The organism is Lactobacillus gasseri ATCC 33323 = JCM 1131, from assembly GCF_000014425.1.
Taxonomy (GTDB): Bacteria; Bacillota; Bacilli; order Lactobacillales; family Lactobacillaceae; genus Lactobacillus; species Lactobacillus gasseri.
Genome location: NC_008530.1, coordinates 1,147,425 through 1,262,767 on the forward strand (window position 1 = coordinate 1,147,425; position 115,343 = coordinate 1,262,767).

The window sequence follows — 115,343 nt, forward strand, 5'->3', positions numbered from 1 at the left end:
CTAAAAGCATCTGAAAATATGAACTATCTATAAAATCATAATTATTACTTACCACACCATTAGAAAATGTATTAAATGCTATCTTTTGCCCCAAAACATGAATTCCCCATCTTTCAATTCCCAATCGATTTAACCATAGTCTTCCAGACAATAAAGTATTATATTCTTCAAATTTATTTGCAGAAATATAAAATGTTATTATTACTAAACTAACAAAACAAATAGGGAAAATAAACATAAATATATATTTTAAGGGTTTTAATTCTAATGAAAAAAATTTATCTTTAACTAACTTATTAATAAAAATACAAATAATAAAAAACGTAGAAAGAGTAAACGGATTACGAGTATTAGTACTATAAAAAACAAATAAATTTGCTAATTCTAACAGTGCTAATTCCCAATATGTAATTGTTCTATTTTTATATACTCCATACGCTAAGGTAAAATAAAACAATAACTGAGAAGCATACGTATAATAAGAAAAGCCTAGCGATGTTCTCATTCTTAAATTTAGCCCCGCTATCATAGCTGGCGGAATCTTCCCTAAATAATATAAAGAAATTACAAGTAATAATAATAACCCAGTAAAATGCAAATAAGTTTTCAAAATATTATTAAAGTTGAAATTCCCAGCTACTATAATTAAAGAAAATGTAGCAAGAAATGTTAAAGGTGACTGATTTTTCGTCAAGATTAATATTAAAAATACAAATAATACTAAACAGATTACTTTATCTATAGGTACTCTAAAATTTGACTCTATTAATAAAAAAAGTAAGCAAAAAAACATACTCACTATCATAAATACATTTGCAATGCTACTTATGGCACTTTGAAAGGGAATTCTTACATTAACACTATTATTTATTTGCGCCCAAATTCCCCAAATAAAATAAACTGTATAAAAATATTTATCTATTTTTTCATTCTTTTCTTCTATCATTTTCTCTCACATATTCTCATTATTCTTAATTGTCTTTAGTATTTAGAGCTCATATTATGATTTACTTCTAATTTTTTTGATAGTTTTCCTTAGTTTATTTTTCTTACTGACATATAATACATAATTACGTGAATATCTGATATAAGATTTTTCATTTAAAAGCCCATTCATTATAATTTTATTTACTATTGAACCATTAAAATTACTTTTTAAGATAGGAGCAGCTTTTCTTACTTCCCTAACAGTATCTAAAATATACTTCCAATATTTATCATGAAAATAGTCGGTAGAATACAAAGAATAAACAATTAAATTTCCTAAAACAGCTTCATATAAGCGCTGTAAAATTACACTATTCTCTTTTTTAATAGGTATTTGATTAAATGCTCCATTCCATACCATTGCATGATCTTTTAATCTAGATGGATTGACATTTGTAACTGAATTATTTGGTCTATCTTTTAAATAATTTGCTAGTGGAATATCAATATACGATACTCTTTTAGCGTTAGTCAATGCATAAATATATAAAATAAAGTCTGTATAATTCACACGCATAGGGAGATCTATATTCTTTACTATGCTCGTTCGAAATAACTTAGCATGTGGAGATACAGCACCGAAAGAAAATCGTTGAATATCTTTTTCTTCTGTATATACCTTATGTGGCGTAATATTTTTAATAAAATGAACAACATGCTTATTTTTATCGCCTACAAAAACGTCGTAATAATCACCAACTGCTAAATCTAAATTTGACTTAAGAGAAAAATTATACAATTTTTCAATTGCTGTTGGTTCTAGCCAATCATCTGGATCACATACCAGAAAATAAGGAGATTTTATTTTTTTTATTCCCATCTGTAGTACCGAACCATAACCTCCATTTTCTTTATCAATTAATTTTACGCGGGAATCTTTCGCCGCATAGTCTAGAACAATATTCCTAGAATTATCAGGTGACCCATCGTTAACTGCCCAAATTTCAATGTCTTTATATGTCTGTGATATTAAACTATCTAGACACTTAGAAACATATTTTTCCACATTATACATAGGCACCAAAACTGTTACGTTTGCCAAAACAAAAAACTCCTATCTTTTTTAGATTAAACTCATATGTAGCGTATATTATAATATTTTCTTCTCAATTTTGCGTATGGCATTTTGAGTGTAAAAGCCTAATGCCATTTTTGAAGCTATTTTAGATATATTTTTTTGATATTCTAAATATTCCTGTTGTGAAATAGCATTTATCTTTTTTTCTATTTCTTCTAAGTTATTTATCACTATTCCACATTTATTATTAATCACAAAATCAGCCATTGCCGATTTTTTACCAACGATTATTGGCATGCCACAGATAGCATACATTGAAAGTTTATGCGGACAAACATATTCGTAATAACTATTTTGACCACTTTTATTTGATTTTGAGCCGTCATTATTCCAAACTAATCCCCAATCTCCTTTTAATTTATCTATTGATTCTTCTGCAGAAAAACCACCACAGTATATAGCATTGGAAGATAACTGTTTACTCATTTCTCCCATACCATATACACGATACTTAATTTTATTATTTGATTTAGAAATAGGTAAATGATTTAAAAATCCAGCTTGTTCAGAACTCAAATTGCCCCCATAAACAATTATTGTATCAGCACTTTTTTTATGTTTTTTCTCTTTATAATTGGAGACCAAAAAATCTAATGCGCTTAATTCAACTGTCGTAACTCGAACTCCCTGATTGACCAAAAACCGCGTCATCTTTTTATTTTGAGAAATTATTCCCTTATTTGAATTTAGGCTTTCTAAACCTAGCTTTCGATCATTTGTCGACATCTTCTTATCACGTAGGGGATCAATATCTTCTAAAATTGAAAAAGATTTTATATTTTTTCTTCTCAAAATTGAGTAAACTAAATTTCTAGATAAATTTGGATGAACTCTATCTATATAAAAAACAATTGAATTACGAGGCAACCGAATTAATTGATAGACATCATTTAAAAATTCCCATGGTCTTTTTTTTACATATCCTTCTCGTATATATACAGGAGTGTAATCATTCTTTTCAAAAATACTAATAATATCACGAGGGAATTTATTACCAGCAAAAATTCCATTCTTTTCCATTTTTGGCCCAATAATAAATTTATTAGTACTCATATTTTTCACATATTCTCTCATTCTATCGTCTTATTTAATTTTTTCATAGCTTCTGACCATTTAAATTTCTTTACATGCTGAATACCATTAGATGATATATTCTTTTGTAATTCTTTATTTTCAAAAATACGTATCACATTCTCAACTTGAGCATCTATATCTCCAACAGGTGAAAGTAAAGAATTATAATTATTGACGGCATACTCTCTTACTCCACGATAATCTGTGGAAACTAAACATGCTCCACATGCCATTGCCTCAATTCCCGTCAGCCCAAAGCCTTCTTCAATAGTTGAACACAAAAAAACCTTCACAGAATTATATATTTCTACAGTCTTTTTCTGTGACGCACCTTTATAATAAGTAATCCAATTCGGTAGTTCAGGTTTTGGAAATTTACCAAACATAATTACTTTTAAATCAGGATATTTTTGTTTCAATTTATCTAAAACTTTAAAAGCATTCTTCAATCCTTTATGCGGCGATTCATGGTAGAGAAGCGCAATAGTATGATTATCTCTATTCTGAATTGGTACAGTTTCCGTGTAAATAGACGTATCAATAGCATTAGGAATAAGTACAGACTCAGTAGGAGAATATTGATCCACTATTTGTTTTAACCACTTAGCCACCACAATGTTTTTAAAACCCAATTTATATGTAGCTATTAGTTCTTTATCACTAATATTCCAATTTTCATAATCTTGAATCAAATAAAGCTTAGTTTTTGCAATTAAGTTTTTATTTACTTCTTCAACTGTCTTTTCAGCAGATGTAGCTATACATACATCAAGTTTTCCTAATTTTTCCTTATAATCTAAATCTAAGTTAGAAATTTTTTTAATTTTTTTATTCAAATCAAACCATTTGGGCTCAATTTTTGTAAGTATTTTTGCGATTTTTCGTTTTACAACTAAAGGAACAGAATAATTCTTTAATAGGTCCTGATTTAAATACAGGATTAAAACCTCATGATTTTCTTTAACCAATCTATTAGCATATTCAAAAGCCATTTTATATCCACCAACAGGCTGTCTCGCAACCCCGGGCAAAACAAAACATATTCGCATTAATTTTATCCCTCTTTATCTTCTTCCATCTTTTATTCCCCTAAAAAAGTTAGATAGTCTTTTCAACTTTTTATTTTCAAATAATGTGATAATAAGAAAATTCAAAGCTAATCCATTCAGCATGGTTTTACGAGGATATAATCTTGGATGTTTTTTCTGTAAAATAATTGAGTTTCTTGCCATATAGTATTCTCTGAAAGCACTTGAATTATGAACAATCACATCTTTCCACAGAATTTTCTTATTTTCACCATGACCAATTTCATGATATATCCCTAAATAATTTATTCTGAAAATTTTAAAATTTTTCTCTCTTAAAGTTAGACATATATCTGTATCAACTAAATCAATAAATAGGTTAGAGTCATAACCTACAGTAGAAAAATAATTCTTCACGTTCGTAAAGGCTGCAGACGTAATACAAATTGGAACTTCTTTCAATTGTTCTTCTTGTTTTTCAGCAGAACTGTCCTTAAAATTTCTGTCTTTTATTAAGCAGGTTAACATTCCAATATTATCATTTGAATAATTACGGATACACTTTTTATATTCACTAACTAATTTTGAATCCAAAACAGAATCTTGATCTACAGATAATACCCAATTAAAACGATTTTTGTTTGCATAATCCATAATACTTTTAAGGGCATATGCAATACCAACGTTTTTTTTCTTTTTACAGAGAATGATATTATCGGAATAGTGGTTTAATACACTTTCTATATCTTCTATATTTTTTGATCCATTATCAAAAACATACAATTTATCTACTTGATTAACTAATGTTTTTAAATTCTCCTTAAATCTGGGTATTTCAGGATTATAAGTTACTACTCCACCTAGGATTTTGAAATTCATTTGTTTCATCAGGTTCCCTCTAAAAAGATTACGCATCAATTAAAATCCAATTTTTATCTATTAAATTAGTATCATACCCATCATTATTCCATCTAGCTGGTGATACAACAATTTTATCTTTATACTCAGATAAAAATTGACCCCACCATGAAAATGTTGAATTAGATAAAATAAAATGCTTACAACGTGACATTAATCTTAATGTTTCATAAACTGGCATTTCTTGAGACACAAAAATAACATTTTTATCAGTAAATTTAAGATTTTCTTTACACCATTCTATATCGTCAGAAAAGCAAAAATATACAGTATTTTCAAGTCTTTTTTTATCAAAATATTTTTTGGCTCTTATATAATATTCAGGACTACAAACTCCATATTTTTTTGCGTTTTTATTATTAAAAAAGTCGCCACGTCTAACCGAAATACAAACTGAATTACAATTATCAATCTTTTCAAGAAGCGATTTGTTAAGGGAGCTAACTGGAGTAACTGGAATCAGTTCCTTTTGTAATTGTTCTTGAATTTCATATATAAAATTTGATTCGCATATACCTGATACCAAAATTTTGTTATTTTTATAGGGATATATTTGATTAACCCCTTCTCTTACCCAATAAACCCCTAATTTATTTAACGTACGTTGACCAACTTCAGCCTTATCAGCTTGTTCCTGTCTACTTTTTTTCGTTAAGCTCTTAATCTGAATTGCTTTTAAACCAATCGCGATCTTTTGAATGAAATTTGACTCATTTTTTAGGATAGTTCCCGATTTAGAATAATAACTGTATGGAACTGTTTTAAAATCTTTTAAATAGTCTATCCAACCATTATTTTCATCTTTTTTTTCAAAAATTTTATTAAAATTTAAGCATAGTTTTTCTTTATTTCCAATTGCGAGCTGAATATATCTTGCTACGGCATAATGAAATAATTGATTACCACACCGGCCATCCATTTCAACATATAACATATTATTATCCTCTTCTAATTGAAATGATTTATTCGTACAATTTACGTTTTAGGATTTTATACTTAACAAATTCCTTAAATGGTATAAGACGATACTTTAATTTTTTTATGAATTTTGAGCCTTTATACCAACTAGAAGCATATAAATGAATACCATGAGTATTTTGTGTCATTATTATTTTTTCCGTTCCCATTTTCTTGGGAGAAAAGTAATCTGAAGGATAAATAATAAAATCTCCTACCCTTTGTAATTCATTACGTTTATAGTCCAATCCGTGTTTTTCTAATAGTTGCGTAGTTATTTTTACACAAATTTCTGGATTAAAATTATTATCACTATCTAGAAAAGAGTGAGTATTATAATAATCTATATTTTCTTTCAAAAAATGATTGCCTTTTTCACTAGCAAAACCTACACCAGTATTAACTCGACCTTTTTTCTCAAAAGACATAAAATTACCTTTTTCAACAAGATCATCGATTGGCTTAATCAATTCTACATCGGTATCCATATAGACACCACCTTCGTTATAAAGAACATCTAATCGAACATAATCAGTTAAGAAAGCATACTTTTTGCTGTTATAAGCTAATTGCGTATACTTAGTTTTATTTACATCATAATTTGATTCATTCCACTCTTTTATTTCATAATCTGGACAATATTTTTTCCAAGATTCTATACAATCCTGAATCACTTTCGGTTTTGGATTATTTCCAAACCAACAATAATGTATCACTTTTGGTATTGACATTTACTTCTCCACTAATTCATCAACAATATGTTCTAAATGCTCATTAAATTGCTTGTTATTACTGGTTTCACCAGAGTTTTTAGTTTTCACAACTTTATCGTAGTTTTTAATTGTATTAGCAAGCTGATCTATATCATAAACAGGAATTATATTATTCATTCTTTTATCAATTAATTCGGTGAAATCAACCTGATGATTATTTACGTGTTCATGATATTTTTCTTGTCTTGGAACAACAATTGGAACTTTTCCAAATTGAAGTGCTTCAATAAAACTTGAGGGGCCACCGTGAGTAATTACAATACGTGCTTCTTTTAAAGTATTTTGCATTTCTTCAAAAGACATCATTTTATGATTATCGCAATGAACTGGTTGATACGTACTAAACCCAGTTTGAATAACTACTTTTTCTTTGATCTTGCCGTCAGCTACTAAATCATCTATTTTTTTTACTAAACGATTAAAGGGCTGCTCATGTGTTCCTACAGTAACAAAAATCATTCTATCACCTTAAAAAATACTTCCTAAATTAATTGCTTTAGGATAAACTTTCTTCATTTCTTCCCATTCAACAATAAACTTATCTGTTATAGGATACACAAGTTTTCCTGTAATTGTTGGTTTATCATATCTATCAAAAACTTCAATGTAAACGGTTTTTGCTCCCATCAATTTTCCGATATAAAAAAATGGAACTGCTACTGCAGCCCCACTAGAAATAATTACATCAGGACGTTCTTTACGGAGCACTTTAATTGCTAAAAAAGTATTACGAATCAAGTTTTTCAAATTACGATTTGTTGGATAGTGACACCCATACATTTTCTCTCCTTTGAGTTTACTTCTTGCATCTTCTTTATCAAAAGTAACCCAAAATCTATCTTTATTCTGCCAAAATGGTTTTAACATATAAAGATGAGTTAAATGTCCACCACTAGAACCAACTAAACAAACTTTCATACTTTTAACTTTTCTCCTTAATACGCACTATTCGGATGAATTACAACACCTACAGTCTTCAATAAAATCTTAAAATCAAACCATAAGCTACTATTATTAATATACTCAAGGTCTAATTCTACCATTTCATCAAAGTCTGCGTCATTACGCTTAGTTACTTGCCATAAACCAGTACACCCTGGTGTAACAGTCAAACGTAATTTATCATAATCAGTATAATCAGCTACCTCGATCGGTAGAGGCGGACGTGGCCCAACTAAAGACATATCGCCCTTCAAGACATTCCATAGCTGAGGTAATTCATCTAAGCTATATTTTCTTATTACATGACCAACCTTGGTTACCCGGGGGTCATCTTTAATTTTAAACATAGCCCCATCAATCTCATTTTGTTCTTCTAATTGTTCCACCATCTTATCAGCATTAACAATCATAGAACGGAACTTCCACATTTTGAAAGGCTTCTCATCTTTTCCAATTCGCTCTTGCGAATAAAAAGCTGGTCCTCCATCTTCTTTTTTAATTAAAATAATTAATACTAAAAAAAGTGGCGATAACAATATCAAAGCTATTCTACTAGCTAAAACATCAAATCCACGTTTAATAGTACGATAGCCCATACGTCCATTGACTTTTGACGGATCTAGTTTTATTTTTTTAACCTCTTGTGCCATCATTTAAAACTCTATCCCCCAATAAATTAAAATAACCAAAATCTTTTCTTTTTCTTTAATGGTCTCCAATTTAAGTTAACATTATCATAATTAATAATGTTTCGCGCATTTTGCTTAAAGCTATTAGCAACATCCAACCCTTGCGTCTTTTCTAGTTTCTCATAAGCGTCATGCATCCGACTTTCTCGTTTTGGCAATGTATGGGCATCTGAAGCAAAAGTTGCTACTTGTCCTGCTTCTACAAATCTATCCGCTAATTTTTCGATTTCTTTACCGAATACTCCCACATACGAACTAGCTGTGATTTGTGTTAAACATCCTTGTTCAATAAATTCTTGTAATCTTTCAGGATGGGCTAAGATTCCTGAATTTCTTTCAGGATGAACAATAATTGGTGTAATCCCGCGTCCAAGCAACTTAAAAGTCATATCCTTAGCATAAGTTGGTACATCTTCACTTGGAAACTCCAATAACATATATCTGCCATCTTCATCACAAAAAAGAATATCATCATCGTCTAAGGCTTGAGGTAAATTACCATTTAAACGAACTTCTTGACTAGGAAAAATAGTTAAAGGAATATTATTTTCTTTTAACGCTTTCTGAAAATCAGCAGTTTCTTTTATAACATCTTTTTTATGATTTAGGTATTTTCCATTTAAAGTATGTGGCGTCATCAGCGCATGGGTAATTCCATCTGCTACTGCTGCCTCTGCTAACCCTAAAGATGAATCTAAATCAGGAGATCCATCATCAATACCTGGCAAAATATGTGAGTGAATATCAACTAATACCATTTTATTTATTTCGATTCTCCATCTTTTTGTTGACCGTATCCATAGCCATATCCGTAACCGTATCCATAACCATAACCATAACCATCTGGACCAGTTCGTACGTCATTCATCACATATCCTAAAACGTGCGTCTTAGTTAACTTAAGCATTTCTAATGCACGTTCAACACCCGCTTTTTGGGTAATCCCTTGACGAACTACAAGAACCACGCCATCCATTTCACCAGCTAAAATCTGTGTATCAGAAACTTCAAGTATAGGGGCTAAGTCCAATACAACTAAGTCATAGTGTTCTTTCACCATATTTAAAAATGCACGCATTCTGTTAGAACCCAATAATTGTGCTGGGTTAGGTGGAATCGGTCCAGCTGGCATAACTGAAAGATTTGGAATAATATCTTCTTTTACAATATCCGCCATGTCAACTTCATTAGAATGTGAAGTTAAAATTGTTGTCAACCCTACTCGATTAGGAATATCAAAGGTTTGATGTAGTGTAGGTCTGTGGAGGTCAGCGTCAATCAATAATACTTTCTTACCTGCCTGAGCCATAGTTACAGCAGTATTAACAGTAACAGTCGATTTACCTTCACTAATATTAGCAGACGTAAAGGCCAAAGCCTTAATTTGATGATCGACACTTGTAAAATCAATATTTGTCTTCACAGTTCTAAACTGCTCACTAACTGGATTTTGTGGTTTAGCTACAGTGATTAACTTAGCACCATACTGCATAGTCTCATCAGTACCACGTTTTTTACGTCTATTAAACAATCCCATTTATACGCTCCTATACTCGTTTCTTTTTATCAGAATCATTATTATTGTTAATACTAAACTTATTAGATAAGTGAAAGTGTGATACATGACCTAAATTAGTTAATCCCAATTCTTTAGTCAAGTAATCATCATCTCTTACCGTAGTATTAAATGAATCGCGTAAAACAATTAACGCAATACTAATAATTAAACCAAGTACAATTCCTGCTAAAGTAAATAAACTAGTTTTAGGGAATGTTTTTGCACCAATTGCAGCGGGGGAAACAATAGTAACATTATTAACGTTCATAATTGTTTTGATCTTACCTTTAAAAGTTTGAGCCACTGCATTAGCAATTGCTTGAGCTTTTTCAGGATCGTTACTTTTGGCACTAATAGTAAATACTTGAGAATTTTGTTGAGTAGTTACAGAAATTGATTTTTGCATTTCTTTAGCGCTAACGTTATAACCCCGACCTGCTCTTCTAATTACTGCTGGTTTTGCTGGGCTAACTAACTTCTTAGTACCATCAGCTAAAGTCTTATACTTAGCCTTTTTAGCAGGCTTTACTACTTCAGTAGGATTCTTGATCCATTTAGAAGCGTCTTTCAAAATAACAGGACTAGTAACAATATCTTTATAAGTATTAATTACTTGTACATCAGCCTGTTGTGCAGTCAATGCCTGACCAGCATCTACTGGATTACGTTTCTGGTTAACTAAGATCTGAGTAGTTGAAGTATATTTAGGTTCAACCACAAAAGCAGCTAGAATAAAACCAACTGCTCCTAAACCAATTGCCCATAAAATAATAGACCAGATATGTGCTCGAAGGAGCATCCATAATCTACGTAAATCGATTGTATTTTCAGTCTTTGTACTGTTTTCCACTTTTTCCTATTCTCCTGTCTTCAAGGTTTCCGGCTTAAGCCCTAAGGCAGCACGTAACTTATTACTAATTCTTTGACACTCTGATCGACTGACTGATTCATAGGCAACGCCATTCTCCCAGTCGCCTTGTCCATGAGCATAATCAGTAGTTACATTATCAGTTGCATGACGATAATTCTGAGCTAAAGCAATCATATTGTCAAAAGTTAAATTCGTCATGGTTTGCTTAGAGATTGAGTTCAAGAAAGGTTGGTTTACAACTGTCTTGTAAGAAATGGAACTCTTTAATAATGCCATAATTACAAGCCTTTGTCTCTCTTGACGCCCATAATCTCCTCGAGGATCGTCATAACGCATTCTACTAAATGCCAAAGCCTTCTTCCCATTCATGTGATAAGTTGCGCCCTTAGTAAAATGATAGCCTTCATAATCAAACGTTAATGGCGACTTGACTGTCACTCCTCCAACTTGATCAATAGCCTTCTCTAATCCGCCCATGTTTACCATTACATAAGCATCAGTTGGAATATTAAAGTACTTCTTGATCGTCTTAACAGTCTCATCTACACCGCCATAAGTATAAGCTGAATTAATCTTGGCTGGTGAATAGTCTGGATAATCCGGCAAGTTAACCTTCATGTCTCGAGGTAAGCTAACAACTGTTGACTTATTAGTCTTAGGGTTAATAACCATCATCATAATGGTATCAGTTCTACCCTTGTAAGAACGACCAAATTCACCTGTATCTGTTCCCAGCAAAAGCAAGCTCATTGGCTTTTTGTCCTTAAGAGTGTCGCTAACCTTCCGATCACTAATCTCGTTACTCATCGGATTATACATATTGTTAGTGGCAACATGGATATTGTGCCAAGCGATAATAACCGCAATGATATCTACCACAAGGAAGACACCTAATACAATCCAAAAGATACGCCAAAACTTTTTACGTCGATGATGACGGTGATGATGTGAGCGATGCTTTATTTGATTATCACTATTATTATGATCCATTTTATTCCTCTTTTATTTTTTGCTTTTTTTAGTAATACTAAAAATCATTATACAAAAAATATTTGAAAATTCATAGAAAATTCACAATTAGCATAAAAAAACACTTTTATTAAATCAAAAGTATGCCCCAAATAGCTATCTAACCATCTTCACGCCTATAAGTATACTTTCACCCCCCCCATAAAATCAATATGAATTCGTTTAAAAACTCATTATGTTATTTATTTAAGAGAGGATCTTACTTATCTTTACAGTGATTTTCGTAATTTTAAAAGCAGATCTTTTTTCACTCTCTGCAATGTTCTTCTGGAGCATCCCGCCCGCTCAACCAATCTAGAAATTTCTCTTTGCGCCAGCAAATGCTCAAAAAACAAAAGTCGCTCAATCTTGTTTAACTTCTTAACTTCATCTTTTAAAACAACTAAGCTATCCCAGTCAACTTCAAGCCTTGAAAAATCTTGTGCGTTATCTATTTCTTGATTTTTCTCTTCTCGGCGCTGAATCTTTCTTAGTTCATCTAGCGTATGCCAAAGAATCTTTTTAAAAGCTAGCTTATCAATATTTTGACCTTGACTTTCTTCAATCATCCCCGCATAAATCAAAACACCATCTTGAAACAAATCAGCATAGTCTTGATAATCTCGCCTTACGCCAGCTGCCTTAATTGCTCCACCAACTAAACGTCGATTTTCCCAGGCTTTAATAAAACTTTCTTCTCTAATCATGTGACCATTCCTTTAAGTAATGTCACAAGCGCTTGTGCATTGAGCATCATATCAAGAACAAAGTCTTATCAAAATCCAAGAGCTAGACGGTACAACACCATGCCAATTCTAACTTTCTATCTGTTCTTCACTAACTACTTTCCCTCAACTTCACTCTTTAGCTTATCGATTTCTGGTAAAGAAAAAACACGCCAAAATAGCGTGTTACAAAATTGATTTAATTCTTCTAGATAATCGGTAAATCAAATTATGGTCCTGCACCTGCCAATCCTTGATATCAAAAAAGTCAGCACAATGGCGACCATAATTTTTATGAAATTCTTCAATTGCATTTTCAGCAAGTTCAGTTAAGTTCAAGGCATTCTGAACCTTAGTTAAGTAAAAATATTCTTGATTAGCAACCAAATTATTCTTTCGACACTTACAAAGATTCAAATGAAAGCCATGTGAATTAGCATACTTCACTAGCATCTGTCCTAAAACATGATTATGAGTAATCCCCTCAGCTAACCGCTTATACAAGTGCGGCGCACAATCTTCAAACTCAAAGTTATAACTACAACCATTCTCTTGATAAGAAAAAGTCACTTTTCCGTCTTCTTGCTGTACTGTCTGCACATGATGCAAACCAATCCAGGAAGTATACTTTTCAGAATGAGCTCTCATTGAAAAATAAGCGATCTCTCCTAAAGAAATTGTATGTCGATAGTAAAAGCCAAGTTCTTTTTGCAGCTTCTTTTGTAAAACCGCTCCTAAAATCATTTGGTCTTTTAACAAATGATTAATCAATTGGCGACTGTTTTTCTGGCATAAAATAATACCATCTTTTTTATCAAAAATTACTGTCTGATATTTTCCTCTAATTGGTCTTTGATGGAAATCATATAGAGCTACCATATTCTCGTTTAATTCATAATTTGAATTTCCAGATACAAATGGTACAAGGTCTGAGGTTATTGCTGTGGTTTCGAATCTTTGCCTAATTAGGTCTTTGGACCAACTACTTAAGTCTTCATTATCTGGTAGTCCAACGCTAAAAAGATTTAGTTTATTTTTCATTTTCATCTCCTTCTAAAAATTATATAACAAGTATTATTCATAACTATAATAATACCAGAAAATCACCATATAAAAAAGATCCTACGCCTATAAAAACGTAGGATCTTAAAATAACTTCTAAAAGTTTAAAAATTCTCCCGGCTTCATCCCTAAGGCAGCTCCAATTGCTGTCTTAAAGGTTGAAACATCTTGAACACCATCAAATTGCTGACCAGCGATAATAAAGTACGGAATCGATTGAATACCGCGACTTTGCAAGTCTGCTTCTTCCTGCATAACTACATCTTGATAATCATTTGATTCTAATAACTTCTTTACTTCATTCAAATCTAAACTATTCTTCTTTGCAATCTCAAGTAGTACTTCGTGATCTGCTAATTCCTTATTTTCAGTAAAGTAAGCATAGAACAAATCATCAGCTAAACTTGCGGTTAACTTAGAATCATGATAAGTAGCCTTAGCCCATTGAACCATTCGATGAGCATCCATCGTATTAGTGTTATAAGCGGTTGCTTCATTAATTGTCAAACCTGCTTCTTTACCCAGCACCTTAGCGTGATCATAAGCTGCATTAGCTTTACTTAATGGCATCGCCTTTTCATAAGCTAAAAGAGCAGCATTGGTATTATTAGTTGATTTAGGTGCATCTAAGTCGATTTGGAATGCATTAAGGTCATACTCAATCTTGTCTTCAACACCTAATTCCTTAATTGCTTTTTGTAAGTAAGTTTCACCAATGTAGCAGTATGGACATGCGTAATCGCCCCAAATGGAAATTCTCATTTTCAACTCTTCTTTCTCTTAATTACACTCTCACTTCTACAATAGAAACTTTGAGCAAAGAAAGCAACTATTTCCGCTTGCGTTTTAATTCTTCTTTAGTCGCAACTAAGTCAATAATCTTCTTTGGTGCTAGATTTGGATACATATGAGTTAAATATGCTAATAATTCAACGAAATTCAATAAGTAACTAGTTAAGTTGCTCTCTTTCATCATCCCGCCAGTGAAGTTATTTTCTTTAACATTTGCAAATAAATAAAAGTCACGGACCGTGCCTAGCTTTTGATAAGTCAATAGATCACTAAAAACGTCATTAATTTGCTGACGAATTTCTTGCCCATCAGTTACTTCACGTTTTACTGGCAAATCAATTGCATAAGCGACATCCCCGCCGTGGACTAAACCTAAGTAAGACTTTTCTTCAAGCATCATATCACTGATCTCTTTAAATTTTTCATCAGTAAAATCCATGTTAACTTCTATGGTAGTCAAATATCCTGCTAAAGCCTCTAGCAAGTCATCCTCAGTCTTAAAAGCAGGCGTAACTACATAAACATAGCGGTCAGTTCTAACAAATAAGAGGAAATACGTTAAATCTAAACGCTGCAAGTTCTTACTATATTTAATTAATTCTTTTTCAAAGCGCAAACCTTCTGGAATTTCTAAATCAAACTGACCACCTTGATAAGGAACACGGTAAATTTGCCAAAAATCTTCTATCTTAAAGCCATTAATTTCTCGATCTTCAAAAGCAGACTTATTAAGTAATTTAGCTGGAGCTGGTCGCTTTTCCTCTAAGTCCTTTATGACAGCAACTGGATTAAGAAGCTCGCGCTTAGCATATTCCATCAACATGACCTGGATATCATGATAGGTCGACATATTCTGATCACTAGTATCATGGAAAAAAACGTCGCCTAACTGGTCAGTGTAGTTAACTACTAGCACGTAATCGCCAATTGCTCCTTCACTGACTAATTCTTCTGCAAAATCAACTACATCTTCAACGCGCTTTTCTGCTTTCTTAAGTTTATCATCAGAAAGTTGCTGACTAGGTCGCTTTAACTTTCTCATGGCGTCTACATCAAATAGGTCATCTACCAAGTCGCCCTTTAAGACATCAATGAATTCATGATAATCTAAATCAAGTTTCTGAACAAAAGTACCAATCAACCTAAAAATTAATCCTTCAGCTCTTGCTGGCTGATAAGAACGCCTCAAATTATCACTAATGAACGTTTCTTCGAAATTAGGCGTCTGTACAACTATGGCTAGATCAATTGTATTCGGCGTTTCATACACCATATCGAGCAATTCTCTCATTCTCTTACTTAACATTTTTATTCCCTACCTATTCCAATCATCTCACTTGTCATCTATTATACGGATATTTATTTTTAGAAACAAAAAGTCTGCCAGATGCAGACCTTCGACTAGATATTTTCACCATTCATAATGTTTGAAAAACTGCCATTTAATGACTTATCTTGGCTGACATGTAAGTTAACAACATTACCTTTACTTGATTCATCCACTAGGACAATCGGCTTTTGCTTGTGCCAGCAGAAAAGAAAAGTTTTATGTTGACCATTTTTAGTCAAATCATGGTTATAAATAGCCATTACATCATAGTCATAATGATGCTCGCCTTGAGGACTCCAGCCAATGCTAATCTTTTTACCATTTAGCTTAAAGGTATCTTTTTTAAAGGCATCCGGATAAATGCGGCTTGCAGTAGTCAGCTTATTCTTACCATCATACTTGGTGTAAGTTTGCTTCTTGTTATTACCATATTTATCCATTTCTTTAGCAAGTTTTTGATCTTTCTTTTTGTCCCAATGCTTCTTTGGGACAGTTTTTGAACTTTTTGTACTATTATTACTAGTCGAATTTGAACTATTTGAGCATGCACTAACCCCAATTAAGCTAAGCGCTACGACACTCATTAGTAATATTTTTTTCATAGATGTTTCTCCTTTTCTTTCATTATTATCCTACCATTTAATTTTGATCTTTGGAGCTATTTAAGCTTATAGAAAAAGTGTAATTCCACTTTGAAGAAATTACACTTTAATAGAAGAAACTTAGTCAGTACACCCCTCTGCCAATTTTCCATCCATAAGACTATCTTTTACAAATCATGTTGATATTTTTTCAAAAGAACAACCGCAATCCAAATTGAAATAAATGATGGTAAGACAATCACTACTAAAAGATCGGGATTTAAAATACGGACAGTTTTGATCATTTTAGTAATAGTATGAATTTTAGCAATATTATTAAAAATCGATTGGTAGACCGTAACATAAATCAGCGACCACTGAATGCAATATTCAATTAACGTTAATGTGATCTCTGAAATTTGATGGAACTTATTGAATTTTTTCAATCCTTCATAGAGAAAAAGACCTGAAAGAATGACTAGAGCTCCCAAAAGCAAGAACAGGTTACCCAGCTTCATATCGTGGATTCGATTAATAAATAGAGCTGCAACGCCGAAAAAGATTAAAAAGTTAATGGTACTAAAAATTAATAATGCCAAAAATAGAATAATTGCCTTTAAGAAGTAAAAGCGATTTTTAGAAGTAAAAATATAGCCCGCAATTACTACCGCTAATATAATTAAAAAGATTGGTAAAACTTGCATTATTTGTCTAACTTCTCAATCTTATTAATCAAAGCCTCACAGCCACGGTAAATATCTTGATATGCTACCTCAAAGTCACCTGTATACCAAGGATCATCTACATCCATCATTGAGCCAGTAAAAGATAAGAGTTTATATTCTTTTCTTTCTGGATCTCCTGCCGAAATGTGATTCATGTCAAAAAAGTTTTCTTCATCCATACCAACAATGTAATCATATTTACCATAGTCGCTCTTAACCATTTTTCTAGCATGTCGATGATTAAAAGGAATATCGTGTTCATTCATCACTCTTTGCGAACGCACATCAATATCGTGTCCAACTCCTCCAATGATTGCATCTTCTGTTGTAGCAGCAGACGCAATTTCATATTCATTTTCTTTTCCCAGATCTTTGACAATTTTCTTAGTAATAAATTCAGCCATTGGTGAACGACAAATATTACCATGACAAACAAACAAGATTTTCTTAGTCATTTTTCTCCCTTATTTCTTTAAAGTGTATATTTCAATTCTAAAGCTAACTCATTTATTTAAGCAAGAAAAAATACCGATTAGAGCCTGTCAGCTCCAACCGGTATTTTTCTTTTTTCAAAGGTTGTTGAAATATTATTAGTCCAATATTTTCAACGTCTTTTATTATAACAAAGTTAGACGGATTTAATCATTAAATTATGCAATTTTTTAAATTACATTTTATCCTCGATCCAGTCCCAGAATTTATCGACGTTTAATTTAGAAACACTAGAGAATGGTAAAAAAGATACATTCTCTTGTTTTAAGTCTAAGCTCTTACCAATCTTTTGCTTAATTTGACTTGCTTCCATCTTCTTAAGCTTATCCATCTTAGTTGCTACCACTAAAATTGGAATATCAAGATAGAGTGCATAATTAAACATATTAATATCATCCGCAGTTGGATCGTGACGCGCGTCAACTAAAAGAATGAGTCCCTTCAAATCAGCACGAGTTTCAAGATAATCCTGAATCATTTCACCAAAAGCAGCTCTTTGCTTTTTGGAAACTTTAGCATAACCATAACCTGGTACGTCAACCAAATATAATTCATTATTTACTTTATAAAAATTAAGTGTCTGGGTTTTACCTGGTTGTTGAGAAGTACGAGCAAGTTTACGCCGATTAACAATTGTATTAATCAAGCTCGACTTGCCAACATTTGAACGTCCAGCTAGAGCAAACTCTGGCAAATCATCCTTAGGATATTGTTTTTCAGAAACAGCACTAATTACAAATTCTGTATCTACGACTTTCATTATTTAGCTGCCTCACTTGCTTCTTGAGACTCATTTTCTTTATAAGTAATCTTAGGCTGCGCATGCTTAGTAATAACATCCTTGGTAATTTCTACCTTTTCAATATTATCTTCGCTTGGCGTGCGATACATCACGTCCATCAATGAATTTTCAACGATTGAGCGTAATCCACGTGCACCCATATGACGACTAATTGCCATATCAGCGATTGCCTTAAGTGCACCCTCAGTAAATTCAAGATCAACATTATCAAGAGACAGCAATTTCTTATATTGCTTTACTAGGGCATTCTTTGGTTCAGTCAAAATTCTGATCAAGTCTTTGGTACTCAACTTATCAAGTGTAGTGATAATTGGAATACGACCAATGAATTCAGGAATTAAACCAAATTTAACTAAGTCGCCAGTCGTAAGATTCTTTTGCCAATCATCAGCATCTACTTGATTAAGACCGTTTTCTGCACCAAAACCGATCGTCTTCTTACCAAGACGATTCTTAACAATATTTTCAATACCATCAAAGGCACCACCAACAATGAATAAGATATTAGTAGTATCAATCTTAATCATCTGCTGTTGTGGATGCTTACGTCCGCCTTGCGGTGGAACAGAAGCAATGGTTCCTTCTAAGATCTTAAGAAGAGATTGCTGAACACCTTCACCGGAAACATCACGCGTAATTGAAACATTTTCTGCTTTTTTAGAAATCTTATCAATTTCGTCAATGTAAATAATTCCGCGTTGTGCTCGCTCTAAATCATAGTCAGCATTCTGCAATAATTTAAGCAAGATGTTTTCTACATCTTCACCAACATAACCAGCTTCAGTTAATGTTGTGGCATCTGCAATAGCAAATGGAACATTTAAAATCTTAGCCAAAGTTTGAGCTAAATACGTCTTACCAGAACCAGTTGGTCCAATCAAAGCAATATTTGACTTTTGCAATTCAGTTCCAGAACTATCGATATCCATTTGACTAATACGTTTATAGTGATTATAAACGGCAACCGATAGGACCTTCTTGGCACGATCTTGGCCAATTACGTACTCATCTAGTTGCTTTTTAATTTCCATTGGCTTAGGTAGATCTTTAGTTTCTTTGATAGAATCTGCTTTTAATTCATCATCAATAATTTTTTTGGAAAGATCAATACATTCATTACAAATGTAGACTCCATTTCCAGCCACAATTTTTTTAACTTGTGACTGTGGTTTACCGCAAAAAGAACATTTTACTTCTTCTTGTTCAGTAATTTCATTAGCCATGAGCCTTCCTCCTTTTCACTTACTTTATGTCAAAATAAGCTTAGCAGTTCACTTTGACAGAGTAAAGAAAATTGTCTTATTAATTGATAGTAAAGAAAAAAGCGACTGTCATAGCCGCCTTTTCTTTAACTAGTTATCAACTATTACTTATCAGCCTTTTTTTCGTCTTCTTTGGTTGACTTCTTAGCAGTTGATTTCTTAGTAGCTTTCTTAGCAACTTGCTTTGCTTTATCAGCAACTAAATCAATTGCTTTTCTAATAGCAATATCATGCTTAAGCATGTCATCACTCAAGCTACGACGAACAACTTTTTCATCCATGTTGTAGTCGTGTGCTAAGTCTTTGATTTCTTGTTTAATTTCATCAGCACTTGCATCAAGTTTTTCTTTAGCAACAATTGCTTCTAAAACAAGGTTAGTCTTAACACGTTCTGCAGCACCCTTAGCCAATTGTTCACGCAATTGTGCTTCAGTAGTACCAGTCAACTTGAAGTAAGTTTGTGGGTCAATACCTTGACGTTGCATGTTGCCTAAGTATTGGTTCAATTGGTTTTGAACGTCTTCATCGATCATTGCTTGAGGAACTTCATCAATGGTTGCATTTTCAACTGCACCCTTGATTGCAGCATCTTGGATAGCGTCTTTTGCGTCTTCTTCCTTGTGCTTCTTTAAGTCCTTCTTGATCTTATCTTTTAATTCATCAAGTGATTCTACTGAATCATCAACGTCTTTAGCAAACTCGTCATCTAACTTAGGTAATTCCTTAGATTTCACTTCATGAATCTTAGTAGCAAAGTGTGCTTCTTTACCAGCTAAGTCTTTTGCACCGTAATCTTCTGGGAAGGTTACAACAACGTCTACATCATCGCCAGCTTTGTGACCAATAAGTTGATCTTCAAAACCAGGAATGAAAGTACCTGAACCTAATTCTAATGAATAGTTTTGAGCACTACCACCATCAAATGGCTTACCATCAATAGTACCAGTGTAGTCAATAGTAACAGTATCGCCCTTAGCAGCTTTACCGTCTTTCAATACTAATTCAGCATTTTGTTCACGACGCTTGTTTAACTCTGCATCTACGTCTTTAACTAAAACGCGAGTACTTTGTTTAGGAACTTCGATACCCTTGTAGTCACCTAATTTAACTTCTGGCTTAACAGAAACAGTAGCCTTCATTTCCCAAGGCTTGTTTTTATCCATTGAAACAGGAGTGATTTGTGGTTGGCCAACTGGATCAATACCAGCTTCTTTAACTGCAGCAGCGTAAGCTTCTGGTAAAACAATGTTTAAAGCATCTTCGTAAAGAGCTTCTTCACCATAAAATTGGTCAAAAACAACACGAGAAACGTGGCCCTTACGGAAACCAGGTACACGCAAGTTCTTCTTAACACGTTTGAAAGCTTGATCTAAGCCTTTTTTTACTTCTTCTTGTGAGATTTCAAAAGTTAATTCACCGGATGTTTTACCGGTCTTTTCCCATTTTACAGACATTAATTAAATACCTCCGATGTCAAATTTGGGTTTGCTATTGCACACTTAACTATCTTACCCTAAACGCTGCTAAAACACAAATATAGGGAGAAGATTTTAAAATTTTGGATAAAAAAAAGATGTATCCGAAGATACATCTTTTTTAGATAGATTGGAATTAGTCAAGAATTTCAGTAACTTGACCAGCACCAACAGTCTTACCACCTTCACGGATAGTAAACTTAGTACCCTTTTCAATGGCAACTGGCTTGATCAATTCAACAGTGAATTCAACGTTATCACCAGGCATAACCATTTCGGTACCTTCTGGCAATTCAATCTTACCAGTTACATCAGTAGTGTGGAAGTAGAATTGTGGACGGTAATCTGAGAAGAATGGAGTGTGACGACCACCTTCATCTTTGTTCAAGATATAAACTTGACCCTTGAACTTCTTGTGGGTTTGGATTGAACCAGGTGCAGCTAAAACTTGACCACGTTCAACTTGGTCACGGTCAATACCACGAAGCAATACACCAACGTTATCGCCGGCTTCACCAAGATCAAGAGTCTTGTGGAACATTTCCAAACCAGTAACAGTTGATTTTTCAACCTTGTCAGTTAAACCAACGATTTCAACTTCGTCACCGACTTTAACAGTACCACGGTCAATACGACCAGAAGCAACAGTACCACGACCAGTGATAGTAAATACGTCTTCAACTGGCATTAAGAATGGCTTGTCAGTATCACGTTCTGGAGTTGGGATGTATTCGTCAACAGTTTCCATTAATTTTCTGATAACGTCTTGTTGTTCTGGGTCACCTTGAAGTGCCTTCAAAGCTGAACCACGGATAACAGGAACATCGTCACCAGGGTAATCGTATTCAGTTAACAAGTCACGTACTTCCATTTCAACCAAGTCGATCAATTCTGGATCGTCAACTAAGTCAACCTTGTTTAAGAATACAACGATGTACTTAACACCAACTTGACGAGCAAGTAAGATGTGTTCACGAGTTTGTGGCATAGGACCATCAGTTGCAGCAACAACTAAGATAGCACCATCCATTTGTGCAGCACCAGTAATCATGTTCTTGATGTAGTCAGCGTGGCCTGGAGCATCCATGTGAGCGTAGTGACGATTCTTAGTTTCGTATTCTACGTGAGCGGTATTAATAGTAATACCACGTTCCTTTTCTTCTGGAGCAGCATCGATTTGTGAGTAATCTTCAGCTTGTGCCAAACCGTCTTCTGCCAAAACAGTAGTAATAGCTGCAGTTAAAGTGGTCTTACCATGGTCAACGTGGCCGATAGTACCAATGTTAACGTGCGGCTTAGTTCTTTCGTAATGTTCTTTTTCTGCCATTAATATGACCCTCCTGTAAATTTGCAAGAAGTCCGTTGAGTAAGTAACGGATAATTCTCTGTTGATTATTATACTACTTTCAAAGGTAAAAGCCTAGCTCGTACCCCTTTGAAAATATCCTTTATTGATTATACTAGATCCACAGAAAATGTAAACCTTTTTTGCTCAATATGGGGACTAAAAATCAGAATTTGTTGCTTTTTCATATGCCAAATATTCATATATTTTATTTAACAGTTTCTGATTTGCTCCGCCCTCCTTTTTTTCAAGGTATTTTCTAAAATCATGAGCAAATTGATCTGGATCTTTAATGTAATCTCTTAAACGCGGATAAAGCATCCCTAAACAAACATTCATCTCGCCAATCATTAAAGGCAATTTACTTGGATCTTGCCTAAAATAATCAGCCAGGCTTACGCAAACTTCTCGATAAATTGGACTTTTCTCAAGTAAGTCTGTTTCCTTAGGAATAAATTCTTTTGCTTCTCCTAAAATATAAACTTGAATTTTTTCGCTATCTCCAAGCTTTACCAAGTCTTCGCATAATGAAAGACGTAATGCAAAATTAGGAGATGGATCTATTAAAATACTTTTTGCGAGATTAGTAAAATTTTCTACACTTAAACAATATAAGAGTAAATAGTCTCTTTCCTGAATATACTTTAGCTTTTTAAAATTTCGCATTATTTCTAACTGCTTAATTTGGCTAACTGGCTCAACCTTGATTGGCAACTTTTTATCAAGTAAGTACTCTAATTGGTCTGCTTCAATTGCATAATGCTGAAACTTTAAAATCTTAAGATAGGTATTGTAAACCTTCTTATTAGAAAAAAGGTCAGGCTCCTCTTTAATTAGAGAATATGCCTGATCTCCCTTCTCTTGGCTTAAGTATATTTCACATAGTTCACAAACAATATCTGAATCATGGCCTAAACGCAAAGCTTCAAGTAAATATTGCTTAGCTTGCGGCAAGTCATTATGTTCTTTAGCTTCCTTTGCTAAAAGAAGAAAATTATCTTTGCTTGCATGTGTCATTATGCTTTTGCCTTCTTTTGTTCTGAATCTTTCTTATGATAATTTCTTCTATTTTGACGCTTTTCTGAATTGTTTTCTTGGTTATTTCGTCTAGCCATTGCACGGTGTCTGTTTTGGTTAACTTCCATTACGACTGGTAGAACAACTGGACGGCGTCCCGTTTGCTTGTAAAGATACTTTTCAACATCATTACGGACATCTTGTTTTAATTCAGTCCAGTCAAACTTCTTGTGTTCAAAGTTGTTGTTAACTGCTTCTTTGATTACGTCAGAAGCACCATTCATCAAAGCATGGTTAGCTTTAATGTAAACAAAACCTCTAGTTGAAACACGTGGTTCTGAAATGATCTTCTTTTTCTTTCTATCAATAGTAACAGCAGCAATAAAGACACCATCATCAGATAAAACTTCACGGTCTCTTAAAACAATATTACCAACATCTCCGACACCAGAGCCATCAATCATAATATCTTCACCTGGGACAGCATCTGTACGATAGAAACGGCCTTTTTCTAAAGCGTAGGCATCCCCATTATGTGGTAAGAAAATATCTTTTTTATTCATTCCAGCTTCAATTGCTAAATCTTTATGAATTTCAAGCAAACGATATTCACCGATAACTGGAATTAAAAACTTAGGTTTTAGTGTGTCAATTAATAATTGCAAATCACGACCAGTTGCATGTCCACTAGTATGCTTATCTCGGCCCAGCTCTTTAACAGTACCACCTGCACGATAAATCATGTCGCTTGTCTGAGCAACCATCGTTTCAACTGAGTGAGAAGGGGTAGTAGCAATAAATACCAAGTCGCCCTTCTTAATTTTAATCATGCGGTGGCGGTTAGTTGCCATCTTCTGAAGTGACTTAAGCGGTTCACCCATCCGACCTGTTTCTAAGATCACCAATTCTTTATCAGGAATCTTCTTTAAATCCTTACTGTGAACTAATAAGCCCTTAGGAACATTTAAGTAGCCTAATTTCATTGCAGTGTAGACAATCTTACCTGCATCTCTACCAGTTAAGAAAACGTGTCTTCCAGTAGCTGCTGCTGCTTGAAAAATTTCTTGAACACGGACAATATTTGATGCTTTGGCTGCTGCGATAATACGACCCTCGTAATTTTCAAATATATTAAAAATATACTTTTCAATACTAGTTTGACGATCATTTGGGAAGTTTGCTTCAGCGTTAGTTGAATCACTAAGTAGTGCTAAAACACCTTTTTGTGCAATTTCAGACAAGCGAACAAAATCAGTTCTGAAACCTTCTTTTGCAGATGGATCAAACTTAAAGTCCCCAGTGTAAACAATTTCTCCTTCTTTAGTAGAAATATCAATCCCTAAAGAATCTGGAATTGAGTGAGTAGTCTTAAAGAAAGATACATTTGCATTCTTAAATTCAATTTCTGTATCCGCATCAATAACATGGAATAAGTCATTTTTACGACGTCTATTTTCACGTTGAACAGCAATCTTAGCTAATTCGATCGTTAATTTTGAACCAAAGACTGGAATATCATAGTCTCGTAAGATATAAGGTAAAGCGCCGATTGAATCAGCATGACCATGTGTTAAAAAGATACCAGCAATTTTATCGCCATAATCACGGAAGAAATCCAAGTCAGGAATTACGACATCAATTCCGAGTAAAGATGAATCAGGATACTTCAAACCTGCATCCATAATAAAAATTTCGTCTTCTACTTGAACAGCGTACATGTTTTTACCATTTTCACGTGCGCCACCCAAGATCATTATCTTAATCTTTTGTGACATTTTCTTGCTTCTTTCTATATTTACTTAAATTATTTATGGATCTTAATGATCAAAACGAAGTTAATCTAATTAATTTTACCATATACTTATATGAATTTGAAAGAAACAAAAAAGCTACTCTTCATGACAAAGAGTAGCTGAGGCTTATGAATTATTAAAATTAACGACGTAAACCTAACTTGTTGATTAAGTCACGGTAACGTTGAATATCCTTGTTCTTCAAGTAACGAAGCAAGTTACGACGGTGACCAATCTTCTTAAGCAAACCAACGTATGAGTGGTGGTCTTGCTTGTTAGCCTTTAAGTGAGCGTTCAAGTTGTTAATGTCACTAGTTAAAAGTGCAATTTGAACTTCTGGAGAACCAGTATCGCCATCGTGACGTGCGTATTCTTTAATTAATTCATCTTTTTTTTCTTTTGAAATAGCCATTAGAAAATACCTCTCTTTTAAATAATTGCCATTAACAACGTTAACCGGCGGCGGCGGGAAAACAGCGTTAATGGTTCCAACAAATAATAATATTACATTGAAGTTTTTAAAAAAGCAAGCCCAAATTACCTTGCACCAAAAGCTTCTATTAAGTATAATTAACGAGTAAATCTATTTTATCGAGGTGATTTTGATGCCACAAATTAAATCAGCAATTAAACGTGTTAAGACTACTGCTACTGCTAACAAGCGCAATGCTGCTGAATTAAGTAAATTGAGAACTGCTGTAAGAAAATTCAACGAAGCTGTTGAAAATGACGCAAAAGATGTCCTCGATTTAGAAGTTAAAGCTGCACGTGCTTTAGATAAGGCTGCTTCTAAAGGTCTTATTTCTAAGAACAAGGCTAACCGTGATAAGTCACGCTTATCTAAGAAGGCTGCTAACAAGTAATCACTTGCTTGACACTTTATATTAGACAAAATAAAAGCTCGGAGATTTTTCTCCGGGCTTTTTTGTCATCTAAATTTTTAATAAGAAAAGTTTTAAAAACTCATCCCCATGATAAGTTCCATTTTTATATCTAAAATCAAGTTCAATTGCTTGCTTTAATAGGCTCGCTAACTTGTTCAAAGAAACTTTATTCTCCATCGCTAACTTTACCCGATATGGATTTACCTTTAACTCTTTAGTAATTTGATCTTTGCTCCAGCGTCGATTTTGGAGAACTTTAACGCAAGTCAAAAACTCAATTTGTGACTCAAAAATAGCCAATAATTGAATCGCACTTGCTCCCTCTCTTAGATGATCGTCTAAACGCTGCGTAGCTTCTTGATAATTTTTATTAAAAGCAGCCGTTAATATTTCAAAAATATTTTCTGAAAGAGATCGATCAATATTTTCATTAATTAGAGTTTCTGTAATTTTTTTATCTTCTCCAACAATATTTTTTAATTTCAAGTAATTACTTAACGCTGCATCAAGAACTTGATCACTTCTCTGCATTAAAATTTGCAGCGCCATGTTCGTAATTTGGTAGCCCTCTTCCTTGCTAATTGCCTTAATTACTCCACTTACTTCATACGGCTTAAGGGATGTTTCAACGACATTAACATGCTCAAGCAAAAACTTACTGACCTTTTTTCGGCGATCAATTTTTTCATAATTAGCTACAAAAATTACTATATCTTCTAAATCATCTAAATGTTCGATAATTTTAGTTAGTTTTTCAATTTGCTTTTTGTACTTTTGTGGAACCTTAGCCATTAAAAAGAAGGGATTTTTAACAACAACCATTTTCTGGGAACTAAACAAAGAAGACTCTGTTAAAGTAGCCATTAATTCATCCAATCCATCTTCAAGGCAATCCACAATTACTTGATCAAGGCCTGAAAATTTCTTTTGATTAAGATAATTACGCACTAAATAATCATTAAAAAAAGAATCTGGTCCCTGAATCAAAAGATTAGCATTTTTCGGATTAGTCTGTTTAAAAAGAGAGATTAATGTCATTTTGTATTTCCTTTATAAAAAGTCGTAATTGTCTCACCTCTAAACGGTGAGTAATTCCAAGTAATTGTACCACTATCTTGTGTATTTAAATATGGGATGCTCAAGTCTTTCAATGTTTTTAAAGTTTCTTGATGGGGATGACCAAAGCGATTATTTCTTCCTGATGATATAAAAACGAGTTGCGGATTTAATTGTTTTAAAAAGTCTGGATCACTAGAAGTCTTACTACCATGATGCCCGAGTTTAAAATAATCTACCTGCAAATGATAATGATTTAGAATTTCTTTCTCTCCTTCTCGGCCTAAATCTCCGGTAAAAAGCCAACGTTTATTTGCCAACTTAAAAGTCAAAGATAAAGAATCTTCATTTTTCCCTAAGCCGGGCTTAAAAGGATAAACTACATCAAAACTTAAATCTTTAGTCTTAACCCTATCCCCAGCAAGTAATGGAACCAATTGGACATCTTTTAAATGACCATTTATTTTCTTCATAAAAGATTGATTTTCTGTTAAACCTCGTGCAAAATATAGCTTCTTTACTGGGATTTGATCAAGGAGTGCTTTCAAATCACCAATATGATCTGCATCTTGATGACTTAAAAAAACGCCATCCAAATGATCAATTCCTTGAGCATATAAAAACGGAAGAGTAATTCGATTTAATTGTGGTTCACGTTTCTTTTTACCAAAATTCAATTTTCCACCAGTATCTATCAAATAAGTCTTTCTATTCAAGGGTGTCGTAATCAAAATGCTATCACCTTGGCCAACATCAATAAAAGAAACTTGCCCTTTTAAAGGAAAATGAATCAAGAAAAACATACTAACATATGCTCCAACTATGATCGATCTTAACTTTAATTTTAGAATTTTATGTTTAGGTAAAATAATTAAAAATACTGTCACAACTAATAAAAATATTGTTTGCAGCCAATCTATTTGACCAAAAGTTACTAGGCCCCATTGTTTATCAGCAATAAAGTTAGTTAAATCCGCGAGACCTTTAAAAATCGGTTCACTTAATTTTACAATCGCCGGCAAACACCAAAATGAAAAAACCACGATAAAAGTCAATGGTAAAAGAATAAAATTAAAAATGGGAACAATTAAGAAATTATAAACGACAGTTAAAAAATTAATCCGATAAAAATTATTTAATAAAATTGGTGTAACTAATGAGTTAAGAACGATATTCTGTTTAATTTTTCCAAAGTTCTTACTTATTTCTAGTCCAAAGACTAGTAAATAACTCAAAATAGCTCCACTATTTAAAAATAGAAGCGGATTAAAGATCAAATGAGATAATACTACTATTCCGAGCTTATCTCCGCTGCTAATCATAATCTTTTTTCTATTAAAGAAAACGCTCCAAAAGTAACTTAAACTTGCACGTACAAACCCAGCTTGAAAATTAGACAGTAAAATTTCTATGATTAAAAAAGCTACGCAACATAAGATTACTTCTTCTTCAGTCCTCTTCATCATAGTTCCAAGCCACATAATTCCTAAAATATATAAACTTACATGTAAGCCTGAGATGCTTAAAAGATGAATAATGCCTAAGTCTCGATAACTATTTAATAAAGCCTTATTATCTGCACTTGGGTTTTGTGCTAACACCATTTCACTAGCAAAAAATCTAGTATATTGTGGCATTTTTTCAAAATAATCCATTAAGAATTTACGTAGCATATGAACCCAATCAAAAATAGTAATCTGCCTGGGATAAATTTGATAGCTCTCAAGCTTAACTCTTTTCCTGATCTTTTTACTGCGATAATATTTTTGATAATCAAATTCACCAGGATTAGTTGCTGGCATAATTGTTTCTACTTTTGCCTTGTAGTTTACTAAATAAATTGCATGATATTTGTTTAATTCTTTTTCAAAAGACTTATTTGCAGTTCCACTAATTAAAACTTTATTCTTCTCTAGCTTTCCTTCCCCGTAAAAAAAATTATCACTCACCTTAACTTGATCACTATATATTCTAATTGGCTCTCCAATTTTTAATTCATTTATTCTTTGATTAATAAAACATAAAGTTATAACTACTCCTAAAAATATTGCAATTAAATGCCAATATTGCGGAAATTTATAAATTAACAGTGAGCAAAAAATAATTAAAAATAATACGGCAACAAAAACTTGGGCAAAACTAGTGGCCTGCAAAACAATAAAAGTCACTGAAATACAACTCAGACCAAGTAATAAATAAAATCCAGGGGCATAAAAACTAGAGTGCCAACTGATCTTTGAGCTTTTCAAAAGTCTTTTCACCAATTCCTGTTACTTTAGTCAAATCTTCAATTTGCTTAAAGCCCCCATTTTGATCACGATAAGCAATAATCTGCTCTGCCTTCTTTTGCCCAACGCCATTTAGCTTTTGTAAGTCCTGCACTGTTGCTGTATTTAAATGAACTTGCTCTGAATTTGAACTAGAAGAATCAGAAGCAGCAGAATTATTATTAGAAGTTCCATTTCCAGGAGGATTTTCTACTTTTTCACCAATGTGCGGGACATAAATTTGATCTTGATCTTTTAATAAGGCTGCTCGATTAATCGCACGCGTCTCTGCTTTATCAGTTAAGCCACCACAAATCTTTAACAGATCGTTTAATCTAGCACCATTTTTTAATATATAAACGCCACTATGTTTAACAGCTCCAGCAATATCTACAGTTACTGTGTTTTGTTTTGAGGAGCTATTTAAGTTTGACGTAGAATGAGTAGTTTTATTCTCACTTTTAGAAAATTCTGCTGGCTGCGTCTTATTATTTTCACTCAACACTTGAGTATTATTGACTGCCGGCTGATTATTTTTCTGAATCAAATATCCTCCGCCTAGGATCAAAACAATAACTCCAATTACAACAATTTTCTTTTCAATTATGAATTCTTTGATTTTTTCTAAATCCATTTTTATCACCTCATTATTTATTACGAAAAAAAGCAGCAATTTTTTTGCTGCTTTCAATTTATTTTTCTAAATAATTTAGTGCATCTTCAAAACGGTCCACTGGTACAATCTTCATCTTAGTATGTATTTTCTTTGCAGTCCTGACTGCTTCAGCATAGTTTGTTTCACTCTTTTTAACACCTTCTGGTTGATCAGTTGGTGCAAAAAAGACCTTCATTCCTTGACGGCTAGCGGCTATTACCTTTTTATCAACACCGCCAATCATTCCTACCTTACCATTACTATCAATTGTTCCTGTACCAGCTATTTTCTTAGAACTAAGATTCTTACCAGTAAACAATTGATAACACTCAAGTGTAAACATTAAACCTGCAGACGGACCACCAATATCTCCGGCATCAATTTTAACTGCAGGATCGGTTACGACCTTCGTATGATCTACCAATTGAATACCAATTCCATAGCGACTAGTTCCAGATAATTTAACTGTTTTTCCCGAAAAAGTTAAGTGCTTCTTTCCTCGAATAACTTCTACCTTCACCTTTTTATCTTTCAGAGAAGAAACATACTTAATTAATTCTCCACTAGAAGTAAATTTTCTATCATTCACGCTAACTAAAACATCCCCAACCTTCAACTTCTTCCTAAAAGTTGAAATTTTCATAACTTCCATCACATAAACGCCTAAAAATTCTTGACGATAAGGGACTTTTGCCTTTTTAGCTGCGTAATAGATTGCATTGTTCTGACTAGTTTCCATGTAGTATTGCTGCATTTGATTATATTCAGTACTGCTTGATGTCCCCATTAATTCAGTTTTTGAATACCGACTATCTCCTGGTCTAAGAAAGCTAGTTAAATAATCAATCATAACTGCAGGACGCTCACTCACGGTTACTAGATAAAAATTAGGATTAGGTTTTCTGGTACTTTTAACATACTTACTAATTTGGAAAGCTTCACCTGGTGCCTCAATATAGTATTGCGTAGGCCATAGACAAAAAACAACTGCTATTAAAAATGCTGCTATTCCTAGCAGCCAAAATTTTATTTTTTTATTTTTCTTCATTATTTTGATTCCTCAGCTTTTCTTCCAAGGCAGCTGCCACTGGCTTTGGAACTAGAGTTGAAACATTGCCACCAAAAAATACTGTTTCTTTAATCATACTTGAAGAAATGAAGCTATCTTCTGGACGAGTAAACAATAAAACTGTATTTAACTTTGGATCTAAAGTCTTATTAATTCCAGCAATATCACGCTCATAGTTAAAATCAGTGGTATTTCTCAATCCTCGAACAATTGCCCCTGCATTAAGTTCATGCGCTACTTCAACAGTCAATTCAGCCGGACGAGCAATTACTTCAATATTTTTGTCGTTTTCAAAAACTTTCTTAGCCAAATCTAAGCGTTCTTTTTCATCAAAAAGATATTTCTTACTTGTATTCGTCATAATTACTACATACAGCTTTTCAAACATTCTAGCTGCTGCTTCAACCACTTCAGCATGACCGTTGGTTATTGGATCGAAACTCCCAGGAAAAATTGCCTTTGTCATTTTACTCCCTCTTGTAAACTTTTACTTTTGTTCTACCTAACTGATGATCCTTAATAATTGAAAAGCCAGAAACTTCTGGTAATTCATCATGTTCATCAGTTTCAGCTACAACCAATGCATTTTCACTTAATAAATTATTTTTAAGCAGTTTAGTCATAATCTTAACAATTTTTTGCTTAGCATACGGAGGATCAAGAAAAATTAAATCAAACTTTTTCTCTTCCTCATTTAAAATTTTAATTGCACGATTATCACTGCATTTTAGAACTCTAAACCTATCCTCTTCCTTAGTAAGCTCAACGTTTTTTCTAATAATTTGACATGCCTGACCGCTAATATCAACCAAAACTGCACTGTCATAGCCACGCGAAACAGCCTCAATTCCTAAAGCTCCACTACCAGCATACAAATCTAATACTTGCCCGCCATCAAAAAATTGACCTAAAGAGTTAAATAAAGAGCCTTTTACTTTATCACTAGTCGGACGAGTAGCATTACTTTTTAAAGTATGTAAATTACGCTTAGCATATTTTCCTGCAATAATTCTCAAACTCGTAAATCCTCGTTTTCTTCCCGTAATTTTTCTGCTTCTTCTTTTAGTTCACGCATCATCTTTTCTTCGTGTTCAGCAGAAAAATCAAGCTCATCTGTTTTTGAAGTCTCTACTGACTGAACATAATTCTTACTCTTTAATTCAGCAATTACCTTTGGAGCATATTCTGAACTTACATATAGAACTACATACTTATTTTTACGTGAAAAATAGATAATATTGCCAAATCGGCGCAACTTGTATTGATCGCTAATTTGATAAAGCCAAACAATTACCTGCGTGCGCGCAGTCATTTTATTATTTGGCTCATCTTTAAAAACCAAACTCAAAGTACACTCCTACTTTCTATCATTGCCTTCTTTTCAGCAGCTGAAATATTTAAGACTAATCCTAAAGCGGCAGTTAGAACAATCATTGAAGATCCACCATAAGAAATAAACGGCAAGGTTACCCCAGTGATCGGTAAAAGACCCAAAACTGCTCCTACATTAAAGAGCGTTTCGGTAAAAATCATAGTTACTACACCAAAGCAAACTAAAGCATTAAACTGTGAATTAGCGTGAATTCCTACTTCCATAATGCGCCACATCAAGAAGAACAATAAGGTAATAATCACAATTGCACCAATTACACCTAACTCTTCAGCAGTAATGGATAAAATAAAGTCAGTATATGGTTCTGGCAAATAACCTCTTTTTTGCATGCTGTTACCTAAGCCAACCCCAAATAAACCACCATTATGAATTGCATAATAGGAATTGACTAACTGAGCACCGCCAGTTTTTTCTAATTTGAAGGGATGAACAAAGGCTAACAAGCGCTGGAACTGATAAGAATCCTTAATAAATCCTGGTGTCCAAACCAATAACACTAGCATCAGCAAAACAATCCCAATGAAAAGTCCAATAAGCCAATACACGGCTAACTTAGTGGGAATACCAGAAACACTGTACATCACAAAAACAATCATAAACAGAATGGCTGATCCACCAAAATCTGGTTCTAAAATAACCAGCCCAATCATCATAAATGAAATGACCGTTGGCCCAAATAAATTATGCCAAATCTGACCGGGAACAAACTTTCCATCACGTCTTGATAAAACAAAAGCTAAATATAATACTAAAGACAACTTGGCTACTTCTACTGGTTGAATATTAATAAAACCTAAATTGATCCAACCAACTGCACCGTTAATAGCAGCTTTTCCATGACTAATTACTTTCAAGACAATCAAAAAGAATAGCATTAAAAATGAAATGCCTAAATAAGACATAACAAATTTTCTATTTTTGAATATTTTTAATTTTAAAGCAAAACATGGAATTCCAAAGAATAAAAATGCAGCAACAAAATATATAATTTGCCTTTTCATATATACACTAGGTGAAAAGCCATTTACTAACAAAATATCCGAACTTGCTGAATAGACCATGATAACCCCAATGGTTGACAAAATCAGGTATGGGATCAAGATGCTATAGTCTAAGTATCTTAATTTTTGTCGCACGATATACTTGCCCCTTTAGTTAAATAATCTTTCTTATTATATCACTACCTTTACGGATAAAAAAAAGTAGCTCCACAAAATGAGCTACTTTTAAAAAATCAAATAAGAATTTAACTACTTATTACGTCTCTTATCTGCCTTTTTTCTTTCGTTAGTATTTAAGATCTTCTTACGTAAACGAATACTTTCTGGAGTTACTTCACAGTATTCATCGTCATTCAAGAATTCAATAGCTTCTTCCAAAGTCATAGTCTTAGGAGTCTTAATTGAAGCTGAGTGGTCCTTACCTGCTGCACGGGTGTTAGTTAAGTTCTTACCCTTAGTTACGTTAACAGCAATATCACGTTCACGTGAAGATTGACCTACAATCATACCTTCGTAAACTTCAACACCAGCACCGATGAATAATTCACCACGTTGCTCAACTGATTGAAGTGAGTAAGTAGTTGATTGACCTTGGTTAATTGAAACCAAAGCACCATTACGACGACCTGGTTCCCAGTTCTTAACTACTGGCTTATATGAATCAAAAGTATGGTTCATAATTCCGTAACCAGCAGTTTGAGACATGAATTCATTGTTGTAACCAATCAAACCACGTGATGGTACTAAGAATTCAAGTCTAGTTTGACCATTACCAGTAGATTCCATATTCTTCATTTCACCTTTTCTTTGTGAAAGAGAATCGATAACTGAACCTACATAAGCATCTGGGGTATCAACTTGAACTGCTTCAAATGGTTCACACATTTGACCATCAATTTCGCGGTAGATAACTTTAGGACGTGAAAGTTGCAATTCGAATCCTTCACGACGAAGTTCTTCAACTAAAATTGACAAGTGTAATTCACCACGACCAGAAACAGTCCAAGCATTTAATTGATCAGTTGGTTCTACCTTCAAAGAAACGTCAGTACGAGTTTGACGAATCAAACGGTCTTCAAGTTTCTTAGGAGTAACTTGGTCTCCTTCACGACCTGCAAATGGTGAGTCATTGGCAACAAAGTCCATTTGAAGAGTTGGTGGATCAATCTTAAGAAGTGGTAATGCTTCAGGCTTATCTGCAGAAGCAATAGTTTCACCAACATAAATATCATTAATACCTGAAATAGCAATAATGTCGCCAGCTTTTGCTTCTTGAATTTCGTTACGCTTCAAACCGAAGTAACCGAATAACTTAGTAACACGGAAGTTTTGAGTTGAGCCATCACGTTTCATAACAGTGATGTTGTCCCCAACCTTAACTTTTCCACGGTAAATACGACCTACACCGATACGTCCTACATAGTCATCCCAATCAAGCATAGTAATTTGGAATTGTAGTGGTTCATCAGAATTGTCAACTGGAGCAGGAATATTCTTAACAATAGTATCAAAAATAGGATCCATTGTTTCTTCTTGCTTAGCTGGGTCTGAATCATATGAAGACGTACCATTCAAAGCAGATGCATAAACAACTGGGAAATCAAGCTGTTCATCACTAGCACCTAATTCGATGAATAATTCAAGAACTTCATCTAGAACTTCCTTTGGACGAGCACCTGGACGGTCAATCTTGTTAATAACTACGATTGGCTTAACGCCAGCTTCTAAGGCCTTCTTAAGCACAAAACGAGTTTGTGGCATAGTACCTTCGTAGGCGTCAACAAGTAATAAACATCCATCAACCATGTGCATGATACGTTCTACTTCACCACCGAAGTCAGCGTGTCCTGGTGTATCTAAGATGTTAATTGTAGTGTCACCATACTTAACAGCAGTGTTCTTAGATAAGATAGTAATACCACGTTCACGTTCAATAGCATTGGAGTCCATAGCACGGTCTTCTAGGTTCATGTGCTCTGGCAATGTATCTGATTGTTTTAATAATTGGTTAACCAAAGTAGTCTTACCGTGGTCAACGTGTGCGATAATGGCAATATTTCTAATATCGTCTCTTCTTTGCAAAAGAAATTCCTCCCCGAACTTCATAAAAAAACTGTGACTCCAGTCACAGCTATCTTATGCAAAATAATAATGCAGTTATTGAAGCTTTATATCTCTATAGTTTCGTTTTACAATTCTACTCTAAAAATATCATGCCGTCAACGAAAGTACAAGCTGTGAACTGTTTATTTTTAACAAAAATATTATACCAAAAACTTCGATTATTGCCGTCTTTTCTTTCAATTGTTATCATATTCATAGCAAATTTAAAATTAAGGAGATAATTATTTTGATTTTAATGCATGATATTACGCGCGATGGCAACCCCGTTTTAAGACAAGTTGCTAAGCCATTAACTTTCCCATTAGCTGATGAATACAAAGAATTAGCTGATGAAATGATGCAATATTTAATTAATTCGCAAGATCCTAAAATTGCTGAAAAGCACCAATTAAGAGCTGGCGTTGGTTTAGCTGCTCCACAAGTTGGCAAGAGCATTCAAATGGCTGCCCTTTTAGTTCCAAATGATAAAGGTGAAATTATTTTTAAGGAAGTTTTTGTCAATCCAAAAATTATTTCTGAATCAGTAAGAAAAGCTTGTCTTGCTGAAGGCGAAGGCTGCCTAAGTGTAGATAAAGATATTGAAGGCTATGTTCCTCGTCCTGATAAGTTAAAGATTCATTATTATACAGTTGACGGTGAAGAAAAGACAATTCGCCTAAAAGATTATCCAGCAATTGTTGCTTCTCACGAAATTGACCACTTAAATGGTCACTTATTCTATGACCGTATCAATAAGCAAAATCCTTTTGATTTAGCCGAAGATACCATTGTTATTTCTTAAAAATTTAGTTTTGATTTTTGAAATCAGACGATAGGGCAAAAAACTCTATCGTCTTTTTACGTACTATATATGAAGTAAATTGGTATACTTAAAAGTAAGTTTATGATAAAATTTTAATAGCTATGAATTTCTGCGACTTTTTCGCAGAAGTTTTTTTGAACGTTTTAATATAAGGAGATTATAAGAAATGATCTACAAAGTTTTATACCAAAAAGACCAGATCGTTAATCCAAGAAGAGAAACTACTAAAACTCTTTTTTTAGAAGCAGATAATGTAGTTGCAGCAAGAACTATGGTTGAGGATAATACCCCCTACAACATTGAACTCATCCAAGAATTAACTGGAAACTCACTTGCTTACGAAAAGCAAAATCCAGATTTTAAGCTGACAACTTTCAAATCTGAAGATAAATAACGACCTTGAAATTAAAGAATAACGAAGTCGGCGTTTTCGCTATAGGGGGTCTAGGCGAAATCGGCCGTAATATGTACTGCGTTGAGTACCAAGATGAGATTATCATCATGGACTGCGGTATTAAATTCCCAGAAGATGACATGATGGGAATTAATTATGTTATCTCAGACTATTCTTACCTTGTTAAGAATAGAAAAAAAATCAAAGCATTGGTTGTCACTCACGGACACGAAGACCACATTGGTGGGATTCCTTACCTTTTAAAGAAAATTCCTGAAATTCCAGTTTATGCAACTCCATTTGCTCTCGCTCTAATTCGCGGAAAACTTGATGAACATGGAATTTTAAATTCTAGTGAGCTTCACGAAGAGCATGAAGATACTGTTTTGAAGTTTGATAAGCTTTCAGTTAGTTTTTTCAGAACAACTCACTCAATCCCTGACACTTTGGGAATTGCAGTTCATACTCCAGAAGGTGCAGTTGTCTTTACGGGAGATTTTAAGTTTGACTTAACTCCTGTAATGAGTCAACCTGCCCCTGACTTTCAGAAGATGGCCAAGTTAGGTCAAGAAGGTGTACTCGCCCTCCTGTCTGACTCAACTAATGCGGAAGTTCCAACCTTTACAAAATCAGAAAGATTCGTTGCTCATTCCTTACACGATATCATCACTGGAATTAAAGGTAGAATTATTTTTGCAACCTTTGCTTCTAACCTTTATCGTGTGTCAACCGCTATTAAAGCAGCTGTTGACACCGGAAGAAAAGTTGCAATCTTTGGTCGCTCAATGGAAAATGGTGTTCAAAATGGTATTGATCTTGGCTATCTAAATATCCCAGAAGGAACTTTAGTCGATGCCAACGAAATCAACCATACTCCACCTGAAAAAGCAATGATTTTATGTACTGGTTCTCAAGGAGAACCACTTGCAGCTCTTTCAAGAATTGCAGATGGAACTCACCGTCAAATTTCATTACAACCAGGCGATACAGTAATCTTTTCATCTAACCCTATTCCGGGCAATACAACCAGTGTTAACCACTTAATTAATAAGTTAACTGAAGCTGGTGCTAATGTTGTTCATGGCAAGATTCATAATGTCCACACTTCTGGACACGCTGGTCAAGAAGAACAAAAGATGATGATTGAGTTAACCAAGCCTGAATACTTCATTCCTGTTCACGGTGAATACAGAATGCAAGTTGTTCATACTGAAACTGCTCAGTCTACTGGCATGGCTAAAGATCATACCTTTGTTTTAAAAAATGGCGATGTACTTGCTTTAACTAAAGATTCTTCAAGAATCGCTGGTCACATTAATATCCCAGATGTCTTTGTTGATACTTCTGGTAGTGATGATGTTGGAAATATCGTCGTTCGTGACCGCCAAATTTTAGCTGAAGAAGGTCTTGTGGTAGTTGTAGCAACTGTTGACTACAAGCACCAACGTGTCTTAGCAGGACCAGATATTTTAAGTCGTGGTTTTGTTTACATGCGTGAATCAACTGAGTTGATTAGTCAAGCACAGAAACATGTCTACCACATTCTTAAGACTGAAATGGCTAAAGATCCACAACCAAAAGAAAATGAAATTAGAAAGGCAATTATTGAAAATCTTCAAGATTTCTTATATTCAAAGACTGAAAGAAGACCGATGATTTTGCCAATGCTAATTGAAAAGAAATAAAATAAGCCCCAAACGGGGCTTATTTTTATATGAGTTAGGCAATTAAAAATGAAAAAGGTTCATTTACTTGTAAATTTAAAATCTGGTAGCAACAAAGGCGCAAAAGCTCTTAAAGAAATTGAGGCTGCCCTAAAAAATGAAAAAGTAGCATATGATATTCAAATTTCTACTTATCCTGGACAACTCGTTCCAATTGCAACTACGACAGCTAATGAAATTAATGATAATCATGAATGTATTGTTATAGTTGGCGGTGATGGATCTTTGAATCAGGCTTTAAATGGGGTAAAAAGTTCACTTCATCCTGATACTCCACTCGCCTATTTTCCAGCTGGTACCGGAAATGATTTTGCTCGAGCAGCTAAACTACAAAAGGATCCCTCGAAATTTATTAGGAAACTTAGAAATCAACCAACAGTAACAAAAGTCGACTGTGGTAGATATCAAGATTTAATTACAGGCGAAGAGAAATATTTTGTCAATAATTTAGGAATTGGCTTTGATGCGTATGTGGTTAATAAGACCAATCATTCAAAACTCAAAACTAAGTTTAATAAAATCAATTTAGGGAACTTAACTTACGGAATAAATATTGTCCAAGCACTCAAAGGACAAGATAATTTTAGGGTCAAGATTTCAGCCAATAATCATACTTATTCTTATGATCATGCATACTTAGTTACAACAACTAACCACCCCTACTTTGGTGGTGGAGTTCCAATATTACCAATTGCTAATATTTATAATCGTGAATTAGATATTGCGATTGTAGAAAAACCTAATTTAGCTAAATTTTTGTATCTCTTTTCTAAGCTTCTAATCAATGGATCACATATGCAAAGCAAGCAATTTCATTATTTTGAAGCAAATAAAATTGAAGTAGAAACCTATCAATCGGAATATGGTCAACTTGATGGAGAAGAATTAAATAAGAGAAAATTCCATTTAAAATTTGAAGTTGATCACTTTAATATTTTGAAATAAAGATAAAACAAGCCATCTCATAATGAGGTGGCTTGTTTTGCTAATCTCTTGCTTTTAATTCTATCTTTTCCATCCCAATCATTGGGTTGATTTTACCAGAGTAAATTAAATCAGGAGTTAAGATATAATCTTTAGGTTCAGTTACCTCTTCTTTAACTTCAGTTTGAGCCTGTTCTTGTTTAATATTTTCGTTAGAATCATGCTCAACTACTTCTTTTAGACCCAATTCATGTCTGATCTTAGAAGCTAAATCCGTTTTCCGATCATTTCCGGGTGTACGTAAAGCCATAAGATAGGCCTTTTTTTCTCCTACCATAACGAGATTCTTCTCAGCTCGAGTAATTGCTGTATAGAGCAAATTACGTCTCAACATCATATAATTTTGCATAGTAAGATTCAAAATAACTAACGGAAATTCTGATCCCTGTGATTTATGAATCGTAATTGCATAAGCACGAGTAATATCATTTAAATCTTTAACGCTAAACTCTATTTCTCGGCCATCAAAATCAGCAATTAATATTTTAGCCTTATCATCAGGATTGAGGCCAATAATTTTGCCAATTTGACCATTATAAATATCCTTTTCAGGATTATTTTGCAATTGTAAAATCCGATCACCGATTCTAAAACTTTCATTATGTGCTTCAATTACCTTGGTTTTAGAAGACATTGGATTCATCACATCTTGCAAGATGTCATTCAAGTGGGTAATCCCGCCCTGACCATTATACATAGCTCCAAGGACCTGAACGTCATCCTTTTCAAAACCACGCTTAATAGCTAAATTAACAATTTGATCAATTGCGTCTCCAACTAACCTTGGCTGACACGGAATAAAGGAATAGTTCTTAGTTTTATTAAAAATTATTTGTTCAGCATCTTCTTCATTAATTGCATGAGCTAGCTTGATAATTGATGAATCTTCCCCTTGTCGATGAATTACCTGAAGTCTAGTTGTTGGAAACGCTTCTGACTTAATTAGATCACTAAAAATATTTCCCGCTCCAACCGAAGGTAGCTGGTCTTGGTCACCAACAAATACAATTCTTTTTGTCGAATTAATCCCCGATAACAACTGCTTGAACAGAAACATATCAACCATCGACATTTCATCAATAATTAAAATTTCACCATTTAATTCATTAACATCGGTAGCATCATTTTCGCCAATACCTAGCCCCAACAAACGGTGAATAGTTTTAGCAGAAATATCGGTAATCTCGCTCATTCTCTTAGCAGCCCGTCCTGTTGGAGCAGCTAACAAAAATGGCGGATCTTCACTATACAAGGCTCCACTTGGAATCTCTGCAAGTTCCTTTAAACACATCAAAATTCCATTAATAATTGTTGTCTTACCAGTACCTGGTCCACCAGTAAGAATGGAAATTGGATTATTTAAAGCATTTTTAATAGCTTTTTTTTGCGTTTCGTCATACTTAATTTCAAGTTCTTCTTCAGCATGATTAATTGCATGCTCAATTTTTTCATCACTGAATTTTTCTTTTTCTACCCGATTTTTGACTAAACGCTTTAACTCATTTGAAATATCAAGTTCAGTTTGAAAAATTCCCTGTAAAGCTGCTTTGTCGCCTGACACAACCACCTTACCTTGACGCTGAAGCTCATTCACACTATTTGCCAAGTCGTCATAAGAACTAGCTTGAACCAAATCATATGCCTGAGTTAGTAAATCATCTAGTGCCACATAAGTGTCTCCCAGCGTACTTAGAGCACTCTGCAAAATACTTAAAATTGCACCTCTAACTCTTTTTGGATCATTTAATTCAATTCCAAGTGCTTGACCAATATTATCTGCTGTCCTAAAGCCGAAGCCTCTAATTTCACCAACTGCTTGATAAGGATCCTCTTCAAGTTTTTTTAGAGAATCTCCATGATAGGCTTTATAAATATTTCCAGCAGTTTTTTTATTAATTCCGTATTTAGCTAGCTTAATAACAATTTCTGAGAAAGAGTCCATTTGATTAATCCCAGATAGTAAACTATTCTTTTGCTTTGGCGTTAAATCAAGGTTTTCAATTTCAGTTGGGTTGGACTTAATCAGATCCAAGGCATTAGTACCTAAACTAGCAATAATCTTCTCAGCGGCTTTTTTACCAATACCGGGGAATTTATCAGAACTTAGATATTTCGCTAAACTTCCCTCTTCATGTGGTAAAACTGGTTCATATGAACTAACGCGAAATTGTTTACCAAACTTTTCATGTACAACAACTTGACCAACAAACTTGTAAGTCGAGCCAATCTGAATATCACCAAAATTACCAGTTACTCGGATATTGTCACGATCATAATCTGCTAATTTACTAATCAAGTCTACATCAATAATTTTGAAAAGATCTTGATTATTTTCAAAAACAATTCCGTTAATTCGTCCAGTAAAACTAGTTTCTGCCATTTTTACCTCTAATCAATTTTGCTACAGCATTGTATTGCTTTTGTGCTTGTGCAAAATATTTAGGATCCTGTTCTTTTGATAATTTAAAGTAATTCTCTGCCTCATCAGGATTAGTATCAAATAAAGTTAAACCAAGCAAAAAATTAACTTTTGCATTTCTTTGATCTTCTAGGATCTTACTGTAAGTTTGATTTGCCGCTTTTAAATCACCCAGACTAAGCCAAATGTCGCCAATTAATTCTAAAGTCCTCTCATCCTGATTTTTCAAAGTTAGAGCATAAGCTAATGCCTTTTGATATTGACCTAACTTCATAAAAATTAACGACTTTTGATACATGGTCTCTTCATCGTCTGGAATCGAATTAAGTAAAGCCAGTGATTTAGCAAAATCTCCTTGCATGTAATAACAAACAGCAATGTTATAGGTTAAGGCTTCTGGCTGATCAACAAGTCCACGGGCTTTTTCTAATAATTCTAAAGCTTGATCTGCCGAATTTTGTTCAATCAAATAAGTTGAAAGCTGTAAATAATTTTCTATATTTTTAGGATGATTGTTTATTTTTTTAATCAATAAGTGTATAGCATTATCAACTTTGCCAGCATCATATAAGTTGGCTATTTTTTTATCCATTTTTAAATTGTATCCCTACTAGTAATCTTTCGATCTAAATAGCTTGTTTCATTCCATGCTATTTCATTAAAGGTCTTCCCTTGATCTTCAGTGTCAAGAATCGTCAAGCTAGTATTAGTCAAGCCACCGCGCTTTCTAATATCAGCAACGTCATAACCTTCAAGAGTTCTAATTAATGCACATAGAGCTGCCCCGTGGCTCACCAAAAGCACCTTATCATCTTTATTTGGATAGCGTTTAACAATATCACTAATTAAACTTTTACCACGTTTAATCATGTGTTCAAAGTCTTCACCATGAAAAGTTGATGGATCGTAGCGTTCTGGTGAATAACGAAAGGCCTTAATTTGATCAGGGTATTGACTCTCAGCGTCAACAAATTTCATTCCCTCAAGATCGCCAAGATTAAACTCTTTCAAGCGATCATCTACAATAACTGGAACAGTAATCCCCATATCATTTCTAAGCATTACAGCAGTAGTTAAAGCACGTTGTAAAGGACTAGCATAAAAGGCCCTAAACTTAGTTCCCTTTAAGTACTCAGCTAATTTTTTAATATCTTCATAGCTTTCTGGTAAGAGTGGTGAATTACCACTACCTCCTTGATAGCGCCCTTCTAAATTCCACTTTGTTTTTCCATGTCTAACGAAATATAATTGCATACTTTTCCCTCCACTTTTACTATTTATTATAAGTTTTCAGGACAGAAAATAACAGTTTCTAAAAGCAAAAAGAAGCCTCATTGAGACTTCTTTTGACTATACTAATTGCAATTGCTTTTCATTTTGGTAAGCACGGTCAATAGTTGCCCCACCAAGACATTCTTCACCATTATAGAAAACAATTGCCTGTCCTGGCGTAACGGCACGCGCAGGTTCATCAAATTCAACATGAACTGTATTATCTTTTGCATGATAATGCATAGTAACACCAACATCTGGCTGGCGGTATCTAAACTTAGCAGTGCACTTCAAATCAATATCATGCTCCGGCTGACCAGTAAAGAAGGATACGCCACTTGCATCTAAGCTAGTAGCATATAAAAGCTTACTATCGTATCCTTGCTCAACGATCAATTCATTCTTCTTTAAATCCTTACCTACTACAAACCAAGGATCAGTTGATTCCTTCGTTGAACCTAAGCCAAGACCGGATCTTTGACCGATAGTATAATACATTAATCCAGCATGCTCGCCCACAACTTTTCCATCAGGAGTAACCATCTTTCCTGATTGAGCTGGTAAAAATTCACTCAAGAACTTTTTAAAGTTACGTTCACCAATAAAACAGATTCCAGTTGAATCCTTCTTCTTAGCGGTGGCAAGGCCTGCGTCAATTGCAATTTCACGCACTTGTGGCTTAGTTAAGTTAGCAAGCGGGAAGATTACCTTTTTCAATTGATCTTGTGAAAGTTGACTTAAGAAGTAAGTTTGGTCCTTATTGCCATCTTTTGGTCGCATCATATGTACAATACCATTCTCATCAACCTTAGTAGCTGCATAGTGACCCATTGCAATATAATCTGCATCTAGATCCATTGCAAAATCTAAGAAGGATTTAAATTTTATTTCTTTATTGCACATTACATCGGGATTAGGAGTTCTACCTTTCTTATATTCATTTAAGAAATATTCAAATACTCGCTCCCAGTAATCTTTTTCAAAATTAATAGAATAATAAGGAATGCCGATTTCATCTGCAACTTTTTTTACATCTTCGTAATCTTCAGTTGCCGTACAAACTCCGGAATCATCAGTATCATCCCAATTCTTCATGAAGACGCCGACAACATCAAAGCCTTGTTGTTTGAGTAAAAGAGCAGAAACTGAAGAATCAACTCCTCCACTCATCCCAACAACGACTCTAATTTCGCTGTTATCTACCATTTTATCTTTTTCTCCTTTTAGCAAGGTGCAATAATCTGACGATCCTCAAGATCCTTTAAAATGAAGTCAAGTAATTCAACCATTGGTGCTAATTGCTTATTTTTAAAAATATTAACTTTCTGTAAACCATTAGTATCAGTGACTACCATTGTTAAATGATCTAAATCTTCGTTAATCGTTAACTTCAATTGACAGGTAGCATTATAAGGAGATTCATTATATAAAGGATGCTTATACATGAAATTTCCTCTTTTAGTCTTCGTAAAACCTGCATCAATTAAAGCGTAACGCTTAATTTCTGGACTGATTGTAAATTTACGATTATCGCCATTAATAATTACTGTATTTGCCATAAAATATCACTCTCAATATTATTATCTTATTTTTTGTAAGTGTCAAGTATATAATTTTCACTAACATTATACATTAAAACAAGTTCTAGCCAAAAATGGTTAGAACTTGTGAGTTATTTACTTAATCGTTGACACATTTTAACTAGGCTATCCGCAAAACCTTTAACTTCCTCTGCAGTAGTAAAACGTCCAAAACTAATTCGAATCGATTCTTCAATACGAGGAGAATTTTCACCATACATTGCCTCTAAGACATGAGAAGGATTTAATGAACCAGCTGTACATGCTGATCCACCTGAAACTGCATAGCCATTCAAATCTAAGTTAGTCAAGGCAGAATAAGTTCCAACGCCCTTTAACCACAAGTTTAAAACGTGATGAGAAACTGCTCCCTTAAGTGAGCCGTTAATTTCATAATCAATATCATTTTTATCAAGTTCATCAAGAATTATTTGTTGAAACTTTCGATAATTTTCCTGAAGCTGCTTTTTGTCCATTTCTCTCAATTCTTGGGCAGCTACGCCAAAGCCAGCAATTCCTGGAACGTTCTCAGTTCCTGGACGACGCTTTAGTTCCTGCTCCCCTCCTAAAAGAAGGTTACTTACCTTTAAGCCATTTTTTTCATAAAGAAAGCCCAAAAATTTAGGTCCATTAACCTTATGAGCAGAAGTGGATAATAAATCAATATTCATATCCTTAACATCAATTTCAATATTTCCAAATCCTTGCACATCATCTACGTGGAAATAAGCATTTGAATCTTTAACTAATTCACCGATTTCTTTTAGAGGCATGATTGAACCAACTTCATTATTGACTGCCATTATTGAAACTAAAATAGTATCCGGCGTTAATTCTCTCTTTAAGTCTTCCAAACTAATATGTCCACTTTCATCTACATCAAGATAGACAATTTCATACCCCTCTTGAGCTAAACGTTTCATTGGGTTCAAAACAGAAGGATGCTCAATCCTAGTAGTAATTATTTTCTTGCCAATATTCTTTCTAGCACGTGCTGTTCCAAAAATTGCAGTATTATTACTTTCAGATCCACCACTAGTAAAATTGATTTCTTTATCTTCCGCATTGATTGTTTCTGCTAGTTGGTGACGAGCTGCTTCAACCACTTGACGTGCCTTACGTCCAAATGCATGTTGACTAGAAGCATTTCCAAAATCATTGGTCATCTCACTACTAATTTTTTCAATTACTTTTGGATCCATCGGAGTAGTAGCCGCATTATCCAAATATACATTTTTTCTAGTCATGTTATACCTCTTTATCTTTCTTACATTTTGGAAGTGGCTATTTTATTTTAACATAAAAAATAGACTAAGTTCATCTGAACTTAGTCTACCATCACCCTAATCTAAAACTGTTTCTTCAAGATAAGATGAAATTACGCTGGCTGCTTTAGCACCAACTTCTTTAACAAACTTATCAAAGTCATTATCGGCATTAGCATCGCCATTATCTGAAATAGCGCGAATAGCAACTAAAGGTGTGTTGAAATGTCTAGCAACTTGGGCAAAGGCCGCTCCTTCCATTTCCACACCAAGTGCATCAGAAAAATTCTTTTTAATTTCATCTTTTTGTGCTTCAGATTGTACAAAAGTATCTCCAGTTACAACAAGACCTTCTTTAAAGTCTATATTTTGACTTAAAAGATACTTCTTAAATGCTTCACGTGCTGGGCTATTAAGATCAAATCTTGCTGGTTCACGTGGAATTTGACCTTCAACGTATTCGCCAGCACTAACACAATGTGCATCATGATAAGCAAAGCTATCTACCAAAATTAAATCTTTTCTTTTCACATTTTCTTGCATTGAACCAGCAGAACCAGTCATAAATACCAAATCAATATCTTCTTTAGTTAATAAACTGGTTAAATTCATTGCCGCATTAACTTTTCCAATTCCGCTAAGACCTAAATAAATGTCATTTCCATTAATTGAAAAGTGATCAAATTCAGTTGTACCAAAAACTTCTTTAGTTTCAGACTTAAAATGCTTTTTATAAAATTCGGCCTCTTCTTCCATTGGAACAATAATCGCAATTTTCATTTTTTACCTCTAAATCTAAAGTTTAAATAAAGCGAACAAAACTATGATTAGTAAAACAACAACAATTAAAATTGCATAGTTCAAGCGCTTTTTTAAACGATTAATTCTATTTTCACGCTCTTCTTCTGAAGAAAAGTTCTCCCTTGATTCAAAATTCGAAGATTCTTTAACTGTTGATTCTGAATCAACCGCATCAATAGATTGATCATCTTTCTTCAAGCGCTTAAAATTATCAAAGATTTTTCTTATTTTTTTCTGCTGTTGTTTTTTACGATAATCTGCTCGTTTTTCAGTCATTACTTTGGTTTCCTGTTAAAATCATATTTTCCCAGAATGTAATTGCCATAACAGTCTTGGCATCCATAATTTTGCCTGACGCAATTAATTGTTTTAACTCAGGAAGACTGTACCATTCTTGAGTTAGAAACTCATCTTCATCAAGAGGACGTTTGTGCTCAATTTTTGACAAAGTATCACAATAGAATAAATGAATTTTTTCATCACAGAATCCAACTGAAGTATAAAATTCACTTACCTTTTCCCAATATTCTGCCTTATAGCCGCCCTCTTCATTTAACTCTCTTTTCATTGCATCAAGGGGTGATGCATCTGTTTCGTCAATTAAACCTGCAGGAATTTCTAGAGTTAATTGTTTGATAGGCTCACGCCATTGCTTCACAAGAAGCATTTTTTTCTCATCATTAATTGCAATTGCTGCACTAGCATCGGGATGCTTAACTATTTCACGAGTTGCTGTCTTTCCATTTGGTAGACTAATAGTTTCAACGTTTAAGTCGATAAGCCTACCTTCGAATACAGGCTTGTTTGAGATTTCAGTTTCTCTTAGATTCACTTAATTTCTCCTTTTAGTCACGATCAACATAAACGTTGATACATTGTAGACCCTTTTTTCCTTGTGCTAATTGGTAACGTACTCTTTGACCTACATTTAATTTTTTATAACCTTCTTCTTTAATCGATTTATAAAAAACAAAATAAGATGAGTGCGTTAGATCATCCTCAATAAATCCGTACGCAGAATTCGAATCAAATTGTTTAACAGTACCCTTACGCATTATTTCTCTAAACCTTCTTTTTCTGCTTCAGGAAAGTTTTCGGCTACAATAGCTGCACAACGCGCACATAATTCTGGGAAGCGTGAGTCACTACCAACATCAGTTGTAGTACGACGACATCTTGGACAAACTTCACCAGCTGCATGTTCTACCACAACTGAAGCAGTTGATAATTTTTCTGCATTTTCAGGTGCTTGATCATCACTAACTGTTAAATCAGAAACGATTAAAATTTGTCTTACATTTGCATTTAATTTATCAAGAAGTTTTCTAGTTTCTTCAGTTGGGTAAAGAGTAACGTGTGCTTCAAATGATTTACCAATTACCTTAGCGCTACGTGCTTCTTCAAGAGCCTTTAAAACGTCAGAACGAACCTTCATAAAGTCATTCCAGTCTGCTAGAACTTCATCTTCATTAGCAAAATGCTCTACTTCTGGCATATTAGCAAGTTGAACGTAGTCTTCTGGTTCCTTTAAATAGCCCCAAACTTCTTCCATCGTATGTGGCAAGATTGGCGTCATCAACTTAGTTAACTTAACTAAAACGTCATAGATCACAGTTTGCATTGAGCGACGAGTTTCGCTATCTTCTGGATCGATGTAAAGAACATCCTTAGCAAAATCTAAGTAAAAGGCAGATAAGTCATTTGAAATAAAGCTAAATACTTTCTTATAAACACTATTAAAATCAAACTTATTGTATGCTTCAATAGCTTCTTCAATCAAGCGATTCAACTTGATCTCCATATACTGATCAACACCAGACATGTCTGGGTAAGCAATTGAATTTTGCTTAGGATCAAAGTCAGTAGTATTAGCAAGCATAAAACGCATAGTATTTCTAATCTTACGGTAGCTTTCAGCAGACTGACGTAAGATATCTTGAGAAACAGCGACGTCAGAAGTAGTATCTGCTCCGGCTACCCACAAACGAATAATTTCTGCACCCATTTGCTTGATTACATCATTAGGTGAAATTACGTTACCTAATGACTTAGACATCTTGTGTCCCTTATCATCTAACACAAATCCTTGTGATAAAACTTGCTTATAAGGAGCTTTGCCAGTTACAGCTACTGAAGTAATCAAACTTGAGTTAAACCAACCACGGTATTGATCACTACCTTCAAGGTATAAGTCTGCTGGGAATCCTAAACCATCTCGTTCTTTCATTACACCAGCCCAGGATGAACCAGAATCAAACCAAACATCTAAAATGTCAGTTTCTTTTCTGAATTTACCATTTGGTGAATGCTCTGACTTAAATCCTTCAGGAAGTAATTCTTTAGCAGTGTGAGTATACCAAGCGTTAGAGCCTTCCTTTTCAAAGATTTGAGCAACATGTTCAATTGTTTCTGGAGTAACAATTGGTGTGTCGTCTTCTGCGTAGAAAATTGGAAGTGGAACACCCCAGGCACGTTGACGAGAAATTACCCAGTCACCACGATCTTTAATCATATTGTAAAGACGAGTTTTACCCCAGGATGGAATGAAGTTAGCCTTTTCAATTTCGGCTAAAATTTGATCTCTGAACTTATCAACTGAAGCAAACCACTGCGTAGTTGCCCGATAGATAACAGGTTTCTTAGTACGCCAATCATGTGGGTATGAGTGAGTGAAGAAACTAAGCTTTAAGAGAGCACCAGCTTTTTCAAGCTTATCAGTCACCACTTTGTTAGCATCATCATAGAACATACCAACTAAGTCAGGATCTGGCACTTCTTTAGTAAATCTACCTTGTGCATCCATTGGACCAAAGACTGCCAAGCCATAACGACGACCAACATTGTAGTCATCCTCACCAAAACCAGTAGCATTGTGAACTAAACCAGTACCATCATCATCAGTAACATAAGTATCGTTCATAACTAGACCATATTGACCTAAACCAGTCTTACCATATAGAGGGTGTCTATATGTCATCCGGTCGAAGTCAGTACCTTTTAAGGTTTTGAGGACTTTATAGTCTTTCCAACCTAAATCCTCAGCGACTGCTGAAAGACGATCAGCACCGATTACATACTTTTTACCATTAACTTCAACAACTACATAATCAAATTTTGGATTTACAGTAATTCCGACGTTACTTGGAATGGTCCAAGGAGTAGTAGTCCAAATTACAAGTGAAGTATCTGAATCTAAAATTCCTTTTCCATCTTCAATTGGGAAAGCAACATAGATTCTTGGTGACTTAATGTCATGGTATTCAACTTCTGCTTCTGCCAAAGTTGATTCACTTGACCATGACCAATAAACAGGCTTCTTACCCTTGTAGATGTAACCTTTTTTGAACATTTCGCCAAATACTCTAATTTCTTCAGCTTCAAACTTAGGTTGTAAAGTAATGTATGGATGATCCCAATCAGCCATTACTCCCAAGCGCTTAAAGTCAGCCATTTGCTTCTTAACTTGTTCTACAGCAAATTGACGGCAAAGTTCTCTATACTTTGCACGATCCATGCTTTTACGATCAACGCCTTTTTTAGCTAACTGTTGCTCAACTGGAAGACCATGCGTATCCCAACCAGGAACATAAGGAGCATAATAACCATTCATATTCTTGAAACGAACGATAATATCCTTAGAGATCTTATTTAATGAGTGACCCATATGAATATTACCATTAGCAAATGGAGGGCCATCATGAAGGTCAAAGCGAGGTTTACCTTCATTGAGTTTTAATCTTTGTTCATATAATTTATTTTCTTCCCATTCTTTTTGCCATTGAGCTTCACGCACTGGAAGATTTCCGCGCATCTTAAATTTAGTTTTGCCCAAATTCAATGTATCTTTGACTCTCATAAAAAATCCTTTCTTATATAAAAAAAGCTTCATCCTAAATAGGACGAAGCTTCTCGTGGTACCACCTAACTTGAACAGAACAACAGAATACAGTTATTCCATTCCACTTATATCTGTGTATCGCACAGACAAACGTTTAAGCCAATTGGCAGCTGATTAACTTTCGACAAGTGTTAGTCTTTCACCATCACTAACTCGCTAAATCGTCTACTTGTTGGTACTGTCGACTTAAATTAGTTATTTTTTAAATCATCAGGGAAAATAATTACAGGACCATTACGCCGCTGAGTATTTTCTTCTGTAGCATGCATACTTTCCTTAACTGGACTATCTCCAGTCAAGACACCTGGTTTATCTTCCTTTTCTTGAACAGAGTTTACTTCATTTACCGCATTATTGTCAACCTCTGGATTAGCTGATGCAACATTTTCTTGTGGTGCTACTTCGTTATCCATTGGGCCATCAGGAATTGACTCATCTTCAACTGGTTGCGATCCATCTGCTGGGTACAAACGTGAACGACCATAATATTTATCTAAATAGTATTGCCAATCTGAATCACTTAATTCTTTAACTTGATCCTTTAACATTCCTTGAATGGCTTCTCTGAAGTCTTCAACTTTTCCCTTCAGTAAATCATAATCATGATTCAAAGTATCATATTGGCTCTGAAGTTCAGCTCTCTTTTTATCACCGTCATCTTGAGCCTTCTTAAGAATATCATCTGCGTCTTGATTAGCTTTTTTGATAATTTCTTGAGCTTCGATATTTGTCTTCTTTTTAATTTCTTCAGCATTTTCTTGTGCAGAAATTAAAGATTCATTGATCGAATCTTTTACTTTGTCATATTTATCAACACGTTTTTTTAATTCAACATTTTCATTTTTTAAATCAACAATTTGATCAAGTGCATCTCCATATGCATCAACAATTCGATCTAAAAAACTATCTACCTGCTTGGAATCATATCCACGAAGTTTAGTTGCAAACTCCTTATTATGGATATCCATTGGCGTTAATGTCATATTATCACCTTTTCTTTGCCTGCCATGCCTTTATTTCAAGTCGTTTCTTACCTTTCTTCGTAGTGGCAAGATTAATAATCTCATATCTACCATAATGGCGAATACTAAACATATCCTGTACAGAAACAATTATATTAGATTGAGCTACAAGATGCCAATTTAATTTCACTTCACCATCTGCAATAATTTTCTTAACCTGGCTTCTACTTAAATTGGTAACAGCGCTAACCACTGCATCTAAACGTAAAGAAATGGTAATTACACTCAATTCTTTACTATCATCTTCTTGCGCTAAAACTTTTGAAAGTGGAAGGTCATGTAATTTTACTTTTGTTCTGCCAACACGAGTAACTTGTTCAATGAAATAATCCTTCAATTCTGTTTTAACAAAAAACTGCCACTTTCCATTCTCATCATTGATAATATCCCCAAAAGTATCTAATTCAATGCCTAGATGGGTTAAAACTCCCAAAATTTGACTATGTGTAAGTTCAGACCATTTTTGCGGATAATCAATTTCCAAAAGCGTAACTTTAAACATCGACGGCTCATATGCTTGACCCCAATCACATAGAAGCAACCTCTTTTTTTCAGCATTTGAAAAGCCACCAAAACTATACAATTGTGCATAGCCACCAACAATTTCTCTAAAAATATATTGTTCCCTAGGATTTAAGAAATCAGTTAAAATCGGCTCATTTTTAAATAAAAATTGATTAAAAAGACCGACGAAATAATCTACCGTCGGTCTTTCACTTTCATCAAAATGTTGATAAAAACTACTAGCTTGTCTTTTTTCCATTTTATCTAATAAGAACGTACCTAATTATATTTGCTATCCAATAAAGAACATAATTATTTACAAAATAAATTACTAATAAAGCTACCACTGGAGCAAAAGAAATCCCAGCTATTGGAGGGATAAAACGTTCAAATATCTCCAAATAAGGCTCAACGATTTTTCCTAGTACTCGTCCAACTTTAGTTACAAGTAACCTTGGAATCCAAGTTAGTAAAGTATAAATTACAATCAGAAAGCTATAGATATTCAATAAATCGGAAATGATACGTAATATCCAGCCTACAATTGAAAATATCATTAATCCATTTTGTCTTTCTTTTCAACTAATTCAGCAATTTTGCCATCAGTTTCAAATTTAGGTGGAGTTGCCAAAAAGATCTTATCGCCTACGCGCTGAATTTCACCGTTTAGAGCATAAACAGTACCAGTAATAAAATCAACTATTCTACGTGCTTGTTCATCATCCATACGAGCAAAATTAATAATAACAGCCTTGTTATTTAGAAGATTTTGAGCTACTTCTTTTGCATCGGAATATACACGTGGTTCGTACAATACAATCTTGCTAGTAGCACCTACGCCTGAATTGATAGAAACAACGTTAGCTCTTCTCTCATTTTTTTGAGCTTGAGGAACTTCTTCCTCTTGTTGTTCTGCTTCAGTATATGGTGCTTCATTCATTTCATCATCTTCAGCAATGCCAAAAAATCTGCCTAATTTATCAAAAGCCATAATTTTTCCTCCAAATATTAATCCTGACGACGATGCTTGAAGAATGGAATATCATTGTCTGATTCATCATCTGCACTAGTTTCAATTTGAGAAATCTTTGAATCGTCTGAACTAAATGAATCGAACTCATCGTCATCTTTTTCTTCATTTTCTACAGGTTGTGGACGCTTATTCTCTTTTCTATCTTGCTTCCAAACGCTTGTGGGGTCAAGTAAAGTATCTTGAGATTCTTTCTTTTCTGCATTTACTTCATGAGTAACAGGAGTGGAAGTTTCTTTTGAAACTGTGTTTTCAACTTTAACTTCTGAAGCTTCCATCGGTGAAGGTGTTGTTTCAGTTTCTTCCTTTTTTACAGGTTCTGGATTTACCACTTCTTGACGGGTTGGACGTGAAGGGCGACGCATCGGTTGCTTTGAAGCCTCTTCTTCTGCTTTTGAGTCAATTCCAGTAGCAATTACTGTAACTACAACTTCATCACCCAAGTTTGCATTAATTGATGTACCAAAAATAATGTTTACTCCATCACCAGCAGCTTTTGAAACAATATCAGAAGCATCTTGGGCTTCAAACAAAGTTAAATCTGGTCCACCAGTAATGTTAAGCAATACTTGCTTAGCGCCATCAATTGAAACTTCCAATAGTGGAGAAGAAATAGCGAGCTTTGTAGCTTCAACAGTTCTATTTTCACCACTAGCACGCCCAATTCCCATTAAGGCTGCACCTTGATTTTCCATAACAGTCTTAACGTCAGCAAAGTCAAGGTTCACATAGTCAGTTGAAGTAATCAAATCAGAGATACCTTGAACACCTTGACGAAGAACATTATCAGCTTCTTTAAAGGCATCCATCATAGGCGTCTTCTTATCGACCATTTCTAATAAACGATTATTAGCAATGATAACTAAAGTATCGACATATTGCTTTAATTGAGCAATTCCTTCCGCCGCATTTTTTGAACGCTTTGGTCCTTCGAAAGTGAATGGACGAGTAACTACTCCAACAGTTAAAGCACCAGTTTCACGTGCAATCTTAGCAATTACTGGAGCAGCACCAGTACCAGTACCACCACCCATACCAGCGGTAATAAAGATCATATCAGCACCCTTAAGTGAGTCTTCAATTGTCTGTTGACTCTCTTCGGCAGCCTTTTGACCAACCTCTGGATGAGAGCCCGCACCTAAACCACGAGTAAGTTTAGGTCCAAGTTGAATCTTGTTTTCTGCTTTATTGCTATTAAGAGCTTGTACATCAGTATTTGCAGCAATAAAAGAAACACCTTGTACTCCCTCATCAATCATTCGGTTAACGGCATTACCACCGGCACCACCGACACCGATTACTTTAATGACTGCGTTTTTGTTGTCATCAGAATCGAAAGTAAAATCCATTTACTAAACCACCTTATTATTAATCAAAAAATTTCTTAAAGAATTCTTTGATTCCTTTTTTATTATTCTTATTATCATCATTCTCTTCAGACGCAGAGACCGTTGATGTAGCACTAGTCTTATTATAATCTTCTTTCTGCTCCATTTCACTAGGAGTTAGACGTCTTTTGAAAAATTTCATATTTTCTGGAGACGAAGATTGGTTAGAAACAGGCGTAGCAACCTGATTTCCATAAATAACACTGTTAACCAAATAGTCAATATCTGCCAGGCTATAAGCATAATTTACTACTCCATAGCCTGCTGCATACATTGGATTCCGTAATCCCATTTGATCAGGTTGGAAAATTCGAGCTTTAACACCAAAATCATCTTTTACAATGTCGTCAATGCCTTGGAGCGCACTACTTCCGCCCGTAATCACAACACCACCCGGCAAATTAAATGCGTCATGAGATTTTAGTCCTTTTCCAATTCGACTAAAGGTTTGATCAAGACGGGCATTAATTATTTCACTCAAATACTCCTCATCAATCATTTTAGGAGAGTTTTCACCTACCACATTGACAGGAAATTGATTGTCGCTAGAAGTTAGACTTGGATCAGCATAGCCAAATTGTAATTTGATCTTTTCAGCTTCTTTTTTGGATGTATTCAAAACAACCGAAATATCATTAGTGATATCAATTCCACCTTCTAAATCAATTGTCGCATATTTAATCTTGTTTTCGTGAATTACAGTGGCTGTCGTTGAACCTCCGCCTAAATCAAGAATAATTGTTCCAAATGTTCTCTCGCCTTCATCAAGAGCCACACTTGCAATTGCTAATGGTGTAGGGACAAAGAAATTGTTTTGATACCCAGCTCTTTCAATGGCTTTGCGAATATTGTGCAGGTCTGCACTAGGTGCAGTTAATAATATGCCATGAACTTCGAGAGAATGCGCGATCATTTTTCTTGGATCGTCCACATCAGTCTTTCCATCAATTAAAAATTTATTAGGTAAAAAGGCAATTGCTTCTCTACCATCTTTTAAAGCAGTATCGATCGCAGTTACTAAAACGCGTTTTACATCATTATCTGTAACTTCTCTGCCGTTTTCTTCTATATTAATTAATCCGACTGCATTCTCTAATTGTAGTAGACCTACCGGTATTCCAGTTACTACACGATAAATTTTAGAATTTGTCTTTTGCGCTACTTTCTTTAAAACAGCACTGATACTTTCAGCAGTTTGATCAATATCAACTATTTTTCCATGCCGCATTCCTTTAGTAGGTCCATTTGCGGCACCAATAATTTGCATTTCATTTGATGCAGTGTCTGCGACAACTGCTTTTACGCTTGTTGTTCCTATATCCAAGCCTACAAGTAAATCAGTTTTATCCAAGGTAATGCCCCCAAAACATAACTATACAATAAATTTTAACATATGACTTACATTCTCACTAATCTCAAGTTAGCCCTAATTTGACTTTTTCCGCTTGTGTTAACGGCCTACTATAAGCACCGATTTCAAAGTCAATTACTGATGGTTCTTTAAGCTGACTCTTGATTTTGTCATAGTACTGTATCTTGCTTTTAATTGTTGAAAGATTTCCAATAACTATATTATTATCTTTCATTACTAAAACGATCTGTGTCGGTCTGCGCGTTTCACCACTCAGCATCTTTACTTGATCGCGAATATGTTGTGGGAGACTGGCATAAACCTTAATATCTTCGCTCAGTGAAACTTTCTGATTATATCCAATGAACAAAGGCTTATTTTTATCAATCTTATTTTTATCAATTACTTGGCTACCCACTTTTCCTGTAGCTAAAATTTTTCGATAACCTGTACCTTCATGGATATAACCAATAACTGGTCGTTCTTTAATAGTTAGGATTAAATGATTAGTATTCTTTACACCCACCTGTACTTTTTCAATTTCAGGAAAAGCATCTGACAATTGCTTGTTATATTCTTTCCCTTTTAGTAAACAAAATACAATTTTATTTTCAGGAGAAATATTTACAGTTTTTACTACCTGCTTACTATTTAACTCGGGTGCACCTTTAACCTGAACACTTGCTACATTAGCTTTGGGAGATACATAATAACCCAAGGCTAAGATACAACATAATGAAAAAAGAATTATAAATCCCAAGCGTGTTAACAAAGCATGTCGCCGTTCAGCCTGCAATTTAGTTAGTGAGGCAGAGACCCGTTTTTTTTCATTATTATTAACTCTATTTTTATAATCAATCCATCCTGACAATTCTTTTTTAGGATCTTTTTTGGTTATTTTATCTTTCTTTTTGGCCACATACCTCACTTCCTTTCATTATTTGTTTTTGATTAAACCTTCCATTACTGAAATTACCTGATCAGATGCATCTGGTACACCTAATCTCCTAGATGCTTCACTCATCTGCTTAGCATAATTTGTATCCAGCAAAATATGATCAATTGACGATACAAAATTATTTGGATTTAAATCATCTTCTGCAATAACTAAAGCAGCTCCCGCTTTTTCCATGTCCATCGCATTCTTCATTTGATGATTATGAGTTACATTAGGACTAGGAATCAAAATTACTGGAACACCAAGTGCAGTAAATTCTGCCAAGCTAGTTGCACCTGATCTTGCTACAACACAAGTCATTTGTGGTAATAAACCTGGCATATTATCAATATATGGTACAATCTTCACATTTGAGCTAATTTCTTTGCCAGCTAATTTCTTTTTGACGTCTCCATAATATAGTTGACCAGTAGCCCAAATGACTTGATATGGTTTTGTTTCAAGCTCTGGAAGAGATTTTTCCACGATTTGATTAATTGCCAAAGCACCTCGAGAACCACCAAAAATTAGGACTGTTGGCATATTTGGATTTAAGCCCCACTTTTTAGCAAGATCAACATTGTCCTTGTTTAATCCAAGAACTTGTTGAGAACGTGGATTTCCAGTTTTAACAAGCTTTTTCTTTTCTGAAAACTGCTTTGCCGCATCATCAAATGTGTAACAAATTTTATCGACATAATGTGCTAAAAATTTATTAGCTAAGCCCACAACTGAATTGGATTCATGAATAATTGTTGGTATATGCATTTTAGCTGCTTCATAAACAATTGCACCTGAAACGTACCCACCAGTTCCGACTACTACGTCAGGTTTGAAGTCTTTAATAATTTGCTTAGCTTCTTTAGTAGCTTTAATGAAAAGCTCAATCGTCTCAAAGTTCTTTAGAGGATGTTTACGATCAAATCCTTTGATTTTTAATGTCCTGAAAGGAACGCCAGCTGCAGGAACGATCTTAGACTCTAATCCGCGATCAGTTCCAACAAATAAGATCTCATCATTTGTAACTAATTTACGTTCTTTCAAACGCTCGATTAACGCCATAATTGGATAAATGTGGCCACCAGTTCCGCCACCAGAAAAAATTACTCTCATTTTACTTAGTCTTTAATTCCTTAATAAATTTTACAAAAAAGTCTCCACGTTCTTCAAAAGTATTAAATTGATCCCAAGAAGCACATGCTGGTGAGAACAAAATAACATCTCCTGCTTCACTCAGTTCATATGCACGTGGAACAGCTTCTTGTAAAGTATTAACAATAACAATATCTTTAATACCAGCTTTACGAGCGGCATCAGCTAAAAGATATTTAGTTTCACCATAAAGTACAATTGATTTTACATACTTTTTAAATAGCGGAACAAGAGAATCAAACATAAAACCGCGATCTAGTCCACCAGCAATTAAAACTTCTGGCTCTTTAAAAGAAGGAATAGCTACTGTAGCTGCTTCAATATTGGTTGATTTTGAATCATTATAAATCTTGCGATCATTGTAAGTCATCACATATTGCAGACGGTGTGTAGCACCAGTAAAAGTACTTAATGCGTATTGAATATCGCTATCGTCTGCGCCCATTAATTTAGAAATAGCAATTGCTACTAAGCAATTTTGTTGGTTATGAATACCTGGGATCTTAATATCGCTGATCTTCATAATTTGATGATCATCTTTACTTTCAAGATATTCATCACCAATAAAATAATCTGCTGTCTTATCTGTTTCAGAAAATGTTTGAACCTTAGCTTTAGTTTTCTTTAATTCTCTGTCTAAAATATTCTTTTGATCAAAGTTAGCAATAAAATAATCATTTTGATCTTGTGATTGAGTAATTCTTAGTTTAGCTTCAACGTAATTATCAAAGGTCTTATGGTAATCTAAGTGAACATTATTATAGATATCTACAATTGCCGCTACCTTAGGCTTAATATCTGTTACGCCAAGCAATTGGAAGCTAGACATTTCTACTACAAGTAAATCTTTATCTGTAGCTTTTTCAACGACTTCTGAAATTGGCACACCAATATTACCAACTGCATAAGCATGACCACCATTTTTAGATAAATGATGATCCATAATTCTTTGCGTTAGCATGACAGTAGTTGTCTTACCATTTGAACCAGTAACACAAACATATGGAGCTTCACTTACATTAAGTGCAATCTCTGGTTCAGTAATAACTGGAATGTTTAGCTTTAGCGCCTTTTCAACCATTGGATTTTCATAAGGAATACCGGGGTTTTTAACAAGATAGTCAAATTTTTCCTTATCAAAAATCTCTACTGGATGATATCCTGAAATAATTCGAACACCTAATTTATCTAATTCAGCTGCGCGGTCATCATTAGATAAGTCTTTTTTATCATTTAATGTAAGTTTAGCGCCTAACTTTAAAAGAAGTTTAGCTACTGAAAAGCCACTCTTTCCTAAACCCAAAATTAAAATATTTTTATTTTCATATGTTTTTATTTTTTTCATTTTAAAATTAACCCCAGATAATTAAATAAATAATGCTTCCAATTAAACCAACAATCCAAAATACAATATCAACTTTCCATTCAGACCAACCAAGCATTTCAAAATGATGGTGGATTGGTGTCATCTTGAAAATTCTTTTTCCAGTAGTCTGGAAGGAAATGACTTGCAAAATAACACTTAAAGTTTCTAATACAAATACAATTCCGATTAAAAGTAATGACCATGGTCGATGAAGGAAAATTGATACAGTTGCTAATCCTCCACCAAGAGCTAAGGAACCTGCATCCCCCATGAAAATTTTAGCTGGTTTATGGTTAAAAATAAAGAAGCCAACCAAACCACCAATTACACTGAGCGTAAATGCAACAATTACCCAATTTTTTTCTTGGTAAGCAATCCAGGCATAAGTCGCATAAGCAATGATAGATAAACCAGTTGCTAAACCATCTAAGCCGTCAGATAGGTTAACTGCATTTGAAAATCCAACTAACCAAAAAAGTACGAATAAACTAAATAAGAAAGAATTTCTTACCATTCCTGCAAATGGAATATATAATTCAAAGGCAAAATGATCACTAAATGCTAGTGCAATAATTAAAGCAGCAATGATAATTTGACCTAACAATTTCTGCCAAGCTTTTAATCCTAAATTACGTTTGAAATATAACTTAATTCCATCATCTAAGAAACCAATAATTCCATAGCCTAAAAAAGCAATGATTAAAATCCAAGTAGTCTTATTTAAATTTTTCTGCCAAATTAATACCCATAAGGTAGAAATAACACTGGCAAGCATGAAGACAACTCCACCCATAGTTGGAGTACCGGATTTTTTCTCATGCCATTTTGGCCCTTCATCTCTAATCACTTGCCCTTCATGCTTCATTCGCATAAAGCCGATAAACAACGGTAAGAAGATGACCGTAAGAGCAAAACTGCTAATGAACGGTATCAAAGAAAACTGCATTTTGTATTACTCCTTTAACTTTTTCATTATTTCAAGTTTACTGATAACTTACTATTTTTATCAATCACTTTTCCAGATGGAATAGATTGTTTTGTAACTTTTCCTTTTCCATTAATTGTAATAGGAATATCAGTTGTTGTCATAAAGCTATTAACCTCAGATTCTGTCCAGCCGACCATGTTCGGGCAAGTAACCTGGCCACCGGTAAATAAGAAAATCTTATCATCAGTACCTTGTTTTACCCCTGCACTAACTGATTGACGACTAACTGTTTTACCAGTTCCAATAATTTCAATTGAAACACCAGCGTTGTTAGCCTCCTCTTTTGCCTTTTCAACACTTTTACCAGTTAAAGCTGGAACGGTTACTTTTTCATTAATCTTTGCCGTCGAATCAGAAAGAGAAATCAATCGATTCATAATCGGCTTGAAGATAGAAGAAAGAATTGTTTCTGCTGGCTTAGACATTTTTTGAGGTTGCTTCATTGTTAGATAAACACAATAGCGTGGATTATTAGCAGGCGTTACTCCAACTACAGAGAAAATATAATTATTATCACCTGTTAAATATCCTCCATGTGGTCCAGCAATTTGAGCCGTACCGGTTTTCACGGCGATACTCTTTCCTGGCATCTTATAAGCAGCCCCTGTACCATAAGAAGCATTCACGACATCCTGCATCCCCTTTAATACAGTTTTGGCTGTTTTAGCAGAATAAATTGGAGTTCCAACTTTTGTGCGATGGAATTTTTCTACTACTTTTCCTGAAGGAGAAACTATTTTCTCAACAAATTGTGGCTTCACCATTTGTCCATTATTTGCTAGAGCACTATATGCTTGCATCATTTGCATCGCATTAACGTTAACACCCTGACCAAACGCTGTAACTGCTTGGTTTAAGGGGGTAGAAAAGTTTAAAATTCCAGCTGTTTCACCAGGAAGGGTTACCCCCGTTTTTTTACCAATTCTGTATTTATTTAGATACTCTTTCCATGTCTTAGCTCCCATTTTTTGCTCAAGCTTTACAAAACCAACATTACTTGATCTTGGAAAGGCTTGGCTAAATGGAATACTGCCCCAACCACTATTATTCCAGTCATGAATTGTTGATCCTTGAACAGTAACTGCGCCAGACTTATATTGCTCATTAGGGTTGTAATTTCCACTCTCAATTGCACTCGAATAAGTTAAAACCTTAAAAACTGAACCTGGTTCATAGGAATCTTGAACTAGTATATTACGCCAAGAAGTATCTAAGCCTTGTTTGGTCTGAGGGTTAAAAGTAGGACGCTGAGAAGCAGCTAAAATTTTACCAGTTTGGATATCTTCTACAACTGCTGTTAAGGCCTTCGGCTTATATTTATCTTGTACTTGAGACATTAGAACTTCCAAATAACTTTGGAGTCTTGAATCCAGTGTTAAGTAAATATTATCGCCATCTTGGGTTGCGCGAGTTGCCTTTTGACCATTAGGCAATTGATAATTTTCCGCGTCGACAAATGCTTCGCGATAACCATCTTTACCAGCTAGCTGTTTATCAAAATAGGCTTCAATTCCCATAGTACCAACTAAATTACTTGTTCCTTGACTTTTTTGAGGTTGAGCTAAACCAATAATATGAGAAGCAAAATTGCCATTTGGATAAAGCCTAGATGGTGTTTCGATAAATTTAATTCCTGGTAGCTTCATTGCCTCAATCTTTTTCTTTTGAGACAAAGTTAAGCCAGTACCTGCGGAACCAAATTCTACCTGAAAAGCCTTATGCTTAGGAGTCAAATATGAATATATCTTTTCTTCACTTAACGGAAGCACCTCAGCCAATTTTTGTGCTGTCTTATGCTTATTAGTCACATACATCGGCTTATTATGATAATCAATCGAACTCTTGTCTAAAATTGCATATATGGTAAAAACATGAGCATCTTCGGCAAGAGTTAAACCATTTTTATCATAAATTGTTCCTCTCGTTGCTTTTAGAACTTCATTTCGACGGTAAATTTGATTTACTCGTTTATTTAAATTCTCACCAGCAACCTGATTCGAAATACCTATATATAAAAATCTACCTATAAATACAAGAAAAACCAAAGCCAAGACTAGCTGGAGGATTCTCCCCACCGTAAAGCGGTAGCCGTGGGCTTTGGATCTATTTCTATTTAAGTTATTAAACTTTTTCATTAACGGACATTCCTAATGTTACTCTCGACCAAGTGCAAGCCTTGATCACGGGCAATTTTATTAATTCTAGTAGTTGACGTTAATTCACCAATCTCCTGACGAAGATCAGTGTTATGACTTTTTTGAGAAATTATCGTCTGCTCAACATTTGCTAGCTGGTGCTGAGCACTAGTAGCAGAAATGCTGGCTGAAACCAATAAAATCATTAATCCTAATGTAATAAGTGAACCTAAAACGACTAAACTTTTTTCAAATGCTGTCCAAGGAACGCTTTTGGGATTAAGAACAATTGCTTTCTTTGGCTGCTCAGTCTGCTGTTGACTTTGTTGATAATTTAAATTTCTTGCTGAGCTATCAGCCATCTTCTTCTCCTTAAATATTAACTAAAAAAACTATAATTTCTCTGCAACCCTTAACTTGGCACTGTGTGAGCGGTTATTTTCTTCTAATTCATCACTACTTGCCATGATAGGTTTGCGACTAATTAATCGCAATGTTGGTTTACTGTCAGCCGGGATCATCGGCATTCCGCGTGGTATCTCGACTTCAGAATACTTTTTAAAGATCTTCTTGACGATCTTATCTTCATGAGACTGAAAAGTAATTACGCTAATTCGACCACCCGGTTTCAATAGCTTAATTGCTTCCTCAAGAGATTCTTGTAATACACCTAATTCATTGTTAACTGCAACTCGAATTGCTTGAAAGCTCTTCTTAGCAGGATGCCCTCCACTTCGTCTTGCATATGCTGGAATTGCATCCTTAATTACATCTACCAAATCAAATGTAGTTACAATCGGTTTTTCTCTTCTTCGATCTACTATCTTTCTAGCAATCTGACGAGAAAACTTTTCATCTCCGTACTTATACAAAATGTCACTTAGTTCTTTTTGTGACCAAGTATTTACAATTGTATAGGCATCTAACTCTTGGCTTTGATCCATCCTCATATCTAATCGAGCGTCAAATCGATAAGAGAAACCACGTTCAGGTTGATCAAACTGCGGAGACGAAACTCCAAGATCGTAATAAATACCATCTATCCCATCTGAAATTCCCAGCTCTACCAGATTTTCTTTCAAATGACAGAAGTTATCATGAACCAGTATTAGCTTTGGTTCAGCTCCTGGCTTCAATTCCTCAGCAAAACTTTCTTTTGCCATCGAAATTGCATATTCATCTTGATCAAATCCAATAACTGTTCCTCTATTCAACTTACTGAGTAGATATCGGGCATGACCGCCACCACCAAAAGTTGCGTCAACATAAAGACCATCATCTTTTGGATTTAAATTGTCTATTGTTTCGTGCAAAAGCACACTTTTATGCTTGAATTTCATAATTTTTATAACTCGATGTCATCCAAGTCTTCTGCGATATCGTCATAGTTCTCATTGGCCTCTTCCGAGAAATCATTCCAGCGTTCTGCTGACCAAATTTCAATTCGATTAGAAACACCAACGATCACACATTCCTTAATGAGTGCGGCATGCTCTTTCAGCGTCATGGTCAGATTAACACGTCCTTGCTTGTCGAACTCACTCTCCATCGCACCTGAGTAGAAAAGACGCGTAAATTTACGTGCACTTCTCTTAGTCAGTGGAAGTTTGGCTAACTTAGCCTCAATTTTTTGCCATTCTTCAATGGGATAGCCAAAAATACAGCCCTCCATTCCACGAGTAAATACCATCTTCTCGCCAATCTCGTCTCTAAATTTGGCCGGTATAATGAGCCGCCCTTTACTGTCGAGATTATGATGATACTCGCCCATGAACATGGTCTAGCCCCCTTTCCAATGAATAATTTACCACACTTCCCCACTTTCTACCACAAGTTTTGCACTTTTTATTTAGATATTCTGTTATTTTATGATAATTATAATTTTATCCAAAACAAAATGCCCTTATCACAAGGATAAGAGCACTTTAAACTTTAATAAAGAAAGTGGGGAAAAACGTTATAATAACAGCAAAATTATGAGTCCTACATACCAAACAATGGATGAAGCAGCCAGATAGTGCCACAACGTACCTAAAGTTTTAGCAACAGAGATATTTTTATTCTTGATAGCGGTATAAACAGAAACAATTACTACCAAAATAAAATACAATAAAAAGCCATAAGGTAAAAATGACGGTTGCTTAGTTTCTTGCGTTAAGAGCTGACAAGCTACTATGAAAAAAAATGGCAAAATATCATAACCACTAAATTGAGCTTTAGGAAAAAGCTTCATCAGAAAAGCTGCAACAACAATTCCACATAAAGGGACTAAAAAGATAAGCAAAAAATTCATGAAAGACCTCCAATAAGTTTATTTTAAACTATTTCAATTAAATATAAAATTATAATTAAAATCATGGTAAACTAGAATTATTAATTTAGGAGGCAGCTATGAGAAAACGTAAGAAAAAATCTGGATTTCAAAAATTAACTATTGTTATGGCCTGGTTCATGGCAGTGATTACCCTTCTTGGTGTAGTAGCTACTGCCTTAATCGGAACTGGTGTCTTTCAATTTTAATTATTTTATGCAAAAAAGGAGTCGCAAAATTGCGACTCCTTTTTGTTTAAAAATAATATTCTTTTTTCAAAAATGGATACTCTTCAGCAAGTTTTACCCAAAACCAATAAGTACACAAAACTAAGATAAAACACCATAGCAAATTAGGTAAAATACTATTTAAAAAACTTGCAAAAGATAATTGAATCATCCCTACCATATTTAATGTTAGATAAACATAAAAGCTCACACAGAGATAAACAACTAAACAAATTAATAAGCGAAACCAAAATACTTCTGGAAGAAAGCGAGCACTCTGTTGAATAAGAAAACAAATTAAAGGAAATGCTACAGTATAGATACCAATGACTCCTAAATAGTAAAGGTCCGCAATAAATCCTAAGCCCAAGCAAAGCCAGATATTGGCGTCATTTTTATCATCGCATAGGGCTATTAGCGTAATACCAACAACTGTCAGCCAGCAGCTGCCAGAGAAGCCCCGATGAAAGATAAAAGTCTGCAAATTATAGGCTAGGACTCCATCCAAAATTAGCGCCATAAATAAGGCAATGGCAACATACCATCGACGTAATTCTGCCATTACTCTTCAACCTTTCTCTTAATTACAGATACAACTGATGGATCATTAAGATTACCAGCTGGTTGAATTTCAACAACATCTGATAAACCAAAAGTATCTCGTGTTGTCTTTGTAACTGTTCCGATTAAAAGACCTTTCGGTGATAAACCACCCATTCCACTAGTATAAACTCGAGTGCCTTTCTTTAATTTCTGTCCATCAACCACTTGAGTAAAAGCTAATTGATTGTTACCTTCAACAGAAATCACACCATGCACCTTTTTACCATTGGCTGCATCTGCTTCTACAGCAAACTTATTTGTAGATTTATCAGTTGTAGTAATTAATTCAACTTTAGAAGTTGTACTATTTACTTCAACCACTCTTCCGATTACGCCTTTACCAGACATTACTGGCATATTTTTCTTGACTCCAGCTCTTGAACCTTGATCAATAACTAATAAATCTGACCAAGTATCCGCAGCACGAGAAATTACCGAACCATTGATGATAGTATAGTCGGTTAAAGTCTTCTTTAATTCTAGAGCTTGTTTTAATTGCGTATTTTCTGCTTCTAAAGAGCTGTTCCGTGCCTTAGTTTGAGCAAGGTTATCGATTTGTTTTTTTAAATGATCATTTTCAGCTTGAGTATTGAATAAATCTTCGACATTAGCCACTCCATTAGAAACCAAATTAATTGGCCAATTCACTACTCTTGTAACAATTGAAACTGTATCATTACCAATTTTTTGAACTAAGAATGGCGTTTCTCTCTTATTACGTAAGCGGACGGAAATAGATAACATACTTAAAACTAAAATAACTAGTACGAAAATTGTCAATAACTTTTTGTTTTTGAGAAATTTTTTCATCTACTACTATCTTCCTAATTTAAAAGTTAATAGAAAAAGACCGGCTTTTACGCCGGTCTCCAAATTAACGTCTCTTACGCATAACTTCAATATTTTTGAGAGATTCACCGGTACCAATTGCAACACAATCAAGTGGATCTTGAGCAATAAAGACTGGAACTTTAGTAGCGTCTGAAATAACCTCTGGTAAGTTCTTCAAAAGAGCTCCACCACCTGTTAACACAATACCATGGTCAATAACGTCCGCAGCGATTTCTGGAGATGTTTCTTCCAAAGTCTCTTTAATCGCTACAATAATATTTTGAACTACTTCTTGAATTGCCTTTGCAACATCTTCTGCATCAATATCAATTGATTTTGGCAATCCTGTTACAAGGTCACGACCACGAATGTTCATTGATTCAATTTCTTTTGCCTTTTCAACTGAAGCAGAAGCAATCTGAATCTTAATTGTTTCAGCAGTTCGTTCACCAATTAATAAATTGTAGTTTTGGTGAATGTAAGTTGCAATTGCACTATTGAACTTATCTCCTGCCATTCTAGTAGAACGGGAGGATACAATACCACCTAATGAAATAGTTGCAACATCAGTAGTTCCACCACCAATATCAACTACCATTGAGCCGGTTGGATCCATAACAGGAAGACCAGCACCAATAGCTGCTGCAAACGGTTCTTCAATCACGTATGCTTCACGTGCACCTGCAACTCTAGCCGCGTCAATAACTGCTCTCTTTTCAACTTCTGTTACACCTGAAGGCACACAGATCATAGCAGCAGGCTTTGAATTACCCACAGTCTTTTCCATGAAATATTTGAGCATTGCAGCAGTTGTATCGTAGTCAGCAATTACTCCATCTTTCATCGGACGAATAGCAACAATTGAGCCGGGAGTTCTACCAATCATTTCTTTGGCTTCTGAACCAACAGCAATAACTTCACCCGTTTGAGTATTTTTAGCAACAACAGAAGGCTCGCGCAAAACAATACCCTTACCTTCAATATAAACGAGTGTGTTGGCAGTTCCCAAATCAATCCCAATATTTTTAGATCCTAATCCAAACACGCAAAATCTCTCCTTAAATTTATCTCTTTAATTATTTTAGCCTAAATCGTATCTTTATTTAGTCTTAGATATTATAGCATAGAAAATCTAATGTAAAAATTTGCTTTAAGAAAATTTGCTCATACTTAAGGAAGACTTAAAGAAGTTCCATCTCTCGAAAGCTTAAATAAGTATTATCAGTCACAATAAAATGATCTAGAAAATCAATTCCCATACATTTACTTGCTTCTACTAATTTCTTAGTAAATCGTAAATCATGCTGAGATGGTTGTTCATCCCCACTTGGATGATTATGAGCCACAAAAAAGGCCGTACTGTTATAAATTACTGCCCAGCGAAAAATATCTCGTGGATGAGCAACTGCCCTATTTACTGTTCCTTGAAAAATTAACTTTTCAGCAATAATTTTATTCTTTGAATCAAGATAAATTCCATATAATTCTTCTTGCGGACGGCCACATAACTTGTCAGCTATATAACATCCTACCTGCGAACTAGAGTAGAGGCTCTCAATTTCTTTATTATTAACGCCCTTTACGCGCTCTAACATGAGCTGCAGTACAACTGCTATTTCATCTTCGCATTTTGGACTAGCCGCATACTGCCACAATTCCTTAAAGCTATTTATCCCTACTTCTTCTAGCTTTTTAAATAAACTATCAAAAGTAATAATATCTTTTTCTTTCAAAGATCTAGCCAACTTTTTTACTAGATCAACATCAGTTTGCAATAGTTCTTCTTTTTTCATAAATATCAATTACTCCTTTGATATTTATTACGAAAAAACTACTTGATTTTTTTAAGAAAAGTGTAAAAATCTTTGCAAATTAATGTTGCATTCCTTTTATCTAAAGTTGTTGGTTGCTTTAAATCTGGTACCATTACGCATTTTAAGCCTGCAGCACTTGCAGACGCAACACCTGTGCTAGAATCTTCAAATACTAACAAATTATCTTTTGGAAGTTGCATCTTTTTAGCTGCCAATAAATAGATATCTGGTGCAGGCTTAGCCTTAATTTTTCCTGCTTCAACATCTTTATAGCTTAGATAAAAATCAAAATAATCCTTTATCTTTAGAACTTCTAGATTATGAGCCACTACTTCATCATAATTACTTGATGCAATTGCCAGTTTGATCTTTTTTTCTTTAAACTTTACTAACGCATCTCTTACACCCGCTTGAAGCTTCAGTTTTCCTTGATCAGTCCACTCCCAAACTAGTTCATCAGTTCTTTTAATAAACTTATCACGATCTGCTTCTGTCTTAAAATGTTGATGATAAAATTCTTCCATTTCTTTAACCGATGAACCAACGAGCTTCAAGTAACTATCATCTGGAATATCTAAATTTGCTTCTTTAGCAGCAACAATATTTGCATCCCAATATAACTTTTCAGAATTAACTAATAACCCGTCCATATCAAAAATGATGCCTTCAATTGGTTCAGCAATATTTTCAACTTTCATTTTTTACCTCTTTTGCAGTAATTTAAAACTGCACCAACCAAATAAAAAGATCCCGTCACTAATAGAATATCATGTGGCTTCAATTTATTCTTCAAGTTAGTATAAGCTATTTTGAAATTTTCTTCATAATTATATTTTTTCTGCGCTTCTGCAGGAAAATCTTCTAATCTCGCAGCTCGAGGATAATCTATCCGAGTTAAAGTAACCTTTTCATCTTTGAATAAATTTGTGACTAGCCCTAAATCCTTGTCTTTCATCATTCCAAGAAGTATATATATCTGACCTTGGTTCTCTTTTCGAATCAAATGCAAAAGATTTGTCATCGCCTGCAAATTATGTGCCCCATCAACAATAATTTTAGGCACAGTCTGAACAATATCGTATCTACCAGGAATTTGTGTCTTATTAATGGCCCTTTCAATCTTTTGTTTATTTAATTGTAAATTCAAAAGCTGAACTGCTTGAACTGCCACTCCAATATCATATGCTTCTACTAAAGGACGCTTAAAAAACTGATATCTTTTTTCTGAATCTTGATATTCAATTGCAGTTTTAGACACCTTAATTTTAAAATCTCTTCCCAACAAAAATGACTTTGAATTTTCTGCTTGAGCTTTATTGAGTAAAATACTTAAAACATCTTGAGGAATATTACCTAGCACAACTGGTTTATTTGGTTTGATTATGCCACTTTTCTCCTTAGCAATATCGGCTAAAGTTGGTCCAATTATTTTTTCATGATCTAAGCCAATAGTTGTAATGATACTTACTTCTGGTGTAATCACATTAGTCTTATCATGCTCGCCCCCAATTCCAACCTCAATTACTGCATAATTACATTTTTCTTGAGCAAAGAACTGAAAAGCAAGAGCTACTTCATATTCAAATGTTACTAAAGAAAAATTAGGATCAACTTTTTTCAACTCTTCTATTGCTGCTTCAATTTTATTAGCAACTTCGACTAAATCTCTATTACTTATATTCTTACTATTTAATTGAATTCTTTCATTAAATTCATAAATATAAGGTGACACAAAAAGGCCAGTCTTTTGACCGGCCTTTTGTAATAGATTACTCAAATAATAGGATGTCGACCCTTTACCATTTGTCCCGGTAACATGAATTGTCTTAACGCTATCTTGAGGATTATTTAATTGGTTCAAAATTCTCTTGATATAGCTCAAATCATTTTTAGGGTGCAGCTTAGGCAAAGAATATATTCTGTTAATTACTTGGTCAACATTAGTAAATTTCACTTCTATTTACTTTCCTTTAATTCTTTCATACGTTCACGAACACCAGCAAGTTGACTTTCATAGTCAGCTTTCTTTTCCTTTTCTTTATTTACAACTGCTTCAGGAGCATGAGCTACAAAGCCTTGATTTGCGAGTTTCTTTTCAGCTCTTTGTACTTCCTCTTCAAGACGTTTTTCTTCTTTTTCCATCTTCTTAAGTTCATCGTCAACATTAACTAATTCAGTTAACGGTACAAAAATCTGAGCTCCTGGAATTACGGCAGTTTTTGCAAGTTTTGGTGCTTCAATATCTGCCGCAACTTGTAAATCTTTAGGGTGTAAAAAGTTTTCTACATATTCAGCGTTATCATCCAAAATATGTTTATTTGCTTCATCATCCAATTGAATCATGATGTCAATTTGTGAAGACATTGGAGCATTAACTTCCATACGAATATTACGTACAGCCTTGATAACTTCAATCAAGAATGCCATATCGCTGTCTGCTTGCTTGTTTTCAAACTCTGCATGAGTTTCTGGATATTTAGCAGTCATAATTGACTTGCCTTCATGAGGCATTGAAAGCCATAACTTTTCAGTAACAAATGGCATAATTGGGTGCATTAAACGTAAGATTTGATCAAGAATCCAAATCAAGTTTTCTTGCTTTCTAGCTTTTAATTCTTCGTCATCGCCATTTAAAGCAACTTTAGAAATTTCAATGTACCAGTCACAGAAATCATTCCAAATAAAGTTATAAAGTTCACGCCCAGCTTCTCCAAACTTGTATTCATCAAATAAACGGGTGACTTCTGATACAGTATGATTTAATCTATCAAAAATCCAACTATCTGCTAAATCAAACTTCGTAGTGTCTGGCATATGAGCAGGTTTTGCATCTTCTGGCAAGTTCATAATTACAAAACGGCTTGCATTCCAAATCTTATTGATAAAGTTCCAAGCAGCAGCTAACTTCTTTGGATCATAACGCGTATCTTGACCAGGAGCAGTACCGTTTAATAAGAACCAGCGTAGAGCATCGGCACCATACTTATCTACAACATCCATTGGATCGACACCATTACCGAGTGACTTACTCATCTTACGTCCTTGTTCGTCTCGCATTAAACCATGCAAAACAACATCTTTAAATGGACGCTTCTTAGTAAAGTGAAGACCTTGGAAGATCATTCTTGATACCCAGAAGAAAATAATGTCATATCCGGTAACTAAAGTATTAGTTGGGAAGTAGCGCTTAAAATCTGGATTATCAGTATCTGGCCAGCCCAATGTTGAAAATGGCCAAAGAGCGCTTGAGAACCAAGTATCTAAAACATCTGGATCTTGTTCCCAATTTTCAATATCCTTAGGTGCTTCTTCGCCAACATAAGTTTCACCAGTCTTCTTGTTGTACCAAGCTGGAATTCGGTGACCCCACCATAATTGACGAGAAATCACCCAGTCATGAACATCTTCCATCCAGTGATTCAAAGTGCCTTCAAATCGCTCTGGGACAAAGTTAACTTTACCATCAGTCTTTTGATTCTTAAGAACTTCTTCAGCAAGTGGCTTCATTTTTACGAACCATTGCTTTGAAAGTCTAGGTTCTACTTGAACGCCTGAACGCTCCGAGTGACCAACTGAGTGGACAATTGGTTCAACTTTAATTAAGTAACCTTCTTTCTTTAAGTCCTTTACTAAAGCTTCACGAGCTTCAAAACGATCCATACCAGCATACTTACCAGCCTCTTCGTTCATAGTTCCGTCATCATTCATTACATTAATTCTTTCAAGATTATGACGGTTACCTACTTGGAAGTCGTTAGGATCATGAGCTGGCGTAATCTTAACTAAACCAGTACCAAATTCTGGATCTACGTGTTGGTCTTCAATAATTGGAATATGACGACCAACAAGTGGTAGAACTAATTCTTTACCTACGATATCTTTATAACGTTCATCCCCTGGTGCAACAGCCACAGCCGTATCACCAAACATAGTTTCAGGACGAGTAGTTGCAATTTCAACAAAACCAGATCCATCTACAAATGGATATTTTATATGGTAAAATGCACCCTTGTCATCTTTGTGAATAACTTCAATATCACTAAGAGCAGTTTGTAATTCTGGATCCCAGTTAATAATATATTCACCGCGATAAATTAGTCCTTCGTTATATAATTGAACGAAAACTTTTCTAACGGCTTTTGAAAGTCCTTTATCTAAAGTAAATCGTTCTCTTGAGTAATCAAGAGATAATCCCATCTTAGCCCATTGACCTTTGATGATGTTTGCATATTCATCTTTCCAGTCCCAAACTTGCTTAACAAACGCTTCACGTCCCATTTGGTGACGGTCTTTACCTTGTTTACGCAACTTTGCTTCCACTTTAGCTTGAGTAGCAATACCAGCATGATCCATACCTGGAAGGTAAAGAGTATCATACCCTTCCATTCGCTTAAAACGAATTAATGTATCTTGAATTGCGGTATCCCAAGCGTGTCCTAAGTGTAATTTTCCAGTTACATTTGGTGGTGGAATAACAATTGAATAAGGGTGAGCCTTTTTATCGCCAGATGGCTTAAAAAGATCCTCATCAAGCCATTCTTGATATCTACCTTTTTCAACCTCATTAGGATTATATTTAGGTGCTAAATCTGTCATTAAAATTCCTCCAATAAAAAAGTCCTAGACAACTTATATTGTCTAGGACGAAATTTTCCGCGGTACCACCTACGTTAAGTATACAATTGTATACCTCTCTTATAAGCGATAACGGTGCTGAAGTGTCCGGATTAACCTACTAAAGTTCAATTAATCAGCTAATCAAGCTACTCGTAAAATTCTGAAGTCTCTCAGCATACTGACTTTTCTCTGTAATGCGAATTTACTCCTCTTGATTCCTGCTTTGTTTATGATTATAGCATGAAAGAAAACAAGAGAAAAGGCGAGAATTAACCTCTATTTTCTCTGATTACTTTTACCAACTGAATTAAAACTGTCGGAATAATTGCTAAAATCACGATTAGCCAAACTTCTTGTCCACTTAATGGTTGAACAGCAAATAAGCCATGCAGTGCTGGTACAAAGAGAATTAAGGCTAAAAGTGCAGTGCCCAATGCAAAGGCTGCTAAACTGTACCAATTGTTTTTAAATCCAATTTTAAAAATGCTATGTTGTGAGCGGCAATTAAAGCCATGAAGTAAACGGGCAAAGGTTAGGGTTGAGAATGCCATTGTACATGCAATTGCAGGACTATCTTTCAAACCAATTAAGAAGGCTGCAATGACACTCAATGAAATTAAGAAGCCTTGCGTACTTATTTGAGTAACAAATGGTTTGTCTAACAAGCTAGCTTTAGGATCACGTGGTTTACGTTTTAAAATATCCGGATTTCCTGGCTCCATTCCAATCGCTAAAGCTGGAAGAGAGTCAGTCACTAAGTTGATGAATAAAAGTTGTACTGCAACAAATGGTACTGGCAATCCGGCAATTGAGGCAAAAAGAACTGTAATAATTGCCGATAAGTTACCTGATAGTAAGTAGCCAATTGCATTTTTGATATTTTCATAAACAGTTCTACCATTAGCGACAGCCTTGATAATTGTAGCAAAGTTATCGTCAGTTAAGATCATACTTGCGGCATCTTTAGATACCTCAGTACCAGTAATTCCCATGGCAACTCCAACGTCAGCTTTTTTAAGAGCCGGTGCGTCATTAACACCATCACCAGTCATTGATACAATGTGGTTCTTTCTTTGCCAGGCATTAACAATTCTGATCTTATTTTCTGGAGAAACACGAGCATATACTGCAACTTTTTCGATTTGTTGATCTAATTCTTCATCGCTTAGGGCATCTAATTCTAAGCCAGTTAATGCCAAGTCTCCATCTGTAAAGATACCAATCTTTTTAGCAATTGCTACTGCAGTAACCTTATGATCACCCGTAATCATCACTGTTCTAATACCGGCCTCTTTTGCGCGAGCAACGGCTGCGACGCTTTCTTCTCGCGGTGGATCCATTTCTGAAACTAAACCAATGAAAGTCAAGTCTTTTTCAGTATCAGTAGATAATTCTTCATCGCTTTCCTTATAAGCAAAAGCCAATACTCTTAACCCATTCTCTGAAAAATGATTATTTTGAGCCAAAATATTTTTTCGGTCTTGCTCAGTTAGTGGCCGCACTTCATCCCCAAAACGAATATTAATGCAGCGCTTAAGCAAGACATCGATTGCTCCTTTAACAAAAATTGTTGGAATAGTATGAATTAGATGCTTAGTACTCATTAACTTACGGTCAGAGTCAAATGGTACTTCCTCTAAGCGATCCAAGTGATTTCTTAATTCACTTTCCGATAAACCTAACTTTCCATTCCCAAGATTAATGCCTGGAACTTTGCGATACATTTCAAGCAAAGCTGATTCTGTTGGGTCACCAATCTTCTTTCCATCTGACAAACTAGCATCATTATTCAAAACTACATCGTATAGTAAATAGCGGTGCAATTGATTACTTAGATTAAGTTCTTCTGGCTTAAGAACTTCGCCGCCAATATAAATATCTTCAACAGTCATTTTATTTTGAGTTAAAGTACCGGTTTTATCAGAACAGATTACTGAAACTGAACCTAGTGATTCAACTGCTGCTAAATTTTTGATAATAGCATGTTCCTTAGCCATTTTTTGAGTTCCCATAGCTTGAACAATTGTAACAATTGAACTCAAAGCTTCTGGAATAGCTGCAACAGCTAGTGCTACTGCAAATAATAACGCATCTAGTAAAGGCTGACCACGCCACATTTGAAGTCCTAAGATTAAGGCACAGAAAATTAAAATTGCAGTTGCCAAGCGCGATGAAAATTGATCAAGTGAAACTTGAAGAGGCGTTCTACGCTCCTTAGTTTCGTTCATCAAGGTGGCAATCTTACCAATTTCAGTATCCATTCCAGTTGCTGTAACCAAAATATTTGCGCGTCCATACGTTACAAGCGAACTAGAGTAAACCATGTTTACTCGATCACCCAAAGGAACTTCTTTATCAAATGTTGTATCTAACTTATCAATATTAGTTGATTCACCAGTTAGGGAACTTTCATTTACTTGTAATGAAAAGTTATCTAAAATCCTACCATCAGCAGTAACTAGATCTCCTGCCTCAAGTAAAAGAATATCGCCAGGAACAACATCTTTTGCGGCAATTTCTTTTTTTTTACCATCCCTTAAAACTTTTGCCACAGGTGCTGACAAAGATTTTAAAGCTTCTAATGATTTTTCAGCTTTAACATGTTGTACCGTTCCTAAAATTGCGTTCAAAATTAAAACGACAATAATAACTGCTGTACTTTCTAAATTGCCAGTAAATGCAGAAATCACAGCGGCAACAATCAAAATAATGACCATTAAGTCTTTAAATTGCTCTAGAAAGACTTCTAAAACACTTTTTTTCTTGCCTTCTACTAAAGCGTTTGGTCCTACTTGCGTTAATTTTTCTTGAGCAGCTTTATTAGTTAGCCCCTGCTCTTCATTAGCTCCTAATTCTTTGATAAGCTCTTCTTTGCTTTCACGATAGTATGCTTTCACTTAAACCCTCCATCTAATAGGAAAACCAGACTTTGGCATAAAAAAAGAGACCATTGTCTGAACAAAAAATGTTTAGTCAATAGTCTCACCATTTAAACTTACAGCGGAAAAATTAATTTCGTTTTGACGCCATAAATACACCTTATGCCGGTTACTCCCTATATATTGCTTATAATTTTATCATGTTTTGAATAAACTAGCAATTAAAACTTTATTGTTTTACCCATTGCGAACCACCCAAATTATAAGCAGTTTTCCCGTCAACTTTTTTCACTGCAAAATAATTCCACGTGCTTTCTTTTGGCAGCTTCTTTCCAGCATATTTTTTAAAAAAAGGATCTGTATAAACCATTGCTTCTTTTCGAAGTTTAATTTTTCCGGTCTGTGCTTTAGGTGCAAAGTGATCAGAATTCTTTAAATCATGATCACTAAGCCAAATATTAGGCTTAACATGATAAAAAAGTTGATTATTTTTAATTTTAACTTGATCAACATTAACTGAACTTCCATTTTTCAAGTACATCAGACCAGAAATTAATTTACTAGGAAAAGAAATAGCTTCATAATTTCTTTTAAAAATATCACTTTTATGCAGGAGCTTTGCTAATTCAACTGGGTAGTCAGTTAATAACCCTGACACATTTTCACCCGGCTGCAAATACTGCTTCATTTGCGTTTTTTTATTAACGCCCCAGAGTAAATATCTTTTATTATGCTCACTTAAGTAGTTAGCCACTTTTGTTGAATAAAAATTATTAGCATAATATTGCGTTGAAGGTGGTAAATTAACTTCACCAGCTAGTTGCGTCGTTGGAATTTGAGGATTAATTTTAGAGATTTTCATCAAAGCGCTTTTAGAAAATGACTCTAATAAAACGCGATTTTCTAAATGATATTGTCTGATTAAATTAAGTAATAGCTTAATGTCTTCTTCACTATCGTCTTTAGGTTCAATCATAAATTTCACATTTGAATTTTGATAACGTTTAAATACATCCTCAAGACTATGAAGAGATTCACCATTTTGGTTTTTATATGAAAGCAATTCTTGATACGAATGATTGGCAATAGTTTTATCAATACCAAAAACTCTACTTAAATTATCATCATGACTTACTACTAAAACATTGTCTGTTGTCTTTTGTAAATCAAGTTCTAAATAATCAACTTGTGCGCAAAGTGCTCGATCATAAGCAATCCAACTATGTTCAGCAAACTTCCCCTGTTCATTGTCTCCGCGATGTGCAATATTCAAAAATCCACAGGTAAAAGGGAAAACTAAAATAAAGAAAATTACAAAAATGATTTTTTTCATATTTAAATTTTCTTACTTAATTTCAGCTAGATCAATCTCTTTATATTCTCCACGCTTTAAATCAGCAGGTAAATGCAATTTACCCATTGAAACCCGATCTAGTTCCAAGACTTTCATGCCAACTGCTCCAAACATTCGCTTAATTTGATGATATTTTCCTTCTTGAATTTGAATCTCGATTTGCGACAGATTATTATCTTGATCCTGTTTTAAAATCTTTAATTTCGCCGGCTTCAACTTAGTTCCGTCACCTAAAATCAGCCCTTGAGCAAATTTCTTAGCAGTTTCTGGATCTGGAACACCAGCAATTTTTGCTCGATATACTTTTGCAACATGTTTATTTGGAGCAAGCAGTTCGTGTGCTAAAGCTCCATCATTTGTTAAAAGCAACAAGCCTGTAGTATCTTTATCTAATCTACCTACTGGGGCAATACCTTGATAACGATCTTTAGTTTTAAGCAATGAAATAACTGTCTGCTGACTTCTATCTTCAGTTGCTGAAATTACACCCTTAGGCTTATTTAATAAAAAATAATGATACTGTTGATATGCAATTTTATTTCCATCAACTGCTACCAAATCAGTTTCTTTAACTTGTTGTTTTGGGATAGTTACCAGTTCTCCATTAACTGTCACAACTTTCTTTTTAATAAGACTGTGAACTTCTTTACGCGAGCCAACATTCATGTTAGCTAAATACTTATCAATTCTCATTTCTATATCTTTCTCAAACAAAAAAAGCACTAGCAATTGCTAGCACTTTTTTACAATAAGTCTGCATCTTCTTGAGCCTTATCATCCAAGAATTTTTGATTTGGATAAATTGGTGTAATTTTCATTCCATCAATTGCGCGTTGAATCATTTTCTCGGCATCAAGTCTATTTTCTAACTTACGAGCCTCATCTAGCTTAGGCTTAGTCTTTGGACGAGGTGGCGCAAAAATAGTACAACAATCTTCAAATGGTTCAATAGAAAGATCAAAAGTACCAATTTGTTCAGCTAGCTTAATGATTTCAGTTTTATCCATTGTGGCTACAGGACGAAGGACAGGTGTCGAAGTAACATCATTAATCGCTACCATTGACTCTAAGGTTTGTGAAGCTACTTGACCAACTGACTCTCCATTAAAAATTGCTAAACCACCACGCTTTGCACGAATACGATCTGCTAGTTGAAGCATAAAGCGACGCTGAATGGTCATCAAATAACCTTCTGGCAATTTTTCTTTAATTTGTTCTTGAATTTCAGTAAAAGGTACTGCAATAAAATTAATCTTTCCGGAATAGTTAGCTAAAATTCCAGTAAGTTCCTTTGCTTTAGCTAGCGCTTTTTCTGTAGTATATGGTGGACTAAAGAAGTGAACCATATCAATTTCAACTCCACGCTTCATTGCGAGATAAGAAGCTACTGGTGAATCAATTCCACCTGAAAGCATCATCACTGCTCTTCCTGCCGTACCAACTGGCATCCCACCTGCACCATGAAGAAGTTGATTTGAAATATAGATAGCATCTTGGCGAACTTCAATTCTCAAGACTAAATCAGGCTTCTTCATTTTTACCTTTAAGTTATCCATATTATCAAATAAGTAATCACCAATCATAGTGTTTAATTGATTAGTGTCATATTCAAATTCATGGTCACTACGTCTAGTATTAACTTTAAAAGTCATTCCATCCTTAAAAGTCGCTTGCATTAATTCAAGTGAAGCTTTTTTGATAGCATCAAGATTCTTTTCAACTTTTATGGTTGGCGAATAAGTTTGAATACCAAAAACAAGCTTTAATCGCTGATCGATTTTATCAAATGGAGCTCCATTTAAAACAATGTGCATTCGATCATGTTTAGGATGTATTTCAATTTCTGGGAAATCTTGTAAAGCTCTAGTTACGTTACCAGCTAATCTTCCAATAAAATCTTTACGATTTTTTCCTTTAGTGGATAGCTCGCCATAGCGAACCATTACTTCTGTATATTGCATATTTTCACCTTATTTCAAATGATTAATTTCAGCGAAGTGCTTATATATTTTATCAAAAACTGAAATAAATTGCTCGGCTTCTTCAATAGTATTACTTGGGTCGAAACTTAATCTAATCGCACCAGTTGCTAGATCATCTTCAACCTTCATTGCATTTAAAGTTCCGCTCTCAACGCCACTTCTTGAAGAACAAGCACTAGTAGTCGAAACATAAATGTCCTTAGATTCAAGCGTATGAACCAAAGTTTCTCCTCGAATACCTTCTAAAGAGAAACACAAGATACTTGGAATAAATTTATCATTTATCGGAGAGAAAATATGAATTCCTGGCTTTCCATCAAGATAGGAAATAATTTTCTTTTTAACTGCTAACTCTTTTTCAGCATTCTTCTTTTCATCTGATAAGTATAGCCGCATTGCTTTGGCTGTTGCCGCAATTGCAGGTAAGTTTTCTGTACTAGAACGCAAGCCTTTTTCTTGACCACCACCATCAATTAACGGTTTGATCATCTTGCCTTCTTTTTTATAAAGAATACCAACTCCACGAGGTGCATGAAATTTATGAGCTGATAAACTCATTAAATCAACTCTATCTGTAAATACTTCATCCCAAATATCTTTTCCTAAAGCTTGGACATTATCAACGTGAAAAGTAACATTAGGATAATCTTCTAATACCTTACTAATTTCTTTAATTGGCTGAATTGTACCAATTTCATTATTCACGCCCATAATTGAGACTAAAATAGTTTCTTTATCCAAGGCAGCTTTCAAATCATCTGGATTAACTTGACCATTCTTATTAACTGGTAAAACAGTCACGCGAAAGCCTAAATCTTCAAGGGCACGGACTGAGTTCAAAACAGCAGCATGCTCAACACTTGAAGTAATAATATGATTACCAAATTCTTTCTTAGCTAAAGCTGTTCCTTTAATGGCCCAATTATCTGATTCACTTCCACTTGAAGTAAAAAAGATTTCATGTGGTTTTACATTTAACAAACTAGCAATTTGCTTTCTGGAAGCTTCTAAAAGTTGATGTGAACGATCCCCCATTTTGTGTAGACTTGAAGGATTTCCCCAAATATCCTTTGTTACCTTGTCATACGTTTCCAAAACTGCAGGATAGACAGCAGTTGTAGCACTATTATCAAAATAGATCAATTTTCTTTCTCCTCTAAAAAACGACCATTAAAATGGCCGTTTGATAATCATATAAAATACTAACTTAAAAAGTCTATTGCTTCAATCATTTACTCTTCTTCTTCTTCTGCTTCTTCCTGCTCGCTATAATACTCTTTTTCAATTCTTTGATAACTTCCAGGTTCAACCTTCTCTAAGGCAGTTGCAATTACGTCTAGTGCTTCCTTATATTCATATTTATTTTGATATAAGTCATAAGCTTCTTTACGAGCACGCTTAATTTCTGGATTTGAAATATACTTATTAGAATATTGCATAGTTAGCTCAACTAGATCAGCGGAATTTAGAATCTCATCGGCTTCTTTCTTTAAGCGCTCTATATCTTCTTGAATTTGAATCAATTCGCTAGATATTTTTTCCATATTTATTCTAACTTGATTCAATTCATTATCTGTATGCTTAACTTCATTTAAGACTAAAGTATACATTTGAATGAAGCTCTCAGGTTTTCCAGGTAATCTACGCCGTTCAACTTTTCGATAAACTAAAGAAATTTCTTGTTTGAAATGAATAATAGAATCGTTGGCAATTTTTTCTGCATCAAATAATCCGTCTACATCACCCGAAAGTCTCTTTTCAGTCTTTTCAATTTTCTTTAAATTATCAAGCATTGTTAACCACTTGTTTTCAATTTGTGAGTAAACACCATCACCGTCAGCAATTTCTTGACAATCAACATCAAAATCAGCATTCATCCGGCTAACCTGACTTTTTAATTGTCTAGCTTCGGCAAGTTCACCATGAGTTAATTCATAGCTCTGATCAACATGTTCTAATTTAGCTACGAGTTGATTAGATGCATTCCCCATATGGGAGAGAATTTGCACGATTTTATCTTGGTTATTGTCAACAAATGGGCGTGCTTTAAATTCCTTAGTAAGAATATCGTACAAACTATCGATTCTTGTACTTACTTCTTTATTACTCTTCTCAACCTTCGCAAGATCCAGTTTATTGAGGCTCTTTTTATTATCATCAACTAATTCCCTTAAGCTTTTAATCTCTTCTAAAACATCAATCTCTGTAATCTTATACTTATCTTTTACCATTTGACGATAAGTATTGCTGAGCTCATTGAGTTGATCTGGAAAAACATTCTTTAATTCTTGGTCAAAGTTCTCTACTTTAGGAAGATCAGTCTTCAATGATGTAAGTTTGGTATCAATCTTAGTCAATACTTTTTTAGCTTCTTCATGATCCCCTTCACCTGACAAATTCTTAGCAGTCTGAAAATCACTTTCTAAGGTCGCTAAATCTTCTTCAATTTGATCAATTGCATTTCCATAATTAAATGACTGTGACAAAATCTTCTTACGCAATTGTTGATAATCTTTTGATAATGCAGCATAGTGTTTTTGATTATCACGATTTGCTTCTAATAAATTAGTAAATATTTGTTTACTACGTTCAACATTATCTTGATTAGTTTGCAATAACTCGGTTGCTTCTTTAATTAATTGATGCGTTTTTATTAGATTAAACTTTGCATTAAGTCCAGCCGCTTGTTCAAGAAGGTGCTTTAATTCTCCAACGTCTTTAGTGTCAACTTTTTGATATACCTTTTGCCATCTTTTAAAAGTCTCTAAACTTTTACCGGCTAATTCCATCTTTTGTAGACGCTTGATGTCTTCTTCAACACTCAAATCTTTTAACTCATCAGTTAACGCATCTAGTTCTGCAATCTGGTGATTAAAATATTTATTAAGAATAACAACTGTAGCAATTGCAGCAATTATAGCAATTAATATTACAATAATAAGAATAGATAACCCTGATGACATAATACCCTCCATCTTCCATATTAATTATACCAGACTTCATCTCAATCCCAGCTAGAAAATCCTTACTTTTACTTGCTTTAAATTATATTTCTTACTATAATAGTCTTCGTGTAAAATATTTGCAGCAATAAGTGACAAGAACGTCAACATCTTGAGGCGTTTAGTGAACGAGTAACCCGCGCTGCACTGGGCGAAATATGCAACTTGAGATGCACGAATGTTGAACTTATTTCTCATATTTTACTCCAAAAAATTATTATTTTTTATGGAGGATTTTTTTATGTCAAGATATACTGGTCCAAGTTGGAAACGTTCAAGACGCTTAGGTATCTCACTTTCAGGTACTGGTAAGGAAATTAGCCGTCGTAACTACGCACCTGGTGATCATGGTCCTAACAACCGTGCTAAGGTTTCTGAATATGGTCAACAATTAAAGGAAAAGCAAAAGTTACGTTGGATGTTTGGTTTAAATGAACGTCAATTCCAAAACTTATTCATCCGTGCTGGCAAGATTCGTGAAGGTAAGCACGGTGTTAACTTTATGGCTTTACTTGAAAGACGTTTAGACAACATCGTTTACCGTTTAGGTTTAGCTTCAACTAGAGAACAAGCTAGACAACTTGTTAACCACGGTCACATCTTAGTAGATGGCAAGCGTGTTGACATTCCTTCATACGAAGTTAAAGTTGGTCAAGAAATCAGCTTAAGAGATAAGTCAAAGAACTTGCAACAAGTTAAGGACGCTTTAGATGCAGTTGTATCACGTCCACCATTTGTTTCATTTGACGACAGCAAGATGACTGGTACTTTAGTTCGTCTTCCAGAACGTGACGAAATGGAACCAGAAGTTGATGAAGCTCTTATCGTTGAATGGTACAACAAGAAGCTTTAATATTTACTGCTTCATTACAAAAAGTCTTTCCAATTGTGGGAAGACTTTTTTGTTTTCTCCTCTTCTACTTTGCTACACTAAGAATAAAGCTTTTAACCAGAAAAAGGAAAACAAAATTATGACTAAAGATTTAAATACACGACTAGAAAATGCTGCTAAGGGGATTACTCCTCAAACTCGTCCAGATGAGCGAAGAAGATATTTAGGCTCTTTACGAGAACGAGTTTTAGTACGAATGACTGTAGAAGAAACAAATAACCAAGCATTAGATACCCTATTTTTAAAACACATTAATGATTTCAAGGGTTATACCATTTTAATCAATGGGAAAATGCCTCAAAACAATTTTATTAACAAACTAATGGGTTTATGTTCACAGCAAGATATAAAATTCACCTTAATAAATGATGATACAGCAAAAGATGAGCCAAACGCTACTGGTGTTTTAGTAGTTTCAAAAACCGCTATTAATCATTACCGGATCGAGATTAATCAAGTTTATGCTCCAGAAGCTCCTCATGAACAACTTTCTGAGCCGAAAAAAGAAAGTTTCTGGAATAGATTATTTAGAAAAAAGGATTAAAAATGAAACCTCTTGCTTATCGTATGCGCCCTAAGAATCTAGATGAAGTTGTTGGACAAGAACATTTAGTAGGAAATAAAAAAATAATTAGAAGAATGGTTGAGGCTAAGCTATTATCTTCAATGATCCTTTATGGTCCACCAGGCATTGGAAAAACTAGTATTGCCAGTGCCATTGCTGGTTCTACCAAATATGCTTTTAGAAAGCTTAACGCAGCAACAGATACGAAAAAAGATCTTCAAATTGTTGCTGAAGAAGGAAAAATGAGTGGCACAGTTATCCTTCTTTTAGACGAAATTCATCGACTGGATAAGACCAAGCAAGATTTTCTTCTTCCACTTTTAGAATCAGGTAATATTATTTTAATTGGAGCAACAACAGAGAATCCATATATATCCATCTCCCCTGCTATTCGATCTAGATGTCAGATTTTTGAATTGCATCGACTTAAAAGTACCGATATCTCGAAGGCAATCGATCGTGCGCTGACCGATTCTGAAAATGGCTTAGGAAAGTACAATGTTGAACTAACAAAAGATGCTCGTAATCTATTAATAGATAAAGGAAATGGCGACTTAAGATGCACTCTTAATGCGTTAGAATTAGCAGTTTTATCAACTGATCAAGAGAAAAAATCTAAATCTCATAAAGATAAACTGATTATTGATAAAGCAGAAATGCAAGATTCCATTCAATTTAAGTCCCAAAATTACGATTCAAGTGGTGATGGCCATTATGATCTACTATCTGCATTTCAAAAATCAATTCGTGGCTCTGATACTGATGCTGCCCTCTATTATTTAGGTAATCTTTGTGAATCAGGTGATTTAGTAGCAATTTGTAGGCGTTTATTAGTAATTGCATATGAAGATATCGGCCTCGCCAATCCTCCAGCATGCAGCCGCGTCGTTAATGCAGTTCAAGCTGCACAAATGGTTGGTCTACCGGAAGCACGTATTATTTTATCGAATGCGGTTATTGAACTTTGCTTATCTCCTAAAAGTAATAGTGCAATTGTTGCAATTGATTCTGCAATAAGTGACATTCAAAATAAGCAAAATTATTCTATACCTGATAGTTTAAAAGATGCACATTATAAAGGAGCACAAAACTTAAATCATGGGGTTTCATATATTTATCCACATGATTACCAAGGAGATTGGGTTGCTCAACAATATCTACCTAATAATTTGAAAAATGTATCTTATTTTAAACCTAAGGGTAATTCAAAAATAGAAGACGCGCTAAAAAAACAGTATCTTCGTCTTAAAAAGATGCAACATGATGGCCTACAAAAGTAAATTCAATTTATTGACATTAACTGTATCTTTGCTAGAATATAGTTGATCTGAGTTGATCAACCTAATTACAAAGTTGACCGATCAAACTAAAGACGTTGGAATTTATGAATAACATCTGAATCGGAATACTAGTCTGATCTAGGATCCATATTCACTGCGACATAGATTCAAATATTGAACACTGCGGGTTCAACAAGCGTCATTACGTTGCAGTCAACTCAGATTCCATTGAAATTCAAGGAAGCGGCGCAAGCCGCTTTTTTTATTAAGTGAGGATTACATAAGTGGTATTAAAAGTCTTAATGCTAATTTTTATATTATTAGTATTTATTACAGCTTGGTATTTAATTAGAAGTAAAAATAAGGGACAATTTATCATTTTTACTTTTATTGGAAATAGAAAAATCAACACCTTATTTTCAGTAACAAGTTTGGTTTTGGTTTTAACTGGGATTGTCGGAATTATTATCTTGTTTACATTACCCAAAATATTTAATTTCATCACCTTGATCATTGCTGCAATGGCTATTTCAATTTTCTCTTTCACCTTTATGAATTTAAATGAATAGTTTTATTACTCTATTTAAATCAAATTTTGGTAAAATATTGGTGGAGAGGTGATCAACATGTTAAAACAATATCAACATATCCAAGTTGCCGTAGATGGTTCTAAAGAAGCTGACGTTGCATTTAGCAAAGCTGTTGAAGTAGCAAAAAGAAATGGTGCTACTCTTGAAATTCTTCACGTAGTAGATACTCGTGCCTTTCAAGATGTTTCCAGCTTTGATTCTGCAATGGTTGAACAAGTATCTGAAGAGGCAAAAACTAAAATCGAAGAATATTATAACCGTGCAAAGGATGCCGGTGTTAAAAATGTTCATTACTCAATCGAATTTGGTTCTCCAAAGAACATCATTGCTCATGAATTTCCTGAAGAACATAATATTGATTTAATTATTCTAGGTGCCACTGGTTTAAACGCTGTTGAAAGACTTTTAATTGGTAGTATTACAGAATACGTTACTCGGACTGCAGCTTGCGATGTTCTAGTAATCCGTCAACCGGCCGCACAAAATGAAGATATTAAGAAAAATCAAGAAAACTAACGGTACCAAAAAAAGACCTTGTCAATTTATGACAAGGTCTTTTTTTATTTAAAAATCTCCTGCAGTACTAAAGATATAATCTTTATGGTGCCATTTCATTGATAAAATGAGCCCAATGCCAATCATATTACCCAACAAGGCAGATCCCCCTTGAGAAACAAACGGAAGCGGGATACCAGTTAAAGGCAATAGATCAATTCCCATTCCAACATTTTCAAAAACGTGGAATAAGATCATCATAATAATTCCAGTAGAAATGTATGAATAAAATGCATTTCTTGTTTCAAAGGTAATTTTAACCATTTGAAAAATTAGATAGAAATAAATTAAGATCAAAGCACAGCATCCGACAAATCCTAATGATTCACCAATTACTGAGAAAACCATATCTGATGTTCTAACTGGAACATAGACACTTACCTTTCCAAAACCATGACCCCAAATTTGACCGGATCCAATTGCCTTCATACTCTGCCATAATTGATAGGCACCTGATGAAGTATCCTGAGAGGGATTAAGCCAAGAGTTAATTCTTTGAAATTGATAGGCTCTAAAATTAAACGCACTTCCTAAAAATGCCTGTCCCCCAGGTGTAGTAACCAAAAGAATAGCTGCTGCTCCAATAATAAACACTAATCCATAGACTGGTATAATTATTTTCCAACTTATTCCTGAAACTAAAATCACTCCACCAACAATTGCAAAAAACACAAGCATAGTACCAAAGTCATTCTGCAACTTTAGTAAAACCGCAACAGGAATTAACCAAGCAAATATTTTTCCAATTAAGACACAATCAGTTTTAAAAGTATGGGCGTATTGCTCATTATGTCGCTCTACTACTCTGGCTAGCATCAAAATAAAAGCCGGTTTCATTACTTCGGATGGCTGAAAAGTTAATGGTCCAAGTTTAAACCAACTCTTTGCACCAGTATCTTGAAACACCTGCTTGTTATATAAAAACAGCACAGCAATTAATAAAAAGATACCTATGCCATAAGCTATCGGTGCAATTTTAAAAAGCTGCTCTGCATCAAATTGCATCACAAAAATTACTAATCCAATTGAAACTAAATACCATACAGCTTGAATTAAAACGGCTTTTTTGGGGCTTCCCATCTTAGGATCATTTACTGTTGCTACCCAAATGCCATACAGACTGATGACTGCCAATAAAAAGACTGGAACTACAACACCCCATGCGATGCGATCATACCAATCTGCTTTATTTTCAACTTTTGTCATTGTATATCCCTACTTTGTTTATTTTTCATGCAAAGTAAAGTATGAAAGCAATTCATTAATGGCACTTTCTAAAGTCTTAGAGTAAAGGCTATGGTTAGTTTTAGAAGATACTACATGATAGCGTTCTTCTTCTTGCTCAATAATTCCAATAGAACGCTTACCTGGAATAATAACTTCCCATGTAGGCATAGGAGTGCCCTTTCTTTCATTAACTTCAATATCAATACTTTCCAATTTTCTAGACATATATATTCTCCTACTTTTTATTCGAATGAAACGCCTGCGCAATAATTTCATCTTCATATCGTTCTGGATGCGGATTACGGCGCAGGGTAAAATAATCCGGCACTGGATCTACTCCTCCCTTAATAAAAGGATTACAGCGTATTATTCGCGATATTCCCATTATTAAGCCTAAAATTGCCCCATGCTTTTTTAAAGCATCAATCATGTAAGTTGAACATGTAGGATAATATCTGCATGTTGGGGGCAAAACTGGAGAAATAAACTTTTTATAAACATTTACCAACCCAATTAACAATTTATTCATTTTAACTTAAAAACTCAAAAAAATGAACCCATGTACTAGGAAAGAAGATTGCAAAAGGATTACCGCTTGCAACGCCGCATCCAATAAATGCTCCTAAGAGCATTGTCACAAACAAATACAAAAGTATCTTTCCCACTTTTTTTAAATGTTTATTTACTAATGAAAAATCAAAACTTTCTCTATTCATAATTAGTGTCTCTGGTGATTTTCAATATTTTTAAGTAATACACCGGTACCTTTTGCTACAGCCTCCAGTGGGTCATCAGCTTTCAAAACAGGGACTTGAAGATAATAAGTAATTAATTTATCAATATTTTTAAGCAAAGCTCCACCACCAGTTAGCATGATGCCACGATCAATAATATCCGCTGATAATTCTGGTGGAGTTTGTTCCAAAACTTCTTTTGTTGCGGCAACGATTGACATTAATCCATCTTCAAGGGCTTTTTGCACTTCTAATTCATTGATTGCTACCTGTTTTGGTAAACCATCAACCATATCACGACCTCGTACAGTCATTGTCTTAGTTGGATCAGCTTCAAAAGCAGTTCCCAACTGAATCTTAATTTGCTCAGCAGTATGTTGACCAACCAAAAGATTCTTGCTTCTCTTAATATAACTTGCAATAGCCTGATTCATTTTATCTCCAGCCCAGCGAAGTGAGCGAGAAGTTACAATTTCTCCCATTGACAAAACAGCAATATCTGTCGTACCACCACCAATATCAATAACCATATTTCCTTGAGGTTTAAAAATATCTAGGCCAGCACCAACAGCTGCTACTTTTGGCTCAAAATCCAAATATACACGTCCACCGCCAGACTTTTCAGCTGCTTGAATAATTGCCTTTTGCTCAATTGAAGTAACCCCTGTAGGAGCACAAATCAAAATATTTGGTTTAGACATAAAACCTTTTACATTTAGTTTTTCAATAAAGTAGCTAAGCATTTCTTCTGTAATATCAAAATCAGCAATAACACCATTCTTCAACGGTCTAATGACTCTAATATTACCTGGCGTACGTCCTACCATCTTATATGCCTCAGTACCGACTGCGACAACTTTATCTTTATCTGTATCAACAGCAACCACGGAAGGCTCATTCAAAACAATTCCTTTGCCGGATACATTTATTAGAACATTTGCGGTTCCTAAATCAATTCCTATATCTCTTGCCACGCTAGTGCCTCCAGTATTTAATCATTAAAAATTGTAACATAAATACTGCTTTACTTTAAGAACAAGTATAAAGAACTGCCATTCTAAACAATTTCTTATGAAAATCCTTAAAAAAGCATCTTTAAAGCAAGTGATTGATCTACTAAGGCTAAAATAAATTGCCCTACTAAAAAACCTAATGCAATAGAAACAAAAAGTAAAAAGACTTGAATTTCAAAAGTATGACCTTTTTTGAATAATTGAGCAACTCTCAATCCTTTTACAGCTTTGAAAGAAAATGCAATAGTTACCAAATATGTAATTAGACTGACAACAGCGTGAACTCCAACTTGTTTTATCATATGATTTTCTCCATAAAAAAAGACGAACAAGATGTTCGTCTTTTTCCTCTATTATTTGCCGTAATTTTCACGTACATGCAATCTATTAACTGCACGACGCAAAGCAATCTCAGCTTCTAACATTTCTCTTTCGTTATGTTTCTCTTTAGCTTCTTGCATGTGTTGTTCTGCACGCTTCTTAGCTGATTGCGCACGTTCAACGTCAATGTTGCGCGCACGTTCTGCACTATCTGCTATAATAGTTGCTTCATTATTTGAAAATTCAATGTAGCCACCATTAACAGCAATATGATCAACGCGATCATTCATTTCATGCGTTCTTTTTACTCGAACTTCACCAATAGCTAAAGGAGTAACGATTGGAAGGTGATCATACATAATCGTACGTTCACCGTCAATTGCTCTCATTGCTACCATAGTCGCATTATGAGAATAGACAATTCCATCTGGTGTTACAACGCTAACTTTTAAAATCTTTTCTGGATCTGCCATAACGCATCACCTTACTTTGCTTCTAGCATTGCTTTTGCTTCAGGATTTTTAGGAGTAACTCCCATCTTTTCAGCCTTCTTGACAACGTCTTCAATAGGACCAACGTTACGGAAAGCATCTTCTGGAAGATCATCTAACTTACCATCAATGATCATCTTGAATCCTTTAATTGTCTCTTTAATTGGAACATAAGATCCTGGAAGACCAGTAAATTGTTCAGCAACAAAGAAGTTTTGTGAAAGGAAGAATTGAATCTTTCTTGCACGTTCAACAATTAATTTCTCATCGTCTGATAATTCATCCATACCCAAAACGGAAATAATATCTTGCAATTCTTGATAACGTTGCAAAATATGCTGAACTTGAACGGCAACTTGATAGTGTTCCTCACCAACAACTTCTGGATCCAATGCACTAGAAGTTGATTCAAGTGGGTCAACAGCTGGATATATACCTTGTTCAACCAAACGACGCTCTAGGTTAGTAGTAGCATCCAAGTGAGCAAATGTAGTTGCTGGAGCTGGGTCAGTATAGTCATCAGCTGGAACATAAACAGCTTGAATTGAAGTGATAGAACCCTTCTTAGTTGAAGTAATACGTTCTTGCAACTGACCCATTTCAGTTGCTAAAGTTGGCTGATAACCAACGGCACTTGGCATACGACCAAGAAGAGCTGAAACTTCAGAACCAGCCTGAGTGAAACGGAAGATATTATCAATAAACAATAATACGTCCAAACCTTCAACATCACGGAAATATTCCGCAATGGTCAAACCAGTTAATGCAACACGCATTCTGGCACCAGGTGGCTCGTTCATCTGACCAAAGACCATGGCAGTCTTTGATAGAACTCCAGATGCCTTCATTTCAAAGTAAAGGTCATTACCTTCACGTGTTCTTTCACCAACACCAGTAAATACGGAAATACCACCGTGTTCTTGGGCAATGTTATGAATTAACTCTTGAATAATGGTTGTCTTACCAACACCGGCACCACCGAATAGACCAACTTTACCACCACGAACATATGGTTCAAGTAAATCAATAACTTTAATACCAGTTTCAAGAATTTCTTCACTCGTACTTAATTCATCGTACTTAGGTGCTTCTTTATGAATACCTTCACGTTTTACATCTTTACCTAAAGCAGGACCACCATCAATTGGATCACCTAATACGTTAAAGACACGTCCTAAAGTATCTTTACCAACAGGAACAGAAATTGGAGCACCAGTGTCTTCAACTTCCATTCCACGTCTCAAACCGTCGGTAGATTCCATTGAGATAGTTCTTAAAACACCATCACCAAGTTCTAGTGTAACTTCAAGAACAAGAGTATCACCATTGTTATTTGTGACACGTAAGGCGTTATTAATATCAGGCAAATCTTTATCTAGTGGAAATTCCACATCAACGACAGGTCCAATAACTTGGACAATTTCGCCTTTACCCAAAACATCTACCTCCTTTTCTATTTTATTCTAAGGCATTTGCTCCACCGATAATTTCAGTAATTTCGGTAGTAATCTGTGCCTGTCTTGCTCGGTTCAATTTTGTCTTCAACCCAGATACAACATCATCAGCATTTTTAGATGCACTCTGCATTGCAGTCATAGAACTGGCATGTTCTGCAGTTTTAGCATCCAAAATAGCACCGAAAATCATTGATTTAGAAAACTGAGGTAAAACTGTTTTTAATACTGAATCAATATCTGGTTCAATAATGTAATCCTTTGGCATTGTATCTTTATGATTAATATCAATGTCAGATATTGGAAGCATACTTTCTACTCTAAAAGCAGAAGTCAATGTATTTACGTGGTGCGTATAACAAACGAAAAGTTCATCGTAAACGCCATTTAAATACAATTTAACAGCAGTTTGAATAATGTCTCTTACTTCATTGTAAGTTGGAACATCACTTACGCCACTATATTCATACACAACATTTAAATTTTGTTTCTTAAAGAATTGTGCTGCTACACTACCTACTGCCAAAATTTTAACGTCTTTATTCTGAGCGTCAGCATCTTTAAAAATACTCATCATATTCTTAATAACTTGACTGTTATAAGAACCAACTAACCCTCTATCACCACTAATTACTAAGTAACCAGTGGATTTAATTTTTTTACGAGGCTGAACTAAAGACGCAAGAGTACCTAAATCAAAGAAGTTACTATAATCTATGCTGGCAGAGCCACCAAATTCATTATATTCTTTAGTTTCCTTACCTAATTGCTTCACAATTTGTGAACTCATCAAGTGAGAAACTGTTGCTCTAACCTTATCGTTATAAATAGTATATTCTTGATCCAGCTTTTCAGTTCTATTCAGTTTAACACCAGAAACCATTCTCATAGCTTCAGTGATCTGACCTGTCTTCTGGATTGAAGCAATCTTTTTTTTCAGTTCAAGGAGAGATTCTGCCAATGAAAAAACCTCCTCTTCTATTTCTTACTGATTGAAAAACCTTCGTTGAAGTTCTTTAAAGCTTCGTTAAGCTTAGCTTCCTCAGGTAAATCTCCCGTTGTACGGATTACATCAAGTAAGTCATTATAGTTACTTGCAAAGTAATCATATAATTCAAGTTCATAACGTTGAATATCCGGTACAGGGATAGCATCCAAAAAGCCATGTGTTAAAGCATAAAGAATCAATACTTCATCTTCAACAGGAAGTGGCTTATGAAGTGGTTGCTTCAAAACTTCAACAGTACGACGTCCACGGTTTAACTTAGCTTGAGTAGCTTGGTCAAGATCACTACCAAATTGAGCGAAACTTTCAAGTTCTCTATATGAAGCTAGGTCAACACGCAACGTACCTGCTACTTTCTTCATAGCCTTGATCTGTGCACTACCACCAACACGAGAAACAGATTCACCAGCGTTAATGGCAGGACGAGTACCAGCGAAGAACAAGTCGGCTTCCAAGAAAATCTGTCCATCAGTAATGGAAATAACGTTAGTTGGAATATATGCCGAAATATCTCCAGCTTGAGTTTGAATAAATGGTAACGCAGTCATTGAACCGCCACCAAGCTTCTTATTCAACTTAGCACTACGTTCTAGCAAGCGAGAGTGCAAGTAGAATACGTCACCTGGATAAGCTTCACGACCAGGCGGACGACGAAGAAGTAAGGAAATTTCACGGTAAGCAACGGCTTGTTTACTCAAGTCATCAAATACGATTAATACATCCTTACCATTGTACATAAACTCTTCACCCATAGCAGTACCTGCATATGGAGCGATGTAAAGCATTGGTGCTGGCTCACTAGGTCCAGCTTCTACTACGATTGTGTAGTCCATAGCACCAAATCGTTTTAAGGTTTCAACAGAATTCTTAACTGTTGATTCCTTTTGACCAATGGCAACGTAAATACAAATGACATCTTGGCCTTTTTGATTAATGATAGTATCCAAAGCAAGAGCAGTTTTACCTGTCTTACGGTCACCAATGATCAATTCACGCTGTCCTCGACCAATTGGAACTAAAGCATCGATAGCTTTAATACCAGTTTGTAAAGGTTGGTTAACGGATTGTCTATCCATAACACCAGGAGCTTTACTTTCGATAGGTCTAGTTTTATCAGTCTTAATCTCACCTAAACCATCTACTGGTTGTCCTAATGGGTTCACAACACGACCAATTAATTGATCGCCAACAGGAACTTCCATAATTCGACCAGTACGCTTAACTTGGTCGCCTTCACGAATATCATCAAAGCGACCTAAGATGATGATACCAACATCATTAGCTTCTAGGTTTTGCGCAATACCGTATGAACCGTTAGAAAATTGTAACAATTCACTTGATAATACGTTATTTAGACCGTGAGCACGGGCGATACCGTCACCGACGTAGGTAACAGTACCAACTTCGTTGACGTTGAGCTTATCATCATATTTCTCAAGTTGTTGCTTGATCAAAGCGCTAATTTCTTCCGCTTTAATGCTCAATGGTTTCACCTCTTTTATCTATTTTCAATTAATTGCTCACGAATTTGTTGCAATCTAGTTCTTATCGAACCATCAATAATACGATCCCCGACTTTGAGGATTATACCTCCTAAGATACTGGAATCCACTTCATTTGTCAGAATCAATTTCTTAAAGCCATACTTCTTAGCATAAGCTTGACTAATACGATTTAATTCGTCCTCATCAAGATTAATAGCACTCACTGCTGTACCAGAAGCAATATTTTTATCTTCATCATAGAGCGCATCAAAGGCTTTAATGATTTCAGTCAAGGCATTGAATCTTCCATATTCTAAAAGAAATTCTAAAAAATTCTTTGTCTCAGAAGAAAATTCGCCACTAAAACTTGATAAAAATTCTTCTTTTTGATTCTTTCGAATAATTGGATCGCTTAACAAGCGTAGCATATCAGGATTCTCTTTAGCTACTTGAAGCAACACATTCATATCTTCGTGTACTTCATCAAGCTTTTTAGCATCCTGTGCATAAGCAAACAAAGCTTTACTGTATCTGGAAGCAATTTCTTCTCTACTTAAAGCCATTAGTCATTCAGCCCCTTGATAAATTGATCTACCAAGTCCTTCTGATCTGCAGCAGATAAACTCTTACTAATTACTTTTTCAGCAATTGCGACAGAAATATCTGCTACTTGATCACGAGCCTCGTTTAAAGCATCTGTTTTTGCTTGCGCAGCATCTTTAGATGCTCTTTCTCTAATTGCGGCAGCTTCTTGATCAGCTTGACTAATAATACTACTCTTAGTCTTTTCCGCATTTCTCTTTGCAGTAGAAAGAATTTGTGTTGCCTCTTGTTTAGAGTCTTTCAAGGCTGCTTCACGTTGATTAGCAAGAAGAGCTGCCTTTTTACGGTCACTTTCTGCTTGATCAAGATCGCTGATCACCTTTTGACGACGCTTCTCCATCATCTTTGTTACTGGACCCCAAGCAAAGTGCTTAACCAAAAGGAGCAGAGCTGCAAAGATTAAAAGATAGTAAAGCGTATCTCCTAACTCTAATTTTAAGGCTGCAAACATAAATTGCATGTCTCAACCCTTCTTTCTCGTAATTACGATCTTATCTCTAAAACGCAAATTACAGGAAGAGAATCAAGAAACCAATAACGATAGCCAAAATAGGAACGGCTTCGATCAAACCAACACCGATAAACATAGTTGATCTTAAGTTGTTAGCAGATTCTGGTTGTCTTGCGATACCTTCAATAGTTTTTGAAATAACTTTTCCGTTACCCCAGGAAGCAGCTAAAGCAGCTAAACCGGCGGCAATTGCGGCAGCTAAATATTTCATAGAAAAAACCTCCGTAAAATTATTCTTCAGTAACCTTCTTACCAATGTACACCATTGATAAAGTTACGAATACATATGCCTGGATAGAGCCAATAAAGACAGAGAAGCCTTGCCAGATTAAAGTTAGTGGAACCGAAGCGATGACGGTAAACCAACCCGCACTCTTTGCAAAACGTCCACCGATTAAAGTTAGTAAAACTTCACCGGCATAAATATTACCGTAAAGACGTAGTGATAACGTCAAGAAATTAGTGAATTCCTCAATAATATTGATTGGAAGTAAAAATCCAACTGGTTTTGCATAATTTGCAAAATAACCTTTAGCACCAAACTTCTGAACACCAAAGTTATAAGATAATAACAATGTCATCATTGCCATAGTCATTGTAATCAATGGGTTAGCAGTTGGTGATTTGACAAGGATATGGTCATTAATTGAAAACTCAAAGAACAAACCTAACTGGTTCATAAAGAAAATGAACATAAATAGGGTAAAGGCATAAAGAGATAGATGTTTTTGTGCATCTACATCAGCAACATTATCTTTAACAATCCCATTTGTAAAATCAATTAGATATTCTAATAAATTTTGCTTTTTATTAGGTTTTAAAGAAATATTGCGTCCTAAATACCAAACAAGAAAGAAAACCGCAATTGCGACTAACGTTCCCCCTAAGCAGTTAGTTACATTGAAATTCAAGCCGAATACATTAACGACTACAGATTTCTCATTCACTTCGTGACCTCCCTTCTTGTGCTGAATACCTCAAACACACTAAAAATGATAACACCCAAAAATTTCAATTTCAAAAGATTTTTGAGTAAAATTACTTAGTTCCGAACAATCTATCTCCTGCATCCCCTAGACCTGGGTAGATGTAACCGTTATCCATTAATTTTTCATCTTCTTCTGCTGCATAGATATCAACATCAGGATTTGCTTCTTGAACAGCCTTTACACCTTCAGGAGCTGCAACTAAAACAGCTAAGCGAATGTTTTTAGCACCACGCTTCTTTAATGCTCCAATAGCCATGTTTGCTGATCCACCGGTAGCAAGCATTGGATCAACAATAATACATTCACGTTCTTCAATATCTGGTGGCATCTTGAAGAAATATTCATGTGGCTTTAAAGTCTCTTCATCACGATACATGCCAATATGTCCGACTTTAGCAGATGGGATCATTTGAAGAACACCATCGACCATTCCAAGACCAGCACGCAGAATTGGCACAATAACCAATTTTTTACCTGCTAATTCTTTTTGAGTTGACTTTCCAATTGGAGTTTCAATCTCAACATTCTTCAATGGCAAATCACGTGTCATTTCATACACCATGAGTCCACCAATTTCACCAACAATTTGACGAAATTCGTTCGTACCTGTATCTTTCTTACGGATGATTGTCAACTTATGTTGGATCAACGGGTGATTCAAAACGGTAAACTTACCCATAATGGCCTCCTATTTTAAAAATAATACTTCGTTCATTATTTTAACAAATTATTAGATAAATGTTTCTTAAATCGTACGAAAAAAGGCATGTTTTTCTACATGCCTTTTATTTTAATGAAAATGATGTCCAGCAGCTGCTTTGTTTAAACGATTCATATAAGCAGGACTAATTGTTCCATGATCAAAACCTTGCACATAAATGCGCTTAATATTATTTTCACTATCAAAATACCTAAGAGCACCGAATAGGTTGTGTGCTGCCTTATCAATCGTTGTACCTAAGCTATATTTATTAGAGCTATTAATTTTATCAAGTACTTCATCTAAAGCGGCCACTCCAGTTTCCTTGTCCCATTTAATCTTTGAAAAATCTTCTTCTTTATCAACGATGAAGACTGGAGCACTAGGAGCATAATGACGATATTTCATACCTGGAGCCTTTGGTACACCCTTAGTTTGAGTCGTACCCTTATTCATCAATACTTCTTCTCCAAGCACTTTTGAAATTTCTTCAGGAGTAATTTCTCCAGGACGAAGAACAGTAGGCGTTTCTACTGATAAATCAACAATTGTTGACTCTAACCCAATTTCTGTTGGTCCATTATCAATAATTCCAGCAATCTTTCCCTTTAGGTCATGATAAACATGGCCAGCTGTGGTTGGGCTTGGCTTAGTTGAAGTATTAGCAGACGGACCTACAATTGGCTTACCTAGCTCGCTAATCAAGTCATGAGTCAGTTCATCATCTGGACAACGGAAAGCAGCAGTTGGGAGTCCCCCTGTTACAGCATCAGGTAAAGTACCTTCTTTAACGAAAAGAATAATTGTTAATGGACCAGGCCAAAAATGCTTAATTAATTTTTTTGCTCGCTCTGGTACTTCATTAACATAATTTTCCATCATTTTTTCATCAGAAACAGTGACAATCAATGGATTATCACTTGGACGTCCTTTAGCTGCATATACTCCTTTAACAGCTTTTTCATTAGTTGCTAAAGCACCAAGACCGTACACAGTTTCAGTTGGAAAGGCTACCAATTCACCTTTCTTCAAGAGTTCAACTGCTTCAGGAATTTGTTTTTTACTGAAAATCTTAGTTTCCATTATTTCTTCCACCTTCCATGAACCATTCTTGGCTTACCTGCTAAGTCATTTTTAAACTCAATTTCAAAATCTGGTAATTCCGCTTCAAATAAGTCCTTTAATTGATCTTTTTCGCTAAAGCCAAATTCCAGGAAAAATTGCCCATGAGAATACAAATGCGAACGAATTTGCTTAGCAAATTTCCGATAAAAATCCAAACCATCTTCTCCACCATATAATGCAGTATCTGGTTCATTTTTTATTACATTTGCATCCATCAAATCTTTTTCGCTAGTTTTGATATAAGGTGGGTTAGAAATAATGGTATCAAACTTTTCTAAACCTACTAAAACATTAGCTTTACGCGTTCTAACATCTAAATCATATTTTAAAAAGTTCTCTTCGCTTTCACGTAAAGCAGCATCAGTAATATCGCTAGCATATAGAATTAAATTTTCAATTTTTCGATCTTGAGCCTGCTTCACTAAAGCAACCATAATTGCTCCAGAGCCAGTACCTAAATCAAGAATTTTTTCACCAGATTTAATATTTTCAAGAGCCCACTTAACAAGTTCTTCAGTTTCAAATCTAGGTATTAAAACACCGCGATTAACCAAAATTTTATAACCGTAAAACCAAGCATATCCCAAAATATATTGTGGAGATATCCCTCTACATAATTTCTTCATATCTTTTAATGCTTGTTTTTCTTGAGCTAGACTTAATTCATCATCTATATGTAGTAGAAATTCTGAAGGCGTATAGCCTAATCTTTCGCCCAGTACATAGTCAATATCATCTGAACGAATTTCAGGACTATCTTTTAACACAGCTTCCTTGATCTGCTTTAAACTTTTAGGCATTTTCTTCAGCCATCTTTTCTAGTTGTTGGGTTTGGTAGTAAAGAACTAAGGCATTAATAATCTCATCTAGTTCGCCGTTCATTACTCGATCAAGCTTGTTCAAAGTTAAGCCAATTCGGTGATCAGTTACACGATTTTGAGGATAATTATATGTTCTAATTCTTTCTGAACGGTCCCCAGTACCGACTGCATCTTTTCTTTTAGCATCGTACTTATCACGATTTTGACTTTCGTAATAATCATAAACACGCGATTTTAAAATTTGCATTGCTTTTTCACGGTTTTGTTGTTGACTACGTTGATCTTGCATAGCAACCACAATTCCAGTTGGAAGGTGAGTCATACGAACAGCACTAGAAGTTTTGTTAATGTGCTGACCACCGGCACCAGATGAACGATAAACATCCACACGAATATCTTTAGGGTCTAAATCAATATCTACTTGTTCATATTCTGGCATAACTGCAACTGTCGCAGTTGAAGTGTGAACACGACCTTGAGATTCAGTTACAGGTACACGTTGAACACGGTGAGCACCATTTTCATACTTTAATTTTGAGTAAACTTTATCGCCGGTAATCATAACGGCAACACGCTTATAGCCCCCTACTTCAGTTGGCTCTGAGTCAATTAAAGATACTTTCCAGCCTTGAGTCTCAGCATATTTTTCATACATTCTGAGTAAATCACCAGCAAATAAGGATGCTTCATCCCCACCAGCAGCTCCTCTAATTTCCATAATGATATCTTTATCATCATTGGGATCCTTAGGAAGCATCAAAATTTTAATTTCATCTTCTAATTTAGCAACTTCTTTTTCTAATTCAGAATTTTCTTCCTTAGCCATTTCAACCAAATCATCATCAGACTCACTTGAAATGATTTCTTTATTATCATCAATTTCCTTTATATCAGACTTGTACTTTCGATACTTTTGTACTACTTCACGCATATCAGCTTCTTCTTTAGAAATCTCCATATAGCGCTTAGTATCATTAATAACTTCCGGATCGGCCATCATTTCTTGAAGTTCTTCATAATGGGCAACTAATCCTTCCAACTGAGCCATTACTTTATCCATTTTTATTATCCTTCCTTACTTTTATCTTTGTTTATCGGGATGAAAATAGTGAAAACGACACACGGGATAATAAGACTCATCTCCGCCAATTTGAACTTGTTCACCCTCATAAACAGGTTTTCCAGAATTAATTCGCAAATTCATTGTAGCCTTATGACCGCAGTAGTGACAAATGGTCTTCATTTCTTCTATTTTATCAGCAAAAATCAATAAGTTTTCACTACCTTCGAATAAATGATTCTGAAAATCATTCTTTAGGCCAAATGCCATCACAGGAATCTTTAATTCGTCAACAATCCTTGCACATTCTAAAACATGATGTTTCTTTAAAAACTGTGCCTCGTCAATTAAAACACAAGCCACAGTCCCATTACCAGACTCAACATCATTCTTATTCATTTCTGAAACGTAGTTAAACAAATTCAAATCTTCACTAATCGGCTCAGCCTTACGGTGAAGGCCAATTCTAGAAGCAACTGTCCCCACACCACTCCTATCATCTACACTACTCGTCATTAAGGCAATTTTTCGACCTTGTGCCTCATAATTATGGGCAACCTTTAGTATTTCAATTGACTTACCACTACTCATTGCACCATAGCGAAAAAACAATTGCGCCACTGCAAAATTCCTCCATTATTAAGTTTATGTACTTTCACTAGTATTATCCTAATTAGTATAAAGTAAATTTAAAAATCTTGCAGGTAAAAATAAAAAGGTCGTTTTCATTTTACTGATATGCTATAGTAAAATTTAGTTTTAAAGTGAGGGATAAGAATATGAATTTAAAATCAGGCATCGCTAAGGTAGCCGGTAAATCTTCTTACTGGTTTCTTCATAATGTATTAAAGGGCGGGACGAGTTTTCCTGGAAAATTTGCCATGAAAATTGATCCTGAAGTATTAAATTCATTAGCAAAAGGCTATGAAACAATCATTGTTACTGGAACTAACGGTAAAACAATGACAACTGCTTTAATTGTAGAAGCATTAAAGAAAAAATATGGTGATATTTTAACTAATCCATCTGGCTCGAATATGCAACAAGGAATTGTAACAGCATTTCTAGCTCATAAAAATAAGAAAGCCAAAAAGAAAATTGCTGTACTAGAAGTTGACGAAGCAAACGTCAAAATGGTAACTAAATTACTTCATCCTAGCGTATTCGTTTTAACAAATATTTTTCGTGATCAAATGGATCGTTATGGTGAAATTTATACTACTTACCAAAAAATTGTTGACGGAATTAAATTAGCCCCAAATGCTACAATTATTGCTAATGGGGACGCAAGTATTTTCTCCTCAGTTGAGCTTCCAAATAAAAAAGTATTTTATGGCTTTAAGCTACCAGATGATAAAGCTGAAAATGATTTTAAAGCTCCAGTAAATACTGATGGTGTATTATGTCCAAAATGTGACCATATCTTACATTATCATGAACGAGTTTATGCAAATTTAGGAGATTTCTTCTGCCCTAATTGCGGTTATCATAGACCTGAATTAACTTACAGCGTAGATCAAATTATTGATCAAACTCCAAATAGCTTAAAATTCAAAATGGGTGAAAAAGAATACAGTATTGGTATTGGGGGCACATATAATATCTACAATGCTTTAGCAGCTTATTCTGTTGCACGTGAATTTGGTTTAAGCGAGGAAGAAGTTGCACAAAGTTTTGCTGAAAATAAGCGAATTTTTGGTCGTCAAGAATTAATCAATTATGCAGGCAAAGAAATCGATTTAATTTTAGTCAAAAATCCTGTTGGTCTTGATGAAGTCCTTCATATGCTCAACACTGAGAAAGATAGCTACTCTCTAGTTACTCTTTTAAATGCAAATCATGCAGATGGAATTGATACTTCTTGGATTTGGGACGCAGACTATGAAGGCCTCAACAAAGATAAAATTAAAAAAGTATTAGTTGGTGGAAGACGTTGGCATGACATGGGCTTTAGATTAGAAGTTTCTGGATTTGATCCAGGCCTAATGACTACAGTTACTAATAATGATGCTTTATTAGACGAAATTTCAAAATTACCAACTAAAAAAGTATATATCCTTGCTACCTACACTGCTATGCTTTCACTTCGTAAAACTATGGGTGAAAAGAAGATTATTAAAGCAGGTATGTAACATAAAAGACCACTGTCGCTTATGACAGTGGCCTTTTTTAGCCTTTATAAATATTTTCTTTTAGAAAAGTATCAACTATTTTTTCTCTCATCGCTAGAAAGACATGATTATGTCCACTAGGATGAATTCGATTAGTTAAAACAACCATCGCAGTTTGATTAAGGCGATCAATTAAGATAAAAGTACCAGTAAAACCTGTGTGATAAATAAGTGGATGCTGATCAACTGGATCAAAGCGTAAATCCCATCCCCAAGAACGAGGATGTACGTTTTTAGGTGTTTCAATTTGAAATAAGTTAGCTAATGTATCCTGCTTTAAAGGTAGAATATCATGACGTAGTCCTAAATAAGCCTGCGTCATTTTTATTAGATCTTCTAAGTTTGAAAATAAGCCAGCTGACCCACAATCCTTACCCAGTACACGTGCTTTAGGATCATGTACAATTCCTTGCAGTAACTCACCTTGTTCAGTATAAGCAGTAGGCACACAATCAGATGCTTTTGGATGAAACGTTGTTTCCTTCAACTTAGCTGGTAAAATAATCTCCTGCATAATTACATCTTGGACAGGTAAACCATATATTTTTTCAAGTACCAATCCCAATAAAATAAAATTGGTATCTGCATACCGCATTTTTGTTTCAAATTCATCAGTAACTGGTAAGCCGATAATTGCTTTTAGTAAATCAGGAGCTGCTAGTTCATCTCGATTAGGAATCCAACCACGAATTCCACTAGTATGCGTCAATAAATGACTAAGGCGAATACGATCATCTTTAAATTCAGGAATAAACTCTTGAAGTGGCTCAGTAAAATTAAGTTTACCCTCTTCTTTTAATTTTAAAAAAACATTAGTAGTCCCTAACACCTTAGTTAAACTTGCTAAATCATAAAGTGCAAATGGACTAAGTTGTTCAATCTCAGGCATCAAACTAGCAAAACCTACTGTTGATGTAAACACCTGTTTTTTCTTAATAAATGCGTAGTTTACCCCTGGTACAATGCGTTCACTAACCATACTTTCAATTAAATGCTGAGTTTTAAAAAATTCTATCATCCTACCACCTGGATTATAAAATAAAACCGCCAGATCAACGATCTGACGGTAACATATTGAGATATTCGGGCTCGAACCGAAACATCCAGGAACCAGAATCCTGTGCCTTACCAATTTGGCTATATCTCAGTATTATCACCCGTACGAGAATTGAACTCGTAACTCCACCTTGAGAGGGTGGCGTCTTAACCATTTGACCAACGGGCAAATTCAACATATGTAAATATAATTGAATATCGTAATTCTGTCAAGTTTCGTAATCATTTTTCTTAAAAAGTGTTTTAAATGAAAAAAGCTGCATCACGTCTTACTCACCATGATGCAGCTTTTCAATTATATCACTTATTATTCTACTTTATGACATAGTTTTACTACTTTTCTCAATCTCTTTAATTCGATTAATGTCCATTTTCAGTAGATTTTGTTTTAGTTCTAGCCACTGTTTACTTAAATTTCTACTTTTTTTCCTTGCTTCTGTTTCTGAATAAGTAACTAATTTCTCTAAGTTAGAAAAGTTCTGAATTAACTGATGCGCTTGATTTTGAGCCAATTTAAAATCAATTTTTACATCTTTTGCATCTTCACTAACTTGCAAAATTGCACGAACCTGTGGTTGACAAAAATCTTGTAAAACACTGGCAATTTCTTGCAATTTTTCAACACCACTTCTATCAAAATGCAATAAATCCTTCTGTTCATCCTTTTCCACTAGATCAATTGCAGCTTCATTTCTAAAATAAAGCTCCTGAGCAAAATCGTGAATATCTTTTTCTATCGCTAAGAAATTCTTGTTCATTCTTAATTACACTTTCTTTTGCTTATTTTCTTTACTCAGCTTAAACATAATCCAATCACACAGCAAAATCAAAATTCCAAGGCTAAAAGTGAAATAAAATGCCGCCATACTTCCCTGAGCAGTTAAACTAGCGTAATTTGCAGAATGCTTATTCTGAAAAATAGCTATAATTGCTGCTAAAATTGCTGTACCCATTGAACCAGCCAATTGTTGCGCTGTTTGACAAACAGCAGTGGCATCTGATTTAAGGTCATTATCTACTATTTTTAAACTTTGAGCCATTGTATTACTGAATGACATTCGATGTCCTAACATCAAAATTCCATAAAAGCAGATAATCATCCAGGTATTTAAGTTTAATCCCCAATTAGCCAATAAGAAGCTCCCTAATGCCATTAAAAATGCTCCACTATATAATGGCACTGTAGCACCTAAGCGATCATATAAGCGGCCAAAATATGGGTTTAAAAGTCCAGCAATAATACTTCCTGGGAGCAAAACCAAACCACCAGTTAACGACGTTTGCTTGTTAACTATTTGAATATAATTGGGTAATACAAAACTTACACCAATATTGATAAATTGAAGTAAAAAGTATGCAAATGCCCCAAAAACAAAAGCTTTATCCTCAAAAACCTGCAAGTCAAGTAGTTTTCGAGTAGATTTTTTGGAAATTATCACAAATGAAATGAATAAAAGGACCGTTAAGATTAATAGTCCCCAAAGACGCCAATTTTGTAATCCTTTACTTAATTGATTTACGCCAATAACTAAGCTTACCAAGCTCAAACTTAAAAATATGTAAGCCAGCCAGTTAAATGACTTTTTTGAATGGGGTGATAACTTCCAATTACAATAATACCGGCAATAAAGACAAATAGAGCAAAGATTGCAGCAATAATGAAAATCCAACGCCAATTAAGATAATACGAAACACTGCCTCCAAATGCAGGACCTAAAGTCGGGGCCATCGCAATTACTAAACCAGCAATTCCCATGTAAAATCCCCAGCGTTGTCTAGGCATTACTTCTACGATCAAATTAAACATCATCGGAGTACACAAACCTACTCCCAATGCCGAAATTAATCTTCCCAAAAGCAAAATATAAAAACTTGATGCAAAAGCAGAGATCATACTTCCAGCTATAAAGGCAACTGCAGCTGAAATGAACAATTGTCTTGCTGTAAATCGTTCATTTTGATAAGAAGAGCTAATCATAATAATCGCAATCATCAGCAAATAGCCAGTTGTAATCCATTGAATAGTGTCCAATGAAACTTGGAATTGCTTCATCATAGCAGGAAAAGTTACATTTAAACTAGTTTCAGTTAAAATTCCAACAAAAGACATGAATGCTGTTGCCAAAACTGCAAGTGTATTTTTAGTTTGTACTTTCATTTTTTCTCCAATAAAAAAGAGTGGAGGCTCTCGACCTCTACCCTTTCTTTAACTATTAATTATAGTTAATTATAGTTATATTAATCCGCATACTATCAAAATATACTAAGTAGATTTATTTTAAACGTTTAGTCAAATCATCATGTAAGTCTTCATAACCAGGCTTGTTCAAAAGACCAAACATGTTTCTCTTGTAACTTTCAACACCTGGTTGGTTAAATGGGTTAATACCGTTCAAGTAACCTGAAATACCTACAGCTAATTCGAACCAGTAAATTAAGTAACCTAAAGTGTGAGCTGATTGATTTTCAATATCAACAGTCATAACTGGTACTCCACCATCAGTATGAGCTAAAACTACACCTTCATATGCACGATCGTTTACGTAGTTCATCGTCTTACCTGATAAGAAGTTTAATTGATCTAAGTTTTCTTTATCGTCTGGAATAGTAACATCATGTTCTGGACTTTCAACACGAATAACAGTTTCCATTAAATTACGACGACCTTCTTGGATGTATTGACCAAGTGAGTGAAGATCAGTGGTGAAGTTAGCACTAGATGGGTAAATACCCTTTTGATCTTTACCTTCAGATTCACCCATTAATTGCTTCCACCATTCACCAAACATTCTTAATGATGGTTCATAGTTTTCAAGTAATTCAGTAGTATAGCCCTTACGATAAAGAATGTTACGAAGAGCAGCATATTGATATGGATTATCCTTTGATACATCTGGATCAGTGTATGCAGCACGTGCATCTGCAGCACCCTTCATCATTGCATCAATATCTCCACCAGCTACAGCAATTGGGAGCAAACCAACAGCTGATAATACTGAGAAACGACCACCAATATCATCTGGAACTACGAATTCTTCGTAACCTTCTGCATCAGCTTCAGTCTTTAATGCACCCTTAGCGCGGTCAGTAGTTGCATAAATTCTCTTAGCAGCTTCTTCTTTACCATACTTCTTGATTAACTTATCCTTCAAGACACGGAAAGCAATTGAAGGTTCAGTAGTAGTACCAGACTTAGAAATAATATTAATTGAAAAGTCCTTATCTCCTAACCATTCAAGTAAGTCATAGAGGTATGAACCTGAAAGAGAGTTACCACAAAATACAACAGTTGGGTACTTTTCTTTTTCTCTACCATAAAAAGAACTGTTTAAAAATTCAATTGAAGCTTGGGCACCAAGGTAAGAACCACCGATACCAATACCAACTAAAACTTCAGAATCATTTTGAATCTTCTTAGCTGCTTTTTTAATACGGTCAAATTCGTCTTTATCGTAATTAATTGGTAAATCAATCCAACCACGGAAGTCACTACCTGCGCCAGTACCTTCGCGTAATTCTTGATCTGCAGCAGTTACCATTGCTTGCATTTCCTTTAATTCATTTTCATGAACAAACGGAGTTAATTTACTTGCATCAAAGTGAACAACTTTACTCATTATTTAAACTTCCTTTTTTGTAACTTTTTCACGTACAAACCTTATTTTAGCAGTTACTTCTTCATAAAACTAGAGTTTTTGTTATAAGAATCGATAAATAATTCGATATATTATAAAACCAATTATCGTACCGCAAACATTGAAAAAGACATCGTCTATATCACTTACACCAGTTTCAAGAATAAATTGTAATCCCTCAATACAAACTGAAAGACAGCCACCGAAAAAAATCGTTAAAAGCATGCTTTTTTTCTGGATAATTTTTGGAAATAATAAACCGAATGGAATGAACCATAGAATATTTCCAAGTGAATTATAGAAGAAATCCAGCATACTCTGTCCCTGAGTTAACTTAAGCGTTTCTTTCATAAATACTAGATTAATATCACCTAAATTGCGATGGAAATTAAAAGTTAACTGCCATGGAAAATATGTGTCTCTAAATACCGTAAGCATCAATAATAAAATGACATAAAAACTAAAAAGCCAAACGCATGCTTCTGATTTCAAAGTCCTTCGATGTCTTATAAATAAGAGCCAACATAAACGAATAATTGCAAAGATAATAAAATAAAAAATTGTCTTATCTAAGCTATACAAAATTAACTTAATTAGGGCAAAATGATTAATATGTGCTGCATAATGATGATAGATATATTCATATAAGGGTTGTAAAAAAAGCATAACCTAACCGACTCCGTAATTTTGGCTTAATTATAACGTAAAGCTCTCCATGAAAGACATTTCTTTCCAAAATATTAAAAAATCGCAAACCTTTAACAAAAGTTTGTCGTTTTTTAAAATTACCAGTAAAATATTCCTTATTAAAAGGAGTAGTGAAGCGTGAATAAAGTAAAACGTAATTTTTGGCAAACCAGAATTGGATTCTTAACAGTCCTTACACTTTGCTTTTGGGCAAAATATATGTATGCGGCTTATTTTGATTTTAAGCTTGGTTTAAGCGATCCATACCAGCATTTTATTGTCTGGTTAACCCCGCTTGGTACATGTATCATTATCCTTAGCTTAGGACTTTATTTTTCTAAACCATTAATTTCATACATTGCCATGCTGGTTTTAGATACAATAAATACAATTTTGCTCTTTGCAAATGTAATTTATTATCGTCAATTCTCAGATTTTTTAACCAGTAAAACCATCCAAAATACCGGTAAAGTATCACAGGGACTAGGTAAAAGTACTGTTGCCTTACTGCATCCTAGTGATATCCTTCTCTGGCTTGACCTAATAATAATTATTATCTTATTAATTATAAAAGTTATCAAAATTGATCCACGTAAGTATGGCTTTAAGCGACCATTTGCAGTTTCATCATTCGGAGTTTTTATGTTAACTTTGAACATGTTCTTAGCTGAAACTTCGCGTCCGCGTTTGTTAAGAAACACTTTTGATCGCTCTTATGTAGTTAAATATTTAGGAATTGATACTTATTCAGTATACGATCTTTTAAAAAGTGCGCAGTCAAATCAAGTTAAGAAAAACGCTAATGCCGAAGATATTAATCAGGTATTGGCTTTCACTAAAAAGCATTACGCTAATGCCAATCCAGAATATTTTGGAAAAGCTAAGGGTAAAAATGTCATTGTCTTACACCTCGAAAGTTTCCAGCAATTTTTAATTGGTTTAAAAATTAATGGTCAGGAAGTCACGCCATTCCTTAACTCGCTTTACCATAGTAAAGATACAGTCAGCTTTAGCAACTTCTATCATCAAGTAGGCTTAGGCAGAACTAGCGATGCTGAGAACATGCTTGAAACTGGAACATACGGTATTTCAGATGGTTCGCTTTTCTCTTCTTTAGGGTCTGAAAATACATTTCAAGGTGCTCCACAAATTCTTCGCCAAACTGGCTATACCTCAGCTGTTTTTCATGGCAATACTGGAACATTTTGGAATCGAAATGAAGTATACAAAAATCTCGGCTATAACTACTTCTTTGATGCAAATTACTTTTCACAAAAGAAAAATGACAAAATTGGATATGGTCTAAAAGATAAATTATTATTTGGTGAAAGTATCAAGTACCTTGAACAAATACAGCAGCCCTTTTACGTTAAATATCTAACCGTTACTAACCACATCCCATTCCAGTTAGACCAAGAAGATAAAGACAATAACTTTACTACTACCGATACTTCAAATACAACAATCAACAACTACTTCGAGACAGCTCATTATCTTGATCAATCAATCAAAGAATTTTTTGATTATCTAAAAAAGAGTGGTCTTGACAAAAACACCATGGTCATTCTCTATGGTGACCATTATGGTGTGGGTAGCTCAGATGACGAATTATCTGCCTTAGCTCCTGTTCTAGGCAAAGATTTCAACAAGTGGACATCCTATGACACAGCTGAACTTCAAAAAGTTCCATTCATGATACATATGGATGGAATCAAGGGTAAAGTAGATAATAAAATCAGTGGTGAAATTGATGTGCTTCCAACTCTACTGCATCTTTTAGGAATTTCAAATAAAAATTATATTCAATTTGGACAAGACTTATTTTCTAAACAATACCGTCAAGTCGTTGTCTTTAGAAATGGCACAATAATTACTCCTAAATACGTAATTATTGGTGGTAAAGGAACTAAAGGGACAGTTTACAACCAACAAACTGGAGAAAAAATTACCAAATTTAATAAAAAGCAAAAAGATGAAATCAATAAATTAACTAGCTATGGGCGTACTTCACTCCACTATTCAGATTTATTGAACAATCATAATCTTTTGCGCTTCTACACTCCTGCTGGCTTTATTCCGACAAATCCAACTGAGTTCGACTATAAAGTCAATTATCAAAAAATGCTGACATTACGAAAACAACTTGGTAACAAATCTACCTCTCTCTATTCTCAACATAAGGGTTCAACTACCGACCTTTATGACACAGATGCCTCTGAAATTGATAAAGATGAAATCAACAAGGTTCCTGAAAACATTCAGTCTGCAACAAGTGATAAAAGTAAAAGCCATCAGGACAATGCTCCTAAAAAAGATAATCTAGAAAAATAAGCAAAAAAGTATCGAAAAAACTTAAGAATCGAAAAATCCTACTAAATCAGTGTCAAGATTTAGTAGGATTTTGTTTTAAGTTAAATTCTAAAATTTGCTAAAAATATACTTTTTCACAGATTTTTTAATCTTTAATAAATTCTTTATAGCCCTTATCATACAAAGTTACCGTAAATTTTGCTCCCTTGCCGGGTTCTGAATCAACATCGATCTTACCGCCATGTTGCTTAATAAGCGACAAAACAATAGAGAGTCCTAATCCTGATTCTCCAGACCCAATTTTAGCCCTGGAAGGATCAGCCTTATAAAATCGCTCAAAAATATACTTCATCTGCTTTTGACTCATGCCAATTCCAGTATCTGCGATCTCGAACTGGGCTCCATGCTTAATTCTCCAAGCGGAAATTTTAATTTTTCCGTTTTCAGTAAATTGCAAAGCATTTTGAACTAAATTTACCATTATTTGCGTAAATCTATCTTTATCTGCATAAACTTCAACTTCAGATGGACAATCAAGAATCAATTTGTCATTTTTTTGAATGGCTTTTTGCTTCATCTGAGTTAACAAATTCGTTAAGACCTCGGTAGCATTGAATCGAGATTGAATTAGACTAATTTTATTATTTCTAATTTTTTCGTAGTCTAAGTTTTCATTTACTAACCTAATTAATCGTTTAGTTTCACTATGCATCAAAGCAATTGATTTTGGCTTTGCCTCTTCAGGAATAGCATCATATTCAAAACCCTCTAGTAGCCCATTAATCGTAGTTAAAGGCGTTCTCATTTCATGGGCAGCGTCAGCCATAAATTGCTCTCGTCGCTTCTCTTGTGCCTTGATTTCGTCATTTGACTCTTTTAATGCGTTGACCATAATATTAAAATTACGTGCCAAGTCATCAATTTCGTCAGTATCTTTGTGTTTCAAATGTACATTAAAGTCACCTTGAGCGACCTTTTTAGTAGCACTTGATAAAAGTTTGATTTTTCTAGAAATATAATATGACAAAATAAAGCTAATTAGGCCACCAATTACTAGAGAACTAAGCAATGCTGTAATCAGATTATGTTTTTCACGTACAATCATCTGTTCAACATTCTGGACGCGCGAACCAATCCAAATAACTCCAACCAATTTTCCATTGCTACGCCAAGGAACAATTACACTGGTATAAGGATCCTTATTAGAAAAAGACGTCACACGTCCATCTTCATGGTCATTTCTAATTCGAATAGTTTTTCCATTCTTCAATTGTTTAAATAATTTCTGTGGCAAAGCCCAGTTCATTGTAGTTTCAGGATAAACTTGCCTATTTTTATTATTAAAAATGCGAAGATTTACATCTTCGCCTTCCATTACTACCTGTAAATTCTTTAAAAATTTTGCATCTAATTCATGTCTAGGATTATCTTTAGCTAAAGCTAATTTTCCAATTGACGTTCCATATCCTTCTAAACGTGAATAACTTTGAGAATATGCCTGAATAGTTGCAAAGTGAATTGTGGATGAGCCGATAATTACAATACTGGTAATAATTACTAGTAAAAAACCCAACATTTCTTGGTAGAATAGTTTCAATTTCTATACCTCAGAATCGTCAAACTTATAACCCACGCCCCAAACTGTTTGCACCACTTGAGGACCAGCTTTTTCTAGTTTTTGCCGTAATTTTTTGATATGAGCATCAACAGTTCTTTCTTCGCCAAAGAATTCATATCCCCAAACTAATTCTAAAAGCTTATCTCTTGAAAAAACTTGTTTTGGTTTTTGAGCCATCGTGTAAAGTAAGTCAAATTCCTTTGGAGTTAAGCCTTCAACAATATTATCATCAAAGCGCACTTCTCTTCGATCTTTTGAAATCTTTAGATGCTTAGTAATTACATCATACTTTACGCCATTAGAAGCATGCATATCTTTTTCTATACGACTTCTTCGATATAAAGCTTTAATGCGGGCAATTAGTGCTAATGGACTGAATGGTTTAGTAACATATTCATCTGCACCAATGCCCAAACCCAAAATTTGATCAGTTTCTGAGTCACGTGCAGTTAACATAATGATTGGTATTGAAAGAGAAATAGCCCTTATTTCTTTAGCTACTTCCATTCCATCCTTTCTAGGTAAGTTAAGATCTAACGTTACAATGTCATAAGAATCTGGATGCGCTTTAAACATCTCAACAGCTTCTATACCATCCTTAGCTATATCTACTTCCCATTGTTCTTTACTGAAGAACATCTTCATCATTTCTGCAACAGAATTGTCATCTTCAACCATTAATATCTTTAGCATTATTTATCCTTAAATCCTTTTACTCTAGTATGTTTAATTTTATCTGGTTCAATATAATCATGTGGTAATTCATGCCGGGCACGTAAGAAAGCCTGCAATTTTTTCTCAGTTAAGATTATCGGAGCCAAAATAAACAAATAAAAAGTAAGCAACCAGATCAAGAAATAGCGATCCCAGTGTAAGAAATGAATTCCTAATCCCAATAGAAATTGAACTAAGCCAAAAATCATGAAATAATTTCGTGCAACTTTTTGCGCATACTTGTAACTTGTTTCATTAACTGAAGCCAAATACGACATATATCCATAAACTTGATTCGGATTAGGTGAAGGAGCGATCAGCCAAATGACTCCGATTACAAACATTATTACCCCGCAACCAATATATATCATTTGACCAACTCCATTCACTTAAATTTATTCTTTACCAGGAGCTGAAATTACTAAACGTAAGTCACCGCTAAAACTAAAGTTCTTCATCTCATTAGGAATAATAAAATTAGTACCCAATTTGATATTATATTCTTTACCGTCAGCAATAAACTTACCTTTACCTTTAATTACAGATACTAAAAGATAAGGATGATCATTTAGACTCCAATCAAAACTCCCATCAACATCGATCTGCCATAAATAAAAATGCGGTGACATTGGTGGTTGAGCTAAAGTAGTAATCTTTGCATCTCCCAATGTTTCAGATGTAATTTTCAGCTTCGGATCTTTATGTGGTACTTGAATAGTATCAAGAGATTGTTTAATATGCAACTCTCTCTTTTTACCAGTTTTCTTATCTACTCGGTCCCAATCATACAATCTATAGGTTACATCACTTGATTGTTGTGTTTCAATAACCATAATTCCTTTAGTTAATGCGTGAACCGTTCCAGAAGGTACATATAAAAAGTCTCCTTCTTTCACTGGTACATAACGTAAAAGCTTCGACCACTTTCCATTTTTGATCCAATCTTCTAGTTCTTCTTTACTAGTTGCATTGTGCCCATAGACAAGTTTAGCACCAGGTTCGGCATGAAGCACATACCAACTTTCAGTTTTTCCAGAATCATTTTCATGAATTCTAGCGTATTCGTCATCTGGGTGTACTTGAACAGACAAATTATCATTTGCATCTAAGAATTTAACTAATAGTGGAAATTCCTTAGCCTTGGGATTACCAAATAATTCTGGATGCTCTAAATATACTTCTCTTAACGTCTTTCCTTTTAATGGACCGGCATTAACTGTCGAAGCGTCATCTTTGTATCCAGATATTACCCAAGCTTCTCCAACTTTTCCATCTGGAATATCATATCCTAAAACTGTATTTAACTTACGTCCACCCCAAATTTTGGGTCTGAAATATGGTGTTAAAAATAATGGTTCCATAAAAAAATCACCTCAATAAAAGTATATATCTTTTTTAGATGATTTTGAAATCGATTTCAGCTATTTTTTTGAATATTTTTTTATTCCACTAATTAAACGTTTAATTCCATCCTCTACCATAGAAATTGGTGAAGCTAGATTAAGCCGTAAAAATTTATTACCATTACCGCGATAAATACTACCAGGTGAAACAATTAGACCAGTTTCTTTTCTAATATAATCAGCTAATTCTTGACTATTTGACGAAACTTTACTTACATCAAGCCACAACAAGTAAGTTGCTGGGCCTGATACAATTTTTACATCTTCCAGATTATTAGTTATTTCTTTTTCAGCATAATTAAAATTACGATTAATTATCACTAACAATTCATGTAACCAGCTAAAGCCTTCAGTATATGCAGCAATTGTTGCTGGAATAGCTAAAAGATTTGGCTCAGCCAATTCATCGCTGTTAAGACCTCGATTGACGATATAACGTAAATTTTCATCTGGAATAATTACGGTTGCAGCATGAAGAGCAGCTACGTTAAAAGTCTTACTTGGAGAAACTAAACTAATTATATTATCCCTCAAAGCTTCAGAAACTGAAAATGCAGGGGTGTATTTAACGTTATCTCTGACCAAGTCTCCATGAATTTCATCTGATAGAAGAATTACGTGATATTTTTGACATAAAGATGCAATTCTCTCTACTTCCGTAGGTGTCCAAACTATCTTTACCAAAATAATCACCATTAATTTCAGCATTTTTAATTTTGACGTCCTCACAAGTCCACATTGTTTCTTCTGCATTAGAAAAGAAAACATGATCTAATGAAATATGCTTACACCGTCTAAATAACTTAGGAGCTTGTAAATCTGAATTTTTAATTGAAATATTATTAGTATACCAAATACCGCTTCGCGACATTGTTTCAAAGGTACTGTCAGCAACTTTAATATTATTCGAATACCATAAAGGATATTTATATTTAAAAATAGTAGATTTTATTTCTAAACTTTGCGTTTCTTTTAATGGTGATTCTCCTTCACCAAAAGTAATATTCTCTAAAATTGTATCCGAAAGGCCATATAGCGGTCTTTCTCCTTCAAAATACTTTTCTTTAATTATTTGCATAGATTTCCTCTTTTATTAACTCTTTCAATATTTAGTCTAAATTATGAAAAATAAATGTCTAATATTTGCTAACTATAACGAAATATATTTTTATGCTATAGATTAGTTTTGCACCAAGATTACTTTTCAAATTTATTATAGAAAAAATAAAATTTTGAGAAAATTTACAGTTTTTCATACTAGAATAAATTAAATTTATAGCAAAAAAAAGGATGAGTTTCAAAGCTCATCCTTTTTAATCAATTTAGTTATTACGTTTACGCTTAGAAACACCAGCTAAGCCGATAACGCCAAGCATTGAACTTACAGCACCTACTATAGCTGCAACAATACCATTTTTAGCTCCAGCTTTTGGAAGTTCTGATTGAGTTGTCTTCTTAACTGAAGTTGTTGGAACTTCTGAAGTTGGTTTAGTTGGATTATGCGGAGTATCAGGAGTATTTGGTGTTGTTGGTGTATTAGGTTTCTCTGGAGTAGTTGGAACATTTGGAATTGGAGTTACAGGTTGATGTGGCTTCAAGTTATATCCACCGATTAAGTCCCAATCAACTGGTTTGCCCCATTCACCAGGAAGAGCAGCACTATTTGGTGCATCTTTTTTAAGAACACCCATCATATCATCGTTTTCGCTAGTGTCATCCCAAATCCAGTCACCTTAGTTAGTCATTTTAGCTAAAACAGTAGTAGTATTATCTGGATTAATTTGTAACAAGAAACTTGGTGCCCAAGTTGCGTGCATACCCTTTCCAGCAACTTCACCACGGTTAGTGATATAAGAAGTAATCAATAATTGATCATCTCTTCCTTCTACTGGAACTGCATAGTATGAGTAAGTTGCAGTACGCCAGTTTGCTGGAACAGAAGCAGTTAAAACTACTCCAGATT

The 115,343-nt window shown here is 34.6% G+C and carries 116 protein-coding genes, 2 tRNA genes, 4 pseudogenes and 1 other annotated feature (2 of these 123 cut by a window edge); of the genes and pseudogenes, 13 read left to right on the top strand and 109 right to left on the bottom strand.

The genetic code is table 11. From position 1 onward, the window contains the following. The 28 genes from LGAS_RS05620 to rpsO form a co-directional block, all read right to left on the bottom strand. On the bottom strand, nucleotides 1-946 hold the 5' portion of the coding sequence (locus LGAS_RS05620; protein WP_003647160.1) for a hypothetical protein. It extends 215 nt beyond the left edge of the window; the window shows 946 of its 1,161 coding nt (coding positions 1-946); it begins with the start codon at nucleotides 944-946; its stop codon lies beyond the left edge, outside the window. A gap of 54 nt (nucleotides 947-1,000) precedes the next feature. Next, nucleotides 1,001-2,029: a glycosyltransferase family 2 protein gene (locus LGAS_RS05625; RefSeq protein ID WP_003647159.1), complete on the bottom strand. Its 1,029-nt coding sequence runs from the start codon at nucleotides 2,027-2,029 to the stop codon at nucleotides 1,001-1,003. 48 nt (nucleotides 2,030-2,077) lie between these two features. After that, nucleotides 2,078-3,139, bottom strand: a complete 1,062-nt coding sequence (locus tag LGAS_RS05630) for a sugar transferase (RefSeq protein ID WP_003647158.1) — start codon at nucleotides 3,137-3,139, stop codon at nucleotides 2,078-2,080. Continuing rightward, nucleotides 3,136-4,131 carry a glycosyltransferase family 4 protein gene (locus LGAS_RS05635; protein WP_225792980.1) on the bottom strand — a complete coding sequence of 332 codons (996 nt, stop codon included), beginning with the start codon at nucleotides 4,129-4,131 and terminating at the stop codon, nucleotides 3,136-3,138. The genes LGAS_RS05630 and LGAS_RS05635 overlap by 4 nt, the downstream gene beginning before the upstream one ends. A gap of 72 nt (nucleotides 4,132-4,203) precedes the next feature. Further along, nucleotides 4,204-5,055: a glycosyltransferase family 2 protein gene (locus LGAS_RS05640; RefSeq protein ID WP_021314851.1), complete on the bottom strand. Its 852-nt coding sequence runs from the start codon at nucleotides 5,053-5,055 to the stop codon at nucleotides 4,204-4,206. 19 nt (nucleotides 5,056-5,074) lie between these two features. After that, nucleotides 5,075-6,019 (bottom strand): alpha-1,2-fucosyltransferase, encoded by a 945-nt coding sequence (locus LGAS_RS05645; protein WP_003648655.1) that lies wholly within the window; start codon nucleotides 6,017-6,019, stop codon nucleotides 5,075-5,077. Between the two features lie 28 nt (nucleotides 6,020-6,047). After that, nucleotides 6,048-6,773 carry a glycosyltransferase family 32 protein gene (locus tag LGAS_RS05650; RefSeq protein WP_003648654.1) on the bottom strand — a complete coding sequence of 242 codons (726 nt, stop codon included), beginning with the start codon at nucleotides 6,771-6,773 and terminating at the stop codon, nucleotides 6,048-6,050. Further along, nucleotides 6,774-7,274 carry a glycosyltransferase gene (locus LGAS_RS05655; RefSeq protein WP_003657179.1) on the bottom strand — a complete coding sequence of 167 codons (501 nt, stop codon included), beginning with the start codon at nucleotides 7,272-7,274 and terminating at the stop codon, nucleotides 6,774-6,776. Between the two features lie 9 nt (nucleotides 7,275-7,283). Further along, nucleotides 7,284-7,733, bottom strand: coding sequence for a PssD/Cps14F family polysaccharide biosynthesis glycosyltransferase (pssD, locus tag LGAS_RS05660; RefSeq protein WP_003647154.1), 450 nt, complete (start codon nucleotides 7,731-7,733; stop codon nucleotides 7,284-7,286). A gap of 17 nt (nucleotides 7,734-7,750) precedes the next feature. Then, complete coding sequence (locus LGAS_RS05665) at nucleotides 7,751-8,410, bottom strand: sugar transferase (protein ID WP_003657181.1); 660 nt, start codon at nucleotides 8,408-8,410, stop codon at nucleotides 7,751-7,753. Between the two features lie 23 nt (nucleotides 8,411-8,433). Beyond that, the gene (locus tag LGAS_RS05670) at nucleotides 8,434-9,204 is read right to left on the bottom strand and encodes a tyrosine-protein phosphatase (protein ID WP_003657183.1); all 771 of its coding nucleotides are present in this window, start codon (nucleotides 9,202-9,204) and stop codon (nucleotides 8,434-8,436) included. A 5-nt stretch (nucleotides 9,205-9,209) separates the two neighbouring features. After that, complete coding sequence (locus LGAS_RS05675; protein ID WP_003654424.1) at nucleotides 9,210-9,983, bottom strand: CpsD/CapB family tyrosine-protein kinase; 774 nt, start codon at nucleotides 9,981-9,983, stop codon at nucleotides 9,210-9,212. A gap of 10 nt (nucleotides 9,984-9,993) precedes the next feature. Next, the gene (locus LGAS_RS05680; RefSeq protein ID WP_003647150.1) at nucleotides 9,994-10,854 is read right to left on the bottom strand and encodes a YveK family protein; all 861 of its coding nucleotides are present in this window, start codon (nucleotides 10,852-10,854) and stop codon (nucleotides 9,994-9,996) included. Nucleotides 10,855-10,860: 6 nt separating this feature from the next. Then, complete coding sequence (locus LGAS_RS05685; RefSeq protein WP_003647149.1) at nucleotides 10,861-11,865, bottom strand: LCP family glycopolymer transferase; 1,005 nt, start codon at nucleotides 11,863-11,865, stop codon at nucleotides 10,861-10,863. 248 nt (nucleotides 11,866-12,113) lie between these two features. Continuing rightward, complete coding sequence (locus tag LGAS_RS05690; RefSeq protein ID WP_003647148.1) at nucleotides 12,114-12,590, bottom strand: hypothetical protein; 477 nt, start codon at nucleotides 12,588-12,590, stop codon at nucleotides 12,114-12,116. 204 nt (nucleotides 12,591-12,794) lie between these two features. Further along, entirely contained in the window at nucleotides 12,795-13,649 is an 855-nt protein-coding gene (locus LGAS_RS05695) for a hypothetical protein (RefSeq protein WP_003651709.1), read from the bottom strand. Between the two features lie 117 nt (nucleotides 13,650-13,766). After that, nucleotides 13,767-14,432 (bottom strand): DsbA family oxidoreductase, encoded by a 666-nt coding sequence (locus LGAS_RS05700; protein WP_003654419.1) that lies wholly within the window; start codon nucleotides 14,430-14,432, stop codon nucleotides 13,767-13,769. Between the two features lie 67 nt (nucleotides 14,433-14,499). Beyond that, nucleotides 14,500-15,768, bottom strand: coding sequence for a hypothetical protein (locus LGAS_RS05705; protein ID WP_003657189.1), 1,269 nt, complete (start codon nucleotides 15,766-15,768; stop codon nucleotides 14,500-14,502). Between the two features lie 95 nt (nucleotides 15,769-15,863). Beyond that, complete coding sequence (locus tag LGAS_RS05710) at nucleotides 15,864-16,394, bottom strand: DUF4767 domain-containing protein (protein ID WP_003647143.1); 531 nt, start codon at nucleotides 16,392-16,394, stop codon at nucleotides 15,864-15,866. 167 nt (nucleotides 16,395-16,561) lie between these two features. After that, nucleotides 16,562-17,077: an SA1002 family membrane protein gene (locus tag LGAS_RS05715; protein WP_003647142.1), complete on the bottom strand. Its 516-nt coding sequence runs from the start codon at nucleotides 17,075-17,077 to the stop codon at nucleotides 16,562-16,564. Beyond that, on the bottom strand, nucleotides 17,077-17,553 hold the full coding sequence (locus LGAS_RS05720; protein ID WP_003651715.1) for a low molecular weight protein-tyrosine-phosphatase: 477 nt from the start codon (nucleotides 17,551-17,553) through the stop codon (nucleotides 17,077-17,079). The genes LGAS_RS05715 and LGAS_RS05720 overlap by 1 nt, the downstream gene beginning before the upstream one ends. Before the next feature lie 212 nt (nucleotides 17,554-17,765). Then, a complete protein-coding gene (gene yihA, locus LGAS_RS05725; protein ID WP_003647141.1) occupies nucleotides 17,766-18,350 on the bottom strand; it encodes a ribosome biogenesis GTP-binding protein YihA/YsxC in 585 nt (194 codons plus the stop codon). After that, on the bottom strand, nucleotides 18,350-19,615 hold the full coding sequence (clpX, locus tag LGAS_RS05730; protein WP_003647140.1) for an ATP-dependent Clp protease ATP-binding subunit ClpX: 1,266 nt from the start codon (nucleotides 19,613-19,615) through the stop codon (nucleotides 18,350-18,352). Before clpX ends, yihA begins: the two co-directional genes overlap by 1 nt. A 143-nt stretch (nucleotides 19,616-19,758) precedes the next feature. Next, nucleotides 19,759-21,108, bottom strand: coding sequence for a trigger factor (gene tig, locus LGAS_RS05735; protein ID WP_003647139.1), 1,350 nt, complete (start codon nucleotides 21,106-21,108; stop codon nucleotides 19,759-19,761). A 157-nt stretch (nucleotides 21,109-21,265) separates the two neighbouring features. Then, nucleotides 21,266-22,456 (bottom strand): elongation factor Tu, encoded by a 1,191-nt coding sequence (gene tuf / locus LGAS_RS05740; protein ID WP_003648636.1) that lies wholly within the window; start codon nucleotides 22,454-22,456, stop codon nucleotides 21,266-21,268. A gap of 177 nt (nucleotides 22,457-22,633) precedes the next feature. Further along, nucleotides 22,634-23,491, bottom strand: coding sequence for a hypothetical protein (locus tag LGAS_RS05745; RefSeq protein ID WP_003647137.1), 858 nt, complete (start codon nucleotides 23,489-23,491; stop codon nucleotides 22,634-22,636). Then, nucleotides 23,491-25,266, bottom strand: a complete 1,776-nt coding sequence (locus tag LGAS_RS05750) for a ribonuclease J (RefSeq protein WP_003651723.1) — start codon at nucleotides 25,264-25,266, stop codon at nucleotides 23,491-23,493. Before LGAS_RS05750 ends, LGAS_RS05745 begins: the two co-directional genes overlap by 1 nt. 160 nt (nucleotides 25,267-25,426) lie before the next feature. Then, nucleotides 25,427-25,696, bottom strand: a complete 270-nt coding sequence (gene rpsO / locus LGAS_RS05755; RefSeq protein WP_003647135.1) for a 30S ribosomal protein S15 — start codon at nucleotides 25,694-25,696, stop codon at nucleotides 25,427-25,429. A gap of 193 nt (nucleotides 25,697-25,889) precedes the next feature. On the opposite strand from rpsO, the gene rpsT reads away from it, so the two are divergent. Then, entirely contained in the window at nucleotides 25,890-26,147 is a 258-nt protein-coding gene (gene rpsT / locus LGAS_RS05760) for a 30S ribosomal protein S20 (protein ID WP_003647133.1), read from the top strand. Nucleotides 26,148-26,216: 69 nt separating this feature from the next. Here rpsT and holA read toward each other — a convergent pair whose 3' ends face one another. From holA to typA, 9 genes are all read right to left on the bottom strand, one after another. Then, nucleotides 26,217-27,206, bottom strand: coding sequence for a DNA polymerase III subunit delta (gene holA / locus LGAS_RS05765; RefSeq protein ID WP_003647132.1), 990 nt, complete (start codon nucleotides 27,204-27,206; stop codon nucleotides 26,217-26,219). Next, a complete protein-coding gene (locus LGAS_RS05770; protein ID WP_003647131.1) occupies nucleotides 27,203-29,488 on the bottom strand; it encodes a DNA internalization-related competence protein ComEC/Rec2 in 2,286 nt (761 codons plus the stop codon). Before LGAS_RS05770 ends, holA begins: the two co-directional genes overlap by 4 nt. After that, on the bottom strand, nucleotides 29,442-30,125 hold the full coding sequence (locus tag LGAS_RS05775) for a helix-hairpin-helix domain-containing protein (RefSeq protein ID WP_025012210.1): 684 nt from the start codon (nucleotides 30,123-30,125) through the stop codon (nucleotides 29,442-29,444). Before LGAS_RS05775 ends, LGAS_RS05770 begins: the two co-directional genes overlap by 47 nt. 58 nt (nucleotides 30,126-30,183) lie before the next feature. After that, nucleotides 30,184-31,194 (bottom strand): SepM family pheromone-processing serine protease, encoded by a 1,011-nt coding sequence (locus LGAS_RS05780; protein ID WP_003647129.1) that lies wholly within the window; start codon nucleotides 31,192-31,194, stop codon nucleotides 30,184-30,186. Beyond that, entirely contained in the window at nucleotides 31,181-31,681 is a 501-nt protein-coding gene (gene coaD / locus LGAS_RS05785) for a pantetheine-phosphate adenylyltransferase (RefSeq protein WP_003647128.1), read from the bottom strand. Before coaD ends, LGAS_RS05780 begins: the two co-directional genes overlap by 14 nt. A 1-nt stretch (nucleotide 31,682) precedes the next feature. Next, complete coding sequence (gene rsmD / locus LGAS_RS05790; RefSeq protein ID WP_003654386.1) at nucleotides 31,683-32,231, bottom strand: 16S rRNA (guanine(966)-N(2))-methyltransferase RsmD; 549 nt, start codon at nucleotides 32,229-32,231, stop codon at nucleotides 31,683-31,685. Further along, nucleotides 32,228-32,563 carry a YlbG family protein gene (locus LGAS_RS05795; protein ID WP_003647127.1) on the bottom strand — a complete coding sequence of 112 codons (336 nt, stop codon included), beginning with the start codon at nucleotides 32,561-32,563 and terminating at the stop codon, nucleotides 32,228-32,230. The genes rsmD and LGAS_RS05795 overlap by 4 nt, the downstream gene beginning before the upstream one ends. Next, nucleotides 32,560-33,744 (bottom strand): FtsW/RodA/SpoVE family cell cycle protein, encoded by a 1,185-nt coding sequence (locus tag LGAS_RS05800; protein WP_003647126.1) that lies wholly within the window; start codon nucleotides 33,742-33,744, stop codon nucleotides 32,560-32,562. Before LGAS_RS05800 ends, LGAS_RS05795 begins: the two co-directional genes overlap by 4 nt. A 114-nt stretch (nucleotides 33,745-33,858) precedes the next feature. Then, nucleotides 33,859-35,715, bottom strand: coding sequence for a translational GTPase TypA (gene typA, locus LGAS_RS05805; RefSeq protein WP_003647125.1), 1,857 nt, complete (start codon nucleotides 35,713-35,715; stop codon nucleotides 33,859-33,861). 244 nt (nucleotides 35,716-35,959) lie between these two features. On the opposite strand from typA, the gene def reads away from it, so the two are divergent. The 4 genes from def to LGAS_RS05825 all read left to right on the top strand — a co-directional run bounded on the left by def (nucleotide 35,960) and on the right by LGAS_RS05825 (nucleotide 39,598). Then, on the top strand, nucleotides 35,960-36,514 hold the full coding sequence (gene def / locus LGAS_RS05810; RefSeq protein WP_003647123.1) for a peptide deformylase: 555 nt from the start codon (nucleotides 35,960-35,962) through the stop codon (nucleotides 36,512-36,514). A 187-nt stretch (nucleotides 36,515-36,701) separates the two neighbouring features. Then, nucleotides 36,702-36,929 (top strand): DNA-dependent RNA polymerase subunit epsilon, encoded by a 228-nt coding sequence (locus tag LGAS_RS05815; RefSeq protein WP_003647122.1) that lies wholly within the window; start codon nucleotides 36,702-36,704, stop codon nucleotides 36,927-36,929. 5 nt (nucleotides 36,930-36,934) lie between these two features. Next, on the top strand, nucleotides 36,935-38,614 hold the full coding sequence (rnjA, locus tag LGAS_RS05820; protein ID WP_003647121.1) for a ribonuclease J1: 1,680 nt from the start codon (nucleotides 36,935-36,937) through the stop codon (nucleotides 38,612-38,614). 48 nt (nucleotides 38,615-38,662) lie between these two features. Beyond that, nucleotides 38,663-39,598, top strand: a complete 936-nt coding sequence (locus LGAS_RS05825) for a diacylglycerol/lipid kinase family protein (RefSeq protein ID WP_003647120.1) — start codon at nucleotides 38,663-38,665, stop codon at nucleotides 39,596-39,598. A gap of 40 nt (nucleotides 39,599-39,638) precedes the next feature. On the opposite strand, the gene recD2 is transcribed toward LGAS_RS05825, so the two are convergent. From recD2 to LGAS_RS05955, 26 genes are all read right to left on the bottom strand, one after another. Next, entirely contained in the window at nucleotides 39,639-42,017 is a 2,379-nt protein-coding gene (gene recD2 / locus LGAS_RS05830) for an SF1B family DNA helicase RecD2 (RefSeq protein ID WP_003647119.1), read from the bottom strand. Further along, a complete protein-coding gene (locus tag LGAS_RS05835) occupies nucleotides 42,004-42,648 on the bottom strand; it encodes a tetratricopeptide repeat protein (RefSeq protein ID WP_003647118.1) in 645 nt (214 codons plus the stop codon). The genes recD2 and LGAS_RS05835 overlap by 14 nt, the downstream gene beginning before the upstream one ends. A gap of 2 nt (nucleotides 42,649-42,650) precedes the next feature. Beyond that, nucleotides 42,651-43,310: a histidine phosphatase family protein gene (locus tag LGAS_RS05840; RefSeq protein ID WP_003647117.1), complete on the bottom strand. Its 660-nt coding sequence runs from the start codon at nucleotides 43,308-43,310 to the stop codon at nucleotides 42,651-42,653. Between the two features lie 96 nt (nucleotides 43,311-43,406). Then, nucleotides 43,407-44,534, bottom strand: a complete 1,128-nt coding sequence (mnmA, locus tag LGAS_RS05845; protein ID WP_003647116.1) for a tRNA 2-thiouridine(34) synthase MnmA — start codon at nucleotides 44,532-44,534, stop codon at nucleotides 43,407-43,409. A gap of 17 nt (nucleotides 44,535-44,551) precedes the next feature. Beyond that, on the bottom strand, nucleotides 44,552-44,887 hold the full coding sequence (locus LGAS_RS05850) for a DUF1831 domain-containing protein (protein WP_003647115.1): 336 nt from the start codon (nucleotides 44,885-44,887) through the stop codon (nucleotides 44,552-44,554). Nucleotides 44,888-45,000: 113 nt separating this feature from the next. Beyond that, nucleotides 45,001-46,155, bottom strand: a complete 1,155-nt coding sequence (locus LGAS_RS05855) for a cysteine desulfurase family protein (RefSeq protein WP_003647114.1) — start codon at nucleotides 46,153-46,155, stop codon at nucleotides 45,001-45,003. Between the two features lie 96 nt (nucleotides 46,156-46,251). Then, entirely contained in the window at nucleotides 46,252-46,953 is a 702-nt protein-coding gene (locus LGAS_RS05860; protein WP_003647113.1) for a 5'-methylthioadenosine/adenosylhomocysteine nucleosidase, read from the bottom strand. Nucleotides 46,954-46,968: 15 nt separating this feature from the next. Next, nucleotides 46,969-47,250, bottom strand: a complete 282-nt coding sequence (locus LGAS_RS05865; RefSeq protein WP_003647112.1) for a hypothetical protein — start codon at nucleotides 47,248-47,250, stop codon at nucleotides 46,969-46,971. Further along, complete coding sequence (locus LGAS_RS05870) at nucleotides 47,243-47,806, bottom strand: NUDIX hydrolase (protein ID WP_003647111.1); 564 nt, start codon at nucleotides 47,804-47,806, stop codon at nucleotides 47,243-47,245. Before LGAS_RS05870 ends, LGAS_RS05865 begins: the two co-directional genes overlap by 8 nt. 13 nt (nucleotides 47,807-47,819) lie before the next feature. Next, nucleotides 47,820-48,029, bottom strand: coding sequence for a cold-shock protein (locus LGAS_RS05875; protein ID WP_003647110.1), 210 nt, complete (start codon nucleotides 48,027-48,029; stop codon nucleotides 47,820-47,822). Beyond that, a complete protein-coding gene (gene ileS, locus LGAS_RS05880; RefSeq protein ID WP_003654366.1) occupies nucleotides 48,029-50,830 on the bottom strand; it encodes an isoleucine--tRNA ligase in 2,802 nt (933 codons plus the stop codon). Before ileS ends, LGAS_RS05875 begins: the two co-directional genes overlap by 1 nt. A gap of 233 nt (nucleotides 50,831-51,063) precedes the next feature. Beyond that, nucleotides 51,064-51,855 (bottom strand): DivIVA domain-containing protein, encoded by a 792-nt coding sequence (locus LGAS_RS05885; RefSeq protein ID WP_003647108.1) that lies wholly within the window; start codon nucleotides 51,853-51,855, stop codon nucleotides 51,064-51,066. Nucleotides 51,856-51,859: 4 nt separating this feature from the next. Further along, complete coding sequence (locus tag LGAS_RS05890) at nucleotides 51,860-52,657, bottom strand: YlmH family RNA-binding protein (protein ID WP_003654359.1); 798 nt, start codon at nucleotides 52,655-52,657, stop codon at nucleotides 51,860-51,862. Nucleotide 52,658: 1 nt separating this feature from the next. Then, on the bottom strand, nucleotides 52,659-52,955 hold the full coding sequence (locus LGAS_RS05895; RefSeq protein ID WP_003647107.1) for a YggT family protein: 297 nt from the start codon (nucleotides 52,953-52,955) through the stop codon (nucleotides 52,659-52,661). After that, nucleotides 52,955-53,389 carry a cell division protein SepF gene (locus LGAS_RS05900; protein ID WP_003647106.1) on the bottom strand — a complete coding sequence of 145 codons (435 nt, stop codon included), beginning with the start codon at nucleotides 53,387-53,389 and terminating at the stop codon, nucleotides 52,955-52,957. Before LGAS_RS05900 ends, LGAS_RS05895 begins: the two co-directional genes overlap by 1 nt. A 17-nt stretch (nucleotides 53,390-53,406) precedes the next feature. Further along, nucleotides 53,407-54,777, bottom strand: a complete 1,371-nt coding sequence (ftsZ, locus tag LGAS_RS05905) for a cell division protein FtsZ (protein ID WP_011678911.1) — start codon at nucleotides 54,775-54,777, stop codon at nucleotides 53,407-53,409. A 19-nt stretch (nucleotides 54,778-54,796) separates the two neighbouring features. After that, entirely contained in the window at nucleotides 54,797-56,167 is a 1,371-nt protein-coding gene (gene ftsA, locus LGAS_RS05910) for a cell division protein FtsA (protein WP_003647104.1), read from the bottom strand. 64 nt (nucleotides 56,168-56,231) lie between these two features. Continuing rightward, nucleotides 56,232-57,086, bottom strand: coding sequence for a cell division protein FtsQ/DivIB (locus LGAS_RS05915; RefSeq protein ID WP_003647103.1), 855 nt, complete (start codon nucleotides 57,084-57,086; stop codon nucleotides 56,232-56,234). A gap of 18 nt (nucleotides 57,087-57,104) precedes the next feature. Then, nucleotides 57,105-58,217 carry an undecaprenyldiphospho-muramoylpentapeptide beta-N-acetylglucosaminyltransferase gene (gene murG / locus LGAS_RS05920; protein WP_003647102.1) on the bottom strand — a complete coding sequence of 371 codons (1,113 nt, stop codon included), beginning with the start codon at nucleotides 58,215-58,217 and terminating at the stop codon, nucleotides 57,105-57,107. 1 nt (nucleotide 58,218) lies between these two features. After that, a complete protein-coding gene (gene murD, locus LGAS_RS05925) occupies nucleotides 58,219-59,601 on the bottom strand; it encodes a UDP-N-acetylmuramoyl-L-alanine--D-glutamate ligase (protein WP_003647101.1) in 1,383 nt (460 codons plus the stop codon). A gap of 7 nt (nucleotides 59,602-59,608) precedes the next feature. Beyond that, a complete protein-coding gene (gene mraY / locus LGAS_RS05930) occupies nucleotides 59,609-60,568 on the bottom strand; it encodes a phospho-N-acetylmuramoyl-pentapeptide-transferase (RefSeq protein ID WP_003657218.1) in 960 nt (319 codons plus the stop codon). A gap of 26 nt (nucleotides 60,569-60,594) precedes the next feature. Continuing rightward, nucleotides 60,595-62,745, bottom strand: a complete 2,151-nt coding sequence (locus LGAS_RS05935; RefSeq protein ID WP_003647100.1) for a penicillin-binding protein — start codon at nucleotides 62,743-62,745, stop codon at nucleotides 60,595-60,597. Further along, the gene (gene ftsL, locus LGAS_RS05940) at nucleotides 62,745-63,107 is read right to left on the bottom strand and encodes a cell division protein FtsL (RefSeq protein ID WP_003647099.1); all 363 of its coding nucleotides are present in this window, start codon (nucleotides 63,105-63,107) and stop codon (nucleotides 62,745-62,747) included. Before ftsL ends, LGAS_RS05935 begins: the two co-directional genes overlap by 1 nt. Nucleotides 63,108-63,137: 30 nt before the next feature. Continuing rightward, nucleotides 63,138-64,085, bottom strand: coding sequence for a 16S rRNA (cytosine(1402)-N(4))-methyltransferase RsmH (gene rsmH / locus LGAS_RS05945; RefSeq protein ID WP_003647098.1), 948 nt, complete (start codon nucleotides 64,083-64,085; stop codon nucleotides 63,138-63,140). A gap of 5 nt (nucleotides 64,086-64,090) precedes the next feature. Then, entirely contained in the window at nucleotides 64,091-64,522 is a 432-nt protein-coding gene (mraZ, locus tag LGAS_RS05950; RefSeq protein ID WP_003647097.1) for a division/cell wall cluster transcriptional repressor MraZ, read from the bottom strand. Between the two features lie 180 nt (nucleotides 64,523-64,702). Continuing rightward, nucleotides 64,703-65,038 (bottom strand): DUF3397 domain-containing protein, encoded by a 336-nt coding sequence (locus tag LGAS_RS05955; RefSeq protein ID WP_003647096.1) that lies wholly within the window; start codon nucleotides 65,036-65,038, stop codon nucleotides 64,703-64,705. A gap of 98 nt (nucleotides 65,039-65,136) precedes the next feature. Between LGAS_RS05955 and LGAS_RS09480 the strand changes: the two genes are divergently transcribed. Next, nucleotides 65,137-65,265 (top strand): DUF4044 domain-containing protein, encoded by a 129-nt coding sequence (locus tag LGAS_RS09480; RefSeq protein ID WP_003648594.1) that lies wholly within the window; start codon nucleotides 65,137-65,139, stop codon nucleotides 65,263-65,265. Between the two features lie 46 nt (nucleotides 65,266-65,311). On the opposite strand, the gene mreD is transcribed toward LGAS_RS09480, so the two are convergent. The 13 genes from mreD to ezrA all read right to left on the bottom strand — a co-directional run bounded on the left by mreD (nucleotide 65,312) and on the right by ezrA (nucleotide 82,326). Then, the gene (mreD, locus tag LGAS_RS05960) at nucleotides 65,312-65,845 is read right to left on the bottom strand and encodes a rod shape-determining protein MreD (RefSeq protein ID WP_003647094.1); all 534 of its coding nucleotides are present in this window, start codon (nucleotides 65,843-65,845) and stop codon (nucleotides 65,312-65,314) included. Then, nucleotides 65,845-66,696, bottom strand: coding sequence for a rod shape-determining protein MreC (gene mreC, locus LGAS_RS05965; RefSeq protein WP_003652493.1), 852 nt, complete (start codon nucleotides 66,694-66,696; stop codon nucleotides 65,845-65,847). The genes mreD and mreC overlap by 1 nt, the downstream gene beginning before the upstream one ends. A 64-nt stretch (nucleotides 66,697-66,760) precedes the next feature. Further along, nucleotides 66,761-67,762 carry a rod shape-determining protein gene (locus LGAS_RS05970; RefSeq protein WP_003647093.1) on the bottom strand — a complete coding sequence of 334 codons (1,002 nt, stop codon included), beginning with the start codon at nucleotides 67,760-67,762 and terminating at the stop codon, nucleotides 66,761-66,763. A 136-nt stretch (nucleotides 67,763-67,898) separates the two neighbouring features. Next, nucleotides 67,899-68,510, bottom strand: coding sequence for a JAB domain-containing protein (locus LGAS_RS05975; RefSeq protein WP_003652491.1), 612 nt, complete (start codon nucleotides 68,508-68,510; stop codon nucleotides 67,899-67,901). A gap of 38 nt (nucleotides 68,511-68,548) precedes the next feature. Next, complete coding sequence (locus LGAS_RS05980; RefSeq protein ID WP_003652489.1) at nucleotides 68,549-69,229, bottom strand: HAD family hydrolase; 681 nt, start codon at nucleotides 69,227-69,229, stop codon at nucleotides 68,549-68,551. Continuing rightward, complete coding sequence (locus LGAS_RS05985; RefSeq protein ID WP_003647091.1) at nucleotides 69,226-70,485, bottom strand: bifunctional folylpolyglutamate synthase/dihydrofolate synthase; 1,260 nt, start codon at nucleotides 70,483-70,485, stop codon at nucleotides 69,226-69,228. The genes LGAS_RS05980 and LGAS_RS05985 overlap by 4 nt, the downstream gene beginning before the upstream one ends. A 2-nt stretch (nucleotides 70,486-70,487) precedes the next feature. Continuing rightward, nucleotides 70,488-73,127 carry a valine--tRNA ligase gene (locus tag LGAS_RS05990; protein ID WP_003647090.1) on the bottom strand — a complete coding sequence of 880 codons (2,640 nt, stop codon included), beginning with the start codon at nucleotides 73,125-73,127 and terminating at the stop codon, nucleotides 70,488-70,490. Nucleotides 73,128-73,167: 40 nt separating this feature from the next. Then, nucleotides 73,168-73,376, bottom strand: a binding site (T-box leader). 41 nt (nucleotides 73,377-73,417) lie between these two features. Further along, entirely contained in the window at nucleotides 73,418-76,045 is a 2,628-nt protein-coding gene (locus LGAS_RS05995; RefSeq protein ID WP_003647089.1) for a cation-translocating P-type ATPase, read from the bottom strand. 211 nt (nucleotides 76,046-76,256) lie between these two features. After that, on the bottom strand, nucleotides 76,257-77,360 hold the full coding sequence (locus LGAS_RS06000; RefSeq protein WP_003647088.1) for a glycerophosphodiester phosphodiesterase: 1,104 nt from the start codon (nucleotides 77,358-77,360) through the stop codon (nucleotides 76,257-76,259). Nucleotides 77,361-77,372: 12 nt separating this feature from the next. Continuing rightward, on the bottom strand, nucleotides 77,373-78,074 hold the full coding sequence (locus LGAS_RS06005; RefSeq protein ID WP_003652482.1) for a pseudouridine synthase: 702 nt from the start codon (nucleotides 78,072-78,074) through the stop codon (nucleotides 77,373-77,375). A gap of 50 nt (nucleotides 78,075-78,124) precedes the next feature. Continuing rightward, nucleotides 78,125-79,342, bottom strand: a complete 1,218-nt coding sequence (gene thiI / locus LGAS_RS06010; RefSeq protein WP_003647086.1) for a tRNA uracil 4-sulfurtransferase ThiI — start codon at nucleotides 79,340-79,342, stop codon at nucleotides 78,125-78,127. A gap of 9 nt (nucleotides 79,343-79,351) precedes the next feature. After that, nucleotides 79,352-80,506, bottom strand: a complete 1,155-nt coding sequence (locus LGAS_RS06015) for a cysteine desulfurase family protein (RefSeq protein ID WP_003647085.1) — start codon at nucleotides 80,504-80,506, stop codon at nucleotides 79,352-79,354. A gap of 89 nt (nucleotides 80,507-80,595) precedes the next feature. Continuing rightward, entirely contained in the window at nucleotides 80,596-82,326 is a 1,731-nt protein-coding gene (gene ezrA / locus LGAS_RS06020) for a septation ring formation regulator EzrA (RefSeq protein WP_025012209.1), read from the bottom strand. Nucleotides 82,327-82,606: 280 nt separating this feature from the next. On the opposite strand from ezrA, the gene rpsD reads away from it, so the two are divergent. The 5 genes from rpsD to LGAS_RS06045 all read left to right on the top strand — a co-directional run bounded on the left by rpsD (nucleotide 82,607) and on the right by LGAS_RS06045 (nucleotide 86,208). After that, nucleotides 82,607-83,218, top strand: coding sequence for a 30S ribosomal protein S4 (rpsD, locus tag LGAS_RS06025; protein ID WP_003647084.1), 612 nt, complete (start codon nucleotides 82,607-82,609; stop codon nucleotides 83,216-83,218). Between the two features lie 118 nt (nucleotides 83,219-83,336). Next, a complete protein-coding gene (locus LGAS_RS06030) occupies nucleotides 83,337-83,801 on the top strand; it encodes a YueI family protein (RefSeq protein ID WP_003654343.1) in 465 nt (154 codons plus the stop codon). 2 nt (nucleotides 83,802-83,803) lie between these two features. Then, nucleotides 83,804-85,102, top strand: coding sequence for a replication-associated recombination protein A (locus LGAS_RS06035; RefSeq protein WP_003647082.1), 1,299 nt, complete (start codon nucleotides 83,804-83,806; stop codon nucleotides 85,100-85,102). 284 nt (nucleotides 85,103-85,386) lie between these two features. Then, complete coding sequence (locus tag LGAS_RS06040; protein WP_003647081.1) at nucleotides 85,387-85,671, top strand: hypothetical protein; 285 nt, start codon at nucleotides 85,387-85,389, stop codon at nucleotides 85,669-85,671. Between the two features lie 57 nt (nucleotides 85,672-85,728). Further along, complete coding sequence (locus LGAS_RS06045; RefSeq protein WP_003647080.1) at nucleotides 85,729-86,208, top strand: universal stress protein; 480 nt, start codon at nucleotides 85,729-85,731, stop codon at nucleotides 86,206-86,208. Nucleotides 86,209-86,256: 48 nt separating this feature from the next. Here LGAS_RS06045 and LGAS_RS06050 read toward each other — a convergent pair whose 3' ends face one another. The 19 genes from LGAS_RS06050 to LGAS_RS06140 all read right to left on the bottom strand — a co-directional run bounded on the left by LGAS_RS06050 (nucleotide 86,257) and on the right by LGAS_RS06140 (nucleotide 100,407). After that, nucleotides 86,257-87,453, bottom strand: coding sequence for an FtsW/RodA/SpoVE family cell cycle protein (locus LGAS_RS06050; RefSeq protein ID WP_003647079.1), 1,197 nt, complete (start codon nucleotides 87,451-87,453; stop codon nucleotides 86,257-86,259). A gap of 18 nt (nucleotides 87,454-87,471) precedes the next feature. Beyond that, nucleotides 87,472-87,699, bottom strand: coding sequence for a DUF2969 domain-containing protein (locus tag LGAS_RS06055; protein WP_003647078.1), 228 nt, complete (start codon nucleotides 87,697-87,699; stop codon nucleotides 87,472-87,474). A gap of 10 nt (nucleotides 87,700-87,709) precedes the next feature. Further along, nucleotides 87,710-88,003, bottom strand: coding sequence for a membrane protein insertion efficiency factor YidD (gene yidD, locus LGAS_RS06060; protein WP_003652083.1), 294 nt, complete (start codon nucleotides 88,001-88,003; stop codon nucleotides 87,710-87,712). 1 nt (nucleotide 88,004) lies between these two features. Further along, nucleotides 88,005-88,190, bottom strand: a complete 186-nt coding sequence (locus LGAS_RS06065; protein WP_003647076.1) for a DNA-directed RNA polymerase subunit beta — start codon at nucleotides 88,188-88,190, stop codon at nucleotides 88,005-88,007. A gap of 2 nt (nucleotides 88,191-88,192) precedes the next feature. Next, nucleotides 88,193-89,182 carry a rod shape-determining protein gene (mreB, locus tag LGAS_RS06070; protein WP_003647075.1) on the bottom strand — a complete coding sequence of 330 codons (990 nt, stop codon included), beginning with the start codon at nucleotides 89,180-89,182 and terminating at the stop codon, nucleotides 88,193-88,195. Nucleotides 89,183-89,289: 107 nt separating this feature from the next. After that, complete coding sequence (locus LGAS_RS06075; RefSeq protein WP_003647074.1) at nucleotides 89,290-89,523, bottom strand: DUF1146 domain-containing protein; 234 nt, start codon at nucleotides 89,521-89,523, stop codon at nucleotides 89,290-89,292. A gap of 51 nt (nucleotides 89,524-89,574) precedes the next feature. Then, on the bottom strand, nucleotides 89,575-90,015 hold the full coding sequence (locus tag LGAS_RS06080) for a F0F1 ATP synthase subunit epsilon (protein WP_003647073.1): 441 nt from the start codon (nucleotides 90,013-90,015) through the stop codon (nucleotides 89,575-89,577). Between the two features lie 11 nt (nucleotides 90,016-90,026). Further along, a complete protein-coding gene (gene atpD, locus LGAS_RS06085) occupies nucleotides 90,027-91,469 on the bottom strand; it encodes a F0F1 ATP synthase subunit beta (RefSeq protein ID WP_003647072.1) in 1,443 nt (480 codons plus the stop codon). Between the two features lie 22 nt (nucleotides 91,470-91,491). Continuing rightward, nucleotides 91,492-92,448 carry a F0F1 ATP synthase subunit gamma gene (locus LGAS_RS06090; protein ID WP_003647071.1) on the bottom strand — a complete coding sequence of 319 codons (957 nt, stop codon included), beginning with the start codon at nucleotides 92,446-92,448 and terminating at the stop codon, nucleotides 91,492-91,494. A 17-nt stretch (nucleotides 92,449-92,465) separates the two neighbouring features. Beyond that, entirely contained in the window at nucleotides 92,466-93,977 is a 1,512-nt protein-coding gene (atpA, locus tag LGAS_RS06095; protein WP_003647070.1) for a F0F1 ATP synthase subunit alpha, read from the bottom strand. Between the two features lie 14 nt (nucleotides 93,978-93,991). After that, the gene (locus LGAS_RS06100) at nucleotides 93,992-94,540 is read right to left on the bottom strand and encodes a F0F1 ATP synthase subunit delta (protein ID WP_003647069.1); all 549 of its coding nucleotides are present in this window, start codon (nucleotides 94,538-94,540) and stop codon (nucleotides 93,992-93,994) included. Beyond that, entirely contained in the window at nucleotides 94,540-95,040 is a 501-nt protein-coding gene (gene atpF / locus LGAS_RS06105; protein ID WP_003647068.1) for a F0F1 ATP synthase subunit B, read from the bottom strand. Before atpF ends, LGAS_RS06100 begins: the two co-directional genes overlap by 1 nt. Before the next feature lie 49 nt (nucleotides 95,041-95,089). Beyond that, entirely contained in the window at nucleotides 95,090-95,302 is a 213-nt protein-coding gene (gene atpE, locus LGAS_RS06110) for a F0F1 ATP synthase subunit C (RefSeq protein WP_003648563.1), read from the bottom strand. Nucleotides 95,303-95,321: 19 nt separating this feature from the next. Continuing rightward, nucleotides 95,322-96,038: a F0F1 ATP synthase subunit A gene (atpB, locus tag LGAS_RS06115; RefSeq protein ID WP_003652077.1), complete on the bottom strand. Its 717-nt coding sequence runs from the start codon at nucleotides 96,036-96,038 to the stop codon at nucleotides 95,322-95,324. Between the two features lie 91 nt (nucleotides 96,039-96,129). Further along, nucleotides 96,130-96,759, bottom strand: coding sequence for a uracil phosphoribosyltransferase (gene upp / locus LGAS_RS06120; protein WP_011678916.1), 630 nt, complete (start codon nucleotides 96,757-96,759; stop codon nucleotides 96,130-96,132). A gap of 111 nt (nucleotides 96,760-96,870) precedes the next feature. Continuing rightward, complete coding sequence (locus tag LGAS_RS06125) at nucleotides 96,871-97,863, bottom strand: L-threonylcarbamoyladenylate synthase (RefSeq protein ID WP_003652075.1); 993 nt, start codon at nucleotides 97,861-97,863, stop codon at nucleotides 96,871-96,873. Beyond that, on the bottom strand, nucleotides 97,863-98,705 hold the full coding sequence (gene prmC / locus LGAS_RS06130) for a peptide chain release factor N(5)-glutamine methyltransferase (RefSeq protein WP_003647064.1): 843 nt from the start codon (nucleotides 98,703-98,705) through the stop codon (nucleotides 97,863-97,865). The genes LGAS_RS06125 and prmC overlap by 1 nt, the downstream gene beginning before the upstream one ends. After that, a complete protein-coding gene (prfA, locus tag LGAS_RS06135) occupies nucleotides 98,698-99,786 on the bottom strand; it encodes a peptide chain release factor 1 (RefSeq protein ID WP_003647063.1) in 1,089 nt (362 codons plus the stop codon). Before prfA ends, prmC begins: the two co-directional genes overlap by 8 nt. 21 nt (nucleotides 99,787-99,807) lie before the next feature. Next, nucleotides 99,808-100,407 carry a thymidine kinase gene (locus LGAS_RS06140; RefSeq protein WP_003647062.1) on the bottom strand — a complete coding sequence of 200 codons (600 nt, stop codon included), beginning with the start codon at nucleotides 100,405-100,407 and terminating at the stop codon, nucleotides 99,808-99,810. 158 nt (nucleotides 100,408-100,565) lie between these two features. Between LGAS_RS06140 and LGAS_RS06145 the strand changes: the two genes are divergently transcribed. Continuing rightward, complete coding sequence (locus LGAS_RS06145) at nucleotides 100,566-101,918, top strand: Mur ligase family protein (protein WP_003652070.1); 1,353 nt, start codon at nucleotides 100,566-100,568, stop codon at nucleotides 101,916-101,918. Between the two features lie 37 nt (nucleotides 101,919-101,955). Here LGAS_RS06145 and LGAS_RS06150 read toward each other — a convergent pair whose 3' ends face one another. From LGAS_RS06150 to LGAS_RS06180, 7 genes and pseudogenes are all read right to left on the bottom strand, one after another. Further along, the gene (locus LGAS_RS06150; protein WP_003652068.1) at nucleotides 101,956-102,975 is read right to left on the bottom strand and encodes a serine hydrolase domain-containing protein; all 1,020 of its coding nucleotides are present in this window, start codon (nucleotides 102,973-102,975) and stop codon (nucleotides 101,956-101,958) included. Nucleotides 102,976-103,031: 56 nt separating this feature from the next. Then, a tRNA-Gln gene (locus LGAS_RS06155) sits at nucleotides 103,032-103,104 on the bottom strand. Between the two features lie 6 nt (nucleotides 103,105-103,110). Then, nucleotides 103,111-103,182 (bottom strand) — tRNA-Glu (locus LGAS_RS06160). Nucleotides 103,183-103,330: 148 nt separating this feature from the next. Continuing rightward, on the bottom strand, nucleotides 103,331-103,771 hold the full coding sequence (locus tag LGAS_RS06165) for a hypothetical protein (RefSeq protein WP_003647060.1): 441 nt from the start codon (nucleotides 103,769-103,771) through the stop codon (nucleotides 103,331-103,333). 6 nt (nucleotides 103,772-103,777) lie between these two features. Continuing rightward, nucleotides 103,778-105,171: pseudogene (locus LGAS_RS06170) on the bottom strand (DHA2 family efflux MFS transporter permease subunit). A gap of 115 nt (nucleotides 105,172-105,286) precedes the next feature. Beyond that, nucleotides 105,287-106,630: a glucose-6-phosphate isomerase gene (locus LGAS_RS06175; RefSeq protein WP_003647059.1), complete on the bottom strand. Its 1,344-nt coding sequence runs from the start codon at nucleotides 106,628-106,630 to the stop codon at nucleotides 105,287-105,289. A gap of 81 nt (nucleotides 106,631-106,711) precedes the next feature. Beyond that, the gene (locus tag LGAS_RS06180) at nucleotides 106,712-107,314 is read right to left on the bottom strand and encodes a VanZ family protein (protein WP_003647058.1); all 603 of its coding nucleotides are present in this window, start codon (nucleotides 107,312-107,314) and stop codon (nucleotides 106,712-106,714) included. A 159-nt stretch (nucleotides 107,315-107,473) separates the two neighbouring features. Here LGAS_RS06180 and LGAS_RS06185 point away from each other — a divergent pair, with 159 nt between their 5' ends. Beyond that, nucleotides 107,474-109,666 carry an LTA synthase family protein gene (locus tag LGAS_RS06185; RefSeq protein WP_003652062.1) on the top strand — a complete coding sequence of 731 codons (2,193 nt, stop codon included), beginning with the start codon at nucleotides 107,474-107,476 and terminating at the stop codon, nucleotides 109,664-109,666. 124 nt (nucleotides 109,667-109,790) lie between these two features. On the opposite strand, the gene LGAS_RS06190 is transcribed toward LGAS_RS06185, so the two are convergent. The 7 genes and pseudogenes from LGAS_RS06190 to LGAS_RS06220 form a co-directional block, all read right to left on the bottom strand. Beyond that, nucleotides 109,791-111,242, bottom strand: a complete 1,452-nt coding sequence (locus LGAS_RS06190; RefSeq protein ID WP_003647055.1) for a sensor histidine kinase — start codon at nucleotides 111,240-111,242, stop codon at nucleotides 109,791-109,793. A gap of 3 nt (nucleotides 111,243-111,245) precedes the next feature. Continuing rightward, nucleotides 111,246-111,956, bottom strand: coding sequence for a response regulator transcription factor (locus LGAS_RS06195; RefSeq protein WP_003647054.1), 711 nt, complete (start codon nucleotides 111,954-111,956; stop codon nucleotides 111,246-111,248). Further along, entirely contained in the window at nucleotides 111,956-112,348 is a 393-nt protein-coding gene (locus LGAS_RS06200; protein ID WP_003647053.1) for an SdpI family protein, read from the bottom strand. The genes LGAS_RS06195 and LGAS_RS06200 overlap by 1 nt, the downstream gene beginning before the upstream one ends. Nucleotides 112,349-112,372: 24 nt before the next feature. Further along, on the bottom strand, nucleotides 112,373-113,338 hold the full coding sequence (gene manA / locus LGAS_RS06205) for a mannose-6-phosphate isomerase, class I (protein WP_003647052.1): 966 nt from the start codon (nucleotides 113,336-113,338) through the stop codon (nucleotides 112,373-112,375). A 60-nt stretch (nucleotides 113,339-113,398) separates the two neighbouring features. Then, nucleotides 113,399-114,052 (bottom strand): annotated as a pseudogene (locus tag LGAS_RS09820) (aminotransferase class I/II-fold pyridoxal phosphate-dependent enzyme); the annotation flags it as partial. Further along, nucleotides 114,039-114,458: pseudogene (locus LGAS_RS09825) on the bottom strand (DUF3737 family protein); the annotation flags it as partial. The pseudogenes LGAS_RS09820 and LGAS_RS09825, both read right to left, overlap by 14 nt. A gap of 244 nt (nucleotides 114,459-114,702) precedes the next feature. Beyond that, nucleotides 114,703-115,343, bottom strand: a pseudogene (locus tag LGAS_RS06220) (glycoside hydrolase family 68 protein) (it continues 1,726 nt past the right edge of the window).

What these genes read in the sequence shown, in the direction of transcription:
- LGAS_RS06065 (WP_003647076.1), bottom strand. Translation starts at nt 88,190, where the DNA reads ATGAATAGAGAAAGTTTTGATTTTTCATTAGTAAATAAACATTTAAAA.
- LGAS_RS09480 (WP_003648594.1), top strand. Translation starts at nt 65,137, where the DNA reads ATGAGAAAACGTAAGAAAAAATCTGGATTTCAAAAATTAACTATTGTT.
- mraZ (WP_003647097.1), bottom strand. Translation starts at nt 64,522, where the DNA reads ATGTTCATGGGCGAGTATCATCATAATCTCGACAGTAAAGGGCGGCTC.
- prfA (WP_003647063.1), bottom strand. Translation starts at nt 99,786, where the DNA reads ATGGATAAAGTAATGGCTCAGTTGGAAGGATTAGTTGCCCATTATGAA.
- LGAS_RS05715 (WP_003647142.1), bottom strand. Translation starts at nt 17,077, where the DNA reads ATGCAAGTTTTACCAATCTTTTTAATTATATTAGCGGTAGTAATTGCG.
- LGAS_RS05720 (WP_003651715.1), bottom strand. Translation starts at nt 17,553, where the DNA reads ATGACTAAGAAAATCTTGTTTGTTTGTCATGGTAATATTTGTCGTTCA.
- LGAS_RS05980 (WP_003652489.1), bottom strand. Translation starts at nt 69,229, where the DNA reads ATGAAAGTTGAAAATATTGCTGAACCAATTGAAGGCATCATTTTTGAT.
- murD (WP_003647101.1), bottom strand. Translation starts at nt 59,601, where the DNA reads ATGAAAAAAATAAAAACATATGAAAATAAAAATATTTTAATTTTGGGT.
- LGAS_RS05840 (WP_003647117.1), bottom strand. Translation starts at nt 43,310, where the DNA reads ATGCAATTATATTTCGTTAGACATGGAAAAACAAAGTGGAATTTAGAA.
- LGAS_RS05705 (WP_003657189.1), bottom strand. Translation starts at nt 15,768, where the DNA reads ATGTTAAGTAAGAGAATGAGAGAATTGCTCGATATGGTGTATGAAACG.
- LGAS_RS05875 (WP_003647110.1), bottom strand. Translation starts at nt 48,029, where the DNA reads ATGCGTAAGGGTACTGTTAAACAATTTGATTCGAATTCTGCGTACGGA.
- LGAS_RS05895 (WP_003647107.1), bottom strand. Translation starts at nt 52,955, where the DNA reads ATGATATTTTCAATTGTAGGCTGGATATTACGTATCATTTCCGATTTA.
- LGAS_RS05955 (WP_003647096.1), bottom strand. Translation starts at nt 65,038, where the DNA reads ATGAATTTTTTGCTTATCTTTTTAGTCCCTTTATGTGGAATTGTTGTT.
- LGAS_RS06035 (WP_003647082.1), top strand. Translation starts at nt 83,804, where the DNA reads ATGAAACCTCTTGCTTATCGTATGCGCCCTAAGAATCTAGATGAAGTT.
- LGAS_RS06150 (WP_003652068.1), bottom strand. Translation starts at nt 102,975, where the DNA reads ATGATAGAATTTTTTAAAACTCAGCATTTAATTGAAAGTATGGTTAGT.
- coaD (WP_003647128.1), bottom strand. Translation starts at nt 31,681, where the DNA reads ATGACAAAGGCAATTTTTCCTGGGAGTTTCGATCCAATAACCAACGGT.
- recD2 (WP_003647119.1), bottom strand. Translation starts at nt 42,017, where the DNA reads ATGGCAGAAACTAGTTTTACTGGACGAATTAACGGAATTGTTTTTGAA.
- LGAS_RS05700 (WP_003654419.1), bottom strand. Translation starts at nt 14,432, where the DNA reads ATGAGAATTTCCATTTGGGGCGATTACGCATGTCCATACTGCTACATT.
- manA (WP_003647052.1), bottom strand. Translation starts at nt 113,338, where the DNA reads ATGGAACCATTATTTTTAACACCATATTTCAGACCCAAAATTTGGGGT.
- LGAS_RS05650 (WP_003648654.1), bottom strand. Translation starts at nt 6,773, where the DNA reads ATGTCAATACCAAAAGTGATACATTATTGTTGGTTTGGAAATAATCCA.
- LGAS_RS05990 (WP_003647090.1), bottom strand. Translation starts at nt 73,127, where the DNA reads ATGACAGATTTAGCACCTAAATATAATCCTAATGAGGTTGAAAAAGGT.
- LGAS_RS06050 (WP_003647079.1), bottom strand. Translation starts at nt 87,453, where the DNA reads ATGACAAAAGTTGAAAATAAAGCAGATTGGTATGATCGCATCGCATGG.
- LGAS_RS06175 (WP_003647059.1), bottom strand. Translation starts at nt 106,630, where the DNA reads ATGAGTAAAGTTGTTCACTTTGATGCAAGTAAATTAACTCCGTTTGTT.
- upp (WP_011678916.1), bottom strand. Translation starts at nt 96,759, where the DNA reads ATGGGTAAGTTTACCGTTTTGAATCACCCGTTGATCCAACATAAGTTG.
- yihA (WP_003647141.1), bottom strand. Translation starts at nt 18,350, where the DNA reads ATGAAAGTCGTAGATACAGAATTTGTAATTAGTGCTGTTTCTGAAAAA.
- LGAS_RS06080 (WP_003647073.1), bottom strand. Translation starts at nt 90,015, where the DNA reads ATGGCAGATCCAGAAAAGATTTTAAAAGTTAGCGTTGTAACACCAGAT.
- tuf (WP_003648636.1), bottom strand. Translation starts at nt 22,456, where the DNA reads ATGGCAGAAAAAGAACATTACGAAAGAACTAAGCCGCACGTTAACATT.
- LGAS_RS05750 (WP_003651723.1), bottom strand. Translation starts at nt 25,266, where the DNA reads ATGTCACAAAAGATTAAGATAATGATCTTGGGTGGCGCACGTGAAAAT.
- LGAS_RS05825 (WP_003647120.1), top strand. Translation starts at nt 38,663, where the DNA reads ATGAAAAAGGTTCATTTACTTGTAAATTTAAAATCTGGTAGCAACAAA.
- LGAS_RS06055 (WP_003647078.1), bottom strand. Translation starts at nt 87,699, where the DNA reads ATGTCTAGAAAATTGGAAAGTATTGATATTGAAGTTAATGAAAGAAAG.
- LGAS_RS06045 (WP_003647080.1), top strand. Translation starts at nt 85,729, where the DNA reads ATGTTAAAACAATATCAACATATCCAAGTTGCCGTAGATGGTTCTAAA.
- LGAS_RS06000 (WP_003647088.1), bottom strand. Translation starts at nt 77,360, where the DNA reads ATGAAAAAAATCATTTTTGTAATTTTCTTTATTTTAGTTTTCCCTTTT.
- LGAS_RS05685 (WP_003647149.1), bottom strand. Translation starts at nt 11,865, where the DNA reads ATGGATCATAATAATAGTGATAATCAAATAAAGCATCGCTCACATCAT.
- ftsL (WP_003647099.1), bottom strand. Translation starts at nt 63,107, where the DNA reads ATGGCTGATAGCTCAGCAAGAAATTTAAATTATCAACAAAGTCAACAG.
- LGAS_RS05775 (WP_025012210.1), bottom strand. Translation starts at nt 30,125, where the DNA reads ATGGATTTAGAAAAAATCAAAGAATTCATAATTGAAAAGAAAATTGTT.
- LGAS_RS05815 (WP_003647122.1), top strand. Translation starts at nt 36,702, where the DNA reads ATGATCTACAAAGTTTTATACCAAAAAGACCAGATCGTTAATCCAAGA.
- LGAS_RS06145 (WP_003652070.1), top strand. Translation starts at nt 100,566, where the DNA reads ATGAATTTAAAATCAGGCATCGCTAAGGTAGCCGGTAAATCTTCTTAC.
- tig (WP_003647139.1), bottom strand. Translation starts at nt 21,108, where the DNA reads ATGTCTGTAAAATGGGAAAAGACCGGTAAAACATCCGGTGAATTAACT.
- ftsZ (WP_011678911.1), bottom strand. Translation starts at nt 54,777, where the DNA reads ATGGATTTTACTTTCGATTCTGATGACAACAAAAACGCAGTCATTAAA.
- mreC (WP_003652493.1), bottom strand. Translation starts at nt 66,696, where the DNA reads ATGAAAAAATTTCTCAAAAACAAAAAGTTATTGACAATTTTCGTACTA.
- mnmA (WP_003647116.1), bottom strand. Translation starts at nt 44,534, where the DNA reads ATGGTAGATAACAGCGAAATTAGAGTCGTTGTTGGGATGAGTGGAGGA.
- rsmH (WP_003647098.1), bottom strand. Translation starts at nt 64,085, where the DNA reads ATGAAATTCAAGCATAAAAGTGTGCTTTTGCACGAAACAATAGACAAT.
- LGAS_RS05690 (WP_003647148.1), bottom strand. Translation starts at nt 12,590, where the DNA reads ATGATTAGAGAAGAAAGTTTTATTAAAGCCTGGGAAAATCGACGTTTA.
- LGAS_RS06200 (WP_003647053.1), bottom strand. Translation starts at nt 112,348, where the DNA reads ATGATATATATTGGTTGCGGGGTAATAATGTTTGTAATCGGAGTCATT.
- atpE (WP_003648563.1), bottom strand. Translation starts at nt 95,302, where the DNA reads ATGAAATATTTAGCTGCCGCAATTGCCGCCGGTTTAGCTGCTTTAGCT.
- LGAS_RS06195 (WP_003647054.1), bottom strand. Translation starts at nt 111,956, where the DNA reads ATGCTAAAGATATTAATGGTTGAAGATGACAATTCTGTTGCAGAAATG.
- mraY (WP_003657218.1), bottom strand. Translation starts at nt 60,568, where the DNA reads ATGCAGTTTTCTTTGATACCGTTCATTAGCAGTTTTGCTCTTACGGTC.
- LGAS_RS05835 (WP_003647118.1), bottom strand. Translation starts at nt 42,648, where the DNA reads ATGGATAAAAAAATAGCCAACTTATATGATGCTGGCAAAGTTGATAAT.
- LGAS_RS06030 (WP_003654343.1), top strand. Translation starts at nt 83,337, where the DNA reads ATGACTAAAGATTTAAATACACGACTAGAAAATGCTGCTAAGGGGATT.
- LGAS_RS05675 (WP_003654424.1), bottom strand. Translation starts at nt 9,983, where the DNA reads ATGGGATTGTTTAATAGACGTAAAAAACGTGGTACTGATGAGACTATG.
- LGAS_RS05855 (WP_003647114.1), bottom strand. Translation starts at nt 46,155, where the DNA reads ATGACTAGAAAAAATGTATATTTGGATAATGCGGCTACTACTCCGATG.
- LGAS_RS06005 (WP_003652482.1), bottom strand. Translation starts at nt 78,074, where the DNA reads ATGAGAATTGATAAGTATTTAGCTAACATGAATGTTGGCTCGCGTAAA.
- LGAS_RS05670 (WP_003657183.1), bottom strand. Translation starts at nt 9,204, where the DNA reads ATGGTATTAGTTGATATTCACTCACATATTTTGCCAGGTATTGATGAT.
- LGAS_RS05865 (WP_003647112.1), bottom strand. Translation starts at nt 47,250, where the DNA reads ATGACTGAAAAACGAGCAGATTATCGTAAAAAACAACAGCAGAAAAAA.
- typA (WP_003647125.1), bottom strand. Translation starts at nt 35,715, where the DNA reads ATGAAGTTCGGGGAGGAATTTCTTTTGCAAAGAAGAGACGATATTAGA.
- LGAS_RS05975 (WP_003652491.1), bottom strand. Translation starts at nt 68,510, where the DNA reads ATGAAAAAAGAAGAACTATTGCAAACTGATGTTGATCTAGTAAAAAAG.
- prmC (WP_003647064.1), bottom strand. Translation starts at nt 98,705, where the DNA reads ATGCCTAAAAGTTTAAAGCAGATCAAGGAAGCTGTGTTAAAAGATAGT.
- clpX (WP_003647140.1), bottom strand. Translation starts at nt 19,615, where the DNA reads ATGGCTAATGAAATTACTGAACAAGAAGAAGTAAAATGTTCTTTTTGC.
- ezrA (WP_025012209.1), bottom strand. Translation starts at nt 82,326, where the DNA reads ATGTCATCAGGGTTATCTATTCTTATTATTGTAATATTAATTGCTATA.
- LGAS_RS05780 (WP_003647129.1), bottom strand. Translation starts at nt 31,194, where the DNA reads ATGAAGAAAAATAAAAAAATAAAATTTTGGCTGCTAGGAATAGCAGCA.
- LGAS_RS06125 (WP_003652075.1), bottom strand. Translation starts at nt 97,863, where the DNA reads ATGGAAACTAAGATTTTCAGTAAAAAACAAATTCCTGAAGCAGTTGAA.
- LGAS_RS05935 (WP_003647100.1), bottom strand. Translation starts at nt 62,745, where the DNA reads ATGAAAAAGTTTAATAACTTAAATAGAAATAGATCCAAAGCCCACGGC.
- ileS (WP_003654366.1), bottom strand. Translation starts at nt 50,830, where the DNA reads ATGAGAGTCAAAGATACATTGAATTTGGGCAAAACTAAATTTAAGATG.
- LGAS_RS05860 (WP_003647113.1), bottom strand. Translation starts at nt 46,953, where the DNA reads ATGAAAATTGCGATTATTGTTCCAATGGAAGAAGAGGCCGAATTTTAT.
- LGAS_RS05635 (WP_225792980.1), bottom strand. Translation starts at nt 4,131, where the DNA reads ATGGCTTTTGAATATGCTAATAGATTGGTTAAAGAAAATCATGAGGTT.
- LGAS_RS05710 (WP_003647143.1), bottom strand. Translation starts at nt 16,394, where the DNA reads ATGAAAAAAATATTACTAATGAGTGTCGTAGCGCTTAGCTTAATTGGG.
- LGAS_RS05900 (WP_003647106.1), bottom strand. Translation starts at nt 53,389, where the DNA reads ATGGCTTTTGATAAATTAGGCAGATTTTTTGGCATTGCTGAAGATGAT.
- thiI (WP_003647086.1), bottom strand. Translation starts at nt 79,342, where the DNA reads ATGCAATATACAGAAGTAATGGTTCGCTATGGCGAGCTATCCACTAAA.
- LGAS_RS06075 (WP_003647074.1), bottom strand. Translation starts at nt 89,523, where the DNA reads ATGATAAAACAAGTTGGAGTTCACGCTGTTGTCAGTCTAATTACATAT.
- LGAS_RS05630 (WP_003647158.1), bottom strand. Translation starts at nt 3,139, where the DNA reads ATGAGAGAATATGTGAAAAATATGAGTACTAATAAATTTATTATTGGG.
- LGAS_RS06100 (WP_003647069.1), bottom strand. Translation starts at nt 94,540, where the DNA reads ATGGCTTTAAGTAGAGAAGAAATTGCTTCCAGATACAGTAAAGCTTTG.
- LGAS_RS05850 (WP_003647115.1), bottom strand. Translation starts at nt 44,887, where the DNA reads ATGGCAAATACAGTAATTATTAATGGCGATAATCGTAAATTTACAATC.
- LGAS_RS06165 (WP_003647060.1), bottom strand. Translation starts at nt 103,771, where the DNA reads ATGAACAAGAATTTCTTAGCGATAGAAAAAGATATTCACGATTTTGCT.
- LGAS_RS05695 (WP_003651709.1), bottom strand. Translation starts at nt 13,649, where the DNA reads ATGAAAAATAAACTAAATCTTTTTAGCGTTGGACTACCAGATAATGAA.
- atpF (WP_003647068.1), bottom strand. Translation starts at nt 95,040, where the DNA reads ATGCAATTTATGTTTGCAGCCTTAAAATTAGAGTTAGGAGATACGCTT.
- LGAS_RS05885 (WP_003647108.1), bottom strand. Translation starts at nt 51,855, where the DNA reads ATGACATTAACGCCAATGGATATCCATAATAAGGAGTTTGCAACTAAA.
- rpsD (WP_003647084.1), top strand. Translation starts at nt 82,607, where the DNA reads ATGTCAAGATATACTGGTCCAAGTTGGAAACGTTCAAGACGCTTAGGT.
- mreD (WP_003647094.1), bottom strand. Translation starts at nt 65,845, where the DNA reads ATGGCAGAATTACGTCGATGGTATGTTGCCATTGCCTTATTTATGGCG.
- murG (WP_003647102.1), bottom strand. Translation starts at nt 58,217, where the DNA reads ATGAGAGTAATTTTTTCTGGTGGCGGAACTGGTGGCCACATTTATCCA.
- LGAS_RS05745 (WP_003647137.1), bottom strand. Translation starts at nt 23,491, where the DNA reads ATGACACATGCAAGCAAAGATAATTTTCTTCTTTTAGCAAAGGAAGCT.
- LGAS_RS05645 (WP_003648655.1), bottom strand. Translation starts at nt 6,019, where the DNA reads ATGTTATATGTTGAAATGGATGGCCGGTGTGGTAATCAATTATTTCAT.
- LGAS_RS05890 (WP_003654359.1), bottom strand. Translation starts at nt 52,657, where the DNA reads ATGGAAAAAAGACAAGCTAGTAGTTTTTATCAACATTTTGATGAAAGT.
- yidD (WP_003652083.1), bottom strand. Translation starts at nt 88,003, where the DNA reads ATGAATAAATTGTTAATTGGGTTGGTAAATGTTTATAAAAAGTTTATT.
- LGAS_RS05655 (WP_003657179.1), bottom strand. Translation starts at nt 7,274, where the DNA reads ATGATTTTTGTTACTGTAGGAACACATGAGCAGCCCTTTAATCGTTTA.
- LGAS_RS06180 (WP_003647058.1), bottom strand. Translation starts at nt 107,314, where the DNA reads ATGCTTTTTTTACAACCCTTATATGAATATATCTATCATCATTATGCA.
- pssD (WP_003647154.1), bottom strand. Translation starts at nt 7,733, where the DNA reads ATGAAAGTTTGTTTAGTTGGTTCTAGTGGTGGACATTTAACTCATCTT.
- rpsT (WP_003647133.1), top strand. Translation starts at nt 25,890, where the DNA reads ATGCCACAAATTAAATCAGCAATTAAACGTGTTAAGACTACTGCTACT.
- LGAS_RS05640 (WP_021314851.1), bottom strand. Translation starts at nt 5,055, where the DNA reads ATGAAACAAATGAATTTCAAAATCCTAGGTGGAGTAGTAACTTATAAT.
- rpsO (WP_003647135.1), bottom strand. Translation starts at nt 25,696, where the DNA reads ATGGCTATTTCAAAAGAAAAAAAAGATGAATTAATTAAAGAATACGCA.
- holA (WP_003647132.1), bottom strand. Translation starts at nt 27,206, where the DNA reads ATGACATTAATCTCTCTTTTTAAACAGACTAATCCGAAAAATGCTAAT.
- LGAS_RS05665 (WP_003657181.1), bottom strand. Translation starts at nt 8,410, where the DNA reads ATGATGGCACAAGAGGTTAAAAAAATAAAACTAGATCCGTCAAAAGTC.